Annotated in this window: 105 protein-coding genes and 1 CRISPR repeat array (1 of these 106 running past the window's edge); of the genes, 56 read left to right on the top strand and 49 right to left on the bottom strand. The window is 55.0% G+C overall.

Annotation, left to right across the window (positions count from 1 at the left end):
- From leuS to AAC086_RS15725, 3 genes are all read left to right on the top strand, one after another.
- Window positions 1–1,905 carry the 3' portion of a leucine--tRNA ligase gene (gene leuS, locus AAC086_RS15735; RefSeq protein ID WP_339780192.1) on the top strand. Its footprint begins 1,128 nt before the window's first position, so only the last 1,905 of its 3,033 coding nucleotides appear in the window; its start codon lies off the left edge, out of view; its stop codon occupies window positions 1,903–1,905.
- Between the two features lie 236 nt (window positions 1,906–2,141).
- Window positions 2,142–3,602, top strand: coding sequence for a TrkH family potassium uptake protein (locus AAC086_RS15730; RefSeq protein ID WP_339780038.1), 1,461 nt, complete (start codon window positions 2,142–2,144; stop codon window positions 3,600–3,602).
- A 97-nt stretch (window positions 3,603–3,699) separates the two neighbouring features.
- Complete coding sequence (locus tag AAC086_RS15725) at window positions 3,700–4,989, top strand: nucleotide sugar dehydrogenase (RefSeq protein ID WP_339780036.1); 1,290 nt, start codon at window positions 3,700–3,702, stop codon at window positions 4,987–4,989.
- A gap of 8 nt (window positions 4,990–4,997) precedes the next feature.
- Here the strand turns inward: AAC086_RS15725 and AAC086_RS15720 are convergent, their stop codons facing one another.
- The 7 genes from AAC086_RS15720 to AAC086_RS15690 form a co-directional block, all read right to left on the bottom strand.
- Window positions 4,998–6,113 carry a glycosyltransferase family 4 protein gene (locus tag AAC086_RS15720; RefSeq protein WP_339780034.1) on the bottom strand — a complete coding sequence of 372 codons (1,116 nt, stop codon included), beginning with the start codon at window positions 6,111–6,113 and terminating at the stop codon, window positions 4,998–5,000.
- Complete coding sequence (locus AAC086_RS15715) at window positions 6,106–6,966, bottom strand: glycosyltransferase family 2 protein (RefSeq protein WP_339780032.1); 861 nt, start codon at window positions 6,964–6,966, stop codon at window positions 6,106–6,108. Before AAC086_RS15715 ends, AAC086_RS15720 begins: the two co-directional genes overlap by 8 nt.
- On the bottom strand, window positions 6,924–8,771 hold the full coding sequence (locus AAC086_RS15710) for a hypothetical protein (protein WP_339780030.1): 1,848 nt from the start codon (window positions 8,769–8,771) through the stop codon (window positions 6,924–6,926). The genes AAC086_RS15715 and AAC086_RS15710 overlap by 43 nt, the downstream gene beginning before the upstream one ends.
- Window positions 8,756–9,502, bottom strand: coding sequence for a hypothetical protein (locus AAC086_RS15705; RefSeq protein ID WP_339780028.1), 747 nt, complete (start codon window positions 9,500–9,502; stop codon window positions 8,756–8,758). The genes AAC086_RS15710 and AAC086_RS15705 overlap by 16 nt, the downstream gene beginning before the upstream one ends.
- The gene (locus AAC086_RS15700) at window positions 9,490–10,641 is read right to left on the bottom strand and encodes a hypothetical protein (protein ID WP_339780026.1); all 1,152 of its coding nucleotides are present in this window, start codon (window positions 10,639–10,641) and stop codon (window positions 9,490–9,492) included. Before AAC086_RS15700 ends, AAC086_RS15705 begins: the two co-directional genes overlap by 13 nt.
- The gene (locus tag AAC086_RS15695; RefSeq protein WP_339780024.1) at window positions 10,634–11,836 is read right to left on the bottom strand and encodes a glycosyltransferase family 4 protein; all 1,203 of its coding nucleotides are present in this window, start codon (window positions 11,834–11,836) and stop codon (window positions 10,634–10,636) included. Before AAC086_RS15695 ends, AAC086_RS15700 begins: the two co-directional genes overlap by 8 nt.
- A 198-nt stretch (window positions 11,837–12,034) precedes the next feature.
- Complete coding sequence (locus tag AAC086_RS15690) at window positions 12,035–13,045, bottom strand: glycosyltransferase family 4 protein (RefSeq protein WP_339780022.1); 1,011 nt, start codon at window positions 13,043–13,045, stop codon at window positions 12,035–12,037.
- 192 nt (window positions 13,046–13,237) lie between these two features.
- Between AAC086_RS15690 and AAC086_RS15685 the strand changes: the two genes are divergently transcribed.
- The 3 genes from AAC086_RS15685 (at window position 13,238) to AAC086_RS15675 (ending at window position 17,763) form a co-directional block, all read left to right on the top strand.
- The gene (locus AAC086_RS15685) at window positions 13,238–14,851 is read left to right on the top strand and encodes a WecB/TagA/CpsF family glycosyltransferase (protein WP_339780020.1); all 1,614 of its coding nucleotides are present in this window, start codon (window positions 13,238–13,240) and stop codon (window positions 14,849–14,851) included.
- Window positions 14,852–14,935: 84 nt separating this feature from the next.
- A complete protein-coding gene (locus tag AAC086_RS15680) occupies window positions 14,936–17,179 on the top strand; it encodes an AAA family ATPase (RefSeq protein WP_339780018.1) in 2,244 nt (747 codons plus the stop codon).
- On the top strand, window positions 17,176–17,763 hold the full coding sequence (locus AAC086_RS15675) for a hypothetical protein (RefSeq protein WP_339780016.1): 588 nt from the start codon (window positions 17,176–17,178) through the stop codon (window positions 17,761–17,763). The genes AAC086_RS15680 and AAC086_RS15675 overlap by 4 nt, the downstream gene beginning before the upstream one ends.
- Here AAC086_RS15675 and AAC086_RS15670 read toward each other — a convergent pair.
- Complete coding sequence (locus AAC086_RS15670; protein WP_339780014.1) at window positions 17,678–18,988, bottom strand: O-antigen ligase family protein; 1,311 nt, start codon at window positions 18,986–18,988, stop codon at window positions 17,678–17,680. The genes AAC086_RS15675 and AAC086_RS15670 overlap by 86 nt on opposite strands.
- 214 nt (window positions 18,989–19,202) lie before the next feature.
- On the opposite strand from AAC086_RS15670, the gene AAC086_RS15665 reads away from it, so the two are divergent.
- The 6 genes from AAC086_RS15665 (at window position 19,203) to AAC086_RS15640 (ending at window position 25,610) form a co-directional block, all read left to right on the top strand.
- Window positions 19,203–20,252 (top strand): O-antigen ligase family protein, encoded by a 1,050-nt coding sequence (locus AAC086_RS15665; protein WP_339780012.1) that lies wholly within the window; start codon window positions 19,203–19,205, stop codon window positions 20,250–20,252.
- The gene (locus tag AAC086_RS15660) at window positions 20,242–21,441 is read left to right on the top strand and encodes a hypothetical protein (protein ID WP_339780010.1); all 1,200 of its coding nucleotides are present in this window, start codon (window positions 20,242–20,244) and stop codon (window positions 21,439–21,441) included. Before AAC086_RS15665 ends, AAC086_RS15660 begins: the two co-directional genes overlap by 11 nt.
- Complete coding sequence (locus AAC086_RS15655) at window positions 21,438–21,680, top strand: hypothetical protein (protein WP_339780008.1); 243 nt, start codon at window positions 21,438–21,440, stop codon at window positions 21,678–21,680. The genes AAC086_RS15660 and AAC086_RS15655 overlap by 4 nt, the downstream gene beginning before the upstream one ends.
- Before the next feature lie 85 nt (window positions 21,681–21,765).
- Complete coding sequence (gene hrpB / locus AAC086_RS15650; protein ID WP_339780006.1) at window positions 21,766–24,273, top strand: ATP-dependent helicase HrpB; 2,508 nt, start codon at window positions 21,766–21,768, stop codon at window positions 24,271–24,273.
- 124 nt (window positions 24,274–24,397) lie between these two features.
- Window positions 24,398–25,099, top strand: coding sequence for a VIT family protein (locus AAC086_RS15645; RefSeq protein ID WP_339780005.1), 702 nt, complete (start codon window positions 24,398–24,400; stop codon window positions 25,097–25,099).
- Window positions 25,100–25,199: 100 nt separating this feature from the next.
- A complete protein-coding gene (locus AAC086_RS15640; protein ID WP_339780004.1) occupies window positions 25,200–25,610 on the top strand; it encodes a VOC family protein in 411 nt (136 codons plus the stop codon).
- Window positions 25,611–25,614: 4 nt separating this feature from the next.
- Here the strand turns inward: AAC086_RS15640 and greB are convergent, their stop codons facing one another.
- The 4 genes from greB to AAC086_RS15620 form a co-directional block, all read right to left on the bottom strand.
- The gene (gene greB / locus AAC086_RS15635) at window positions 25,615–26,094 is read right to left on the bottom strand and encodes a transcription elongation factor GreB (protein WP_339780002.1); all 480 of its coding nucleotides are present in this window, start codon (window positions 26,092–26,094) and stop codon (window positions 25,615–25,617) included.
- Window positions 26,095–26,230: 136 nt separating this feature from the next.
- Window positions 26,231–26,449, bottom strand: coding sequence for a SlyX family protein (locus AAC086_RS15630; RefSeq protein WP_339780000.1), 219 nt, complete (start codon window positions 26,447–26,449; stop codon window positions 26,231–26,233).
- A 190-nt stretch (window positions 26,450–26,639) separates the two neighbouring features.
- Window positions 26,640–27,551: an NAD(P)-dependent oxidoreductase gene (locus tag AAC086_RS15625; RefSeq protein ID WP_339779998.1), complete on the bottom strand. Its 912-nt coding sequence runs from the start codon at window positions 27,549–27,551 to the stop codon at window positions 26,640–26,642.
- A 196-nt stretch (window positions 27,552–27,747) separates the two neighbouring features.
- Window positions 27,748–28,161 carry a tellurite resistance TerB family protein gene (locus AAC086_RS15620; RefSeq protein WP_339780190.1) on the bottom strand — a complete coding sequence of 138 codons (414 nt, stop codon included), beginning with the start codon at window positions 28,159–28,161 and terminating at the stop codon, window positions 27,748–27,750.
- Between the two features lie 130 nt (window positions 28,162–28,291).
- Between AAC086_RS15620 and AAC086_RS15615 the strand changes: the two genes are divergently transcribed.
- Together AAC086_RS15615 and AAC086_RS15610 are read left to right on the top strand one after the other, a co-directional pair.
- Entirely contained in the window at window positions 28,292–28,414 is a 123-nt protein-coding gene (locus tag AAC086_RS15615; RefSeq protein ID WP_339779996.1) for a hypothetical protein, read from the top strand.
- Between the two features lie 116 nt (window positions 28,415–28,530).
- A complete protein-coding gene (locus AAC086_RS15610) occupies window positions 28,531–31,638 on the top strand; it encodes an EAL domain-containing protein (RefSeq protein ID WP_339779993.1) in 3,108 nt (1,035 codons plus the stop codon).
- An 80-nt stretch (window positions 31,639–31,718) separates the two neighbouring features.
- On the opposite strand, the gene AAC086_RS15605 is transcribed toward AAC086_RS15610, so the two are convergent.
- Both AAC086_RS15605 and AAC086_RS15600 read right to left on the bottom strand, forming a co-directional pair.
- On the bottom strand, window positions 31,719–32,456 hold the full coding sequence (locus AAC086_RS15605) for a response regulator transcription factor (protein WP_339779991.1): 738 nt from the start codon (window positions 32,454–32,456) through the stop codon (window positions 31,719–31,721).
- Window positions 32,437–33,642, bottom strand: a complete 1,206-nt coding sequence (locus tag AAC086_RS15600; protein ID WP_339779989.1) for a hypothetical protein — start codon at window positions 33,640–33,642, stop codon at window positions 32,437–32,439. The genes AAC086_RS15605 and AAC086_RS15600 overlap by 20 nt, the downstream gene beginning before the upstream one ends.
- A gap of 238 nt (window positions 33,643–33,880) precedes the next feature.
- Here AAC086_RS15600 and AAC086_RS15595 point away from each other — a divergent pair, with 238 nt between their 5' ends.
- Genes AAC086_RS15595 through AAC086_RS15575 form a run of 5 tightly spaced genes read left to right on the top strand, consistent with a single transcriptional unit; the run spans window position 33,881 to window position 39,211 of the window.
- Window positions 33,881–34,894, top strand: a complete 1,014-nt coding sequence (locus AAC086_RS15595; RefSeq protein ID WP_339779987.1) for an ABC transporter substrate-binding protein — start codon at window positions 33,881–33,883, stop codon at window positions 34,892–34,894.
- A 12-nt stretch (window positions 34,895–34,906) separates the two neighbouring features.
- Window positions 34,907–36,385 carry a sugar ABC transporter ATP-binding protein gene (locus AAC086_RS15590; protein ID WP_339779985.1) on the top strand — a complete coding sequence of 493 codons (1,479 nt, stop codon included), beginning with the start codon at window positions 34,907–34,909 and terminating at the stop codon, window positions 36,383–36,385.
- Entirely contained in the window at window positions 36,382–37,308 is a 927-nt protein-coding gene (locus AAC086_RS15585) for an ABC transporter permease (RefSeq protein WP_339779983.1), read from the top strand. Before AAC086_RS15590 ends, AAC086_RS15585 begins: the two co-directional genes overlap by 4 nt.
- Window positions 37,305–38,309: an ABC transporter permease gene (locus tag AAC086_RS15580; protein ID WP_339779981.1), complete on the top strand. Its 1,005-nt coding sequence runs from the start codon at window positions 37,305–37,307 to the stop codon at window positions 38,307–38,309. The genes AAC086_RS15585 and AAC086_RS15580 overlap by 4 nt, the downstream gene beginning before the upstream one ends.
- Window positions 38,306–39,211 (top strand): SMP-30/gluconolactonase/LRE family protein, encoded by a 906-nt coding sequence (locus AAC086_RS15575; RefSeq protein ID WP_339779978.1) that lies wholly within the window; start codon window positions 38,306–38,308, stop codon window positions 39,209–39,211. Before AAC086_RS15580 ends, AAC086_RS15575 begins: the two co-directional genes overlap by 4 nt.
- 78 nt (window positions 39,212–39,289) lie before the next feature.
- Here AAC086_RS15575 and AAC086_RS15570 read toward each other — a convergent pair whose 3' ends face one another.
- The 3 genes from AAC086_RS15570 to AAC086_RS15560 form a co-directional block, all read right to left on the bottom strand.
- Window positions 39,290–39,949, bottom strand: coding sequence for a Crp/Fnr family transcriptional regulator (locus AAC086_RS15570; RefSeq protein WP_339779976.1), 660 nt, complete (start codon window positions 39,947–39,949; stop codon window positions 39,290–39,292).
- A 65-nt stretch (window positions 39,950–40,014) separates the two neighbouring features.
- Window positions 40,015–41,382, bottom strand: coding sequence for a PepSY domain-containing protein (locus tag AAC086_RS15565; protein WP_339779974.1), 1,368 nt, complete (start codon window positions 41,380–41,382; stop codon window positions 40,015–40,017).
- A 305-nt stretch (window positions 41,383–41,687) separates the two neighbouring features.
- Complete coding sequence (locus AAC086_RS15560) at window positions 41,688–42,152, bottom strand: DUF2946 family protein (RefSeq protein ID WP_339779972.1); 465 nt, start codon at window positions 42,150–42,152, stop codon at window positions 41,688–41,690.
- Window positions 42,153–42,480: 328 nt separating this feature from the next.
- Here AAC086_RS15560 and AAC086_RS15555 point away from each other — a divergent pair, with 328 nt between their 5' ends.
- A complete protein-coding gene (locus tag AAC086_RS15555) occupies window positions 42,481–44,400 on the top strand; it encodes a heavy metal translocating P-type ATPase (RefSeq protein WP_339779970.1) in 1,920 nt (639 codons plus the stop codon).
- Window positions 44,401–44,424: 24 nt separating this feature from the next.
- On the opposite strand, the gene AAC086_RS15550 is transcribed toward AAC086_RS15555, so the two are convergent.
- Window positions 44,425–47,190 carry an ATP-dependent DNA helicase gene (locus AAC086_RS15550; RefSeq protein WP_339779968.1) on the bottom strand — a complete coding sequence of 922 codons (2,766 nt, stop codon included), beginning with the start codon at window positions 47,188–47,190 and terminating at the stop codon, window positions 44,425–44,427.
- 90 nt (window positions 47,191–47,280) lie between these two features.
- Here AAC086_RS15550 and AAC086_RS15545 point away from each other — a divergent pair, with 90 nt between their 5' ends.
- Window positions 47,281–48,135, top strand: coding sequence for an AraC family transcriptional regulator (locus tag AAC086_RS15545; protein ID WP_339779966.1), 855 nt, complete (start codon window positions 47,281–47,283; stop codon window positions 48,133–48,135).
- A 27-nt stretch (window positions 48,136–48,162) separates the two neighbouring features.
- Here the strand turns inward: AAC086_RS15545 and AAC086_RS15540 are convergent, their stop codons facing one another.
- The 6 genes from AAC086_RS15540 to AAC086_RS15515 form a co-directional block, all read right to left on the bottom strand.
- Window positions 48,163–48,762, bottom strand: coding sequence for a LysE family translocator (locus tag AAC086_RS15540; RefSeq protein WP_339779964.1), 600 nt, complete (start codon window positions 48,760–48,762; stop codon window positions 48,163–48,165).
- Between the two features lie 175 nt (window positions 48,763–48,937).
- Window positions 48,938–49,303 (bottom strand): hypothetical protein, encoded by a 366-nt coding sequence (locus tag AAC086_RS15535; protein WP_339779963.1) that lies wholly within the window; start codon window positions 49,301–49,303, stop codon window positions 48,938–48,940.
- Window positions 49,304–49,488: 185 nt separating this feature from the next.
- Window positions 49,489–49,953, bottom strand: coding sequence for a YqaA family protein (locus tag AAC086_RS15530; protein ID WP_339779962.1), 465 nt, complete (start codon window positions 49,951–49,953; stop codon window positions 49,489–49,491).
- A gap of 53 nt (window positions 49,954–50,006) precedes the next feature.
- Window positions 50,007–50,813, bottom strand: coding sequence for a Fic family protein (locus AAC086_RS15525; RefSeq protein ID WP_339779960.1), 807 nt, complete (start codon window positions 50,811–50,813; stop codon window positions 50,007–50,009).
- A gap of 207 nt (window positions 50,814–51,020) precedes the next feature.
- Window positions 51,021–51,446 carry an organic hydroperoxide resistance protein gene (locus AAC086_RS15520; protein ID WP_339779957.1) on the bottom strand — a complete coding sequence of 142 codons (426 nt, stop codon included), beginning with the start codon at window positions 51,444–51,446 and terminating at the stop codon, window positions 51,021–51,023.
- A gap of 97 nt (window positions 51,447–51,543) precedes the next feature.
- Complete coding sequence (locus AAC086_RS15515; protein ID WP_339779955.1) at window positions 51,544–52,575, bottom strand: alpha/beta hydrolase; 1,032 nt, start codon at window positions 52,573–52,575, stop codon at window positions 51,544–51,546.
- Between the two features lie 181 nt (window positions 52,576–52,756).
- Here AAC086_RS15515 and AAC086_RS15510 point away from each other — a divergent pair, with 181 nt between their 5' ends.
- A complete protein-coding gene (locus AAC086_RS15510; RefSeq protein ID WP_339779953.1) occupies window positions 52,757–53,200 on the top strand; it encodes a MarR family transcriptional regulator in 444 nt (147 codons plus the stop codon).
- Window positions 53,201–53,222: 22 nt separating this feature from the next.
- Here AAC086_RS15510 and AAC086_RS15505 read toward each other — a convergent pair whose 3' ends face one another.
- A complete protein-coding gene (locus AAC086_RS15505; protein WP_339779951.1) occupies window positions 53,223–53,612 on the bottom strand; it encodes an MAPEG family protein in 390 nt (129 codons plus the stop codon).
- Window positions 53,613–53,850: 238 nt separating this feature from the next.
- Between AAC086_RS15505 and AAC086_RS15500 the strand changes: the two genes are divergently transcribed.
- A complete protein-coding gene (locus tag AAC086_RS15500) occupies window positions 53,851–54,483 on the top strand; it encodes a LysE family translocator (RefSeq protein WP_339779949.1) in 633 nt (210 codons plus the stop codon).
- A gap of 60 nt (window positions 54,484–54,543) precedes the next feature.
- Here the strand turns inward: AAC086_RS15500 and AAC086_RS15495 are convergent, their stop codons facing one another.
- The 3 genes from AAC086_RS15495 to AAC086_RS15485 all read right to left on the bottom strand — a co-directional run bounded on the left by AAC086_RS15495 (window position 54,544) and on the right by AAC086_RS15485 (window position 60,332).
- A complete protein-coding gene (locus AAC086_RS15495) occupies window positions 54,544–56,619 on the bottom strand; it encodes a methyl-accepting chemotaxis protein (protein WP_339779947.1) in 2,076 nt (691 codons plus the stop codon).
- 162 nt (window positions 56,620–56,781) lie between these two features.
- Window positions 56,782–59,268: an EAL domain-containing protein gene (locus tag AAC086_RS15490; RefSeq protein WP_339779945.1), complete on the bottom strand. Its 2,487-nt coding sequence runs from the start codon at window positions 59,266–59,268 to the stop codon at window positions 56,782–56,784.
- Window positions 59,265–60,332 carry a histidine kinase dimerization/phosphoacceptor domain -containing protein gene (locus tag AAC086_RS15485; RefSeq protein WP_339779944.1) on the bottom strand — a complete coding sequence of 356 codons (1,068 nt, stop codon included), beginning with the start codon at window positions 60,330–60,332 and terminating at the stop codon, window positions 59,265–59,267. The genes AAC086_RS15490 and AAC086_RS15485 overlap by 4 nt, the downstream gene beginning before the upstream one ends.
- A gap of 494 nt (window positions 60,333–60,826) precedes the next feature.
- On the opposite strand from AAC086_RS15485, the gene AAC086_RS15480 reads away from it, so the two are divergent.
- Together AAC086_RS15480 and AAC086_RS15475 are read left to right on the top strand one after the other, a co-directional pair.
- Window positions 60,827–63,418: a methyl-accepting chemotaxis protein gene (locus tag AAC086_RS15480; RefSeq protein WP_339779943.1), complete on the top strand. Its 2,592-nt coding sequence runs from the start codon at window positions 60,827–60,829 to the stop codon at window positions 63,416–63,418.
- 193 nt (window positions 63,419–63,611) lie between these two features.
- Window positions 63,612–65,207 (top strand): lysine--tRNA ligase, encoded by a 1,596-nt coding sequence (locus tag AAC086_RS15475; RefSeq protein WP_339779941.1) that lies wholly within the window; start codon window positions 63,612–63,614, stop codon window positions 65,205–65,207.
- Window positions 65,208–65,465: 258 nt separating this feature from the next.
- Here AAC086_RS15475 and AAC086_RS15470 read toward each other — a convergent pair whose 3' ends face one another.
- The gene (locus tag AAC086_RS15470) at window positions 65,466–66,692 is read right to left on the bottom strand and encodes an MFS transporter (protein WP_339779939.1); all 1,227 of its coding nucleotides are present in this window, start codon (window positions 66,690–66,692) and stop codon (window positions 65,466–65,468) included.
- A 292-nt stretch (window positions 66,693–66,984) separates the two neighbouring features.
- On the opposite strand from AAC086_RS15470, the gene AAC086_RS15465 reads away from it, so the two are divergent.
- Together AAC086_RS15465 and AAC086_RS15460 are read left to right on the top strand one after the other, a co-directional pair.
- The gene (locus AAC086_RS15465; RefSeq protein ID WP_339779937.1) at window positions 66,985–67,659 is read left to right on the top strand and encodes a LysR substrate-binding domain-containing protein; all 675 of its coding nucleotides are present in this window, start codon (window positions 66,985–66,987) and stop codon (window positions 67,657–67,659) included.
- A gap of 194 nt (window positions 67,660–67,853) precedes the next feature.
- The gene (locus AAC086_RS15460; protein ID WP_339779935.1) at window positions 67,854–68,459 is read left to right on the top strand and encodes a DUF4136 domain-containing protein; all 606 of its coding nucleotides are present in this window, start codon (window positions 67,854–67,856) and stop codon (window positions 68,457–68,459) included.
- Between the two features lie 131 nt (window positions 68,460–68,590).
- Here the strand turns inward: AAC086_RS15460 and AAC086_RS15455 are convergent, their stop codons facing one another.
- Window positions 68,591–69,451, bottom strand: coding sequence for a branched-chain amino acid aminotransferase (locus AAC086_RS15455; protein ID WP_339779933.1), 861 nt, complete (start codon window positions 69,449–69,451; stop codon window positions 68,591–68,593).
- A gap of 368 nt (window positions 69,452–69,819) precedes the next feature.
- Between AAC086_RS15455 and AAC086_RS15450 the strand changes: the two genes are divergently transcribed.
- From AAC086_RS15450 to AAC086_RS15440, 3 genes are read left to right on the top strand one after another with little or no spacing between them, the layout of a single operon-like run.
- Window positions 69,820–70,239 carry a hypothetical protein gene (locus AAC086_RS15450; protein ID WP_339779931.1) on the top strand — a complete coding sequence of 140 codons (420 nt, stop codon included), beginning with the start codon at window positions 69,820–69,822 and terminating at the stop codon, window positions 70,237–70,239.
- Window positions 70,209–70,445, top strand: a complete 237-nt coding sequence (locus tag AAC086_RS15445; protein ID WP_339779929.1) for a TOBE domain-containing protein — start codon at window positions 70,209–70,211, stop codon at window positions 70,443–70,445. Before AAC086_RS15450 ends, AAC086_RS15445 begins: the two co-directional genes overlap by 31 nt.
- A 27-nt stretch (window positions 70,446–70,472) precedes the next feature.
- Window positions 70,473–71,291, top strand: coding sequence for an inositol monophosphatase (locus tag AAC086_RS15440; protein WP_339779927.1), 819 nt, complete (start codon window positions 70,473–70,475; stop codon window positions 71,289–71,291).
- Between the two features lie 170 nt (window positions 71,292–71,461).
- A CRISPR array of direct repeats spans window positions 71,462–72,156; the repeat unit is 36 nt; unit sequence ATTGTAGCAGGTTCGATTTTGGATGGTAGCTACAAC.
- Window positions 72,157–72,159: 3 nt separating this feature from the next.
- Here the strand turns inward: AAC086_RS15440 and AAC086_RS15435 are convergent.
- Window positions 72,160–72,780 (bottom strand): helix-turn-helix transcriptional regulator, encoded by a 621-nt coding sequence (locus AAC086_RS15435; protein ID WP_339779925.1) that lies wholly within the window; start codon window positions 72,778–72,780, stop codon window positions 72,160–72,162.
- A gap of 445 nt (window positions 72,781–73,225) precedes the next feature.
- Between AAC086_RS15435 and AAC086_RS15430 the strand changes: the two genes are divergently transcribed.
- From AAC086_RS15430 to AAC086_RS15410, 5 genes are all read left to right on the top strand, one after another.
- The gene (locus tag AAC086_RS15430; RefSeq protein ID WP_339779923.1) at window positions 73,226–73,672 is read left to right on the top strand and encodes a hypothetical protein; all 447 of its coding nucleotides are present in this window, start codon (window positions 73,226–73,228) and stop codon (window positions 73,670–73,672) included.
- On the top strand, window positions 73,660–74,289 hold the full coding sequence (locus AAC086_RS15425; protein WP_339779922.1) for a hypothetical protein: 630 nt from the start codon (window positions 73,660–73,662) through the stop codon (window positions 74,287–74,289). Before AAC086_RS15430 ends, AAC086_RS15425 begins: the two co-directional genes overlap by 13 nt.
- Before the next feature lie 196 nt (window positions 74,290–74,485).
- Entirely contained in the window at window positions 74,486–76,120 is a 1,635-nt protein-coding gene (locus tag AAC086_RS15420; protein ID WP_339779920.1) for a portal protein, read from the top strand.
- A complete protein-coding gene (locus AAC086_RS15415; protein ID WP_339779918.1) occupies window positions 76,117–76,560 on the top strand; it encodes a hypothetical protein in 444 nt (147 codons plus the stop codon). Before AAC086_RS15420 ends, AAC086_RS15415 begins: the two co-directional genes overlap by 4 nt.
- Before the next feature lie 36 nt (window positions 76,561–76,596).
- Entirely contained in the window at window positions 76,597–77,421 is an 825-nt protein-coding gene (locus AAC086_RS15410; RefSeq protein ID WP_339779916.1) for a hypothetical protein, read from the top strand.
- Window positions 77,422–77,446: 25 nt separating this feature from the next.
- Here AAC086_RS15410 and AAC086_RS15405 read toward each other — a convergent pair whose 3' ends face one another.
- On the bottom strand, window positions 77,447–78,217 hold the full coding sequence (locus tag AAC086_RS15405) for a hypothetical protein (protein ID WP_339779914.1): 771 nt from the start codon (window positions 78,215–78,217) through the stop codon (window positions 77,447–77,449).
- 217 nt (window positions 78,218–78,434) lie between these two features.
- Between AAC086_RS15405 and AAC086_RS15400 the strand changes: the two genes are divergently transcribed.
- The 13 genes from AAC086_RS15400 (at window position 78,435) to AAC086_RS15340 (ending at window position 89,563) form a co-directional block, all read left to right on the top strand.
- Window positions 78,435–79,250 carry a phage capsid protein gene (locus AAC086_RS15400; RefSeq protein ID WP_339779912.1) on the top strand — a complete coding sequence of 272 codons (816 nt, stop codon included), beginning with the start codon at window positions 78,435–78,437 and terminating at the stop codon, window positions 79,248–79,250.
- Between the two features lie 83 nt (window positions 79,251–79,333).
- Entirely contained in the window at window positions 79,334–79,609 is a 276-nt protein-coding gene (locus AAC086_RS15395; RefSeq protein ID WP_085581034.1) for a hypothetical protein, read from the top strand.
- An 83-nt stretch (window positions 79,610–79,692) separates the two neighbouring features.
- Window positions 79,693–80,274, top strand: a complete 582-nt coding sequence (locus tag AAC086_RS15390) for a hypothetical protein (protein ID WP_339779911.1) — start codon at window positions 79,693–79,695, stop codon at window positions 80,272–80,274.
- A complete protein-coding gene (locus tag AAC086_RS15385; protein ID WP_339779910.1) occupies window positions 80,274–82,178 on the top strand; it encodes a hypothetical protein in 1,905 nt (634 codons plus the stop codon). The genes AAC086_RS15390 and AAC086_RS15385 overlap by 1 nt, the downstream gene beginning before the upstream one ends.
- The gene (locus tag AAC086_RS15380) at window positions 82,178–82,627 is read left to right on the top strand and encodes a hypothetical protein (RefSeq protein WP_339779908.1); all 450 of its coding nucleotides are present in this window, start codon (window positions 82,178–82,180) and stop codon (window positions 82,625–82,627) included. Before AAC086_RS15385 ends, AAC086_RS15380 begins: the two co-directional genes overlap by 1 nt.
- Before the next feature lie 3 nt (window positions 82,628–82,630).
- The gene (locus AAC086_RS15375; RefSeq protein ID WP_339779907.1) at window positions 82,631–84,076 is read left to right on the top strand and encodes a hypothetical protein; all 1,446 of its coding nucleotides are present in this window, start codon (window positions 82,631–82,633) and stop codon (window positions 84,074–84,076) included.
- 106 nt (window positions 84,077–84,182) lie between these two features.
- A complete protein-coding gene (locus AAC086_RS15370; RefSeq protein ID WP_339779905.1) occupies window positions 84,183–85,292 on the top strand; it encodes a hypothetical protein in 1,110 nt (369 codons plus the stop codon).
- Between the two features lie 18 nt (window positions 85,293–85,310).
- The gene (locus AAC086_RS15365) at window positions 85,311–85,721 is read left to right on the top strand and encodes a hypothetical protein (protein WP_339779904.1); all 411 of its coding nucleotides are present in this window, start codon (window positions 85,311–85,313) and stop codon (window positions 85,719–85,721) included.
- Window positions 85,722–85,768: 47 nt separating this feature from the next.
- Window positions 85,769–87,256 (top strand): phage terminase large subunit, encoded by a 1,488-nt coding sequence (gene terL / locus AAC086_RS15360; RefSeq protein WP_339779902.1) that lies wholly within the window; start codon window positions 85,769–85,771, stop codon window positions 87,254–87,256.
- Window positions 87,257–87,523: 267 nt separating this feature from the next.
- Window positions 87,524–87,814 (top strand): hypothetical protein, encoded by a 291-nt coding sequence (locus AAC086_RS15355; protein WP_339779900.1) that lies wholly within the window; start codon window positions 87,524–87,526, stop codon window positions 87,812–87,814.
- A 43-nt stretch (window positions 87,815–87,857) separates the two neighbouring features.
- The gene (locus AAC086_RS15350; RefSeq protein ID WP_339779899.1) at window positions 87,858–88,319 is read left to right on the top strand and encodes a cell wall hydrolase; all 462 of its coding nucleotides are present in this window, start codon (window positions 87,858–87,860) and stop codon (window positions 88,317–88,319) included.
- Between the two features lie 64 nt (window positions 88,320–88,383).
- Window positions 88,384–88,875 carry a 3TM-type holin gene (locus tag AAC086_RS15345; RefSeq protein ID WP_339779897.1) on the top strand — a complete coding sequence of 164 codons (492 nt, stop codon included), beginning with the start codon at window positions 88,384–88,386 and terminating at the stop codon, window positions 88,873–88,875.
- Between the two features lie 103 nt (window positions 88,876–88,978).
- Window positions 88,979–89,563 (top strand): exopolysaccharide biosynthesis protein, encoded by a 585-nt coding sequence (locus AAC086_RS15340; RefSeq protein ID WP_339779895.1) that lies wholly within the window; start codon window positions 88,979–88,981, stop codon window positions 89,561–89,563.
- 63 nt (window positions 89,564–89,626) lie between these two features.
- Here AAC086_RS15340 and AAC086_RS15335 read toward each other — a convergent pair whose 3' ends face one another.
- Window positions 89,627–90,322, bottom strand: coding sequence for a glutathione S-transferase N-terminal domain-containing protein (locus AAC086_RS15335; RefSeq protein ID WP_339779893.1), 696 nt, complete (start codon window positions 90,320–90,322; stop codon window positions 89,627–89,629).
- A gap of 178 nt (window positions 90,323–90,500) precedes the next feature.
- Between AAC086_RS15335 and AAC086_RS15330 the strand changes: the two genes are divergently transcribed.
- On the top strand, window positions 90,501–91,199 hold the full coding sequence (locus AAC086_RS15330; RefSeq protein ID WP_339779891.1) for a glutathione S-transferase C-terminal domain-containing protein: 699 nt from the start codon (window positions 90,501–90,503) through the stop codon (window positions 91,197–91,199).
- Between the two features lie 132 nt (window positions 91,200–91,331).
- On the top strand, window positions 91,332–91,682 hold the full coding sequence (locus AAC086_RS15325) for a DUF952 domain-containing protein (protein ID WP_339779889.1): 351 nt from the start codon (window positions 91,332–91,334) through the stop codon (window positions 91,680–91,682).
- Between the two features lie 31 nt (window positions 91,683–91,713).
- Here AAC086_RS15325 and AAC086_RS15320 read toward each other — a convergent pair whose 3' ends face one another.
- Entirely contained in the window at window positions 91,714–91,947 is a 234-nt protein-coding gene (locus AAC086_RS15320; RefSeq protein ID WP_339779887.1) for a DUF1413 domain-containing protein, read from the bottom strand.
- A 160-nt stretch (window positions 91,948–92,107) separates the two neighbouring features.
- On the bottom strand, window positions 92,108–93,223 hold the full coding sequence (locus tag AAC086_RS15315) for an NADH:flavin oxidoreductase (protein WP_339779885.1): 1,116 nt from the start codon (window positions 93,221–93,223) through the stop codon (window positions 92,108–92,110).
- A gap of 104 nt (window positions 93,224–93,327) precedes the next feature.
- Here AAC086_RS15315 and AAC086_RS15310 point away from each other — a divergent pair, with 104 nt between their 5' ends.
- The 3 genes from AAC086_RS15310 (at window position 93,328) to AAC086_RS15300 (ending at window position 96,010) form a co-directional block, all read left to right on the top strand.
- Window positions 93,328–93,711 carry a helix-turn-helix domain-containing protein gene (locus tag AAC086_RS15310; protein WP_339779883.1) on the top strand — a complete coding sequence of 128 codons (384 nt, stop codon included), beginning with the start codon at window positions 93,328–93,330 and terminating at the stop codon, window positions 93,709–93,711.
- A 138-nt stretch (window positions 93,712–93,849) separates the two neighbouring features.
- Window positions 93,850–95,043 carry a quinone-dependent dihydroorotate dehydrogenase gene (locus tag AAC086_RS15305; protein ID WP_339779881.1) on the top strand — a complete coding sequence of 398 codons (1,194 nt, stop codon included), beginning with the start codon at window positions 93,850–93,852 and terminating at the stop codon, window positions 95,041–95,043.
- Window positions 95,044–95,128: 85 nt separating this feature from the next.
- Window positions 95,129–96,010 (top strand): TIGR01459 family HAD-type hydrolase, encoded by an 882-nt coding sequence (locus AAC086_RS15300; RefSeq protein WP_339779879.1) that lies wholly within the window; start codon window positions 95,129–95,131, stop codon window positions 96,008–96,010.
- 344 nt (window positions 96,011–96,354) lie between these two features.
- Here the strand turns inward: AAC086_RS15300 and AAC086_RS15295 are convergent, their stop codons facing one another.
- The 9 genes from AAC086_RS15295 to AAC086_RS15255 form a co-directional block, all read right to left on the bottom strand.
- Window positions 96,355–97,212, bottom strand: coding sequence for a D-amino-acid transaminase (locus tag AAC086_RS15295; RefSeq protein WP_339779877.1), 858 nt, complete (start codon window positions 97,210–97,212; stop codon window positions 96,355–96,357).
- A 385-nt stretch (window positions 97,213–97,597) separates the two neighbouring features.
- Complete coding sequence (locus AAC086_RS15290) at window positions 97,598–98,368, bottom strand: transporter substrate-binding domain-containing protein (protein ID WP_339779875.1); 771 nt, start codon at window positions 98,366–98,368, stop codon at window positions 97,598–97,600.
- A gap of 206 nt (window positions 98,369–98,574) precedes the next feature.
- Entirely contained in the window at window positions 98,575–99,687 is a 1,113-nt protein-coding gene (gene ugpC / locus AAC086_RS15285) for a sn-glycerol-3-phosphate ABC transporter ATP-binding protein UgpC (protein ID WP_339779873.1), read from the bottom strand.
- 11 nt (window positions 99,688–99,698) lie between these two features.
- The gene (locus tag AAC086_RS15280; protein ID WP_339779871.1) at window positions 99,699–100,550 is read right to left on the bottom strand and encodes a carbohydrate ABC transporter permease; all 852 of its coding nucleotides are present in this window, start codon (window positions 100,548–100,550) and stop codon (window positions 99,699–99,701) included.
- A gap of 18 nt (window positions 100,551–100,568) precedes the next feature.
- Window positions 100,569–101,501 carry a sugar ABC transporter permease gene (locus AAC086_RS15275; protein WP_339780188.1) on the bottom strand — a complete coding sequence of 311 codons (933 nt, stop codon included), beginning with the start codon at window positions 101,499–101,501 and terminating at the stop codon, window positions 100,569–100,571.
- 5 nt (window positions 101,502–101,506) lie between these two features.
- Entirely contained in the window at window positions 101,507–102,775 is a 1,269-nt protein-coding gene (locus AAC086_RS15270; protein WP_339779869.1) for a sugar ABC transporter substrate-binding protein, read from the bottom strand.
- 32 nt (window positions 102,776–102,807) lie between these two features.
- Window positions 102,808–103,980 (bottom strand): PLP-dependent transferase, encoded by a 1,173-nt coding sequence (locus tag AAC086_RS15265; protein ID WP_339779867.1) that lies wholly within the window; start codon window positions 103,978–103,980, stop codon window positions 102,808–102,810.
- The gene (locus tag AAC086_RS15260) at window positions 103,967–104,686 is read right to left on the bottom strand and encodes a FadR/GntR family transcriptional regulator (RefSeq protein ID WP_339779865.1); all 720 of its coding nucleotides are present in this window, start codon (window positions 104,684–104,686) and stop codon (window positions 103,967–103,969) included. The genes AAC086_RS15265 and AAC086_RS15260 overlap by 14 nt, the downstream gene beginning before the upstream one ends.
- 71 nt (window positions 104,687–104,757) lie before the next feature.
- Window positions 104,758–105,150: a transposase gene (locus AAC086_RS15255; protein ID WP_339779863.1), complete on the bottom strand. Its 393-nt coding sequence runs from the start codon at window positions 105,148–105,150 to the stop codon at window positions 104,758–104,760.
- A 350-nt stretch (window positions 105,151–105,500) separates the two neighbouring features.
- Between AAC086_RS15255 and AAC086_RS15250 the strand changes: the two genes are divergently transcribed.
- The gene (locus AAC086_RS15250; protein ID WP_339779861.1) at window positions 105,501–106,109 is read left to right on the top strand and encodes a hypothetical protein; all 609 of its coding nucleotides are present in this window, start codon (window positions 105,501–105,503) and stop codon (window positions 106,107–106,109) included.
- A gap of 40 nt (window positions 106,110–106,149) precedes the next feature.
- Here AAC086_RS15250 and AAC086_RS15245 read toward each other — a convergent pair whose 3' ends face one another.
- The 5 genes from AAC086_RS15245 to AAC086_RS15225 all read right to left on the bottom strand — a co-directional run bounded on the left by AAC086_RS15245 (window position 106,150) and on the right by AAC086_RS15225 (window position 110,300).
- On the bottom strand, window positions 106,150–106,872 hold the full coding sequence (locus AAC086_RS15245) for a hypothetical protein (RefSeq protein ID WP_339779859.1): 723 nt from the start codon (window positions 106,870–106,872) through the stop codon (window positions 106,150–106,152).
- Window positions 106,873–106,928: 56 nt separating this feature from the next.
- Window positions 106,929–107,171 (bottom strand): hypothetical protein, encoded by a 243-nt coding sequence (locus AAC086_RS15240; RefSeq protein ID WP_339779857.1) that lies wholly within the window; start codon window positions 107,169–107,171, stop codon window positions 106,929–106,931.
- An 18-nt stretch (window positions 107,172–107,189) separates the two neighbouring features.
- Complete coding sequence (locus AAC086_RS15235) at window positions 107,190–107,519, bottom strand: hypothetical protein (RefSeq protein ID WP_339779855.1); 330 nt, start codon at window positions 107,517–107,519, stop codon at window positions 107,190–107,192.
- A 346-nt stretch (window positions 107,520–107,865) separates the two neighbouring features.
- Complete coding sequence (locus AAC086_RS15230; protein ID WP_339779853.1) at window positions 107,866–108,969, bottom strand: hypothetical protein; 1,104 nt, start codon at window positions 108,967–108,969, stop codon at window positions 107,866–107,868.
- Between the two features lie 677 nt (window positions 108,970–109,646).
- Entirely contained in the window at window positions 109,647–110,300 is a 654-nt protein-coding gene (locus tag AAC086_RS15225; RefSeq protein ID WP_339779851.1) for a TetR/AcrR family transcriptional regulator, read from the bottom strand.
- A 134-nt stretch (window positions 110,301–110,434) separates the two neighbouring features.
- Here AAC086_RS15225 and AAC086_RS15220 point away from each other — a divergent pair, with 134 nt between their 5' ends.
- The gene (locus AAC086_RS15220; RefSeq protein WP_339779849.1) at window positions 110,435–111,610 is read left to right on the top strand and encodes an efflux RND transporter periplasmic adaptor subunit; all 1,176 of its coding nucleotides are present in this window, start codon (window positions 110,435–110,437) and stop codon (window positions 111,608–111,610) included.
- Window positions 111,611–111,622: 12 nt separating this feature from the next.
- On the top strand, window positions 111,623–114,769 hold the full coding sequence (locus tag AAC086_RS15215; RefSeq protein WP_339779847.1) for an efflux RND transporter permease subunit: 3,147 nt from the start codon (window positions 111,623–111,625) through the stop codon (window positions 114,767–114,769).
- Window positions 114,770–115,343: the final 574 nt, after the last annotated feature.

Below are 115,343 nucleotides of genomic sequence, written 5' to 3'. Positions count from 1 at the left end.
GAGGTTAAGGCCGTGTCGGCCAAGGACGATGCCGAACGCGAAAAAACCGGTGTGTTTATCGGGGCCTATGCCACCAACCCGGTCACGGGCGATAAAATCCCGGTCTGGATTGCCGATTACGTTTTGATGGGCTATGGCACCGGTGCCATTATGGCGGTGCCGTCGGGCGATCTGCGTGACTTTGAATTTGCCCGCAAGTTCAACCTGCCGATCAAGGCGACCACGCGCCCGACCGAAAACTGGCTTAAAGATAACGCCCCCGCCGATGCCGCAGGCCTGCAAGGCGATGCGCTGTTGGCAAAATATGTTGAAGCACCTGAAACATTTGCCGCAGCCTATACCGACACCGGCGAAAACATCAATTCCGCCAATGACGGCGTTTCGCTGAATGGCCTTGCAACCCATGATGCCAAGGCCCGGATGATTGAATGGCTGGAACAACACGGCATTGGCCGGGGTCGCACGCAATATAAATTGCGTGACTGGCTGTTTTCACGCCAGCGTTATTGGGGCGAACCGTTTCCGGTTCTGTTCGATATCGAAACCGGGCAGGTGCATGGTGTGGCCGAAACCGCCTTGCCGGTTTTGCTGCCTGAAATGACCGATTTTAAACCGCAATCAAACGAAGACCCCAATTCCGAACCCGAACCGCCGCTGGCGCGTGCCAGGGAATGGATGGAAGTTGCCGGGATTGTGCTCGATGACGGTGCGGTTTTACCGGTCGATGCCAAAGCCGGGGAAACTTATGTGCATAACGGGGTGGAATATCCGGTCCGCGCGTTTAAACGCGATGCCAATTCCATGCCCAACTGGGCCGGGTCGTGCTGGTATTTCCTGCGCTATTTCGATGCCCATAATGACGAGGCTTTTGTTGCGCCCGAGGCGGCCGATTATTGGTCCAAAACACTGGATGACAACGGCAAGCCGTTGGCCGGTGCGGTGGATCTGTATGTGGGCGGGGCCGAACATGCGGTGCTGCATTTGCTGTATTCGCGGTTCTGGCACAAGGTGCTGTTCGATCTGGGGCATGTGCAAACCCCGGAACCGTTTCAGCAATTGTTTAACCAGGGGATGATCACGGCCGATGCCTATACGGATGCGCGCGGCGTGTATGTTGACATTCATGATGTTGAAATGCGCGATGTCGATGGCAAAAAACGCCCATTTAACGCCAAAACCGACGAAGCCCTGATCACCGTGCCCGGTAAAATGGGCAAACGCTATAAAAACGGTATTCCACCGGAAGAAATTTGCGATCAATATACAATCGATACCTTTCGGGCCTATGAAATGTATATGGGGCCGCTTGATAGCTCCAAGCCGTGGCAGTCTGATGCCATTGTCGGCATGTTGCGGTTTTTGGGCAATGTCTGGAAACTGGCAACCCAGGCGGAACGCACCGATGTGCTTGATGCGAAAATTGACAGCCTGGTGCATAAAACCATCGAAAAGGTTGGCAATGATATTGACAATCTGCGTCTCAATACCGCCCTTGCGGCCTTGATCGAACTGACCAACGCCCTTGGCAAACAAAGTGCGGTTCACGCGGATCATATTCGTGCCCTTGCCTTGATGGTGGCCCCGTTTGCGCCGCATCTGGGCGAAGAACTGGCAAGCACATTGGCACCCGATGAATTTGCCGTCAAAAAATCGGTGATCAGGTTTGACTGGCCGGTATTTGATGCCGAAAAAGCCAAAGACGATGAATTTGAAGTGCCGGTTCAGGTCAATGGTAAAAAACGCGGGGCCATTCTGGTGGCCGCCGATGCCGACCAGGCCACGGTCGAGGCCCTTGCCAAGGCCGAAGAAAATGTGGCTCGCCATATTGAAGGCAAAGAGATCGTCAAGTTGATTTACATCGCCAAGCCGACCCCGAAACTGGTAAATATTGTGGTTAAGGGTTAAGATCACGGTGGATTTTTAAAAATGGCGCGTCCTGACGGCTTACTTCCGGGGCGTGCCATTTTTGTTTTGGGCATGCATTGTGCGCAGATGGCGGTTACTTTCAGGCAGGATGCCCGCCACACGATTTGTTCTTTTCTGGTGGCGGGGTGTTCTGCCCGGCCTTTGTCTTTTTTGATACGCAGTGCCGGGCCTGTTTCCTTGTTACGGTATTTGCCCATCGCAACCCCGGAGAATTCATGACACCGTTTGGCAGTGCCGTGCGTTTTGTCCTGTTCGTTAATGGTTTGCTGTTGGTGGTGTTGTCATGCGCCATGGTCGTGCCGATGCTGGTCGATCTGGGCATGGCCAATGCCGACTGGTGGGCTTTTGCCGGGTCGGCCGGTGTGTGTTCGTTTGTTGGCGCATCGCTGGCATTGTCATGCCGGGGGTTGTCGGACCGGTTAAATGCCCGGGCGGGGTATTTGTTAACCGTGTCGGCCTGGGTGCTGGTCAGTTTGTTTGGCAGTTTGCCGCTGTATTTTTCCAGCCTTGGGCTAAGTTTTACCGATGCCTATTTTGAAACCATGTCCGCACTGACCACAACGGGTTCCACCGTGTTAAGCGGTCTGGATAACATGGCGCCGGGCCTGCTGCTGTGGCGATCGCTGATGCAGTGGATTGGCGGGGTGGGCATTGTTGTGATGGCGATGATGTTGCTGCCGATGTTGCGTGTCGGCGGAATGCAGCTTTTTCGTACCGAATCATCGGATATTTCGGGCAAACCGGTGGCGCGCGTGGTGCATATGGCGGCCCTGACGGTAATGGTTTATGTGGGCTTGTCGGTGTTGTGTGCGATTGGCTATGACCTTGCGGGTATGGGTAGCTTTGATGCGATCAACCATGCCATGGCCACCATTGCGACCGGCGGCTATTCGACCAAAGATGCCTCGATGGGGTATTTTAATTCGATCCCGATTGAAATTGTCGGCATTGTTTTTATGGCGGCCGGGGCGCTACCCCTGATTTTTTATGCGCATTTGTTTACCAGAGGCAGTCGGGCCTTTTTTCAGGAACGCCAGGTTCTGGTATTTTTGGGGGTGCTGGTCGGGGCCATTTTGTTGATGACGGCGTGGAATGTGGATGCCAACCATATGCCGCTTTGGCATGCATTGCGGGTGTCGGCGTTTAATGTGACATCGGTTTTGACCGATACCGGTTTTGCCACCACCGATTTTGGTGCCTGGGGCAGTTTTGCCATCGGCCTGTTTTTCATGCTGATGCTGATTGGTGGTTGTGCCGGATCAACCGCAGGCGGGATCAAGATTTTTCGCTGGCAAATTCTGTGGGGCGGTTTGGTGCGGCAATTGCGCCAGATGGTGCGGCCCAACCAGATTTTGCTGACCCGCTATGCCGGGCGCGCGGTCGATGACCAGACCATTCTGGGCGTGCGCAATTTCTTTTTCATCTACATGATGACATTGCTGGTTTTATCGGTCGGGGTGATGGCAACCGGGCCTGATTTTCTCTCAGCCGTTACATTGGTGGCACAGGGCATGGCAAATGCCGGGCCGGGCCTGGGTGCGTTAGGCGGGCCATCGGGCAATTTCGAAGCCCTGTCTGACCCGACCAAATGGGTGCTGATCGTTGCTATGCTGTTGGGGCGGTTGGAACTGATGACGGTCTATGTGCTGTTCATTGCCGAATATTGGCGCGATTAACCTGAAAGTTGCCGCGAACGTCTTGCTATGCGTTGACGCTGTTTGTAACAGCCGATAGAAGCAGTAGGTCATTTCAGAAAATGAGAAAGTCAGCTTTATGAGCCACGGACGCAAGATTTCGGTTGTTGGTTTGGGATATGTCGGGTTGCCCGTCGCGGTGGCCTTTGGCACACATAATGGGCAAACCGTTGCCTTTGACATTAACAAAAACCGGATTGCGCAATTGCGCTCGGGCCATGATGCGACGGGCGAGGTGGATGCACCGGAACTGGCGGCTGCGAACCTGCTTTTGACCGATAATGCCGCAGATCTCGCCCTGGCCGACTTTCATATTGTGACCGTACCAACCCCGATTGATCAGGCCAATCTGCCCGATCTTTCGCCGTTGCGTTCGGCGTCAAAAACGGTGGGTGCCATCCTGAAAAAAGGGGACATCGTTGTTTATGAAAGCACGGTTTACCCAGGTGCCACCGAAGATGTTTGCGTGCCGATTCTGGAAGCACAATCGGGCCTGAAGGCTGGTATTGATTTTACGGTCGGCTATTCGCCCGAGCGGATTAACCCTGGTGATCGCGAACACCGTTTTACCACCATTACCAAGGTTGTTTCCGGCCAGACCCCGGAAACGCTGGAAATCGTTGCCGCAGTTTACGGCAGTGTGGTAACGGCAGGCATTCACAAAGCCCCGACCATCAAGGCTGCCGAAGCCGCCAAGGTGATTGAAAACACCCAGCGCGATTTAAACATTGCCCTGATGAACGAATTGTCGCTGATTTTTGACCGCGCCGGTATTGATACCAGCGACGTTTTGGCCGCCGCCGGGACCAAGTGGAACTTTCTGCGCTTTACCCCCGGTCTGGTGGGCGGGCACTGCATTGGCGTTGATCCCTATTACCTGACCCACAAGGCCGAAGAACTGGGCTATTACCCGCAGGTTATTCTGGCCGGTCGCCGGATTAATGATGGCATGGGCGAAGTTGTCGCCAACAAGGTAATAAGGGCGATTTTGCGCAAAGGCGGGGTGGTAAATCCGACCGTCACGGTTCTGGGCCTGACCTTTAAGGAAAATGTGCCCGATATTCGCAATACCCGCGTGATCGACATTATCCGCGAATTGGAAGATGCCGGGATTACGGTGCAGGTGCATGACGCCATGGCCGATGCCGATGAAGTGGCGCACGAATTTGGCGGGTTAAAGCTGTGTGCGTTTGATGATCTTAAACCTGCCGATGCCGTGGTCATGGCGGTTTCGCACCGTGATTATGTCGGTGGCGGCTGGCCGATGGTGCAAAACATGCTGGCGAACGGCAAAGGTTTTGTCGCCGATGTGCGCGCCATGCTGCCCCGCGAAGACCGCCCGGACGGGATAGAGCTGTGGCGGTTGTAAAAGCCGGGCTATAGCAACCGCGCAAATATATCGCGCAGGTTTTGCGCAAAAATATCGGGATGAAAGGCCGTTTCGCATAAGGTGCGGGCGGCCTTTGCCATTTCTGCCCGCTGTGCAGGTGTGTTATGGGCGTGCAAAATATGGGCGGCCAATTGGGGCGCATCGCCGCTGTCGGTCAGGACAAAGCCGGTCTGGTTTTCAATGACGATATCGCCAAGGGTGCCAATGTTGCTGCTGATAACAGGAACCTCATGCGCCATGGCTTCGAGCACCACCAAAGGCTGGGCTTCGTTGGCATAGCGGCTGGGGAAGACGAATATATCGTTGTTTTGCAGCAAAGTGGTTCTTTTGGCCGGGTCAACGGCCCGGTGATAGTGGCTGTTATTGGCAATACCAGCATCGTTCAGCATTTCCTGTAATTGCAGCTCTGAGACATCCCCCGGCACACCGGCAATGTCAAACCGGAAGCTTATGCCCCGCTTATTTAAAAGGCCAAGTGCTTCAATCAGGGTGTCGATGCCCTTGGTGCGGATCAGGTTGGATAAAAACAGGATGCGAAGGGGGCCAGGATTGTGCGGGGGTTGCGGCTCCGCGTTTTGCGGTGCAGGGATGTCAACGCAATTGGCCAGGATGGCGGTGTCGCAATCAAGCCCGACCAGTTCCGGTTTCAGGGAGTGCCCAGGAATAATCACGACCTGATTTTTGAAAACAACCCGTTGTAACCATGCGGCGATTTTGGAGTGATCGCGCAAGGATTTTAGCCCGCGACCATGCAAATGAATGACGCAGCGCACACCAAAAGCGCGGATCAGCATGGCATAAAGACTGTCGCGCCAAAAAGCCGGGCCGGTCGGGGCAAAACTGAAATAAACCAGATCGGGGCGGTTGGTGAATAAATGCCAGACCAGGCGGCAAAGATAGCACAGGGCCAATATGTATTTGGCATGGCTGGCCCGGCCAATTTGTGAAATATCGCTGGAAAATCGCAACGGCAAGGTTGTGACCCGGTATTGAGCCTGCAAAACCCGTATCGCGCGCTGGTTCATGATGGCCGCCCCATGCAAGGGGGGCGGCAAATGCACCACGGCCAGAATGTGTTTTGGCGTTGGCTTGGCGTCAGGCATCGCTGTTCTGTCGCCATTTTATGCGGGCACAAATTGCCAGGGCAAAATGCCGTAAATCATAAAGATATGTCCAGAATGGCGGTTCGATTCGGGGCCGGTATTTTGCCCGGATGTTTAAAACTGTTTCATGGTAAATTCTGGCAGGCAGTCGGGCATAGTGGCGATCAACACCAGTGTGGCGGGTTACCAGCGGGCAAGAAAGCAATTGCAGGGGCTGCCCGGATTGGGCCATACAGCGTAAATAAAAATCCAGATCAAGGCAGCAGGGCAACGTGGTGTCATATCCGCCCGCCATCTGCCACAGGGTTTTGGGAAAAGCGAGGCCCGAATGATGAAACGGATTGCCGCGATAAAGCCGTGCGGCCGGTATCGGGCGGGGCGGTGCATTTTCGGGCAGGGATGCTGGCATAACCCCGTCAGCTTCGTCTTGTCGGGTGGCTTGGCAAAATATCAGTTGATCGCGATAGTGGGCCGCAAGTTGTTTCATTATCCGCAGGCGGGCCGGATCGCTGCGGTCATCAACATCCTGAATGGCGATAAGGTCGGTTCGGGCGTGTGAAATCGCGAAATTAAGGGCAGCCCCCCTGCCAATCCGGCCTGGGGATAACAGCGTGACACGGGTGTCGTCTTGCAAGACTGGTGGTAAACAAACGGCGGGGAATGATCCGTCATCGACAAGGATGGCCGCGTCATTTTGGCCAAGCAGGGCTTTAAGATTGGCAAAAAATCCCGGCCAGTGCCCCTGCCCATTGTGGATTGTTGTGATTACGGTAATGGTTTTGCCAGCTTTGGCATCGGCATTTTTCGGCATCAGTTTTTTGCCAGCCAGTGCAGTTTCAGCGATGCCTGGCATGTGCCATCCTCAAGCGCGGTTTTTTGGCAAAACAGGGTTTGCGCCAGCCCGAAGGCAGAAAAATGCTTGGACGGGGTTAAATGCAAAGGCGATGAGCCGGTTATTTCCAGCCCGATATGTGGAAAGGATAACCGGTTGGGATGGTGCTGGGTTGCGTGCAGGTCGTGGGGCAAAAACAGCCGAAACAGGCGGATAATATCGTCGGTTTGCGCCGCAGGTGTTGTGGTGTCCGGGCTGTCATTGATGGCGATGTCCGGGTTGATGTCAACGCGGTCGGTAAATTCGATGGCATCGGGGAAAAAGACGATCCGCCGTGTTCCGATATAACCACCAACATGGAAGTGCACCAAAATTGTATCGTCTTGATGCGTTGCTGTATCATAGCGGGCAAACTGATTGCGCAGCGGGCAGCAGGGCAGCGGAACACTGGCGGCACCATACAGGCTGGCAAAATCCTGTTCGCCACCACAAGCAGGCAAAATGATGTGACCGCCGGGGGACGTCACAACCGGCATCGGGGTAACGTCGTAGGGCGCACGCCCCGACAGGTTAAACAGGGCCGAATAATGCGCCGTGCTGCAATGGTGAAAGGGCGAAACAAGCATGTTTTTGCGGTTTTGCGGTTTTGCGGGCGCGGTTGGCGGCGAAGGGTTTTCCGGCGTTGTCAGCGGAAGCTGTGCCGCGCGTAGCAGGAAAAAACCGGCAAAAGCCAGATAGTCAAATTCGCGGTTATAGCTATACCAGCCCGGTGTTTCGGGGTTGTCTGGTCCGGGATTATGGGCGAAGGGCCGGTCTGCTTTATCAGCGAGGGTCGCATCCGATGAAGGTTTGAACGGGTGATAGGTGGCGGGGATGGAATGGGCGCGTAGCGGCATGACATTTGCGGGCAGGGCGGTATCGGCACCGGGATTGGCAAAGGGCGATGCGGGCATTGGTGTTTGCGATTGGGCGAAAAACGGGGCGGACGGAGCGCTGGAATGTCCGCCGCCTTTTGCCAGCAGATTAAGCGGCAATGTGCCGTTTGCGATCAGGCTTTGTTCGATCTGATCCAGCAAAATGGTGGCACAGGTATTTTCACCGGCATTTAGCAGGGCATAAAGGGCGCTAACGGTGCCAAAACTTTGCCCGGCCCCCCGGCCAATCAGGTTGGCGTGGCCGGTTGTTGCCACCAGTTCCGTTATCAGCCCGGTTGCCATGTGCCCCGCCTCGCGACAAACGGGCCGGGTGCTGAAACTCAGCAGGGTGGCGCAAAAGGCATGATATTGCGCCGAAAAGCTGCCTTTACGGTCCATAAAAGCAGCACCATCGCGAAAATGGCGCGAGATCATGCGCCACATCACACGGGCAACAAGGCGTGATGGCCGGTTTCCTTTTTCCAGGCATAACATCCGCAAGATCAGCCAGTTGGCGACACGGGCATTGCGATAGCGTTTGCCCGCCAGAATGCGCTTGCGCATATCTTGTGAAATGCCGGGTGCCTGATACAAGGCAAATTCGATAAATTCGCGATGATAGTCCGGGTCATTGGCCTGATTTTGCAAGGCATCAATCGCGGCCGTGATGGCAGGTTGATATTTATTGCCTCCCAGCCCCTGCCACAGGGCAACGGCAAAGGCGGTGGCATAAAAACTGTGTTGCGGAAAATTGCCATCCGGGCTTTGTTGGGCACAAAGTATATCGGCAATCAGTTTTGCCAGGCGATGCGCCCGGCTTTGTGGTGTCTGGTCTGCTGCATGGGTTTCAGGGGTCGGCGGCGCCGTCATTGTTTTTGTATCGCTATCTGGCGGGTTTATGAAAACCGGCATGTGACCTCCAGATACAGGCTTTGGCCCGGCTTTAAAATGTTGAGCGGCACTGCCTGTATTTCCGGGGCGTGGCGGCCCCATCTTTCGCGCAATCGCCACAGCAAGGCCTTGCCACCGGGAAATCGCCATATCAGGCGGGCCAGTTTTTGCGGGCAGGTTAGCGTAAAAAAACGGTTGGCCCAGCGCAGCCAGATATCGTCTATCGGCGCGGTTGGCAGCAGGCGTGCGTGAATAATCCAGCATGCATCGCGGTCACGCAAATACATATAGGGGGCAAAGCGCCCGGCCCCGTCGGCGTGGTCCAGTGTCACATCAATTTTGTGATGATCGCGGGTTTGCAATTGAACCTTGCGTGTCGGAAACAGACGGTATTTGTCGCTATCGCGATGATAAACTTTTTGCCCGGCAATGATGCCATGGTCAATTGCGGATTTGTCAAACACCAGCCGGATGACCGCATCCTGCAGGGGACCGCCGGTTATGGCGGTAAAACGGGCCGATAAGGTGATGGCATTGCTCCCCTGTGGATGGCGGGTTTGATATTCTAACTGCCAGCGTGAATTTTGAAAATCAACGTCTGATCGCGCATGTTGCACATGGCGGCTGTGATCATCAAGGGTCAGAAATGAAATGCGGTCCGATGCCTCGACCCCCCACGGACCAAAAGTAACGGTGCCGAAGCTGCCGCTGATCAGGCGGTTATCAATAATGCGCGATATTAGTTCTGGCATGAGGGCTGCCTTTGCCAGATGTTAAACCGTGTGGCGACAACAAACAGCACTGCCAAAACAGCCAGTTTGGTATTCATGGCCACAAGAATGCTGCTGGCCGAGCCCAACTGTGCCAGCGCCCAGGCACTGCTTACACAAATGGCCAGTGCCAGTGCTGCCAGGGGCAAATGCCCGGGGTGTTCCTGCAGGATCAAAACTTGCCGCAGCACAAGTGCTAACAGAAGCGGCCATGGGGCGGCTATGCGTAATATGTCAGCGCTTTGTTCGGTGCTGTGCCCAAATAGCAGGGTTAAGGCCGTATCGGGCAGAACCAGCAAGCCAAGGGCGATAAAACTTGCGGGCAGTAACAGCCAGATATCGCGCCCGGCCCCGGTTTGTTTTTGCGCAAACAACACCCCGGATATGGCGCTAAAACCGGCAGCGCACAATAGTAACAGGCGATGCACCAGCATCAGCACATCGTGGTCGCCAGGCGGAAGTGCGGATTGCACAAACGCAATATCAATATTGGGTAATAACCCCGCCAGCAAGGTGAATAAAACCAGTTGCGGCCAGATTTTGATGTTCAGGGTATTGGCCGAGGCTCCGGCGTTTTGTGCGATGTCATGTCGGCCAGACCCTGCCCCAAAAGCCGATGCCAGGCAGGATGTGAGGCTTATCGCAGGTGCGCAGGCATAAAGCCACGCTACGCCATTGGCACTGGTGCTGGCATAAAGTGCGATGGCGATACCGGCAATTTGGCCAAGACTGCCTATTGCCAGAATGCGGTGAAATTGCAGGCGGGCAGTGATGATCCAGTCGGGCGACAGGGCAGCGGCCAGTGGCATAATAAGAACGGGCCATGCGACAGGCGGCAGGCGGGGGGCCAAGAGGACAATAGCCGTTAGCGCAAGGCCAATGCGCAGCATGACAATGGCGATAATCGCCTGTCTTTGCCGGTTTTGCGCCAGCCGCACCAGCAAGGGCCCACAACCCGCCTGGGTAAGGCTAACGGCCACGCCAATGGTAACAATGGCGCTGAAATAATCGGCGAGAAGACCGGGGGCAATGGCATGGCCCAAAATCAGGACCATGATCCATCCCCCCGCCCGGTTCAGCACGGTTGCCGCAATCATCCAAAGCGGGGCGCGATTATCCATGACGGGTTAATACCCGGTCATAGGCTGCACAAACCCGGTTGCCATATCCTTCGCCAAGTTGGGCGGCGATGGCATTTTTTGCATTTTGCCCCAGTTTTGCTGCCAGCGCGCGGTCCTGCATCAGCCGTGTGACGGCAAGAACAAGGGCATCTGGATCGCGCGGCGGGATTAAAACGCCGCTATGCCCGTCTTTGATGATGCTGCCTGCCGCCGCAGTGGCGATAACAGGCAGGCCGGTTGCCATGGCTTCTTGCACGGCCAGACTGGACCCCTCGGAAAGGGACGGAAACAAGAACAAATCGGCGGTTTTCAGGGCATCAAGAATGGCGTCTGGGGCCTGTGGTCCATGCCATGTTGCGCCATTTGGCAACTGGGCCAACAGGGATCGGGCACAATCGCGCGCAGGACCGATCAGGGATAGTTTTACCGCCGGGCCAGACCGGGTGCGCAGGGTTTTAAACCCGTCAATCAATGTTGCCAGCCCCTTTGCCAGCGCCATGTCCCCAATGTAAAGCAGGTCAAAGGGGGGGCCGGGCACCGCGACATTTGGGGCAGGACGCAGGGCAAGGCACTGCCGGGCCAAGGGGGCATCGAATGGCACGATATGGATGTGGCTTTCGGCAACGCCACAGGTTGCCAAACCCTGTGCAACCGTTTCCGACGGGGCAAAAACAGCATCGGCAAAGCGGGCTTCACTTACACGGCGGCGGGCCAGAAACGGCGATATTTCACGCCATTTCCGGTGATGGGCGCGGTATTCATCGCCTAACTGTCGGGCGCGGATGGGGGCAAGTTGACCGGTAACATCGCTGATGGTCAGCACACCGTTTTTACGCGCCCGTCGCATGGCCGGAAGGCTGTAATTGCCTTGTCCGTGCATGATGCGTGCCGTTGCGGGCATATGCGAGGCCGCCAGCCACGATAACGGCAGATCCGATGCCAGATTATAGCCCGGCAACCGGCATTTGCGTGCAACATGGCCCAAAAGATCGGGCAGGATATGGCGACCGGGAACGGATGACAGATTGGCATCGACCTGGCGCGAGGGGCGGTTAAGCACGTTACCGGTTTGGGGGCCGCGGCTGGAATGCCGCCAGAAACTGTCCCAGCGGGCAAGCCTGCCCTGGGATGCGAGGTGCGCGCCTAAAATGGCGAACTGGTCGACCCTGCCAATCATCCAGATATCGGCCGTCATTGCAGCTCACCACATGTCATGCGCGCGTTCGCAATGGCCTCGCATGTAACCTGATCCTTGATAACGAAAGCATCCTGCATTTTCATAAACGGCCAATTCCCCAATATGCCCGCAATGTTGCAAACAGATAAAACCATATCTGACAATTATGGGTTGAGGCAAAACAAACCCGTAAGCCTGTTGTCACTGTACTGTATTTTACCCGATGGCTGCCCGGCAGGCTTGCCATGTCTGTTGGGCAATATTGCGCGGTGTATTGCGCACAATCGCTTGTTTTTGCAACGATAAATGCCGGTTGCGATAGGCTGGATCGGCCAACAGGCGTTTGATCGATGTCACCCAGTTTTCCATGCCTAAAGGCGGAAGGGGTAACATGGTTTCACCCGCAACCAGCACATCACGGGCAACACCGACCTGATCAGAAGCCACAACGATTGTGTCACAAACCATCGCCTCGACCACGGCAACACCATAGGCATCGTTAAGCGATGGCAACAAAAGCAGACGGGCGCTGGCATAAACCGGGGCCAGTTTGTGCGGGGGCATTGGCGCAAGCAGTGTTGTGATGCCGCCAAGGCGTAATGCGGTCAATTTTGCCTGAATGGCTGTAGCGTTACGGGCGGGCACGCCGACAATGCAGATGCGGGAAATGGCGTGTTGCCGCGAAAGGGCGCTTGCGATGGACAGAAAATGGTCAAAGCCCTTTTGTGCGGTCGGGCGGGCGCACCATAAAAGGTCATAGGGGCGTTGATCAAAATCAGGCAGGGCTTCGCGTGATAACGGGGCAAAGGACGGGGCGATGGGAATAACCGAAATTTTATCAGCCGTTATGCCGTGGTCCAAAAACCATTGTTTGCCCGGCGCGCTGGCCGCAATGGCCCCTTTGGCATGGGAAATCATGATACAGCGCATTTTCGCCCGCAACGGGTTTTTAAAGGCGGCATCAGACTGCGCCCAGCCATCAAATCGGACAATATAGGGAATGTTTTGCGCCCGGCACCAATGATGGGCCTGCCACATCGCCCAGCCAAAGCCTGAGACAATGACGATATCGGGTGCAAATTGCGCCAGATGCCGCGCGGGCGATGATGTTATGGCGATAGACCGGTTTTCAGACAATGACAGCCGAATGCCAGGAAATATGATTTGTGAAAACGGGCCGGTTTGATCGGGCCAGTCGCGCTGGGGTTCGGTTTTATGTGTACGCATAATGCGAAATTCGCCACCGGATGCCTGCACCATTTTTGCAAGTATCGCATGGGAACAGTACCTGTAAGGCGGGATCAGATTGGTAATCAGTGCAATTTTCACGTTTGGCTTTCAATATAGGGATGTTTTTTTGTTAACTTATGCCATCCTAGGGTTTCATTTGGTAGCAAACTGAACCGGGGGGCAGTGTGCTTGGGGGAAAACAACCGTTTCTTTGACCTGCAACTGGACCGGCGCGGGCCGGAACAATTGTGCAACGATATTCTGGCGGGGTTGGAACAGAACCAGCGCCTGCGCCATATTTCCTTAAATGCGATCAAGCTGGTGGCGGCGGGCAAGGACCGCGCCCTGTGGGATGCCTTGCGGTCGTGCGATTGTTTAAGTGCGGATGGCATGGGCATTGTCTGGGCGGCAAAGTTGCTGGGGTATCGGCTGGCCGGGCGCGTAACCGGGATTGATTTAATGATGGCCCTGATGCCGGGCCTGGCCGCACAGGGATCATCGGTTTTTTTGCTGGGTGCACGCCCCGATATTGTGGATCGCACCCGCACCCGACTGTTGCATGATTATCCCGGTTTAACCCTTGCCGGGTGGCGGCACGGCTATGATGCGACAGACGCCGAAATGGCAGATTTAATCGCCAAAAGCGCGGCGGATGTGGTGTTTGTGGCCTTGCCCAGCCCGCGCAAGGAACGATTCGTGATGGATTATGCCGATGCCAGCGGGGCGCGGCTGCTGATCGGGGTTGGTGGGGCCTTTGATGTGATTTCAGGCCAGGTCAAACGCGCACCGATGGGTTGGCAAAATGCCGGGATGGAATGGTTATGGCGGGTCTTGCAGGCTCCGCGCGCCATGAGCCCACGCTATGCCAAAGGGTTGTTTCAGTTTGCAGTGCTGGTGGCGGGGCAAGCGTTAAAAAACCGGCATTGGCAGGTTTGGCGGTTGTCGCGTTTGACATTGATCAGCTTGCTGGCAAGTGCTGCGGTGATGGGGTCTGTTTTAGGGGCCGGGTCGGCACTGGGGCAGACGGCGTTGCCTGCCCGTGCAAACGCCCCGGAGACGTCGGATCAGAACAATGTTGGCGCACAGCTAAAACACGAATTGTCGCAATTGGTGGCAAATGGGGCCGGGCGGGGGGGCGGCAGTGATGACATGGTGCGATCCGTTGCGACCGTTATGGCCGGGTTTTTTACCTCACTGGTGCAGGCGCAACATCCCGGGATGTTACCTGCAATTGACGGGCAGACCCTGACGGGGATTTTGGCCGCATTTTTTGAATATTCCGACATCGTTGCACCGCAAACAGGGCGGGGGGACAATTCTGTTCGCGATGAGTTGACGGTGAAAGTGCCGCAGAGCGAAACCTTGCAAAACATTGGCGTTAAAATCATTCAGGCGCTGGAACAGTGTTTTGCCAAATTGATTGTGCAGCAATTTATACCCGCCACCTTGATGGGGGGCATACAGGGTATATTGATGCAGGCCTTGCTGGTGGCGATTTTGCGATATGGCAAAGGCGGCGGCGACCCGGCCCAAATGGCGTTTCAATATGCGCCCGGCCTGTCGGCGGCGGCATTTGGTATGACGGGCGACGGGTTTGACCGGTTTTCGCCTGTAAATCAACCGGAACAATCCCCGCAAAATACGGGGATTGATGTTTATCTTCCCGGTTTGGTTTGGTTAAATGCGCTGCCCCCGGATCATGGCGATAAATATATTCCCGCCCCGTTTGAAGATGAAAAACCGGTAAAACAGAATCCCAACGGAAACGATGGCTGGTGGCCCGATGATGCCAGCCCCCGATAGTTTTCGATGCTGCCGGAATGACTGTTTCCCGTTTGTTTAGAGCCAATTGGGCAAGTTAATGATGCCAAGTTTTGACGAGATGAGATGACGCAGGGTTCTTCCCGGATCAAAGCGGTTGGGCAGGCCGTGACGCTGGCCGATATGGTGCCGCTGATCTGGCGTCGCCGGGGCGGGGCGTTACTGGTGTTTGCCGTTTTCCTGGCTTTGAGCGTGTTTTTGGTGCCGCTATGGCAACCGATGTTTCGGGCGTCTGGCCAGATTGGCTTTTTACCGTGGATACCGGCGCCGTTGGCATTGGCAGATAACGCGCCGCCCGCACCGGTTTTTCAAATTTCCGATCTTGATACCGAGATGGCAATGGTGCGCGGCACGGCGGTTTTGTCTGCCGCGCGGGCTGTTTTGCAAGGCGATGGCATTGTGTTCGATCCAAAACCGTCGCGACTGGCCCGCTGGCTGGGGATCAAAGCGGCGCAAGATACGATGGTGGTGCCGCCAGGCATGACGGCCGAAAGGATGCGCGAAAACCGCGATATCGCTATTTTGCGTGGCAAGATCAAAACAGCCCAAATCAATAACGCCCGTGTGATTGAAATATCGCTGTTTGACCCGGACCCGGAACGCGCCCGCGAGATGCTGGACGCCGTGATTGATAGTTACGTGTGGAAACGCGAAAACGATTTGCGCCGCAAGCTGGCCGATCAATATGACGAAACCGTGCGCCAGCGCGCGCAAGCTGACGCCGCATTGGCGCACATTCAGCAAGAGTTGATTGACTGGCAAGACCGGCACCCCTTGACCGGTTTTGTTGCGGGTGTTGGTGGTCGCGGTGCGGCAGGTTCGGGCGACAGCGATTTGGGGCGAGAACTGGAAAATATTCGCGCGCAACGCCAGGCGGCACAGATTGATCTTTTGGCGGTGCAGGCCCGCCAACAGGCGATTGCCGCGACACAGGGCGATGTGGCGCACTTGATGAAGCTGCCCGAAATTGCCAACAGTGACACCGTGCGTGAACTGAATTTGCGCCTGGCTGTTTTGCGGGGAACGAAAGCTGATCTGGGCCGCCGTTATGGGCCACGCCACCCGCTGGTGACGGCCAATGATGCGCAAATTGCCCAGGCGCGGCATGATTTAACCAGCGCCATATCCGCACAAATTGCCGCCATTGACCGCGATGCGCAAAATGCGGCCACCCGGCTTGGTGCTTTTGCACAGGAATATAACCGGGTGATGGCGCAGGCTGCGGGCGATAATCGCGACCGGCTGGCGTTTGATCAGTTAAGTCGCAAGCTTGATGCCGTAACTGCCGAGGTATCGGTTTTGACAGATCGGGCGCGGATCATGCAGTCGGAACTGGCCGCATTGCGCCCCGATGTTGAAATTGTGCAAATTCCCGAAACACCGGGAAAACCGGTTTTTCCCTCGCGTAAGGACATCGCAGTGATTGCGATTGCCTTATCGGCCTTGCTGGCGATGGCGGCGGCCATTTTGCGCGAATATTTTGACCGGGCCTTGCACCGGGCTGGCGAAGCTGAAACGTTAACCGGCCTGCCGGTTTTTGCCGTATTGCCGCGTGTTTCCCCCCGCCCGGTCCGGCGGGTGGTGGAAGAAGAAAACGAGGCGATTGGTCATTTGCAAACCATTATTCGTTTACGGCGTGATGTTGGGCGTAACGCAAGCCATGAAGGCGCTGCCGACGGATATGGCGGGCGGGTTGTTTGTATAACATCGCCGATGCCGGGCGAGGGCAAAAGCCGGTTGGCCCAAAAAATAACCGCCCGTTTTGCCCAAAATGGACAGCGGGTTTTGTTGCTGGACGGGGATTTGCGCCGCCCGACGCTGGAGAAACAGCCAATTGCCGGGCGTGTTGGGCCAGTTGATAGCAACAAGCCGGATTTTTCGCTGGTTTTACAAGGTGATGCGGCGCTGGATCAGGCGATTTTCCCGGTTCGGCTGCCCGATGATCACGACGGGACACCGGGGGATGTTTATTATGATTTTTTAGGCGCGGAAGATGCCGTGTCGTCGGCCCTTGCCGGGCAATTGATGGCGGAAAAGCTGTTGGGTTTGATGCAGGATTTGCGCCATCGCTATGATTATATCGTGGTGGATGCACCGCCAGTTTTGGCGGTGGCAGATGCGATCTGGCTGATGCGGGCGGCGGATGACCGGTTATTGTTGTTGCGCGCGCAAAAAAGCCGCCGGGATGATATCCTTGATGCCATTCAACGCCTGGAACAGGCCGATTGCGCGGCAGATGGCCTCATTTTTAGTGGTGTTTCGCGCCGTGGGGCCTATTACGGCGGTAAAAAACGGCGAACACGATCATGACAGGACGCAATCGTCGTGATTTTGAGCACAAAGATGTGCCAAACCTAGCCGCTAGCACTTCTGCCGCCCCGCAAAACCCGTTGCAAACCGGTTTTGGCACAAAACGCGGGATACGAATTTACATCGTCGCGGGTTTGGCGATGGCGGTCGTGATGTTGGGTCTTGCGGGCTGGCAGATTTGGCAGGTGGCGCGGGCCTTGCCCGATCTGCGCGATTATCAAGCCGCGTTTCGGGATGGTGACGGCATTGTTCTGGCAAGCCAGCGCCAGCAAATTGACCGTGCGATGCGCGCGCAGGATTGGCCCCGTGCCAGCAAATTGTTAACACAGTTAAAACGGGTTTATCCCAATGATGTGAATGTGTTGCTGCAAGATGTGCGCGTGCGGATTTTAATGTTGCCGAACGTTGTGGCGTCCCGGGATGAGCAGGCAAAACGCCGGGCGGAACTGACCGATGCGCTTCGGGTGATTATGACCCTTGCAGGTAAGGATGAAGCGGTTAGGCAAAAGGTTGAGATGTTGCTGGCTGCGATGATGATGCAGGTGCGGCCGAGGTTTGATGATGAATTGCCAACCCGACCATGAGCAGGGCGGGTAAAATCACCGCAGGTAATGCCGTAACGCCATCAAACAGGGATTGCACCAAAAAAGCAGTTAAAACAGCCACGATAAGCGCGAATTGCGGGCGTGTTTTGGCTTGGCGCGCCATATTGCGCAGCACGGATGTGATGACATAGCCCGTTAGCCCGCATATGAGCAGGAAGACAGGCAGACCCAGCACCAACATGCCATCAAGCCATAAATTATGGCTGCTGGCCCAGCGGGCTTGTGTATTTAACCCCGGTGATGCTGCGTAGTGCAGGGCAGCAGCAATACCGTTCGGGCCATAGCCTGTAAACGGGCGGTTCATAAGAGCGTTTATCGCACTTTGCCAGACATCATCGCGTTGAAGCCAGTCGCGCCGGGCCAGTTGGGCGAAGCGGGTGGAAAGTGCCGGGGTGGCAAAAACAGCCCCGGTCATGGCAAGGATGGTTGCTGACAGGGTTAGTATTTTTACCCCGTTTCGGCCCGGCAATGCCAGCCAGATATAGATGATGGTACCCATGATCAGGGCGAGGATACCGGCGCGCGAATGACTGGCAAGGGCCGATAAAAGCAGCACAATTGCCAGTGCCAGCCAGCCACCATGTCGGTCCAGCTTGTCGCGGATTGTGCCGGTCGGCTGCTGCCATAGATAAAGACAGGCGAAAAAACCTGCCGCCATCAGGGCGCAAAATGCATTGCGATTGGCATAGGTGCCGGTGAAATCGTTGATATGGGCGGTTTTGACAAACCATAAAGTGCCCGGCGCATTCAGGGCGAACAGGCTTGTCGCGATGGCCGCTTGCAAACACGCACTGGCGACGATGGCCCGGCAGATGATGGTAAGCTGGCTTTTTAGATCATTTTGTGCGGCGCATAGCATGATAATGGCGCCAAGCCACAACACATAAAGAACGGCATCGGGCGCGTGCGATGGGGCGAGTGACAGCGAGGTGGTTTGAAACGGCAGGGTCATTGACGATGGCCATACGGGAAGGGCTTGCAAAGCAAGCCAAACACAGGCGATGCCCCCGATAAGGAAAATGACCCCACTGGAATTTGAAAAATGACGTTCCGCTGACGTGCGTTGGTGAAGGATGTGGCCCACAAGGGCGACAGCAACCGGAAGCGATAGCAGTGCGATCGCCCATGGCCGTGCTCCGCCCAGCAAAACCGGGGCGGTCAATATTTCAAATATCAGAACCCGGCGGGTTGTCGCGGCAGTCATGACGGGATTTGACCCCTGAGGATGCAGGACATAAGTGTAGGTTCAACCCGGCCCCGTGTCATGGCATTTTGCCACGTAGAACAATGAGAGAGAATTGATCCCGTCATCCAGCTCAAAGCAAAACCGCCAAAATGAGAAAAGCGATAAAGATACGAGGCGACAAGGTGCTGTGTCTTATCTCAGGCAAGGGCGTACCGGGATGTTGCGGGTTTTTATGTCTGTTATTGGTATGGCCGTTATTGCGGTGTCGTTATGGGCATTGCCACTGGGCGGAACAATTACCAAAATTCTGCTGATTTTGTGGGCCTTAACCGGAATATTGGGCGCGATGACGCGCGCGGTATTCATGCTTGATGTGGCATTGGCCGCGCTGGTTTGGGGCGGTCTTTCGGTCTGGATTTTGCTGGTTTCCCCGGATATGGGGGCGGCCTTTCGGTTGGTGGGAAATCTGGCAATATTACCGTTGGGTCTTGCCGTGGGCATGATGCAGGGGCGACGCTGCCTGTGGCTGCTCATGGTGCCCGTGCTTGTTTATGTTTTGATTGATAGTGAATTTTTGCTCACCAGCGAAGGCTGGCGTTTGAACAATCCGTTTTTGTTTCTTGCCCTGTTTGTGATGGCGGTGGCGGGGCACACAAAATCGGCAGCGCCAGACGAAACCCTTAAAACCGGATTTTGGCCGCTGGTGGTGGCGGTGATTGCGGCGGGAGGCATCTTTGCCAGTCAGACCCGGATTGCGGTTTTGGCAATGGTTCTTGTCATGGCGGCGCGTCTTCGTTTTACCCATGCCTGGACCTGGCTGTTGGGCTTACCATTGGCGGGGGGAGCTTTGTGGTCGGTGATGGATGCCTTGCCACGGTTGTTATTCACCCATGCCAGCGGGCGCTTGGTCTATTGGCAGCTATTTTGGCAGCAATGGTGGCAGGGCACAGCGCAAAATCGCTGGCTAGGCTTTGGGGCCGGGGCGATTGAACGGCAATTGCAGCATTTGCAAACCGCATCTTCGTTTGGGGCCTTGCATAACGACCATTTTCACATGCTTTATGAAAGCGGTATCGTCGGGGCGGCCTTGTGGCTGATCGGATGGGGGATGATGATTTGGCTGGTGCGGGCCTCAAAGGGGGCGGTTTATATTTTGCTGGCGGTGATGATCACAATGATCACGGACAACACATTGTCTTACGGGCATTATTTACTGTGTAGCGGCCTTGCCGCCGGGGTGGCATGGCATGTGAAAATGCAGGCGGATGACGGTGAGCTCTAACAGCGCGATGACGGTGGATGAAACCGAACGCTTGCGCGCCGTGCGGGGCCGGGTGTGGCAGCATATGGCAGAAAACCGGTTTGCCGGGGCCGATCCGTTTGATGGATTACACAGTAAATATAGCATCGGGTCTTTCATATTGCGCCATCGTATCAGCCGGTTGGCATGGTTGCAGGCGATGAAACATGCCCCGGCGAGAATACGCGACGGGGCCGCCATTCCCCCTATGGTGAACCCGAAAACGCTGGCGTTGCTGTTGGGGGCGGCTGACGGGGTGCCGGTGGCAGATTGGTCCGTTTCGCCGCCATCGTCCGAGGGGGGATTTAACGGGCCGAAGATTGCCGGGGACATAACGCATCAGGTCTTGGCGATGCAAAACCCCGATGGTGGCTGGGGCTACCCGTTTGCATGGCAGGCGCGGGCTTTTTTTGCCAGGCGGGGGCAATCCAATGCCATTGTGACCTGTTTCGTGGTCGATGGTTTGCTGAACGGCGGCAAATTACCGCCCCATCACCCGGCACTGCAGGCGGCAGCCATGTTTTTACAGCGCGATTTGTGGCGTGGCCCGTCGGCAACGGGGGCGGGGGGCGGCTATTTTGCCTATATCGCCGGGGCGGACGCGGAAATTCACAATGTGACCCTGTGGGCGGCGTGGATCTTATGGCGCTTGGTGCCGGGTAATCCCTGTTCACAGCCCGCGATTGACCGGGTTCTGGGCCAGCAATGCGATGACGGGGCGTGGGTCTATGGCCGACGTTCGCATCACGGCTTTATCGATGGCTTTCATAGCGGATATATCCTGGACTTGCTGCATCGCCTTGATGGTGCCGGGTGGCCGGGCCTGCAAAATGCGATGGATCGGGGCTGGCAGTTTTATCAACGTGCATGTTTTGACGGCCAGGGTTTGCCGCGCAGCTTTGCGGGTAAAAACCGCTATCTTGATAGCCATGCGGTGGCACAGGCAATGGCAACATTACAGCGGTTTGGGGCATTGGCGCAGGCCCGCGATGTGGCCCTGTTTGCCATTGACCCGCTTTTTGACCAAAAAAGCGGCGTTTTTTATGCCGGGTTGGGCCGGTTTGGCAAAGATCGGCGGGTTTTTATGCGCTGGACGCAGGCATGGATGGTGTGGGCATTGTCAATTATGATTGATAAGGAAACACTTGGCATTGGTAAACAAGGACGATGATGGAACCCCTTTGTTTTGATCACCCGGACCAGAACCGCGCGGAAAAAGAAGCGGTTTTGCAAAGCCTTGATCCCACGGCGTTTTCTGCCCTGTTTCAACTGACCCGCAAGGAAGCAAGCATTGCCCGCCAAAATGGCGATATGGAACGGCTTTATGCCCTGACACGAGGGTTAAAAACCTTGCAACGGATCAGCGGGGAACGGGGCTTTGTTCTTGCGATCAGGCGGTCTTCACCGTGAGGGGGGTGATGTTCGCGGCTTGCCAGACCGGGTTTAATGTCGAATAACAGGCGCAGCCTTTTATGCCGGAAACTGTCGGGGTTTTATGACGTCTGATTTTCCCAGCCTGCCGATTGATGCCGTTCTGCCCGCCTTGAAAACGGCACTTGTCGATGGCACCAATGCTGTTTTGCAGGCCCCGCCGGGGGCGGGTAAAACCACCATGGTGCCGCTTTCCTTGCGCGGTGCCGACTGGCTGGCGGGGCGCAAGATTATCATGCTGGAACCAAGGCGGTTGGCCGCACGGGCCAGTGCGCGGCGCATGGCGCAATTGCTGGGCGAACAGGTGGGCGAGACGGTGGGCTATCGCGTGCGGTTTGACAGCAAAATATCGGCCAAAACCCGGATCGAGGTGGTAACCGAAGGTATTTTGGTGCGCCAGATTCAGGATGACCCGGAGCTTTCGGGCATTGGTGCGCTGATTTTCGATGAATTTCATGAACGGTCATTGGATGCCGATTTGGGGCTGGCGCTGGCCCTGGAATCGCAGGCAGCCTTGCGCGATGATCTGCGCATTATCGTGATGTCGGCCACGCTGGATGGTGGGCCGATTGCCGCTTTGATGGGCGATTGCCCGCTGATCAGCAGTGAGGGCCGGGCGTTTCCGGTTGAAACCACTTATATGCCGCCCAAGCCGCGTGAATGGATTGAAACCACCATGGTGGCCGCCATTCGGGAGGCGTTGGCAACGCAACATGGCTCCATTTTGGCGTTTTTGCCCGGTCAGGGCGAAATTACCCGGGTGGAAAGCCAGCTTCGGCCGTTATTGGCGGTCAAGGACAAGGTTATTGTCGCCCCGCTGTATGGCGCGATGGACACCAGGGCGCAAGATCTTGCCATTCAGCCCGCACCCGAGGGGTATCGTAAAATTGTGCTGGCAACGGCAATTGCCGAAACCAGCCTGACGATAGATGGTATTCGCGTGGTGGTCGATTGCGGTTTGCAACGCTTACCCCGGTTTGACCCGGCATCGGGGATGACGCGGCTGGTGACAGTCAAATCATCGCAGGCCAGTGCCGAACAAAGGCGGGGCCGCGCCGGGCGACTGGAACCGGGCATTTGTTATCGCCTGTGGGGCGAGGCCGAACACCGTGCCCGCCCGCAATTTAGGGCGCCTGAAATTGCCGAGGCCGATTTGGCCCCGTTAACCCTGGAACTGGCACGCTGGGGTGTGGCCGATGTGACCAGCCTGCCGTGGTTGGATGTGCCCGAGGCCGCAAAGATTGATCAGGCGCGCGATGTGTTGCGTGCCCTTGATGCGATGGATGATGCCAACCGCATAACGCAAATGGGGCAGGCGATGGCGGCATTGCCGGTGCATCCGCGCCTTGCGCATATGATGGTGCGGGGCCAGCAACTGGGCTTGGCCGATACCGCCTGTGCGCTGGCGGCTTTATTGTCGGATCGCGATTTTATGCGCAGTGCCGGGGCCGATTTGCGCCTGCGCATCGAGGCAATGGCACGCGGCCGCGCACCGGGCGTGTTGGCCGAGGCCACACGCCAGCTTTCGCGGCGGTTAAAGCAGGTTGGCAAAATTGTTCGCCGCCCTGTTGACGAAACCGCGAACGATATTGATTTTGCCGACCGCGTGGGGTTGCTCGTCGCCTTTGCCTACCCGGACCGGATTGGCGAGCGCCGACGCGGAGGCGAACCACGCTATCGTTTGTCGGGCGGGCGCGGCGGTGTTTTATCCCGGGAAGACGGGCTGGCGTCCGAGCCATGGCTGGCAGTGGCCGAGCTTGACGGGCAATCGCGAGAAGCCAAAATATACCTTGCCGCCCCGGTATCACAGGCCGCCCTTGAAAGCCATTTCGCCAGCCAGATCCATACCGGAACCGAGGTTTTCTGGGATAGCCAGAACGACATGGTGGTGGCGCGCTGGCAACGGCGCATTGGGGCATTGGTGTTGGAAGAAAAGCCGGTTCATGATGCGGTGGACCCGGCAAAACTGACACAGGCGATGGTCGATGGCGTGCGCAAGTTGGGTCTTTCGTGCCTGAACTGGAGCAAGGAAAGCGAACATTTGCGCACAAGGCTGGCGTTTTTGCATGAACAGGACAGCGAAAACTGGCCCGATATGAGCGATGCCGGGTTGCTGGCCCGCCTGGAAAGCTGGCTGGCCCCGTATTTAACCGGTATTATACGGCGCAGTCAGTTGCGCCAGGTGAATGTAGCCGAAGCTTTGCTGTCGGGCATTGACTGGAACCAGCGCCAAAAGCTGGACCAATTGGCCCCCACCCATTGGACTGTGCCGACCGGATCGCATATTCGGATCGATTACCGGCCCGAAGGCCCGGCTTTGCCGGTGCGATTGCAGGAAATGTTCGGCGCAACCGAAACACCGAAAATTGCCGGGGGCAAGGTGGCGGTGACCTTGCATTTATTATCGCCCGCCCAGCGCCCGTTGCAGGTCACATCGGATTTGATCGGGTTCTGGCAGGGGTCTTATGCGCAGGTAAAGGCGGAAATGAAGGGGCGTTATCCGCGACATTACTGGCCCGATGACCCGTTACAGGCCGAACCGACCCGGCGGATCAAACGCCCGAAAATTTGATAACGGTGCCGTTTGACGTGCCAACCTGGCAAGAAGCAGCCACCCGGCAAAGATTGACCCGCGACAGTTCCAAAAATGAATAAGCCCTGTAAAATTTCTAAATAACCCCATTAAAGGCATCGCCATGAAAACGCATCATCGCATTAACGAAAAACACCTGGTTGAACGGGTGGGGTGGTTGCGTGCCGCCATTATGGGGGCCAATGACGGGATTGTTTCGATTGCCAGCCTGATCGTCGGGGTGGCGGCGGCAAACCCGACACGGGCCGATATATTGCTGGCAGGTGTAGCCGGGTTAATGGCCGGGGCCATGTCGATGGCGGCGGGGGAATATGTGTCGGTCAGTTCGCAATCGGATACCGAAAACGCCGATCTGGCGCGCGAACGGCGCGAACATGAAACAGACCCCGAAGGTGAATTGCGCGAACTGGCCGACATTTATCAAAGCCGGGGGCTGGACGCGCACCTGGCGATGACGGTGGCGCAGCAGATGACGGCAGGCGATGCCGTTGCCGCCCATGCCCGCGATGAGTTGGGCTTGTCGGTGGTTAATGTGGCCCGGCCAATGCAGGCGGCGGTGACATCGGCCTTGATGTTTGCCCTGGGGGCTTTTTTGCCCCTGATAACCGTGTTGCTTGTGCCTGTGGCCTTTATCATCCCCGCTGTTGCGGCGGCGGCCTTGCTGGCATTGGCGATTTTGGGCGGGTTCGGTGCGCAAATTGGCGGGGCAGGAAAAGCACGCGCCATTATGCGGGTGGTATTTTGGGGCATGATGGCGATGCTGTTAACCGCCGTGATTGGCCGGTTGGTGGGGACTGTGGTTTAGGTGTTTAAGCGGGGGACGGATGCAACGTGCCATAGTTTTGCCGGGTATTTTCTGGCAGCATAAAGTTTAGAAATTATGGATGAATGGCTGGGCCTGATTGATGCTGAATGCTGCTACTCCGTTATTAAGCGTTGCCAATATTGACCAAAGCATTGCGTTTTACCGGTGCCTTGGCTTTGTTGTGGTGGCGCGCACCCTTGATGAAGCCAGCCGTGAAGTGATGTGGGTTATGCTGGCAAGTGATGCGCGAGATGTTCCATCCGCCAAAACGGGGCGCGAACCGATCCGGTTGATGCTGGCCGCACATGGTGGTGTTTCGCATGAAGAACGCAAGATGCGGCCATCTTTTGCCGGGATGGTGTGGTATCTGGAATGCGATGATGTGCCGGCATTGTTTGCAGGGCTTGGCGATGCCGGTTATGCCCCCGAACCGATAGAGACGTTGGAAAACGGCAGTTTGCAGTTTTTTGTCCGTGACCCGGATGGTTATGAACTGGCCGTGACGGGTTAGATCTTTAGTCTGGATAGTGGATTTTTAGCACTTCCAGTTCGTCCTCGCCTGCCGGGGTGCGCAACGTAACGGTGTCACCGACTTCGCGTTTCATCAGGGCGCGGGCAACCGGGGACACCCAGCTTATTTTGCCTTTCAGGCTTTCGGCTTCATCCTCGCCGACAATGCGAATGGTTTTTTCTTCGTCGCGTACGTTTACATAGGTGACTTCCGCGCCAAAGAAAATACGCGAATGATCGGGTTGGTCTGCGGAGCGGACAACAACGGCATCCTCGATGCGTTTGCGCAGGTAACGCACCCGGCGGTCGATTTCGCGCAGGCGTTTTTTGCCATAGATGTAATCGCCATTTTCGCTGCGGTCGCCATTGCCCGCCGCCCATGACACAATCGCAACGGTTTCGGGCCGGTCTTTTTTCCAAAGACGGTCCAGTTCGGTGCGGAGCACTTCAAGCCCTTGGGGGGTGATGTAAACTGGTTTGTTCATGCAGGGCTTTTATCGCAAAGATGGCGCTGCGCAAAGGGGGATCACAAGCATCGTCTGTGCAATCGATTGCCAGGACATAACATGCGACACCTGTTTGCGATGCTGCCTGTTGTCGGGCATAACGGATGGACAGTTGTTAATAATGAGGGGGCGGAACGTCGTCTTCGGGTGCTGTTTGCATGAAGTCATTCATGCGTTTCATGTCCTCGCCGAGTAAATGGTTGCGACGTTCAAGAACATCAATGCGATCCCACTGGCGTTTGACCATCATCGACATGTCCGTCATTGCCTGATCAAGGTGGGAAATGCGGGTTTCAAGTTCGATGATGCGGGCTTCAAGGTTTGTATCTGTCATGGGACTCTGTATTTTTGGATGGTGGCGAAATTGTCCGGTTTGCAACGGGGTTTATCATGCCTGACGCAGGGGTAAACATAAATACAAACCTGTTTGTATCGGATCGGACAAAAACAACCCCCGGCACCGGGTGCCAGGGGTGTGGGATGGGATCATAAAACAGGTTGAAAACCGGTTTTGGTGTGGCGGTTTAATCTTCTTCGTAGATTTTAATCAGGGCGGAATGGTCAAGCTCACCGCCGCCAAGGTCGATCAGTTCGTCATAAAGTTCCATCGCCAGACGCGTCATCGGCAGTTCCAGCCCCAGATCGGTTTCGGAAAATTCCAGCGCCTGATAAAGGTCTTTGCGCTGGGTGATGGCTTTGCCGCCCGGTTCAAAATTGCGTTCGATCATGCGTTTGCCGTGCTGCTGTAAAACCGTTGAATCGGCAAAGCCCCCGGTCAGGGCTTCGCGCAGGCTGGCGATATTGACCCCGGCTTCTTCGGCCATGGAGAATGATTCGGCAATGGCGGCAATGGTGACGCCGACAATCATTTGATTGGCGGCCTTGGCGATCTGCCCGGCACCGGCCTGCCCGACATAGGTGACGCGGTTGCCCAGGACCTTGAAAATACGGTCAACCCGCTGGAAAATATCGGGCTCGCCGCCCACCATGATCGACAGCGTACCCGATTGTGCGCCCAGTGTGCCGCCTGATACCGGGGCGTCCAGCCATTCACCGCCAGCATCCTCGACGGCATCGGCAAAACGGCGCGTGGCGTCGACCGAGGTGGTGCCCATGTCGATGACGATGGTATCTTCTTCCAGACCATCAAGAATGCCATCTTCACCCATCAGCACATTCTCGACAGCATCGGTGTCGGCAACACAGATAATGACGATGTCGGCTTCGGCGACAGCATCCGCCGGGGTCGCGGCGGTTTCAACACCGAGATCCTCGAACATGTTCAGCGTTTCAGGGTTGCGGGTGGTTACGGTCAGTTTTGCACCCGCCTTTTCCAGATTAAGGGCCATCGGGCGCCCCATAAGCCCCAGTCCGATGAAGGCTATGTTTTCGCCTGCCAGTGCGGTCATGACGGTCTGTTCCCTTTGTTCGTGCAATCGGTCAATGGTGATCTGCGCCAGCTAGATATGGCGCCTGAAAATATCGCGGGTCCCGCGCAAAGAAACCGGACCCTTTTATGGTGCCCGGCAATTCTGATGGGGTTTTTGTGGTGCCGGTTTTACGGTTTATTGTGGCAAATCAGCGTCGAAATCCGTGGTTTCCTGCGGCAGGGTGCCGCAAATCACATAGGAGTTATATGTCGCCGGGGCGCAAATAACGGGCCGCCATGGCCCGTTCGATGGCAGCGCCAACCAAACGATCAATATCAAGACGATGACGGATCAATTCCAGGATGCGCAGTTCTTCCTGACTGATTTCGACGTCGGACAGGACAATCTCGCAGGCAAAAACATAAGCGGTTTCGCGCATTTTTTTGGAAAGAGCATCGCGGATCAGGATAAGGGTTTTATCCAGCCCGTCTTCTTCGCCCAACCGGGCGGCGCAGTCGCGCGTGACATCTGTCAGGCGTTCGCTGTCAAAACCGGCAAATACGGGAAGATAACGCACGCGGCGCGCCATTGCGGAAAGCTCGGCATCGGTAATGTCGTTGTCTGCTGCAGACACCATCACCATAGTGTAGATCAATGCGTCCTGATGAGAAATCACCATTGTTCTCCTCGACATTCCGGGTTTGACAAGGGCGCGTCTGCCGACGGGTCATTCGACCTGATCGAGCCTCAGGTTAGAACGGGAACCGGTCCCTCGCAACTGTTTAAGGGGATAGGAAGCGAAAATAGTGCCAATGACGCCCGGCACGGATGGCGTGGTGGCTGAAAACCGCCCGGTTACGCGGGAAGAAAACCGCGCGGAATATGTTGTAAAAGCAGAAATAGTTTTTAGAGATAAAGCTTTTGATTGATACTGGTGTGAGGAATGCGAACAAATGCGGACAGGTTCAAAAAGCCCTTTGCAGCACGTTGGTGAAAAGCTATGGTCGCGCTGACATAACAAAAACAGATGATAATAGCCGGGGAAATGGGAGCCAACATTTCAATTGATGCCGCCATGGCAGTTGCGGCACTGGTTACGTGTGACAATGTGCCTGCGGCAGTTATTGCTCCTGACCGGCAAGTGATGCTGGGAAATGCCGCGTGGGTCGCTGCATTTGGTATGCAGGCATCAGATCAGCTTGTGTGGCAGCCTGTTGGTGCCTATCGTCAGATTTCCGATATTGTTGCGCGGGCGCGTCAAAGCCAGGACCGGGACAAACCGCAAGGCGAAACATTTGTTATTCCGGTAGCAGGGATGGCACAGCGCTATTTTCTGGGATGGTGGCTGCCGCTTGCGGGGGGCAATGTTATTCGTGTTGTGATGCTGACGCAAAAGGATCGGCTGATTTCGTCGGGGTTGATGATTTCACCTTTGCCGGTGCTTGTGCTGGGCCCGGACGGGGAATTTCGGCATGGCAATGCCGCCGCAGAACTGGTTGCCATGGAAGTGGGATTACCCAATGTTGCCGCCCTGGCAATTCCAGGCGGCCAACGCCCGTTAAGTGGCCCGGCCGAACCGGGCCAAACGATGCGTTCGGTTCATTATGGACAGCGCATTTTTCAGTGGCGACGTACATTTCTGGCAGATAATGGCGGCTTTGCATGGTTCGGCCGCGATTGCACGCGCGAGGAAAGTTATCGCCGGGCGCTGGAACATGCGGTGCAGGGCATTCTTGATTTATCGGCTGACGGGCAGGTGACCGAGGTCAGCGAGGCGGTTGCGCCGCTATTTGGCTTTGAGGATACGGCATCTGTTAAGCAGGCATACCAACTTAAGCCTGAAACATTTTATGCGCGCGAAGATGATTTGGTGGAATTGGCCCGGCATTTGCGCCGTGGTCACGGGTTTAGCGACCGCGAAATCGAAATGCGCCGTCAGGATGGCAGCCAGATCTGGGTGCGGATGAATGCCACCGTCATTCATGGGGAAGGCGGCGTTTTGCTGGGCTATAGCATCACCCTGATTGATGTGACCAAAAGCCGGCAGGCCGAAGATGATTTGCGCCGCCGTCAGGAACGCTATCGTGCGCTGGTTCAGACGGCTGGCAGCGTGATTATGTTTCTCGATGCCGAAGGGCGCATCCTGGAATATAATCGCGAAAGTGAATGGACCTTTGGCTATTCATGGATGGAAGCGGCGGGGCGCAATTTTTTTGATTTGCTGGTGATCGAGCGCGAGCGCGCCAACGTTGCCCGGCGTGTTCATCGCATGATTGCCGGTGAAATCATCAAGGATGAAGTGATATCCATTCGCCGCAAGGACGGCGAGATTCGTTTGTTGCAGTGGAATGCCCGCGCCCATTTTGCCGAAAACGGCAATGTCGGCGGGGTCATTTGCATCGGTCAGGATGTGACGGAAAAAACCGCCGTGGAACGCGCCCTGCGTTTGGCCGAGGAAAAATATCGCGGTATTTTTGAAAACTCTGCCGAGGGGCTTTATCAGTCCAAACCACTGGGGCCATTATTGTCGGCCAACCCGGCCTTTGTGTCGATCCTTGGATACGAGAATGAGCACGAGCTGGTCGGGCAGGAAGCGTTGGCGCGCGACGGGTTTTATGTGAAACCCGGCGTGCGGTTCCAATTTACCGGGCGGTTGTTGCGCGATGGCATTGTCCAGGGGTTTGAAGCTGAGCTGCGCCGCAGTGATGGCAAGATTATCTGGATCGAGGAAAACGCCCGTCTGGTGCGCGATGATCGTGGCGTGCCGGTTTTGATTGAAGGGTCTATTACCGATATTACAGATCGGAAACGCTCCGCAGCGCGTATCCAGTTTTTGGCCCATCATGACGGGTTGACCGGGCTTCCCAACCGGACTTTGTTTCAGGAACGTCTTGCGATGGCAGTCACGCGGGGCAAGCGCGAGCATAGAAGTTTTGTTTTGATGCTGTTTGATCTGGATAATTTCAAGGACATCAACGATACGCTGGGCCATCCGATTGGTGATTTGCTGTTGCAAGGGGTGGGGGAACGTATGCGCGTGCGGTTGCGCAACGAAGATGTCGTGGCGCGGCTGGGCGGGGACGAGTTTGCCGTGCTGTTGCACGACCCGGGAACCGTCGGAGAAATTACCATTGTCGCCCAGCGCCTGATTGAACGGATCAGCGAGCGGTTTATGCTGGAAGGCAATGAAGTGCTGGTTTCGACCTCGGTCGGGATATGTGTGTATCCCAAGGACGGGCGCGACGAAAAAGACCTTTTGCGCAATGTTGACCTGGCACTTTACTGCTCCAAGGCGGAAGGGCGAAACCGGTATCATTTTTTTGAAACGCGGTTGCAGCTTGAGGTGCAGGAACGCAAGGCGCTGGAACGCGATTTGTCACGTGCCCTTGGCAATGATGAATTCGAGCTGTTCTATCAGCCGATTGTTGGTGCCACCGGCCACCAGATTGTTGGTATGGAAGCCCTGGTGCGCTGGTTCCATCCATCGCGCGGCATGGTTAGCCCGGTGGATTTTATATCGGTGGCAGAACGCATGGGTATTATTGCCGAAGTGGGCAAATGGGTTTTGAACAATGCCTGTATTCAGACCCGCAAATGGCGAGAAGCGGGGCTGGGAGAACTGCTGATTTCGGTTAATTTGTCGCCGCTGGAACTGGCACGGCATGAAGACCTGATTGAAAGTGTCGGCGACGCCCTGCAACGCACCGGCCTGGACCCGCGCCAATTGCAGTTTGAAGTGACCGAAGGGGCGATGATGGATAATCCGCGTGAAGCGGCCATTACGTTGGGGATGTTGCGAAACCAGGGTATTCGCATCGCAATTGATGATTTTGGCACCGGTTATTCGTCCCTGGCCTATTTAAAGCGCTTTCCGGTCGACAAGCTGAAAATCGACAGATCTTTTATTATTGATATGGCCGAGGAAGACGGCAGTTCGGCGATTGTTCGTGCTGTGGTGTTTATGGCGCGGTCGTTTGGCATGTCGGTGAATGTCGAGGGGATTGAAACCGAAACCCAGCTTGAACTGGTTTGCGCGGAAGGCGTTGACGAGTTACAGGGATTTTATTTCAGCAAACCTGTGCCCGCCGCCGAAATGGAAGCCCTGTTGCGAGCACAATACGAAGCGGGCCTAAAACCAGATGTGGTACATTAAAGCGATTTTTCGCTAAGCCAATGCCTTGAAACCGGACCCTTTGCGGTTATCCCCCGATACCCGATATTGTGTGACAATCATTATTCAGGCATGAGTTTTGATGATTTTGTCAGCCAGGCCCGAAGTTCCTTTTCTGCCGCCGACAGCCCTTCGCGGTTGATAATTTTTCGACTGATGGCGCAAGAAACAGCGCGGGCACGTTTGTTAAGGGCAATATCGAGATCGTTTTGGTCAAGCGCACCCACGTCAAGTTTATCATAAAGGGATAACAAGCGGTTTTGCACGGTGCGCAGCGAGAGTTTACGCCGTGTCGCAATGGCCTTGTCGGGAAGGCCCAGGGCAATATCAAGCAGGATGACATATTCAAACTCGGTTAGTGCACTGCGCGATCGCATTTGCTGGTTTTGGATCTGATGGACTTCGCGGTCAACGACGATTTGTGCCTCGATCAGCACAGCACGCAAGGCGAGGCGCATTCTATCCTGTGTTGCGGTTTTCAGGACATAGCCATAGGTTGCCTGATGGGGGACGATATTGGCGATACCGCGCAGATAGGCTTCGTCAGAGTAATTGGACCAGAACATAATGCGCGTATCGGGGCATCGCGCCCAAATGGTTCTGGCGGCCTCGATGCCGTTATGTTCCTTCATGCGCAGATCCATCACGATGGCCGTGACTTTGTGGCGCTGGGCTAGCGTTTCGCCTTCTTTGCCATCCCGGGCAATCAGGATTTCATCAAATTCCGGCAGGGCACTTTCGACGATTTCCCGAAGGAAATCGACATGCATTTTATCGTCTTCAACCAGCAGTATTTTCATGGGCCGTCCCTTTGGTATTTCCGGCTGCTTGGGGCAGCCTTAGTGTTATTTGCGTTCCGTTTACGGTGCTGATTTCATAGCGTGCACCGATAAGTTGGGCGCGGGTTTTCATATGGGCCAGGCCCCTTCGGGATTTGCGATCAGACAATCGAAAGGCGCCATTATCGCTAATCCTGATTTTCAGGAATCCGGTGTCATCATGACAGACAAGGACGGAGATATGCGCCGCCCCTGAATGCAGGACCGAATTGTTGGTGGCTTCTTGGCAGATGCGGAAAATGGCAATACGGATGGTTTCGGGCAAGGCATCGACCGCGCCGCCGGTGCGATCCTCGACATTGAAAGACATCGCACTTTCGTGGCTGACGGCACGTTCGAGATGGGTGACGATGGCATGATGAAAGCCGAAAAGCTCCAGGATGGACGGAATAGAGGTATCAATGATGTCGCGCAGATCCTGGATCATATTTTGCAATTGCTGTTGCAGGCGACGATGTTGTGCCTCGGTTAGTCCGGGGTGGATATCACGGGCAATGCGGGTCAGATCGGCCAGCGTCTGGTCGTGTAAATCCATTCCGATCCGTTGTCGTTCGGCTTCTAACGCATCGGTCAGGCTGAGCGCGCCAAGGCGCAAGCCTTCTTCCCGGGCAAGAATTTCGGCCCGAAATATGGCTTCCTTGCTTGCTTTTTCATTGGCCCGCAAGGCATAGAAATATGGGGCCAGAATATCGGCCAGAATGCGCACCTGTTCGACATGGTGCTGGTTATAGAAGTCTTCCTTTTTTGACGAACAGTTCAAGGAACCGACAACTTCACCCAGAACCTTCATCGCCACATTGACGCGACTGCGAAATTCATGATGCAGGATGGGGGCACTGATGGCGTCGGGGAAAACATAGCGCGGGTCTTTCAGCGCATTACCGGTCAAAAGATGGTCGGTTTTTCCCAAAAGAATGTCGCGCACCGGAGATTGTTTGACCGGGGACCGCGACGCACTCCAGCTTGTTTTTAGCCCAACTTCATAAGACGTGTTCCAGGTTTTGTCCGTATCTGTCAGGCAGACATCAAGATGATCAAATTCGATAATCTTGTCGATTTCCGATTTTACAGAATGCAAGGCGGAGTGGATATCGAGATTGCCTGCAAGCAGATTGGAAATGCGCAGGTAATGAGCGAGATCCGACATGAATGCTTCCTCCTGCGGTGACCATATGACGACGGGTTTGATTTGTCTTGCGGGAACCCGCAAGACGGGTGTGTGAACCCGCACGATTGATGCGGTGTCCGCTCTTTACGAATTTACCAGTATCGACGTAAATCCTATTGGTTAGAATAAGATAATCCTGTTGCCGTTCAAAACGGGAAAATTGACGCAAACAAAACAAACAAATCAGGACGTGGCACCGCCGCGTCAGGGAGGAAAAATGACATTCAAGAGCCTGCTTCTCGGCGCGATTGCCGGGACTATGATTGTGGCATCAGGCAGTGCCATGGCCGATACGTCTGGTAAAAAAATTGCCCTGTCAAACAACTATGCCGGAAATTCCTGGCGTCAGGCCATGCTCGAAAGCTGGGATAAGGTTACCGGGGCTGCTGTTAAAAGCGGGGTCGTTGCGGCTGCCGATGCATTTACCACATCGGAAAACCAGGCGACGGAACAAGCCGCGCAGATTCAGAACATGATTTTGCAGGGTTATGACGCGATTGTTGTGGATGCAGCCTCCCCGACTGCGATTAACGGCGCGATCAAGGAAGCCTGCGATGCCGGTATTATCGTGGTTTCCTTTGACGGTATTGTGACCGAGCCTTGTGCATGGCGGGTTGCAATCGATTTTCGGAAAATGGGGCGTGACCAGGTTCAATATCTCGAAAAACGCTATCCCGAGGGCGGCAATCTTTTGGAAATTCGCGGCCTTGCCGGGGTGTTCGTTGATGATGAAATCAGCGCGGGTATCCATGATGAAGTTGGCCGTTCCAAATTTAAAATTGTCGGTTCGGTTCATGGTGACTGGGCCCAGGACGTTGCCCAGAAAGCGGTGGCCGGTATTCTGCCCAGCCTGCCTGATATTACGGCAGTTGTAACCCAGGGCGGCGACGGATATGGGGCGGCACAGGCCTTTGCTGCGGCTAATCGCCCGATGCCGACCATCATTATGGGCAACCGCCAGGATGAACTGAAATGGTGGTCTGACCAACAGGCTGCCAATGGTTATGAGACCACGTCTTTGTCGATTGCACCGGGGATCAGCACTCTGGCATTCTGGGTTGCACAACAGATCCTTGACGGGAATGACGTGCCCAAGGAACTGACTGTACCGTTCTTGCATGTGGACGAAAGCACGCTGGCAAAAACCCTGAAAGACACCCCTGAAGGTTCGGTCGCCAATGTTGAATATTCATTGGATGATGCGAAAAACCTGATCGCGTCGACGAAGTAAGGCGACTTGATCATGGTGAAGAACCAAAAAGCGATCGGCACCGAGGAGGTGCCGATCATTACTTTGGCGGGTATCGGGGTTTCTTTCGGGGTGGTCAACGCCCTGAGCAATATCGACTTGAAAATCATGCCTGGTGAATGTGTCGGGGTGGTTGGCCATAACGGGGCTGGCAAGTCGACTTTGGTGAACGTGATCAATGGCCGTTTGTCGCCGACGACAGGCGATGCCAGCTATGATGGCGGCGACAGCAAGGCCGATTTTCGCAATTCCCAGCGGGCGAGAAATGTCGGAATCCGCAGCGTATTTCAGGAATTGTCGCTGTGCCCCAACCTGACAGTTCTGGAAAATTTGCGTATTCCTTACCGCAAAATGCCGTTGTGCAACTGGCGCGGCAATGCGGCACGGGCCGTGCGCACATCACTGGACGCCATTTTTCCCGGAAACGGGATTGACCCCTATAGCGTGGTTGGTGATCTGTCGATTGCCGAACGTCAGATGGTGGAAATTGCCATTGCCTTTTCCGGGCGCGATATTGATGCCCGACTGGTGATCCTTGATGAACCGACATCGTCGCTTGATGGTGCGATTGCCGATCAGTTGCTGGAATATATCAGGCAGTTTTGCGCCAGTGGTGGATCGATCATTTTTATATCCCACATGCTGGGCGAAATTTTCTCGGTCGCCAACCGCCTTGTTGTGATGAAAGACGGGCGCATTATTGCCAATGATGATGCCGCGCATTTTACCCGCGACAGCCTTGTGGATGCGATGGGCCATGTTGCCTCCGATGGGGCAGACGTGGCCGAAGCGCGAAAGCACACGGAATTTGGCCCTGAAGTGCTGCGAATGGCAAACGGGCTGACGGCGCGCAAGGGCGAAATCGTTGGTTTGGCGGGCCTGGCAGGACACGGGCAGGCCGAAGCCCTGGCGCAATGTTTTCTGGAACGGTCGTCAGACTGGCGCGCCAACCGTGAACCTGCCGTTGTTTTTGTTGCCGGGGACCGGGCGCGCGATGGTGTGATGCCGTTATGGTCGATCATGCGCAATTTAAGTTTGCAGACCCTGGTCGAGTTTAGTCGCCATTTTCTGGTGGACCGTGCGGCGGAAAAGAAGCTGGCACAGCACTGGCACCGTAAAATCGGCATTAAAACCGATAGTCTGGATCGTTCGATTTTATCGCTATCTGGCGGCAACCAGCAAAAGGTGCTGTTTTCACGGGCGCTGGCATCAAGCGCGCCGATTGTGGTGATGGACGATCCCATGCGCGGTGTGGATGTGGGCACCAAAAAGGAAGTGTATCGCATGATCCGCGGGGAAGCCGAAAAAGGCCGGACATTCCTTTGGTATTCCACCGAAACCGACGAAATTATGGAATGTGACCGCGTTTTTGTTTTCCGCGACAGCAAAATTGCCGCTGAACTTACGGGCGATGACATTACCGAAGAGAACATGCTTCGCGCATCGTTTGAAATGCAGGAGGCTGCCCAGTGAACCGCGATCATTTGCGTATTATGTTGCCGGTTTTGTCGCTGGCGATTTTGCTCGCTGCGGTGTTTTATCTGCAACCGCGCGCCATGAGCTATTTCGGGCTTAATCTTTTGTTCAATCTGGCGGTGCCGGTTGCCCTGGCAACGATTGCCCAGATGATGATCCTGATGGTCAATGACATTGACTTGTCGATTGGCACCTTTGTCAGCTTTTGTGCCTGCGTCACCGCAACCTTTGTGCAAACCGACCCCGTGGTCGGATATGCCATCTTGATGGCAGCGATCCTTGTTTATGCCGCGATGGGGGCGATTATCCATGCCCGTGGCCTGCCTGCGATTGTTGTCACACTGGGCATGTCGTTTTTCTGGTCGGGCATGGCGATTTTGATTTTGCCCTCGCCCGGCGGGTCCGCGCCAGACTGGTTGCGCACCATCATGAAAGCCAAGCCGCCCTTGTTGCCGGTGGCAATTATTGCGCCGATCCTGATTGCGCTGATTATGCATTATTTTGTTAAACGGTCGTCTTTGGGCGTGTTGCTGCGCGGTGTGGGCGGCAACGAACAGGCGATTGAGCGTTCTGGCTGGTCGGTTATCGGCCTAAAAGCAATTGCTTATGGTATTGCCGGGTTGTTTGGCGTGCTGGCGGGCATGGCGCTGGTGGGCTTGACCACATCGGCCGATGCCAATATTGCGTTGCGTTATACCCTGTTATCGATTGCCGGGGTGATTTTGGGCGGCGGCGAATTTACCGGCGGGCGGGTATCGCCGATCGGCGCGGTGATCGGGGCCTTGACCCTGACATTGGCGGCCAGTTTTCTATCGTTTTTGCATCTGTCATCTGACTGGCAGATTGGCGCACAAGGGGCGATCCTGATTTTGGTGCTTGCCGTGCGGCTTGTTTTTACCCGGCGGGAGGCACTGGTATGAATATGACCGTTAAAAACAGTGCCGATGGCAGGGAAAAGCGCGGGCTTAAACATCTGTCCGGGGCTGTATTGCGCAAGGCGTGGATATGGGCCTATCTGGCGGCCGGGGCAACCTATATCGCGGCCATGCTGGCCGGTACGGGCGGTGGCGGCGGGGCCGGGTCGTTGCTGTATGCGGCGTTTACCTTTGCATCCTTTGCCGTGATTGTGGGCGTCGGCCAGATGTTTGTCGTCACCCTGGGGCCGGGCAATGTGGATCTTTCCATTCCCGCAACCATGACCCTTGCCGGAACGATTGCGTTAAAATTCATGGCATCGGATGGTTCCCTTATTGTGCCAGGGCTTTTGATTGCGATTGGCGTTGGGCTGGCATGCGGGCTGTTTAACTTTGCGCTGATTTTGATGATGCGTATACCGCCTATTATCGCAACGCTGTCGGCGTCATTTTTGTTTCAGTCGCTGGCGATCTGGTCAAACCGGGGATTGCGAATCAAACCGCCGCAAAGTCTGGCCGATTTTGCCACCGGGGGCACGTTTGGCATTCCCAATGCCGCCCTGGTCGCCGTTCTGGTTTCGGTGCTGGCATGGGTGGTTTTGGAAAAGGCCATTGCCGGGCGCTGGATATTGGCAACCGGGCAAAACAAGCGGGCTGCCCGCCTGGCGGGTGTGCCGGTTAATATGGTGCATTTCGGGGTTTATGTCGGCTGTGCTGTTCTTGCCGCGTTTACCGGTTTTATTCTGGCCAGTTTTTCCGGCGGGGCGAACCTTAATATGGGAACAGAATATATGCTGATGTCGATTGCGGTGGTCGTGATTGGCGGGTCGTCGATTGCCGGGGGCAATTCAAATGTGCCCGGTATCTGGGCGGCGGCATTGTTCATGTTCCTGCTGGTGTCGATGCTTAATTCTTATGGTCTGGGTGCCGGGGTTCGTTTGATCCTGACCGGGTTGATTATTGTGTCTGTGGTTGCACTGGCCAGCAAAAGAAAGGGCAGGGTATGAACGGACCCTATGAAATTATCGATCCTCGTTTTCGCGACTTTGTACTGTTAAATGTCAGTTTGCGTCGGCTTTCGACCGGGCATTTATGGACAGAAGGGCCTGTGTGGTTTCCCGCGCACCAATGCCTGTTGTTTTCTGATATTCCCAATCAGAAAATCTATCGCTGGATGTGTGATGGTTCGGTCAATGTGTTTCGGGAAAATTCGAATTTTGCCAATGGCAATACCCGAGACCGGGAAGGCCGCCTGGTCAGTTGCCAGCACGGAACGCGGTCTGTCACCCGGACTGAACATGATGGCACGATTACAACACTGGCCGATCAGTTTGCGGGCAAACCCCTGAATTCGCCTAATGATGTGGTGGTTAAATCTGATGGCAGTATCTGGTTTACCGACCCGACATACGGCATTTTATCGGATTACGAGGGGTATAAATCGACCCCGGAACAAGACCATCACAGTGTTTTCCGCGTTGATCCCGATAACGGCGACCTAAGCCAGGTGGCAATTGATTTTGCCCAGCCGAACGGCCTTGCCTTTTCGGCTGACGAAAAACTGCTTTACGTTGCGGAATCTGGTGCCAGCCATGATGAAGACGTGGCCTCGGTTATTCGTGTTTACGATGTAATCGCGGATAACCGGCTTGAAAACGGACGTGATTTTGCCCGCATTGACCCGGGCCTGCCCGACGGGTTTCGGGTCGATTATCATGGCAATGTCTGGACGTCGGCGGCGGACGGCGTGCATTGCTTTGATGCGAACGGTGTGTTGCTGGGTAAAATTATGGTGCCTGAAACTGTCTCAAACCTGACATTTGGCGGGCCACGCGGCAACGAGTTGCTGATTACGGCAACAACAAGCGTTTATGCCATCCATGTTGATACGGCATCCGCCATCGTCTGAGGTGGTGTTTCTTTGCGGCGGACTTTAAAACGCAATGGTTTTGCGGGTTAAAGCCGCCGCCGGGAAACGCCTATATCGTCAGGCTGCGCGATTATCCCAGAATTCACCTGCGTGGCGCAGCAATTCTGTGCGGTCAATGCGCATATGGTCGCGTTGGGGATATTCAAACGGGAGCAGACACCCCTGTCGGCGCAAATTGGCGATGGTGCGGCTGGCTGTTTCGGTGGTCACGGAAACAATGCTGCCCAGTTTGTCACGCGGCGGTACAATGCACCGGTCGCGATGGGCCACCCATAACAAAAAGCGGCAGATGCGGCTGATAGCAGGGCCGCTGCCAATGTTGATTTTCCAGTAATGGCTGGCAATGACTTCGCGGCTCAGCAAATGCGATATAACCTGTGCCAGCGACAGGCTTGACGATTGCTGCTGGCGCAGTCGGGTCAAGGGTAGCCGCATGACCTGGCAGTCTGACAGGGTTTCGCTGACCAGCGGTGGGCTGTTTTTAAGTAAACCGCCATCAAGGGATTCAAGCCCGAAGACATCACCAGGGCGATATACCCGGCAAATCTGACGGTCGCCGCTGCGATTATAATATCCCTGAATGATCAGTCCCTGTTCGACGATATAGGCGTTGGCAAGGTGTTCCTGCTCGGGTTCGAGAAAGGTGTTGGCCGGGATCAGCAATGGTTTGTCATCGGCATAGGTCAGGATTTGGCGCAAGGCGTCAGAGGTCTTCATGGCCGGATCCTCCTGTTTGCGGGAAAAGGCGCACGGCACGAACATGCCGTGCGCCCAAACAATGATCAGGCGTTGCGAAGCAACAATCGCGGACGGACAACAAAAAACAGGTCCAGAAGTAAAATCACGATCATCGACAGGCCGACCAGCGGGAAAATAATGCCGCCAATCGCCAGAATGGCCATCACGCCGTACACCTTGCGTATGTCACGCGGCAGGGGTGGCACCCCCATTTGCCCGTCGGGGCGGCGTTTCCACCACATTGCCCCGGCTGAAATCGCCATAAAGACAATCGATGCACAAACCATTAACATGACAATCTGGTTGGTCAGGCCATATTCCTGGCCCATATGCACATTGATCGCCCATTCCAGCCCGCGTCCTAACGGGCCATAATCGGCATATGACATATCGATCAGGGGTTTTCCCGAATATTGATCCAAATGGATCACCCGTTGCAGGGACAGATCATCGGGATAGATAGACGCGCTGTAAACGCCGCGCGGCCCGTTGGGCAGGCTAACGGCGTAACCCTGTGTCAGGCCCAGGTCATTAAGCGTTGTGGTGGCGGCATCAATGCCAATCGCCTTTGGGCCGGATGCGACCGACAGGGGCAGGGGCGCGTTTTCGGTGGTCCAGCCGGTTTCACCAAAGGCATCGATCATGGGGACGGTGGAAAGGGGAACATCCACCCGCACCCCGGAAGGATAGCCCGTGGGCGTACCATTGGCGAACTGGTTGGCATATTTACCCCAGAAAATTGACCATGGCATGCCGGTGGTTGCCAGAAACAAGATAAAAAAACCGGCAAACAGGCCAACCACAGCGTGGCTGTCGCGCCACCAGCGACGGCTGGCTGGTTTGCCGCGAATGGCAAGGCGGGATGTGCCGTCAACCCGTTTGGGCCACCACAGGTAAATGCCGGTCAGAACCAGCAAAATGGTCCATCCGCCGACAATTTCGATCAGGGCGTTGGTAAAGGTGCCAAATTCGGCCAGGCTGTGCAGGTGGCGAATGGTCCACATAATGGTGCCGCGATCAGCCATTTCGCCCAGTGCCTGTGCGCTATAGGGGTTTACATAGACTGCATGGCGGGTGCCGGTGGCATCGGCAATGGTGACTTCGGTGCTTGATGTTGGCGTGACCGGGGTGGTTAATTTGACCACCTTGCCAGCCTGCATTGCCAAGGCGGCATCAATTTGTGTGCTATAGGGCAGGGCCGGGGTTGTGGGCGCGGCAACCTGTTTTAGATCGGCATAAACGATATTGTCGATTTCATCGCGGAACAGATAGGCCCCGCCGGTAATGGCCATCAGGACAAGGAAGGGCAAAACAAAAAGCCCGGCATAAAAATGCCAGCGCCAGACAGCGCGATAAAAGCCGTTGGTGTTTTCGGGTTGGCGGCGCGATGCACCGCTGATTGGGTTAGACATGGTATATCCCCAGTAGGCCACAACGATGGTTCCCGCATGGCGGGGCGTTGTGTCGTCTGATTTCATGATGTTGCGATAAACTGCGGGGGAGTATGGCGTGAAAAAACAGCCGATAGACCCCGCAGGCAGATCTGGCAGGGCAGCATGAAGAACCGTTCTGGCGTGATTAACCGGCCATTTTGAGCATCATCCGCGCGGAGCGGTGGCGTGAATGGACATTATCGACCCTTTTTGCCGATTTCACACATGGCACGGTTCGTGCCGGTGCAAAATTGCAGGGCAATGATAAACCAAAAAACGGTTAACTATGCTGCCAATGCGACCGGCGGCGCGCGGGGCGTGCCGGCTTTTGGATAAAAATCGGGGGAATGGGCCGTGATGTGAAGGGCGGTAACCGCATTGGACAGCAAGATGCGGTGCAGAACCGGAATGTCGACAGTTGCGGCTGGCGCCATCGAATGCATGCCAAAACCGCACATCGCGCACTGATAGGCTTCGTAGCTGTCGTATTTGCCCGATATTTCGGGAACCGATTGCGGATTTGCCGGATCGGAAGGCACGCGAATGGCCTGAATGCCGTTGGCGGTGCAAATCAGCAACGGAATATATCCTTTGCCGTCGGCATTGGCCTGTGCCGCCAGTGGTGCATGCATGAAGCCAAACAAAACCGTATTGATCAATAAAAGGCATGCCACCAGCGTTGTGATGGTTACCCGCAGATCAGACGGTGATGAGGCCCGGTTCGCACGCACGGCAAATGTCCAGATCATGATTAATCTGCCGATTGATTATAACGTTTTCTGGAGACTGTCAAAGTTTACCAATATCTCATTTTGGCGGATTTACGGCACATCTTACAATGGATGTATGTGGCAAAATATTTTTTAATTAAAAGTTGATTTTTAACAAAAAAAGTTGCGCAAAACGCTTGCGCGTGATGGTGACGGGGTTGGTCATGCCGTCTTGCCAGCACAAAGAGCAAACCTGTTTGATTTTTTCGCGGGTCATTCAGGTATGAACATTTTGTTTCTGTAATATAGATAGCGTCGGCGCATGAAGTCGGTCATGATCAACCGATCATAAACAGGAGCGTGCGATATGGCAATTATCGGGGATGTAGACCGGATTTTGGCGCGGGCCGATGCGGCATTGTCCGTCCCCTTTGTTAATCGCATGATCCTGATTGTGACTTTGTTGGCGATTTTTGTGCATTTTTCCCTACGCTGGTCGGGTTTGGCGGCTGTGGGGGGCTTTGCGGCGGCGGACCTTTCGTTGCTGGCGCTGTTTGTGGTTGGCGGTGTTCCGATCCTTGCCCAGTTGCTGTTGAAATTTCTGCGTCGGGAAATGGGGGCTGATTTTTTGGCCGCCATTGCCTTTGTTGCCGGTATCTGGCTCGGTGAATATCTGGCTGCCGCATTGATTATTCTGATGTTGACCGGCGGGCAGGTATTAGAGGCCTTTGCGATGCGCAAGGCGTCGTCGGCCTTAAATGCACTGGCCAGCCGGATGCCATCGGTGGCGCATCGCAAGGATGACAAGGGCGAGATCAGCGATATTGCGCTTGATGATGTTGCCATTGGCGATCTGATTGCGGTGTTTCCCCATGAAACCGCCCCGGTTGATGGCACCGTGGTCGACGGGCATGGCAATATGGACGAAAGCTATCTGACCGGGGAGCCGTTTGTGGTGGCCAAAGTCCCGGGAACGGCGGTGCTTTCTGGCGCGATTAATGGCGATGCCGTTCTGGTGATCCGGGCGGAAAAACAGGCGCGTGATTCCCGCTATGCCCAGATCATGCATGTGATGCGTGATGCCGAACAAAAACGGCCCAGAATTCGCCGCCTGGGCGACCAGATCGGGGCGTGGTTTGCGCCAGTGGCGTTGTTGTTTGCCATTATGGTTTTGTATGTAACGGGCGATTCAACACGGTTTTTGGCCGTGCTGGTGGTGGCAACACCCTGCCCGCTGCTTATTGCCATTCCGATTACGGTGATGAGTGCGATTTCGATTGCGGCCCGGCGCGGCATTGTCATTCGCGACCCAACCGCACTGGAACGCTTGCCAACCTGCCAGACCGCGATTTTTGATAAAACCGGCACCCTGACCTATGGCCGCCCGGAACTGACCGATATTCTGCCCGGCCCGGGTTTTGTGGCAGATGACGTTTTGCGCTTTGCCGCCAGCCTGGAACGTTATTCGCGCCATCCGCTGGCAATGGCGGTGATGGCAGCGGCCAAGGACCGCAAGATAGCCGCTGGTGACGTTGCCCGTGCATCGGAAAAGCCGGGGCAGGGATTGACCGGGGTGGTCGACGGGCACGATATTGCCGTTACCCATCGCAAAAAATTATTGGCAACCGACCAGGAAAATGCCCGTCTTTTGCCCGAAACGTCGTCGGGCCTTGAATGCGTGGTGATGGTGGATGGCCGGTATGGGGCAACATTGCGGTTTCGCGATACGCCGCGCGATGACGGCAAATCCTTTGTTGACCATTTAGGGCCGATCCACAGGTTTAAAAAAATCATGCTGGTATCGGGCGACCGCGAAAGCGAGGTCACTTATTTGTCCGAATTGCTGGGGATTGGCAAAAGCCTGGCATCCCAAAGCCCGGAACAGAAAGTTGCCATTGTGCGCGCCGAAACGGCGGCGGCGCCGACATTATTCATGGGCGATGGCATTAATGATGCCCCGGCCCTTGCTGTTGCCACCGTCGGGATTGCCTTTGGCAAGGAAAGTGCGGTGACGGCAGAGGCGGCAGGGGTGGTGATTCCCGAAGCCTCGCTGGCCACGGTGGATGAACTTTTACATATCAGCATCGCCATGCGCCGTATTCTTTTGCAAAGTGTGATTGGCGGCATGGTGTTGTCGGTGCTGGCGATGGGGTTTGCCGCAGCGGGTTATATCAGCCCGGTGGCGGGGGCACTTTTACAGGAAGGTATTGATATTATTGCCATTGCCAATGCGCTTCGGCTGGCCCTTCGCCACGATATTGCATCCGATCTGGGAGGTGCCGGATAAGGCTGTACGGGGAGCCATAACCTGTCAAAGCTCGGGATGTAAAAACGCCCGGGTCTGGGCAATCGCTTCTTTAAGGCCGACGCGTTGCACGTCGACATCGTCGGGAAACGCGCCTAACAGGCGGGTCGGCATTCGATTATCCAACAGGACAAACACACCGCGATCTTCGGCGCGGCGCACAAGGCGGCCAAAGGCCTGTTTCATGCGCAGGCGGGTGAGCATATCGTCATAGCGCGCTCCGTGGAAGGCGGCCTTGCGCGCACGGTGCAAAATATCGGGGCGGGGCCAGGGCACGCGATCAAATACGATCAGGCGCAGGCTGTCGCCGGGCACGTCAACCCCGTCGCGCACGGCATCGGTGCCGAGCAGGCAGGCATCGCGTTCAACCCGGAAAATATCGATCAGGGTGGAAACATCCATGCCATCCATATGCTGGGCCAGTAATTGCAAACCGGCTTCGTCCAGCGGGCCGGTCAGGCGTTCATAAACCGCGCGCAGGCGGGTGATGGCGGTAAACAGGCCCAGTGCACCGCCGCCTGATGCCAAAAACAGTTCGCGATAGGCGCTGGCAATTTGGTCGGCATTGTCGCGCGCCAGATCGTTAACGATAAAAACCCGGGTTTGCTTGCGATAGTCATAGGGGCTTTTCATGGCGGCACGCACCGCAGGCAGCGGCATGTGCGAGGCCCCGGTGCGGTCTTCGGCAACGCCCCAGTCAAACATTTCATCGCCGGTGCCATCGCGCAAGGTGGCCGATGTGACCACCATGCCATGGGTCGTGGGGGCCAGGGCGGCTGTGAGCGGCAAGGTCGGGTCGATATAATGGCGATGCATGCCAATATCAAAATCGCGGCCAAACTGGCGTTCGATGGCAAACCAGTCCACATATTCGGCGGGGGTGGCGTCGACCAGCGATTCCAGCATGCCACGCCATGCTGCAACCTGCATGATGGCGCGCCGTTCAAGCGAACGAATGGCGGCATCAAGGCGCTGGCGTTCGGCGGAGTCAAGCTCGTCGGCTTTTTCGTCAAGCATATGGGCGATGATTTTGATCAGTGCCTTGGCCGGTTTTTCGAGCGAGGCCAGTGCACGATCGAGATCGGCTGCACTGGCAAGGACTTCGGTAACGGCAGGTTTGCAATCGGTTTCAATCGAATAGCCGCGATCCTTTTCCGAGGCACGCGCCATGACCTGTGCCTTGACATGGGCCAGGAAAATTTCGGCCGGGCCGCTGGCATGGTCAACACCATCCTGAAGGCGCATCAGCCAGCCCTGATCGGGCAGGCATTGGGCGGCAACAATAACTGCATTGACCGCATCGCGCAGTTCTTCGCGTTCGCTGATCAGGCTTTCAAGGCGTTGTTTCAGGCCGCGTGCGCGCGAACTGCCTTTGTTTTCAGCGCCCAAAAGCCAACGGCGCAATTCGGCTCCTTCCTGCCCGGTCAAGTGGGCGGAAAAGGCCTTGTCGGCGGCATCAAACAAATGATGGCCTTCGTCAAAAACATAGCGGGTCGGCATTGAGGCATCATCAAGCCCGCCAAGGGCGGCCTGCACCATCACAAGGGCATGGTTGGCGACAACAATTTCAGCCGAGCGCGCCCGGCGCACGGTTTTTTCGACAAAGCAGCGCGAATAATGCGGGCAGGCGGCATAAATACATTCGCCGCGCTGATCGGCCAGGGCCGATGTAAAGCGTGCCCCGATCAGTTCGGTGAGCCATGCCGGGAAATCGCCGCCGACCATATCGCCATCGCGGGTTGCCGCCGCCCAGCGCGCCATCAGGCCCAGCGGAATGGCCTGGCGCGGTTGCTGGGCCAGCGGGCGTTGGGCTTCTTCAAAGTTTAGCAGACAAAGATAATTTTCGCGCCCTTTGCGGACCACGGCCTTGCGGCGTTTGTCGCGCGGGTCGGGATAAAGGCGGTTTAATTCGCCGTCGATCTGGCGTTGCAGGTTGCGGGTATAGGTGGAAATCCAGACCGCACCTTCGTTTTTTTCAGCCCAGACCGATGCCGGGGCAACGTAACCAAGGGTTTTTCCCGTGCCGGTTCCGGCTTCGGCCAAAACGATATTGGGTGCGCCATCGCTGGTGCGCGGGGCAAAGGCGGAACAGACAGCGGATGAATAATCGGCTTGTTGCGGGCGTTCTTCGGCCCCGTCGCCCAGCAATTTCAACAGTCGTTCGCGGGCCTCGGCGGGTTCAACCGGGTTGTTGCCAGGCGGGGGTGGCGGCGCATGTTCGGACCATTCACCCAGTTTTTTCCAGATTTTAAGCCCTTCATAAACCGCAAAGCGGTGTGGACCATCGCCGTCAGCCCCCATGGCGGCCAAAACCGACACGCCCCACGGCCATTGCCCGCGCGCCATCGGCCAGGCAATGGACAAGGCCCGCCCGCGTTTTTCACCGGGCAGAACGGCAAGTTCCTGAAGCAGGCGTTTCATCGCTTCGGCCATGGCTTCGGCCTGACCGATCAAATCATCGCAGGCCTTTTGCCCGGTGGCCAGGGCCATGCCGCGCGGGGTGGGCACACAAAACTGTGCCGGGCGCACAAAGGCAAAAAGTTCCAGCAAATCATGGCCGATAAAACCATCAATGCGCAGGCGTTTGGCGGTGGCGGGCATGTGAACAATGATCGGGCGCTGGGCGCGGGCGCGCTTGGCCGCAGCGGCCAGCGGCATTTCCTCGACCTCGCCATCGGGGGTTAAAAACACAGCGTGGCGCAACCCGGCGACCATGACCGGCGCGTCGGGGGGTAAAAAACGGGGCTGGGTTTCGGTACGATCATCGAACATTTGGGGGACTATAAGCACAGTGCGAGGCTAGTGCTACCGGGGAATTTGCCCTATCGTAGAATTTTACCCAAGAGATCACAGGTCGAGCTGATGACAAACGCCCCTAACCGCAATCAGTATTTTTGGCATGACCGGCAGTTGCCCTTTATTGAAGCGCGGTTTGTGCGCGAGGGGCGCGATATTCGGTCGGACAAACACACCCATGATACCTTTTCGATCGGGGCAATCCTGGGTGGGGCCAGTGCGTGCCATATGCGCCGTGCGCAGCATGAACTTGATACCGGCACAGTGATTTTTATTAACCCCGAAGACGTGCATGATTGCCATCCGCTGGTGGAACGCGGCTGGGCGTTTCAGATGTTGTATGTGGATACCCGGTGGTTGCGCAATTTGCAGGCCGAAAATGATGCCGATGCCAAGGGGGGCTTTGCCGCCTTTGACCCGGTATTAAGCCACGACCCGGAAGTGTTTGGGCCATTGGTGCGGCTAGGCCAAGTGTTGCAGGATGCTGATGTTTCGCTGTTGGGCAAGGAAGCCGCCGCGACCGGATTTTTCAGTTTGCTGTTGGCAAAAACGGCGTCGCGGCCTGCAGCCCAAAGGCTGTTGGCGGGGGTGGGCAAGGTTGATGGGCGTAAAATGGCGCGCGCGGCAGATTATATTCGTGCCCATTGTGCGCAATCGTTGCGGTTAGACGAGATTTGCCAGGCAGCGGGCCTGTCGCCATCGTGGCTGGTGCGCGCGTTCAAGCAGCACTATGGCATTACACCCCATGCCTATTTGATCAATTGCCGGGTGCAACGGGCGCGCCATGCCCTGAAACGCGGCGGGCGGATTGTCGATGTGGCGTTAGATTGCGGTTTTGCCGATCAGGCGCATTTTCAACGGGTGTTCAAGCGGCAAATGACGGCAACGCCGCGCCAATACGCACATGTGATGTGTGCCTGATTGCGCATATTCAAGGGAATAGCGAAATTAGTGCATCATCAAATAAACGGCGCTGGCGGCAAGCAACAGTGCCATGCAGCGGTTAAACCGCCGGACCAGAACGGCATTGTTCAAATAGCGCCGTAAAAACGCCCCGGCAACAGCCCAGCACCCCACCGACGAAAAACAGATGACGAAATAAAGGGCGACAAACTGCAGAAGCAGGGTGGTGTTGCCATCGCCAATGAACGCCCCCATGCCCGCAACCGACGCCATCCATGCCTTGGGATTGAGCCATTGCAAGGTCGCACCGGCCATGATCGAGGGGACCTTTGTTGTGGTTGTGGTGCCGATTTGGCCGCTATCCGTGGCGAGCTTGAAGGCGAGATAGAGCAGAAAGGCGATACCGGCCCATTTGATGACCAGCGATATTTCGGGGCTTTGGGTTAAAAGCTGATGCAGGCCAAGGCCGATCAGCAAAAACAGCAGGCAAAACCCGGCGGTTGCACCAAAAACCGGGCGCAGACTGGGCCGGAAACCATATTGAAGCGCGTTTCCCAGGACCAGAATATTGACCGGGCCAGGAGTGATCGAGGCGACAAGGGCGAAACTTGCCATGGAAAGATACAGACTGAGATTGGCGGACATGTTGTTTCCCGAAATGTTGTTGGTTTGATTTCGGGAAACTTGCCGGTTTGCAGGCCGGAATTATTGAAGAAAATTGTCGCCCGCGAACTGCAGGCATAAAAAAACGACATTCGGGTGTGACTCCGAATACCGTTTTTGAACGATAATAAAGCCGCGCAGAGCTTGAACGGCGACGTTATGAGATCAGTTTCATCAACTGGTCCGCACAGGCATCGGCGATTTCTTTGGTTGGTGCTTCATTGCCAGGCATGGTGGCCCAACCCTGATCGACGACGAAATCGTCGCGCTTATACGAGCTTTCCTGCTTTAGGGCCGCAAGCTGCAGGGTCTGGTTTGTTGGTGTTTGGGTTTTGAACTGTGCAACACAAATCGGGGCGAGGGCCGTAATGACCGCATTCTTGCCCTGGTCATCCGCCATCTCTGTTGCGGAACTGGTTGATACAACCCAGTTCGCATTGAAGCCGATAATTGTAATTGCGATAGCGCCGATGACGCCGCCAAATATGCCGGGCTTTACCCATGTCGGTATTTCAAGATTCATAATATTTTCTCCCATATGAATTTGTGAAATTTATAAAAAAATCTTCTTTATTGTGATTTGTATTAGGCCACATTTAGGGGAATTTTGCAAATTACTTATAGTTTTATTTAAAAAACTGGCTGTTGTGTTTTTGATAATTTTCGATTTTCTGGTTTTACAGCATTTTTATTTGGCGGTGTTTTGCGTTAACCGAAAAAATCTGCGAGCCAGCCAACGCCGCCTGCGACCATGCTGTATCGTGCCGCCTTGCCAAGCGTGACAAGAAGAATGAAGGGGATAAAACGCACCCGCATGGCCCCGGCGACCAGGGTTATTGGATCGCCAATGACGGGAAGCCAGGAAAACAGCAAGGCCCACAGGCCAAAACGGCAAAACCAGTGACACGCGCGTTGATAATCGCGATCAGAAACCGGGAACCAGCGGGCATGGCGATAGCGTTCGATGGCCAGGCCGAGCAACCAGTTGATCAGCGAACCGGCAACATTGCCCAGGGTGGCAACCAGCACCAGCAGGGCCACATCGTGATTGCCCGAAGCGACAAGGGCCGCAAGCACCGCCTCGGACGAGCCGGGCAGCAGGGTGGCGGATGTGAAGGCGGACAGAAAAAGCCCGCCATAAACCAGTATTTCTGACATCATAAACAGGGACATAACGCCCGCATCATGCCGGGTCCATAGGAATGTTTCATATGTGCCAGCCTGAATTATGGTTCAGATGATGAAGGAGCCGGCGCACAGGGACCGAGCAGATAAAGGATCATGCGGAGCGTTCGCAGGGTTGCCTGGGCAATCAGGATGGCGAGATCGTCGCAAGGCGATGCCTGTGATGTATTTTGGGCCAACTTTGTGGATGGGGCAGATTGCCGGGAATGTGGTGCTGCTGCCTGTTTGAGGGCGGCGTCATATTGTTGTTTTTCATCGCGAAGGATGACGGCGGTGGGATAACCGGCCCGCGACAGATCGTAATTTAACAGCAACCGGGCAAGGCGGCCATTGTCACCGGGAAACGGGGACTGGCTGAGAAAAAGCCCATGCCATTGTGCCGCCTGAATAAGGGGGTGAGAGGCGGACAGGGCGCAGCGTTGCGCCAGCAGATCGTGGATTTTTTCAACAGGATTGGTGCTGGCGGTCGCGTTGGTGGAGGGGCCATCGCTAGCGGTGTCGTTCGTGTGCCCGGTTTGCAAGATATTGTGGAGATCAAGGATGGCTTGCAGATCCAGGGCAAGATTTTGGGCGAGCCTGTTTTCAACATAGCGAATGGCTTTGCAATGATGGACGACTTCTAGATGTTCGGCAATTGTTTTGCCACCAATTGTAATGCCTTCGAGGACGACTTTGGTTTCGATCACGGTCAGGCTGTTGCCAGCAAGAGCATTGGAATGGCATATCCAGTCAAGATTAAATTTTTCGCGTGCGGACGAAGCTGTATAGCGTGGAAGTGGCAAACAGTCTGCGATCCGGGATTTGGCACAGTCGGTTTCTTTTAGCAGGGCTGTCAGGTTCGGCGTCATCGCGGGTATTTTCCGGTATGGCTGGCACAATGCAGGTGGTTGGATAAAACCAGCCTAGACGGTTTTTGCTTAACAATATCTATTTTATTTTGAGGGGATTTTGGGGCCTTTGCCAAAAAGGAAACCCGGCACATGGGAGATGTGCCGGGCTGGAAAGAGGCGGATCAGTTCTGGGGGCGTGAGCCGCCGTCCTAATGACGTTCTGGATCAGGCGATGTGAAGACGGACATCGACATTGCCGCGAAGGCCATTGGAATAAGGGCAGATTTTATCAGCCGTTTCGACAAGCTTTTCGGCGTCGGCACGGTCCAGACCCGGCAGCGAAATGTGCAGGTCGATATCGAGGCCAAAGCCGCCTTCGTCGCGCGGGCCAATGCCAACGGTTGCCTTGATGGAGGCATCTTTCGGGGTTTTGGGTGCGCCCTGGGAGGACGCGGCCTTCATCGCGCCGATGAAGCAGGCGGAATAACCCATGGCGAACAATTGTTCAGGGTTGTTGCCCTCGCCGCCAGCGCCACCAAGTTCTTTCGGGGTGGTCAGTTTAACTTCGATCGAGCCGTCTTCGGTTTTGGCATTGCCGTCACGGCCGCCAGTTGCAGAAGCAGACGTGCGATACAGAACTTTAACAGACATTTTCATCATCCTTTGTTTAACAGGTCGATGCGCGTTAGTGCGCTTAACATGGGGCACAGGCATCTGCCTGCAACCCCGTTACGGGAACAGTGCAGGGTCAGTTGGTGTGCAGGGCATTGTTAAGAAACGCGATGCCCTGGGCGATAGCGGCACGGGTTGCCGGGGTTTGGGACAGTGCATTGAGCATGACAAAATCATGAATGGTGCCGTTGTATCGGGTGGAGGTCACAGGGACACCGGCTTGTGACAATTTACGGGCATAGGCTTCTCCTTCGTCGCGCAAAACATCGTTTTCATCGGTAATCACCAGGGCCGGGGCCTGACCGGAAAGCTGATCCCGGGTTGCATGGATCGGGGTGATTTTAGGGTCATTACGATCAACGTTTTGGGGCAGGTAGGCGTTCCAGAACCATTTCATGGCATCGCGGGTTAACCACGGCCCGTTGGCAAATTCGGTATAGGAACCATTATCGAAATTGGCATCGGTGACCGGGTAAAACAGCAATTGTGCGGTAATGGCCGGGCCTTTGCGTTCGTTGGCCAAAAGCGAGACCACGGCTGTCATGTTGCCGCCAACACTGTCGCCTGCAATGGCAAGGCGGGTGGGGTCAACATTAAGTTGTTCGCTGTGATCGGCGACATATTTGGTGACGGCGTAATCCTGTTCGATGGCGGTGGGATATTTGGCCTCGGGCGACCGTTCATAATCGACAAAGACCAGGGCTGCATTGGCACCAACGGCGAGTTCGCGAACCAGACGGTCGTGGGTGTCGGTTCCGCCCATGACCCAGCCCGCACCATGGAAATACACAATGACCGGCAGGCGGTCAGTGTTGCCTTTGGGGCGATAGATGCGAATGCGGGTGGCACCGGTAGGGCCAACGGGCAGGGTGCGGTCTTCGGTATCGACGGCGGGGGCGGCGACAGTGCCTGCCTGCGCACCGGAGAGAAGGTCGCGGGCCTGTTGGGGGGTGAGGGTATAAATTGCCGGGACGTTTGCGGCGGCCAACCCGTCGAGGAAGTTTTGGGTGGCGGGTTCAAGAACCACATCGGCCGTGGCCGGGGCAGTGAAGGTTGTGGTGGCAAGGGCCAGAGCAGCGGCGGCAACGGTTGTTTTCAGGGTGTTCATGAGGGTGTCCTTTCTGAATGTCTGGTGGATGGCGGTGTATCGCCGGTCGGTGCATTTTGAATACCACGCGATTTAATCGTGCGCGATTTAAATTTCAGAATGTCAGTTATGCGATAAAATCGCTTGATATTAAATCGTGCACGATTTAAATTATCCGGTTCATATGAGACAGGAGATTTTGATGGTGGAAAACCCCAGGCTGACGCTGGACCAGTTATTGTGCTTTTCGATCTATTCGACCGGGCACGCCTTTAACCGTATCTATAAGCCGTTGCTCGACAAGATCGGGCTGACATATCCGCAATATCTGGTGATGGTGGTGTTGTGGCACGAAGACCGGCAAACAGTGCGCGGCATTGGCAGCAAGCTGTTTTTGGAAAGCAATACCTTGACCCCGTTGATCAAGCGGCTGGAAGCCGCAGGTTTGCTGAGCCGGGAGCGGGACCGCGAAGACGAACGCCAGGTGCGGGTGGCATTGACCGATCAGGGGCGAGCATTGCAACAAATGGCCGCCGATGTGCCAGATTGTATTTTCGAAGCCTGCGGCATGAAATACGATGAACTGGTGGATTTGACCCATAAGCTGACGTCATTGCGCAATGCCCTGGAAAAGGCCGCATCCTGAAGGGCAGCTTTACTGTTTTACTTTAGACCAGACCGGCAAGCAGGATGACAGTACCTGCAAGAACGGCAAGATGTTGCAAAACCATTCCAATGGCCTGTGAGCCGATGCCGGGAACTTTTAAAACACCCAGGGCGTGCAACAAACGGGCGACGATAAAAACGGCCACAAACGCCCATAACAAGGTTGCGCTGGCCGCACCGGTTATTTCAAGGGCGGCACATAGCAGGATGATGAGAGGGGCATTTTCGATGAAATTGCCATGGGCGCGAATGCGGCGCTTCAAGGCTGCATCATTGGCATCGCCTATGCCGACCTGAAGATCCCGCCGCCGGAACGACACATTGAGACTAAGCGCTGTCATCATCAGGGCGAAAATGCCGGTCAGGAATGCCGTGGCGGGAATGGAAAGCATGGTTTGGCCCTGTGCGCTGGTTGTGGGGAAGACAGCTTAGGACGAAATTTCAAATTCGGAAACAGATAGTGATGATAATGGCGCGACAGCGGGGATCAAAGCCCGTCGCACGGGGCGACCTTTTTAAGGTTGATCGCGTTTTAGCCGTTTGATCGTGTTATGCTGGTCTTAAAGCCATCTTATTATGCATATGTCGCCTTCCGGATCGTTTCCTGGAAGGGCTTGCCGGGAGCATTTCATGCCTTCTATCGAAATTCTGATCACCTTTTTTATCACAACGGCGATCTTTGCTTATATTCCCGGACCGGCGATGCTTTATGCTGCCGCCCAAACATTGGCACGTGGCCGCAAAGCCGGGGTGATGGCCTCGCTTGGCATTCATCTTGGGGGGTATGTGCATGTGGCTGCGGCGGCAGCCGGATTATCGATTTTGTTTCATGCTGTGCCATCGCTTTATATGGCGATGAAACTTGCCGGGGCAGGTTATCTCATCTGGCTTGGCATTTCATTGTTTCGGACCAAATCCCCTGAAAATCCGGCGATTTTGGATGTTGGCGTAAAATCCGGACGCCGGGCGTTCATTGAAAGTATGGCGGTCGAAGTTCTTAATCCAAAGACGGCTATTTTCTTTATGGCGTTTTTACCGCAATTCATCGATGCCACGGTGGCGTTTCCGGTATGGGCGCAATTTTTGATTCTCGGGACGATTGTTAATCTGCTGTTCTCGTCGGCCGATATGGCTTGTGTGATGCTGGCAGGGGTTTTGATGGTGCGTCTGAGGCGGTCAAATCGCGCGCAAAAGCTGACCCGGAGACTGGGCGGTTGTATCCTTGTCGGGTTGGGGGCGCGTCTTGCTTTGCAAAAGACATAGATGTTTGCTGACCCGGTGGTCCCTTATCTTCGTTCGAGATGACCGGGTGATGTGTGAGCGTTAAATCGTGCGCAACTGATTAAGGAAATTTTTGACCTCCGTATCGAGCTTGCGGGCCTGCACGGCCAGTTCGGTGGCGTCGGACTGGACGTTTGATGCGGCCTCTCCGGTTTGTTGGGCTGTGTTGCGGACAATGCCGATTGAGGATGAAACTTCGTTTGTGCCCGCTGCTGCCTGTTGTACGTTGCCGGAAATTTCGGCGGTAGCAGCCCCTTGTTGTTCAACAGCGGCCGCGATGGCGGCGGTAATTTCATTGATGCCCGAAATGGTCCGGGTGACTTTTTCAATCGCATCCACGGTATTGTGGGTTTCGGACTGGATAGAGCCGATTTGCTGGGCAATTTCGTCGGTTGCCTTGGCGGTTTGGTTGGCCAGATTTTTAACTTCCTGTGCCACGACAGCAAAGCCTTTACCCGCTTCACCCGCGCGGGCGGCTTCGATGGTGGCGTTCAGGGCGAGAAGGTTGGTTTGGGCCGCAATGTCGTTGATCAGGCTGACAACCTGGCCAATGCGCTCGGCCGCTTCGGCCAGGCCGGTGACCATGGTGTTGGCACGTGAGGCTTCTGCGACCGCGGTACCGGCAATTTGCGAGGACCTGGCAACCTGCGAACTGATTTCCTGAATGGAGGCGGAAAGTTCTTCGCTGGCGGCAGCAACAGTTTGCACATTGGTGCTGGCTTCGTTTGCGGCGTCGGCGACAACGGCAGCCTGCTGGGTGCTTTCATCGGCAGCATTGCGCATCTGGTGAGAAAGCTGTTCCATGTTATCGGCGCTGTCGGTAACATGCACGACAATGGAACCGACCGATTTTTCAAATTGATCCGCCATTTGCAGGCGGGTGCGGTTTCGCGATTCACTGGCGTTTTGTTCGGCTTCGCGTTTATCGCGTTCAGCCCGGTGCATCCCCGCCGATGCGTCTTTGAAAGCTTCGAGGGCCTTGGCAATGGCGCCGATTTCATCGGCGCGGTCGTCATAGGGAATGGTGACGTCGAAATTTCCTTTTTCCAGATGGGAAATAACATCGGTGACGCGTTTCATCGGCCGGGCAACCATGCGGTTGGTCGAAAGCCATATAACCCCGATCACGATCATCAGCAACACCAGTCCCCCGACCAGGGTTACATTGCGTAAAGCGTTGGCCGGCGCATAGACAGTTGCCAGGGGAACATTCACAACGACACCCCATTGTTTGTCGTAACCATCAATAGCAATGGGCATGACAATATGCATGAATGTTTCGTCGTTTAATTGTTGGGGGTTGCCCGATTTGATGGCGTCAAGAATAGCCGCCTGGGTTTGATCGGCAGGGTCAAGTTTGGTGCCGCGAATTGTTGGATCTTCGTGCGCGACCCATGTGCCCTGTGCCGATACCAGATTAACCGTGCCCGTCCCGAACGGGGCAAGTTCGGCAAACCGGTCGGAAAGGGCGTTCAGTTCAAGGTCAGCACCCAGAACACCGAGGAATTTGCCGTTTTTATCCTGCACAGGCACGACAAACGAGGTCAGAACCACCTTGCGGCCCTGAATGTCGTAGGTGATGGCATCGGTGACATAGGGTTTATTGGTGCGTTTGGGTTCGGTGTAATATTCGTTGATTTCGGCGTTATCCAGCCCGGTCAGGTGATAGGGCGTAATGCCATCGCCAAAATTATAATAATAGGTGACATATTTGCCCGACCCATCGCCAAAGGGTTCGCCTTCGTTTTTATAGTCGGCGTCCTTGCCATCAAGGGCATTGACCTCGAACCCGGCCCATGTACCGGCAAGGGCAGGGTTATTTTCAAGGGTGCGCTTGAGGATCTCGTTATATGTTTTACGATCCAACGTTCCCTGTTCTCGGGCGGCATGAAATGTACCGGCCAGATTTTTGGCAATCATCATGCCGTTGTTAAGAACCTGGCCCGCCTGTGCCGCGCGGTGCAGGGCAACGGCCTGCGCTTCGCCACGGGTGAGTTTTTCCGTGGTGGCACCGGTTTGGGCTGTTTGCAGGAAAATGCCAATGACAAGGCAGAAGGCAATTGCAAGCGCACTTACACATGCCAGTTTGGTGCCAAGTGACAGGTTGGAAAAGCGCATGCCGGAATCCCCAATGTGTGAACCTATCCTTTTGAAAGATTATGGGGATCCGCTGCGGCGGGCAACTGTATTTACCTATTTGGATATAATATTTAAGGTTTTTTTAAAAATACCTATACTTTTGACGAGGAAGGCGGTGCCGATTTGGTACCTGTTCGTGAGTTACGAAATTTTCATGCTGTTGTTCGGCTGCTTGAAAACCTGGTTTGCCGGGATCGGTCGGCAAAAGAGAAACCCTTGAAAGTCGTTACATTCGAGTTCGGCAAGAAATTCATGCTGGCAGGTTTCCTCCACACCTTCGACGGTGACGGACAGGCCGAGAGTGTATGCCAGGGCAATGATTGCCTCGGTCAGGGCGCTGTTGTCACGGTCTTGGGGGATGCCTTGGACAAAGGACTGATCGACTTTGATGCGTTCGATCGGCAGGCTTTTGATGGAGCCAAGGCAGGAAAATCCGGTGCCAAAATCGTCAATCGCCAGGAGGACTCCAAGTTTGCGCAATTCGTGCAACCGGGCAATGATGAGGGCTTCGTTCTGGATCATGCTTTCGGTGATTTCAAGTTCCAGTGCCTTGGCCGGGGTGTTGGTTTTGGCCAGCGCGTTGCGAACAACGTCGACAAAACCGTCCGAGCGTAACTGCCGGGCCGAGACATTGATGGCAACGCGCAGCGGACTGTGACCGTCGTCTCGCCAGCGTTGGGCTTGCGCACAGGCCTCTTCGACCACCCATTGGCCAATTTCAATGATCAGACCGCTTTGTTCGGCAATCGGGATGATTTCGTTCGGGCCCAGCAAGCCTTCGATCGGATGATTCCAGCGGATCAGGGCTTCAACGCCAGTCATGTTGCCTGTGAGCCGGGAAAACTGAGGTTGATAAAACAGGACCAGTTCGCCGTTTTCAAGGCCCCGGCGCAATTCCAGGCTGCGGGTCATGAAATGGGTGGCATCGTCGGTCATCGCAGGTTTGTAGAAGGCAAAATTGCGTCGGCCGCTATTTTTGGCGGCATACATGGCGGTATTGGCGTGTCGGACCATATCCTGTGCCGATTGGGCGGTATCGGGAAACAGGCTGATGCCGATGCTAGCGGATACGGTTATGTCGCGCCCGGCCAGACGGGTGGGGAGTTGCAGGCCCTTGATCAGGCGGTCGGCCATGTCGGCGGCGGCATTTTCGTTCGGGATGTCTTCGGTCGTGATCAAAAATTCGTCGCCGCCCAGTCGGGCAAGGGTATCGGTGCTGGAGGTTAAGGCCCTTAGACGGTGCGATATCATGACAAGAAGCTGGTCGCCAGCCCCGTGACCGAGGGTGTCGTTGATGTTTTTGAAGTTATCCAGATCAATGACCATGCAGGCCAGGTAGCAGCCACGATGGCTGGCGCGTTCGATGGCACGGCCGAGCCGGTCGATTGCCAGAAGGCGATTTGGCAGGCCGGTCAAGCCGTCATAATGGGTTAGATATTGCAGTTCTTCTTCGGCGCGGCGAATGGCTGTCCGGTCCGATATGATGGCGACATAATGCGACAGGGCCCCTTCGTCGCTGTCGACAGCGATAATCTGGGTCATCAGAGTGATGGGGATGCCATCGGCATTGTGGCTTTCGATTTCGCGATGCCAGTGTTTGCGCCTTTCCAGCGATTTGAACATTTCGCGGTGAAACACTTGCGGCAAACTGTCATGTGCGATCATGTGCGGGCGATGACCCAGCGCATCCTCGATGGCAATGCCGGTAATATTGGCATAACTGCGATTGCCATTGGTGATGCGCAAATCGTGATCCAGAATCAGGACGCCATCCTGGGTGGTTTCGTAAACCGTGGTTGCCTGGCGCAGGCGGTCGCTGGCCAGACGTTGATCTGTAATGTCCTGTATGACACCAATGATGCGCCGGGGCAGGTTTGGGCCATTGTCAAAGGTTTTTCCCTGGGCGCGAAACCATGCGACAGAGGGTTGAGGGTCATCGGATCGAAAAACAACGTCAAAGAAGTCGCCTTTTTCAATAGCCGCTTCAAAAGCTGACCGGACCAGGTTTTGGTCATCCGGGCTTACTTTTTTTAAAAAACTGTCCCAGTTGGCCGACAGGCTTTCGGCATCGCCATCGGGGTGGATGATGTTGGCGAGGCCGGATGTCTGGATCTGGCGGGTATGGGTGTCTATTTCCCAACAGGCCATCTTGGCTGCCGCCATTGCCAGGGACAGACGTTCTTCGCTGCGTTTCAAGGCAAATTCGACCTTGCGACGTTCCAGCGCCATTTGAATGGTGGCGTGCAGTTCGCGTTCGGTAAACGGCTTGATCAAAAACCCGTAGGGGTGGGTCAGTTTGGCCCGTTCCAGGGTCTGATCTTCGGAATAGGCGGACAGATAGATGACCGGGATATGCATATGGGGCGGAATGCCGGCAGCCGTTTCGATGCCGTCAATGTCGCCGTCAATATGGATGTCCATCAAGATCAGATCGGGGGTGTCGTTCAGGATGCCGCGAAGAGCAGCGTCCCCGGCACTGTGAACGGATATTTTGTCATAGCCCAGACGGGTCAGCTGTTGACGCAAGTGCAGGGCGACAATGCGTTCGTCCTCGACGATCATGATTTGGGTTTTGGCAGGTGTGGTTCCCGTCACATCGGTGGGCCCAGAAAAAGAATTGCCGGTCATGGTGCCTCCGTTTGAGGAAATTCCACCGAAAGGCTGGTGGGATTGGCGCGGTGGATGGTGATGGTGCCGTGAAGTTGATCTACCAGCATGTTGACCAGCAAAAGACCCAGACTGCCGTCATTTTCAATATCAAGATCATCGGGCAGGCCAACGCCATTATCGGTGACGGTGATGCGGATATATTTGTTGGCCACCTCGCCGACATAAACATCGATCTGGCCTTTTTTGCCGTCGCGAAAGGCATGTTTTAGCGCATTTGAGAGCAATTCATTGGCGATCAGGCCGCAGGGAACCGCCAGGCTGATGGGCAGGAAAACCGGCGAAATATCGGTTTTAATCACAATCCGTTCGATGTCGACAACATAGGACGAGTAAAGCGATGTCAGCAGGTCGTCGAAGAAATGGCCGAGTTCAACCTGGGAAACATCCTCGCTTTGATAAAGGGTTTGGTGGATTTGGGCCATGGAGCGAACACGGTTGCAACTGTCGCGCAGCATTTCACGCACTTCGGGGTCGTTGATTTGCGCACTTTGCATATCAAGCAGGCTGTAAACGATTTGCAGGTTGTTTTTGACCCTGTGATGGACTTCGGCCAGCAGAAGTTCTTTTTCGCGCAGTGATTTTTCCAGCCGTTCCTGCCGTGTTTTGCGGTCTGAAATGTCGACAATCGCGGCAAGAATATGCAGATGGCCGCCAATTGGAATGGGGTTCAGGCCGATTTCGACCGCAAATTCGCTGCCATCCTTGCGCAGGGCGTAAAGGTCGCGGCCCGGGCCCATTGGCCGTGGGCCGGGTTTGCTGACAAAGCTGTCGCGCAGGCCGGAATGATGATGACGGAAACGTTCGGGAACCAGCATTTCAATTGCCTGGCCCATTAATTCATCACGTCGATAACCAAAAACCTTTTCGGTTTCGGCATTAACCATCGTGATGCGGCCATGGGCATCGGTCAGGATCATGGCATTGGGGGCATATTCGACCACGCGGGCAAAGCGTTCATCATCGCCGCCGGGATAAGGCGTGGAAGGTATGGATGGCATAACCGGTTGGTCTGGGGCTGTCATGACTGTTTCCCGAAATTCGATGCGTTTTCCGGTGATGAGGGTGTTTTACGACGTGGTAAATCCTGTTTTCAGTTTCGATATTTGACGCTTTGGATCGCGCAATCTTTAGTTGAATGTCGGATAGTTTTGTAAATTATATGTTTGTCTGGTCTGGCGATTTTCAAGGGATAAAGTCTGTAATCTCAGGTCCAAATAGTTCGAAAGTCAATCTTTAGGTTTATCTTAATTCTAAAGCGCATTTTTCAAGGTGTTTGCGATCGGTCGATTTTGCACAAGGTGATCGACGTTGGAACTGTGATGATGTTCACATTTTTTTGTCGAGCTGCGTGCCGATTTGCGATTGAGGGCATGTTTCGTGAGGCGAAAAACAAAAATAACTTACTGAATTATATGCGGTTTTTGAGTCACTAAAACTTCACCGAAGCGTTGCTGCGTTTTTGCCCGCGCAAGACTAGTTTCGGGCCAATGATGCGATGCACAAGGACAGGTGAAAAATGCGTTCAAGACCGGGCAAGGGCAAAACGGGCATTAAGGCCAAAATGTTGTTGGCATTTGGGGTGATTGCGTTGGTGCCTTGTATTGCGGCGTCGATTGGCTGGTTGTCTTATCGTGCGGTGCGCGGGCATGTGACCGATATTACCCAATCCCAGGTGCCGTTGCTGGAAACTGCCCATGGGCTGGCAACGTCAGCCGCAGGCATCTTGGCGCTGGGGCCGCGCATTGATGCGGCCGACAATGCCGATGAGTTGAACGCGCTGGCCAAGGAAAGCGTGCAAAAGCAGAACTTTATGACGGGTGCGGTCGACAGTTTGTCGCAGAACCATCTTGATGATGACACGGCCCGCGATATGGCACAAAAGGTGGGGGCGCTTAATTCCAGCCTGACTTCACTGGTGAAGTCAACCCGGATGCGGTTGGAACAAAAGGACCAGCGTGCGGCGCGATTAGGCACCCTTGAGAAGCAACATGATACCTTGCTGGCACAGTTAAAACCGGCGATGGAAAAGTCACAGCAGGCGCTGGCAAACAGTATTACGTCGTTAACGGCGGCCACGACAACGGCATCAAGTTCGATCAGTGATGATTTGTCGCAGCGCATTGTGCCGATGTTTCAGTTGCGCGGGGCTACCGCGGCTTTGACCAAATCGTTGCTGTTGGGGGCGTATGAAACCGAACCGTCCAAGGTGATGTCACGATCGACAGATTTTGATTCAGCCCTGGCCAATATTCAAGGCGCGCTGCGACCCCTGGCCAAGGATCCGGCGGCGAAAAAGGTGTTGGGCGCGATTGACAAGCTGGCGGCATTTGGCGGGGATGATAAAAATATTTATATGTTGCGCATCGGGCAATTGCGGGCCGAGCCGGGTTCGGAAAAAGCGGAAAGACTGGCCGCTGAACTGGCGCAATATGTTGACGAGATTGTTGCCCTGGATGGAGATATCAGCAACTTTCTGTTGCCGATGATGATGAATTTTCGCACCCATATTGCCGGATCAGGGCAGGAAATTGCCCAGCAGACCAAAGAGCTGGCCGGCGTGCAGGTGCCGCAGGCCCAGGAAAGTTATATTCGGTTAAGTTCGCTTTTGGCGGATGTAAATTTGCTTGTCGGGCGTTTGGCCGAGGCGGGTAATGCGGCGAATGTGGCGCAATTGGAGGTGTCGAGCACCAGCTTGCAGCAGGTTGCCGACCAGATTGACCGCGAGGCCGGGCAATTGGGACCTGAGAATAAAACGATTGCAGGGCTGATTGACCAGTTGTTGAAAACCGGTTTTGGCGATGATGGTATTTTGGCCCTGCGTCGTCAGGAACTTGATACGCTGGCGGCCAATAATGCGATGATGCAGGAAAATCGCCAAGCTGCGACGCGCCTTGCCGATGATGTGGCGGTTATTGTTGCGGCGGCGGAGCAATCGGCGGCGAATGGTGCCGGTGAAACACAGTCTGCGCTGGATCAGACCAATGTGCTGCAAATTTCACTGGCGGCAGCGGGGGTGGTTTTTTCCATTCTGGTGGTGTGGTTGTATGTGGGGCGCCGGATTGTTAATCGGTTGGAAAACCTGGCCCAGGCCATGCGCCGGGCGGCAGATGGTGACCGGCAGGTGGTCTTGCATAATGATGGCAGCGACGAAATCAGCGAAATGATTGATGCGCTCGACATTTTTATTGGCAATGCCAAATTGATGGATGATACGCGCGAACAAATGGAAGTGTCGCGACGTGAAGCATCCGAGCAACGCAAACTGGGCCGTCTTGCCGTTGCCGAACAGTTTGAACGCGATGTTTTAAGCATTGTTCAGGCCCTGGCCGGGGCTGCGCAAACCATGACCGACCGGGCGCGGGCCTTAAATAATATTGCCGATCAGGTAAGTGTGCGGGCCAATGCAGCACTGGATATTTCCACCCAGATGGCCGCAGGTATTCAGCAAGTGGCCGCTGCCGCCAGCGAAATTTCAACATCCATTGCCGATATTAACCAGCGTACCGGCGAAACCGCCAAAGTTATTGGCGATACTGCCGCCGGGGCCGAGCAGGTAAAAACCACCATTGCCGGGCTGGCCTTGGCGACATCGGAAATTGGTGCGGTTGTGGGGCTGATTGAAGGGCTGGCCGGGCAAACCAACCTGTTGGCCTTGAACGCCCATATTGAAGCCAGCCGGGCCGGGGATGCAGGCAAGGGATTTGCTGTGGTGGCCAATGAAGTAAAACACCTGGCGGGTGAAACAGCACGATCAACCGGCGATATTTCGCGCCAGATAGCCGCAACACAGGATGCCTCGCGCGAGACGGCATCGGTGGTGACCCTGATGACGGACGGGGTGCAGAAAATTCAGGGAAATTCGGCGGCGATTGCGGTCTCGGTGGGCGAACAGGCCCGGTTGACCCAGTCGATTGTGGACCGGTCACAGGAAGTGGCGGTGGGCACGCAGCAGGCAAATGAAGACGTATTGGTGCTGTCGCAGGCCGCCGCCACTGTGCGCGCCGATGTTGGCGATGTGCTGAACATTGCCGAAGATTTGCTGCGTGAAGCGGCTAATCTGGGGAATGCCGTGAACGGATTTTTGCGCGAAATCCGCGAGGCATCGTAATTTTGCGGCCAGATTGCAGGCATTTCGGCAATGTAGCGGTTTCAAAATAGCCATGTTGAAGGTTGCGGGTGGGTATGTGCGCTCAATGCTTGATCTTGGACGCAAGCGGGGCTAGCTTCTGGCGGCGTCGAATCATTCATAATTCGCGCCAAAATCCGATTTTTATGTAAAACACTTGTTCAAGGTTTCAAAAATGACAGCCGATCTTCGTGATGCCGCGTTAAACAGCAATGTCTGGGCTTTTACCGAAGCCCAAAAGCTGGTGCAGCGTTACAAAGACAAAAAACCGGAAAAAGGCTATGTCCTGTTTGAAACCGGTTATGGTCCGTCGGGCCTGCCCCATATCGGCACCTTTGGCGAAGTTGCGCGCACAACCTATGTTCGCCGCGCCTTTGAAACCATGTCCGATATTCCGACCAAGCTGTTTTGCTTTTCCGATGACATGGACGGGTTGCGCAAGGTGCCCGATAATGTGCCGAACCGCGAGATGGTGGCACAGCATTTGGGCCGTGCCCTGACCAGTGTGCCGGACCCGTTTGGCAAATATGAAAGCTTTGCCCACCACAACAATGCCCGCCTGCGCGAGTTCCTCGACAGTTTTGGTTTTGAATATGAATTCAAGTCATCGACTGATTGTTACCGCTCGGGCATGTTTGATGCCGCCCTTTTGCGGGTTTTGGAAGTTTACGACAAGATCCAGAAGATCATGCTGCCGACCCTGGGCGAAGAACGCCGGGCGACATACAGCCCGTTTATGCCGGTTGAGGCCGACACGCAAAAAGTTCTGATGGCCAAGATTGTGGAAATCAAGGCATCTGAGGGCACCATTGTTTATGAACACCCTGAAACCGGCAAGCTGGTGGAAACCCCGGTAACGGGCGGGAATTGCAAATTGCAGTGGAAACCCGACTGGGCGATGCGCTGGTATGCGCTGGGCGTTGATTATGAAATGGCGGGCAAGGATTTGATCCCGTCGGTGGAACTGGGCAACAAGATTGTTAAAGCACTGGGGGGCACCCCGCCGGAAGGCTTTAATTATGAATTGTTCCTTGATGAGACCGGACAGAAAATTTCCAAATCGAAGGGCAACGGCCTGTCGGTGGAAGAATGGCTGACTTATGCGCCGGAAGACAGCCTGTCGCTGTTTATGTTCCAGAAACCCAAGGCCGCCAAGCGCCTGTATTTTGATGTCATTCCGAAAACGGTTGATGAATATCTGACCTTTGCCGAAAAGCTGAAAACCGAAACCGACCCGGTCAAGCTGCTTCAGAATCCGGCATGGCACATTCATGCCGGAACGGCACCGAACCGCGATATTCCCATCTCGTTTGGTATTCTTCTGAACCTGGTTTCAGTGTGCAATACCGAAGACAAGGACGTTCTGTGGGGCTTTATTTCGCGTTATGCCAATGGCGCAACGCCGGAAAATGCGCCCTATCTGGACAAGCTGGTGGGTTATGCGGTGAATTATTACCGTGATTTTGTGAAGCCGACCAAAAAATACCGCGATGCGACCGAAGAAGAACGGGCTGCCCTGACGGAATTGCGCGATGTGCTGGTCGGGCTGGATAAAGCGACCAGTGGCAGCGATATTCAGACCGCCGTTTATGAAATTGGCAAAACGCATGAATGCTTTGCCGATTTACGCGCCTGGTTTAAGGCCCTTTATGAAATCCTGCTGGGGCAGGAACAGGGCCCGCGGATGGGATCTTTCATTGCGCTGTATGGCATTGATGAAAGCGTTGCTTTGATTGACCGCGCCCTGGCGGGTGAGGATTTAAGCGCCTGATTGATCGTCTTTGGGCAAAATACAGATTAAACAGGTCCGGTGCGGCGATGGCGTCGTGCAAGCAGTGCTGCTTCTGGTTAGGGTTTTATGAACCCGTCAATTGGGGGCAATCAGCAGGATTTGGCATGTAGCCCGCCAGAGTCTGAACCGGGTAACTTTATGCGGTCAGTTCAGACTGTGGCGGGCTTTTTGCCGGGAAAATCTTTCTGTGCGAGCCTGGGTATTTGTGCCTTAACATGACGGATGTCTATTTGGGGACTATGCTGTCGCCTCTGCGGGCGGTGTGTTTTTGATAAAGGCAATTAATCCGGCGGCGCCGACGGCCAGCCAAATGCATATGGTCCATAACAGGCTGTAGTCGTCAGTCGCGTCGAAAATAAAGCCACCAAGAAAGGCGCCCATTGCGCCGCCGATCGAGTGGCCCGCTGATAGCATCCCCATTGCCATTCCCATTACTTTAATACCGATGTGACTGGCAACCAGGCTGGCCGTTACAGGCACTGTGGCATAATCGACGGCACCAAATAAAAAGGCAAAAAAGAATAGTATTTCTACGGATGTCCCTGGCAGGATGCTAAGCAGGACGAATGTTAGCGCCCTGAAAACATAGATTGTTGCCAACAGGATTGGTCGGTTCAGGCGGTCGCTGAACCATCCTGCTGCGATCATGCCGACAAGATTAACCAGTGATAACAGACCATATGCCGTTGCACTGGGGACGGGGGGAAAGCCGCAGAAAGAGGCAAAGGGTAACAGGTGGGTTTCGATCACGCCTGTTGTGGTGAACCCGCAGATCAGGAAGCTCCAGAACAAGAGATGAAAAACTGGCCGCCGCAGGATAAAAGCCAGGTCACGCCGGATATTTGATTGGTCCGGTGTAAGGGCGTGTCTATTGATTTGAGGCGGGCGTGACCGAAACTTTGCCCTGATACACGGGATCAGGGCGAGGCTGGCGCACGATATGGCACCAAAACTCCAGCGCCAACTGATGAAAGCCAGAACAGCCGCAATCAACGGGACAATTAGAAATTGCCCTCCTGTCGCGCCAGACGTTGCGATACCAGTCGCCAGACCCTGATTTTTCGAAAAACTGCGGGTTGCCGCAGTGGCCACGACGTGGGTTGCGACGATGCCAAAGCCAATGGCGCAAAATCCGGCAAAACCAATGACAAACATCAGTTTGCTGTTCATCAGGGCGACAATCATGGCACCGATACCCAGAAATCCCATACCAAGATTGAGGGTAAATCGCGGTCCGCGCTGGTCTACCAGGCGACCGGCAAAGGGCGCAATCATCGCCATAATCACGAGCGCGCAGGCACCTACGCCCGAGATATAGCTACTTGACCAGCCAAATTCCCTTTGCCAGATCGGCATGATCAGCCCAAGTGCTGAGCGACAGGAAAACGCCAGTGAGAGAGCGAGAAAGCCAAAGGCAACAACGGCCCAGTTCTGGCGAGATGAGACGAGAACAGTTTTGGACATTGACGGGGTTCTCCTTGCCCGAGAAAATTGTCACGGATTAGCGATCAATGCCTAACGAGAAACTTTGCTTTTTACTTTAGCTGATCTAAAGTAATTTATGGTCATTCGCATTCAGGATCTTTACACCTTTCATGTTGTCACGCGGACTGGCGTGATGCAGGACGCCGCTGTCGAACTTGGCGTGACCGCTGGCGCAATTAGCCAGCGGGTACGTGCAATTGAAGAACGCTATGGCCGAAGGCTGTTCATCCGAAGCAAAAATGGCATTGCCCTGACGGCAGCCGGACAGGCATTGCAAGCTGATGTCGGGGCTGCGTTTGCCAAGATCGAAGCAGCGCACGGCAAACATTTCACGCCTCGTGGGGCGTCAATCCGGATCAGTACGTCGGCGACTTTTGCGCATGCCATGCTTGTGTCCAGCCTGGGACGGTTTTCCAACAGGTATCCGGCGATAAGAGTGTCTGTTGAAACAGAGGATCGTCTGGTTGATCTTAAGTCTGAACCCGTTGATCTGGCTATTCGTCACGGGCTTGGGGGCTATCCAGGTGTTGTTTCCGAGTGGCTTTGTTCTCCGGAATTGATTTTGGTCGGGGCACCGGCCTTGCTCGAAAAGCATGGGCCCCTTACCGGACCTGCCAGTTGTTTGCGCTATAAATTACTTCCCGATGCGAGCGGCAAGGATTGGTCGTTGTGGTTTGAAGCGCACGGTATCGATGCCAAAGAGGCTGTTTATGGCACACAATATGGCGACGATTTTTTGATGGTCAAAGCTGCGATTGACGGGCAAGGTTTGGCGTTGCTGAATAACGTTTATGTTCAAGAGGCCCTGGCATCGGGGCAGCTTGTGCGTGCGTTAGACATGACTTGGCCGACGGCCTTCGCATATTATGCGCTTGCACTACCGGAAGTATTCGAAAAACCTTCGGTCGAAAGGTTTGTTCAATGGTTGAAAAAAGACCTGAATTGATCGCACCTTTGCGGCATTTCGACAGAACATGGATCAAGGCGCGCCGGAACAAGGCGGGATTTTTTTGCTTCAAATATAGCGGGAAATTTTACGGGCAAAAAAATGCCGCAGTTTCATGATGATGTCAGAAAGCAACCGTATGCTGTGTTGATGGCTGACAGGGCAAAGCGGCATTCATTTGGAGAATTCGAGACATGGCAGTGAAGCGTTACAAATGGTTGATCCTGTTGGCCGGGTTGCTGGTTTCCGGCTGTGCCGGCGGCCCGCGCGTTTATACCGATCAGGACCCGGTAACGGATTTTGGTCGTTATCACAGCTATGCGTTTGTCGAGGCAGCAGGCAAGGACCGGGATGCCAAATATACCACCCTGACCGGCCAACGCATGGAAGACCGCATTGCCGCGCGGATGCAGGGATATGGCTATAGGCTTGATATTCATCGTCCTGATTTGCTGGTCGATTATCATGTCAACACGCGCGAGCAGCAGGTTGTGCGCAGTGGGCCGTCTTATGGCGGTTATTACGGATCATCGGGGCGCGGGGGCATCGGTGTGGGTGTGCCGTTATTTGGCGATACCGGGCGAGTGGATACCTATGTGCGCGGCGAGGTGGTTGTTGACCTGATTGATCGGGAAACCAACAAAACCGTTTGGGAAGGTAAAACCGGCAACTGGATGGGATCAGACGGTGATTTTTATCCCGATGACGCCATTGCCGAAGCGATTGGTGCGATTTTTGCCAGCTATCCCTATCGTGCCGGGCAAAGTGCACCCGTAATACCGGTGCAAAACGGAAACTGATCGCATCTTAAAGGCCGTTTGAGGAAAGCAGTAAAAAACGGGCCTGAAAGGGATGGCCCGTTTTTTGTAATGTACCATCGGTGTGGCAAGACAATGTTTGCCAGTGCAAAGATGTTTGAAACGTAAGCGGGTTAACTTGCCTCGGTGAAAGCCCAATAAAGTTGTTGGGCGTGTTTGGTGATGGGGCCGGGTTGCAGGGGCCGGTCGTCAAGTTTTACACAGGGGGCAACCTTGTAGAAATTGCCGGTGCCGAAAATTTCGTCGGCTTCTTGCAATTCGCTGTATTTGACGGCCTTTTCAACCACATTTACGCCGTCATCGCGCAGAAGCTGGATCACGCGCTGGCGGGTGAGGCCATTAAGGAAGGTGCCGTTGATTGCCGGGGTGTAAACGGTGCCGTCCTTGGCGAAGAACAGGTTGGCATAGGAAAATTCGGCAACGTGGCCAATCGGGTCAAGCATGACACCGGTGTCAAAGCCATTGCCTTTGGCTTCGCTTACTGCGCGGCCGACATTGGGATAAAGGCAGGAGGCTTTGGCTTCGGTCGGTGCACTTTCGGGCGATGGGCGGCGGAAGCTGGATTTTTGGGCGGTGAAACCGGTTGTGATGGCGTCGGGCAGGGCACTTTCGTTAATGCAGAGCACAAACTGCGCACTGTCGGCATCGGGGGCGAGAAAGCCGGTTCCGCCGTAAATGATCGGTTTGATGTACAGGGCGACATCGGGATCAAATTTGGTCAGCCCTTCGGCGACGCGTTCGAGAATTTCACCGACGGTAATCGTCGGCTCCAGCCCCATGAATTGGGCCGAGCGAATAACGCGGGCACAGTGGGGTTTGAGGTCGGGGGTTTTGCCATTAATGCGGCGTGCGCCGTCAAACACGGTCGAGGACATCCACATGCCATGGGTGGCCGGGCCGATAATGGCCGGGTTGCCTTCGTGCCATGTGCCCTGATGCCAGGTCCAGGTTTTGGAAGGGGTGGCGTGACCCATCTTGTTTCTCCTGATTTATTTTATTGGGGGCAGCCAGTGCTGCACGCCAGTGGGGCTGGTGGAATACGGAATATAAGATAATCAGCATAGGTTTTTTAACCCGCGATGGTCAAAGAAAACCGTGCGCAAAAGAGGGCGGATGGTGCTGTTTTATCGACTGGGAGAGCCCACATGTGCGCTTGTGCAAGGCAGTATAAAGTCATACAAATTGATTTCGTGCGGGGTGGCGCGCGCCACGGTGTCGCGGTGCTCATCCGGCGATGGGCGGATATCGGAGGAAACCCGCTAGCGTGTTTTGCAAACAGCCGACCGGCGGGGCTATCAGATCAACCAGATTGCGTGATCGATGAACCGGCGCAAAAGCTGATTTGATCGGGCTGGTCACATTTGGGCTGGAAGATCCGTTTCGGGTACAGTTTTTACACCATTTGATCAGCGCCATTCAGAAAATCGGCTATCGCCTGCTGGTGATTGATGTCTCTGATCCTGCGCATATGTCGCGGTCGATGCTGAATTTAGTGCAGTATCAGGTGGCGGGTGTTGTGGTGACATCGGGCAGCCTGTCGCCGAAAATTGGCCAGAATTTTATTCGATGTAATGTGCTGGTGGTGCTGATAAACCGGGCGGTGATTGCCGCCCCGCGCCAGTTTTATGAACAACCGGCATCGGCCTTTATTGCCGATTTTATCGGTGATGCCAATTTGGTGCAAGGTGCGGCGCGGGCCATAAACGGGGAACAGGCCGAGGCGACGTTGACGTGGCGGTGCGCCCAGATGCCGTGCGCCTGAGCGATGGGGCGGCGGGGTTGCAAATGTCGTTAAAGGGTAACGTGACGCACGCGACATATCTTGGTAGCGCCATGCACTACACCATGCAGTGCGATGTGGGCGAATTGTTTGTGATTGACGGGCGGATTGATACGTCGATCACGGCAGGCAGTGCCGTTGGCATTGGATTTTCGGCGCGGGGTCTTGCGCTTGTGTCGGGTCAATGATCCGCAATCAGAAAAAGGAAAATAAACGTGAGCGAAGCGTTGAACAAGGCCGCCGACGGCGTGGATATTGCCGCACGGTTTGAACATGCCGTGAGCGTGGTGAAAGAAGCCGGACGGGTGGCAATGGATTATTACCGCCGGGTTGATGAACTGGTGGTGGAATGCAAGGACAACCCGCTAGATGTTGTCAGCATTGCCGATAAGGATGTTGAAGCGGTTATTCGTCGCCACATTGCCGAAAAGTTCCCCGATGACGGATTTTTAGGCGAGGAAATGGGCATTGATCGCGGCACAAATGAGTGCCTGTGGGTGATTGACCCGATTGATGGCACGGCGTGCTTTGTCAATAAAATGCCGACCTGGGTGATTTCAGTGGCGCTGATGGTGGGCGACGAGGCGGTGATTGGCCTGATTTACGAACCCAACGGGGATGAATTGTTTGCCGCCTGCCTGGGGCAGGGGGCAACGGTGAATGGCACACCGATGAAAGCCAGTCAGGTTGATAATGTGAATGCCGGTGTGATGGGCGTTGGCATGTCGCACCGGGTGGGAAGTGGGGCATTGGTGCCGTTCATAACCGACCTTTTAGATCGCGAAGGGATGTTTATTCGCAACGGGTCCTGCGCACTTATGATGGCTTATGCGGCATCGGGGCGACTGATTGGCTATTTTGAACCCCACATCAATCCATGGGATTGCATGGCGGGCATTGTTTTGATGCGCGAGGCCGGGGGCTGGTGCAACGGATTTTTGCAGGCCCCGGATGTACTGGAAAAGGGGGCGCCGATTTTGGTGGCAGGCCCGAATGTGGCGGCGGTGCTATCGGAAATGACCGGGGTTAAATAACGGCTGTTTGCCGGAGGTGACCGGCGAAAGCAGCACGAAAATTGCCCGCTTTCGCCTGTCAAAAATGCATCATTTTTGCAAAATTCCCGGTGGAAATGGCATGGAAATGCCGGTCTTTGACTCAAAAAAATCCCGCAACATACTGAATATGCTGCGGGATTCGGTGTTCCTATTGTAGCAGGTTCGATTTTGGATGGTAGCTACAACCGCAGTAATCCTTGGGTCAAAATTTGGCTATTGTAGCAGGTTCGATTTTGGATGGTAGCTACAACGCATTGCATCGGATCGTACGTAAAGACCTTATTGTAGCAGGTTCGATTTTGGATGGTAGCTACAACGATAGGCGGTTCCCCAACCGCCTATCGCTATTGTAGCAGGTTCGATTTTGGATGGTAGCTACAACTTGAGCGGTGCATAAACCGGCGCATTAATATTGTAGCAGGTTCGATTTTGGATGGTAGCTACAACGGCGGTAATGGACTATCTGCTCAAGCTCGTATTGTAGCAGGTTCGATTTTGGATGGTAGCTACAACGTAAGCAACGCTCACCCCGGCATCGACCACTATTGTAGCAGGTTCGATTTTGGATGGTAGCTACAACCGAGACATATTCTTCCTCAACATCCAGCCGATTGTAGCAGGTTCGATTTTGGATGGTAGCTACAACAACAATAGCTACCGGCACTAAACCGACGCCATTGTAGCAGGTTCGATTTTGGATGGTAGCTACAACTCAGCCCCGAAGAATACGCCAAAGCGAACGATTGTAGCAGGTTCGATTTTGGATGGTAGCTACAACGGTACTGTCCTTACCGCAAACGATAAAGACATTGTAGCAGGTTCGATTTTGGATGGTTGAAAATTTGGGTTACTGGCTGCACCACAGGATGCGGGCGATCCAGTCGAGGTCCTGGGCGGCTATGTAACGGTCTTCATAGGCGGGGTTGAGGGATTTAAGGTCGATCCCCATTGCACCCCGGCGGACCAGTTCTTTGGCCATGACCTCGCCTTCGCGGGTTTTTACCACGACGCGGTCGCGCGGGCGGATGTTTGAGGCCGGGGAGACGATGATAAGGTCGCCATCGCGGAAAACCGGTGACATCGAATCGCCCGCGATACGCAGGCCATAGGCGGTTGGGTCGTGCAGGGCGGGGAAGGTGATGTCTTCCCAGGCACCGCCAACGGGGTAGCCCGCATCATCAAAAAAGCCGCGACTGCCCGCCTGGGCAAAGCCGATGACCGGCACGCGGCCTGCACCATTGCCATCCATCAGTTCAGAAAATTCCCGAAATGTGACATTGGCCGCCGAGAGCACCTTGGCGATGCTTTCGGTCGAGGGCCAGCGCGGTTTGCCCGCATTTGTATTGCGTTTCGATCTGTTAAACGTGGTCGGGTCAAGCTGGGCCAGCCGGGCAAGGCCGGAGGGCGAGAGGCCTTTATCCTCGGCAATTTTGTCGAGGGCGGCCCAGATGAGGTCATGTCTGATCATGGGGGTATTCTATCAGGGTTGGCTTGTCGCGGGACAGGGAATTTATTCCTTTTAGGTATAGGGGAACAAAATAGGAAAATAATCCTTTACAATAAGAACAAAAAGGGTCTAAAAGCTGAGTGTCAGCGGGAGAATTACATCCTGGAGTAAGCGGTGGCGGGCAAGATTGCCGCCCGCCTGCCACGGGATGGATCGTTCCTTTCAATAAGTGTTCATGGTCGGCTTATCAATGACGCGGCACCCCGGGGTGCGGTGACGCCACTTTTTTGTCTGCGCCGCGCCGGGCCAGATTGCATTGGTTTTGCTCGGTGCCGTTTTGGTCAACAGCGGGTGTGATGAGCAAGGAATGGCAACCTGAGAATACAGGGAATTGATGGGACGCCGCGCTGGCAGGGTGTGGTGTGAGGCGACCACAAAGCAGTAAAACTTTTATCAGGAGGGCGAAATGACGCAGCAACGATTGTTTCCCAAACCCTTGCGTGACGGGGAGGTGACCCTGTTTGCCAGTGCCGGGCAGGCATGGTTCTGGTTTGTGCGCTGTCAGGCTGCACGGATCGAAGGGGCACGGGTTGTCGCCGATGCCGGGGACGTGACCCGGCCGTGCGACCCGGACGATATTTATAATGCCGTGATGCGGTTATGGCGCGGTGGCGAGATTGGGCAGGCCCATTTGCAGGTTCTGGAATATTACGGGACCGTGGAACGGGTGCCGGACCCTCGGGTGATCGAGGAACAGCGCAAAGCCGTTTTGTGGGACGAGGCGCTGGCGGCATTGGGCAATGTGTTGATTCGTCGCAATATTGTGGACCCCGATGGGGCCGTGTTGGCAGAAGATGCGGAAAACGACACGGACCAGGAAATGCAGGGGGATTTTATGCCATGTCATTTTTAGGTCGGGTATCGCGGCAGGAAGCATTGCCGGTGTGTTTCGGGTCGCATGGTGCGAATGACCTGACGGCAAAAGAAGACGGGGATTTGGTGGTGGTGCGGGCATCGGCTGTGAACCGAGGGGGGCAGGATGATTTGCACCCGCCGGGCGAGGGCAACTGCGCAATGGCACGCAATCGTGTGGGACGACGCCAGGTGCCAATGATGGGGCTGGCCCGCGCAAAGAACCCGGAAAACCGGGCCTTGATCGTGTTTGCCGATGCCCCGGATAAATGGTTTTTGCGCTGGTTGCCTGCCGGGTTTCGCCATTGTTTTGCGGTGATTACGACCGGGGAGAGCGGACAGTGGATTTATTTAAACCCGGCAAGCCACCAGTTGCAATGCGAACTTTGGCAGTTTTCAGCCTTGTTTGACCCGGCAGCCTATTATCGCGGGCAGGGGCATTGTTGCGTTTGGGTGACATTGCCCGATGATGCGGCGAAAAAGGTGCGGTTGGGGATGTTTAGCTGTGTTGAGGTGGTGAAAAGATTGCTGGGTATTTCGGCATGGTATGTGATGACCCCGGCGGGGTTGTATCGTTACCTTGTGAACAGATCGAAAATTTGTCAAAAAAGTTCTTGATTTGTTCTTTTTAATAGGCTATGATACCTAAATCAACACCAGAGTTGCGCCCGCTACCGGAAACGGTGGCGGGTTTTTTGCTGTGGGGCTTTGCGTCGCGTTGGGATTGGCCGGGGATTAACCGGGGATGGGGCCTGATGTGACGGGGAGCGGCGGACGGGGAATGCGAGTGGTTTTTGGCAGCAGGGGCGAACAGATGAAGCAGGCGGAAATAGATACCGGGATGTTGCGCAGGCGGTTTCGGGTGGCCCTGCAACGCCGGGGGCATTGGCAACGCCATTGGCAGGAATGTTATGAATTTGCTCTGCCGCAGCGTCAGGAGAGTGATGCGGGTGCTGGCGGGCCAGGCGGCTTTGGCGGGGGCGGTGGCAATGTGGGCAAAAAGCAGTTTGACCGCGTGTTTGATGCCACTGCCCCCGATGCGGTGGAGCAACTGGCCGCCAGTTTGTTAGGCGAAATAACGCCGCCGTCGGGCGGCTGGTTTCAGATGGTGCCGGGCGAGGATGTCGCCGCCGCCGACAAAGCCGAGTTGGCCGAGAAACTGGCCCGTGCGGGGCGGATCGTGCAGGGGCATTTTGAACGGTCCAATTTTGCGGTTGAAATTCACCAGGCGTATCTGGATTTGGTGACGGTGGGAACGGCGTGCTTGCGGCTGGAGGAAGAGGGGCCGGGGGCACCATCGCGGTTTCGGTTTTGTGCCGTGCCGGTGCGCCAACTGGCATTTGAGGAACGGGTGGATGGCACTCTTGATGCGGTTTTTCGCCAGTTAAACCTGGGCAGTGCCGATATTTGCGAAAAATGGCCCGATGCAAAAATACCTGACCGCATGACAAGCGGCCCTGATGCCGAGATGGAAAAATTTGCCGTGATCGAGGCCGTTTTGCCGGATCGGTCCGGCGCAGGTGGCTATGATTATGTGGTGTTTTTTGCCAGCGACCCGGTGGATACTACCGCGCAGGACGGTGTGATTGCCACGGGGCGGTTTGCGGTTTCGCCCTATATTGCCTTTCGCTGGTTAAAGGCGCCGGGCGAAATTTATGGCAGATCGCCGGTGATGAAGGCGTTACCCGATATTAAAACCGCCAACAAGGTGGTGGAACTGGTTTTAAAGAATGCATCCATTGCCGTGACCGGCATTTGGCAGGCCGATGATGATGGCATTTTAAACCCGGCAACGGTGCGCCTGGTGCCAGGCAGCATTATTCCCAAGGCGGTGGGATCGGCGGGGTTAACACCATTAGATGCGCCGGGGCGGTTTGATGTTTCTGACGTTGTTTTGGCCGATCTGCGCGAACGCATTCGCCGCTGTTTGCTGGCCGACCGGCTGGGGCAGGTGGACGCCCCGCGCATGAGCGCAACCGAGGTTTTGGAGCGGGCTGCGGAAAATTCGCGCCTGTTGGCCGCAACCTATAGCCGGTTGCAGGCAGAACTGATTTTTCCGTTGATGCGCCGGGCGTTACATGTACTCGCCCGCAGTGGCGATCTGCCTGATATTCCGATTGATGGCACGGTGGTGTGTTTGCGCCATACAGCGCCAATGGCACAACTTGGCCGCAAGGCGGAGGCGGGGCAGACGTTAGATTGGCTGGGGCGACTGGCATCGTTGGGGCCTGATGCGATGGCGACCATTGATATGGACAAAACCGTGCGCTGGCTGGCGGAGCAATTTGGCGTGCCACCGGATTTGTTGCAACCGCAAATAACCCCGGAAGACCTGGCCGGGATTGCCGGAATTGTTGGCGCAATGGTGCAGGCCCCAGAGGGCGCGGCGGCCAACACCAACACCAACATCAACACCAACACGAATGTCTATGCCGGGGAGGCTGGATGATGAGGATTTGGCGGCGCATGAAACGGGCGGATGCGGATGCTGTAACAGGCACGCAGGCGGTGGCAATGAGCGGGGCGGCGATGCCTGATGAAACGGGCGATACGGACCATATCGCGCAAAATCAAACCTGTGATGGTCGCGGGTGGGGCTGGTTTGATGAGGGGCAGGCGGATGTGGATTTGCCGCAGGTTTCGAAAGGGACGGAAAATGCCGCTGCCAAGGGGGTTTTTGGTGGTGTGTCGCGGCAAGAACGTGACCGTGCGTGGCAACGGATTTTGGGCGATGCCGCAGGCCATGATGGTGCTGTTGTATGTGCCGATTTACGCGCCATGACGCTGGAACGTGCCCTTGGCCCGGGGGCAAGCCCACAGGCGATATGGATGCTTGAAGGACAGCGCGCCCTGGTGCTGCATATGTTGCGCCGGGCACGGGGTGTTTGACGTTTGATACCAGCGTGATGGATTTGGAGGAGTTCGATGGCGGAAAATACGCATGATGTTGTGGTTGGGCAGGGACGTGACGCCGGGGGTGGAAACGGTGCGCGGGCGCCTGTTGTCGCGGGCGAGGTCGCGACAATGGTAACGCCACAGGCGGGGAATATTTTGAATGCGGCCGCTGGTGCGCCGTTGCAACATGGGGCGGGCGGCGATGATTTGGGCGCGGTTGGTGGAGCGGTGGATTTTGCACCAACCACGGCCGAACCCCAAAACGCCCCTGCGCCGGCTTTTCAGATACCGGGGCCGGACAGTCCTGATGCCGAACGCCAGGCATTTTATGCGGCCCTTGGCGTGCCTGACAGCCCGGCGGGCTATGACATTCGCGGTGTTGAAGATTTGGGCGGGGTGGATGAAGCCTTGAATGCCCGCTTGCATGAGGCCGGTTTTACCGGGTCGCAAGCGCAACTGGTATATGATTTGGCGACCGAGATTTTAACGCCAATGGTGGCACAGGTGCAAACAGCTGCGCGGATGGCGGAAATGCAGGGGCAACTGGCGGCCGAATTTGGCGGGGCAGAACAATGGGCAAAACTGGCCCCGCGCCTTGCCAGTTGGGGGCAAAAGCATTTGCCTGATGCCTATGACGCCATGGCGCAGACGCCCGAAGGGGTGCGCGCATTATACCGCCTTATGCAGGGGGGCGGCGAGCCGGGACTGGCCGGGAACCATGCCGGACAAACCGGGGTCGATCCGCAAAATGATATTCAAAAATTGATGAATGACCCGCGATACTGGCGGGATCGCAACCCGGCGATTGTGGCCCGGGTGCAGGCGGCCTTTGACCGGCTGCACCTGGGGGAATAAGGCCCCCGGTTAAAGCACTTTTCCTTTAATTGGCAGGGGCGACGTGATAGCGGCCGTTGCTTTTGCTGACATCTGGCGGGATGTGGGTGCGTTCGAAAGCAGCGTAAACATCATACAGGCCAGGGGCCGGGGTATTGCCAATGGCGTCGTTGGTTAAGGCCTGACTGTCATCCATGTTTTTGGCGGTTTCAAAAACATGGACCGGGACAAACTGTTGGCCTGCGCGCAAGGCGGTATCAACCAGCAGATAGATTTGTTCGATGTCGTCGTTTTTAAGGGAAATCCCCGCGAGGTTCGAACAGTTGCCATGCAGGCTGTAAGAGATGGCAGCGACGGCATCATCGGGTGTTGGGGCATCGTCATCGGGTAGCGGGTTCAGGCCCAGTTCGACATGACTGGGGCTGTTGGGCGACAGATCGTCGCGGCGGATGCGATAAACGCCGGGCGGGGGCATTTGCGGGGCGGCGTTGGCGTCGCCATCCGTGTCGGTGCAAAAGCTGGCATCCTGAATTTCGTTATAGCGGGTATCGCCGCGCAGCCAGACCTGCAGTTTTTGTTCGGCAGTAAAAACCCGCAAATAAACCGGCGCGCCGACAGCAATGTCGGCCTGGCTGAGACGTTTTTCCATATCGGGTAAAACGCGGCTGCGGATGCGGTCGGCACCAAAGCCGGTAAGGGCTGAAACACGGGCGGTAAAGGCGTGAAGATAATCGGGTACCGGTGAATAGGGCAGGGCAAAATAGCCCGCAGCCCCCAAAGCGATAACAGTTAAAATGGCATAAGTACGTGCGCGCACCTGGAAGGCTCCGACTGGGGTGACGTTTAAATAGATCGGGGTCGTCCGGCAGCCATTTATTGGCAATTCAACCTGGCCCTAAAGCCAGAATCCGGAACAGCAAATCAATCATTAAAGCATGACCATAAAATGACAGTTAACGCGGTAAATATGGCGGTTGTGCCTTGTTTGCCGCGATGGCCTTCGTAGGGGCATTTTCAAGGCAAAAGGGGCAGTGATGAGTATTTCCATTGATAAAAGTTTTGTCGAGCATTTTCAAGCCGATGTGCATCAGGCCTATCAGCGGATGGGGTCCAAACTGCGTAATACTGTGCGGGTGAAAAACGGGATCAAAGGGGCGAGTACCGTTTTTCAGAAAGTGGGCAAGGGCGTTGCCACCACCAAGGCGCGCCATGGCAAAGTGCCGGTGATGAATGTGGATCATAAAGTGGTGCGGTGCGATTTGCGCGATTATTACGCCGGGGACTGGGTGGATGCGCTGGATGAATTGAAGGTTAACCATGACGAAAAAATGGTGCTGGCCAATGCCGGGGCCTATGCGCTGGGGCGCAAAACCGACGAATTGATCATTAATGCTCTGGCGGGAACCGTGGATGTGATTGAGCATGACGGTGGTGGTTTGACCCTGGACAAGGTTTTGCACGCCTTTGAAGCGATGGGCGCGCGCGATGTGCCTGATGACGGACAGCGTTATGCGATTGTTGGCTGGAAACAATGGTCGGATTTGCTGGCGGTGAAGGAATTTGCATCGTCGGATTATATTGGCGACGAAGATTTGCCGTGGAAGGGCACCCAGGCCAAACGCTGGCTGGGAACATTGTGGATGCCCCATTCGGGCCTGCCGGTGAAGGATAATGTGCGCAGTTGTTTTTGGTATCACCGCACCGCCATTGGCCATGCCGTGGGGGCTGATGTGCAGTCTGATATTACCTGGCATGGCGACTATGCAGCCCATTTCGTCAATAACTCGATGAGCCAGGGGGCGATTATGGTCGATGGGGCCGGGGTGACCTGCTTGCAGGTCAAAGAATAAGCTGTTTTGGGGCGGCACTTTTGCTGCCGCCTCTTTTATTGGCCCGGATGGGCATTTTCCCCTGAAAATGACGGAGTTTTAAAATGGCAGAAGGTTTCAAGGCCCGGAATCTGAGTGTTCTGGCTTATGCTAACGGTTTTACCCTGTGGCATTACATTACCCCCGATGTGGCGACCGATGTGGACACATTGAATTATTTTGAACCGGCCCGCGATATGTTGCGCGCCGGGGATATCATGTTTGCCAATACCAACCGCGACGGCGGGGTTTCGGGCGGGATGTTTTTGGTGACACAGGCCGATGTTAACGGCGTTGATGTGCGCGATATGACCGCGATTGGCACCACCAACACCGATTGATGGATTGCGGTGTAGGACGCAAAAAGCCTGGTTCGGTTGAGCCGGGCTTTTTTATGGGCGGATGGCAGGCAGGGAGGGTCGTTATGGCGTTAAGCGATGTGGCGTTATGTGCGCGCGCACTGGTGATGATCGGGGTGAGCCCGATCGCATCCTTTGCCGAGGAAACCGTGGAGGCGGAAGTGGCGGCAATGCTGTATCCGGCCCTGCGCGACGGGATGCTGGCGGCGTATCCGTGGCGGTTTGCGGCCCGGGGCAAGTGGCTGTCGCGGTTGGCTTTGCCCGATAAGGACGATGATCAGCCTGCGCGGGACGAGCGGCAATTTGCCTTGCCGGGCGATTTTATCCGGCTGGTGTCGTTGCAAAGTGATGCGGGCCGTTTGCCGGAATTTGAACTGCGCAAGGGCGTGATTGTATGTGCCGCAGACCGGGTGTTTTTGCAGTATGTGGGGCGGATGCCCGAAGCGTCGTTACCGGTGTGGTTTGACATGGCCCTGATGGCCCGGCTGGCAGCGGAGTTTTGCCTGCCGCTGACCGAAAGTGGCAGCCGGGCGGAATATTTGCAAAAGCGGGCCGACGACCTGTTTCATCAGGCGCGGCTGGCCGATGCCCAGCAATCGACGCCGCGCCGGATTGAGGATTTTCCCTTGCTGGAGGCACGGGGATAATGGCGCGCAGTATTTTGGAAAAAACCACCTTTAGTGCCGGGGAACTGGCACCGAAATTATGGGGGCGCGGCGATATTGCCGCCTATCGCAACGGGGCGGCAAAATTGCGCAATGTGTTTGTGCAGCCCTCGGGCGGGGTGCGCCGCAGGCCCGGCGTGCGGCTGATTGACGAAGTTCGCGGGCCGGTGCGGCTGGTGCCGTTTGAATTTAACGTTGATCAGCCGTTTTTAGTGGTGTTCTGGCATTTGCGGGCCACGGTTTATGCTGGCGACAAGGTGGTGCAGGAACTGACAACACCGTTTGAAAGCAAACATTTAAGTCAGATCAGCTGGACACAAAGTGCAGATACCCTGTTTGTTGTGCATCCCGATGTGGTGCCGATGCGAATTGTGCCCAGGGCAAATGAAAACTGGCTGGTGACAAACCTGGTATGGGGGGAAACCACCACCAAACGTCAGCAACCCTATTACAAATTTGCTGAACCTTATGTGTCGGTCAAACCATCGGGGGTATCGGGCACGGTAACCTTGACAGCCAGCGAAGATCTGTTTGTGGCAGGCCATGTGGGGGTGCAATGGCGGGTGCAGGGAATTGAGGGGGAAATGACCGCCGTTGCCGATGGCAAACATGCCACCCTTGTCTTGCGTGCCAATCTGCCCAATGCCGATGAAACGCAAAATTTCGCCGAACCGGCCTTTTCTGCGGTACGGGGCTGGCCGCGCAGTGTGACCTTTCATCAGGATCGGATGGTGATTGGCGGATCGCGCGATTTGCCCAACCGGTTGTGGATGTCGCATTCGGGGGCATTGTTTAATTTTGAACTGGGCGAGGGGCTGGATGACGAAGCGATTGAATTTGCCTTGCTGGCCGACCAGGTCAGCGCAATTGCGGCAGTGTTTTCGGGCCGCGATTTGCAGGTTTTTACCAGCGGTGCGGAATGGATGGTCAGCGGGACGCCATTAACCCCGCAAAATATTCAGGTCACCCGGCAAACCCGAATTGGCAGTGCTGTGGACCGCAATGTGCCGCCTGTGAATATTGACGGGGCGACGGTGTTTGCCGCGCGCAATGGCACCGAGATACGGGAGTTTTTATTTACCGATCTGGAACAGGCCTATGGGGCGGCTGATTTGGCATTGTTATCGAGCCATTTGGTCAACACACCTGTTGATCAGGCCTATGATGCCAACCTGCGCCTTTTACATGTGGTGATGGCCGATGGCACGATTGCGACTTTAACACTTTATCGTAGCGAGGGTGTCACCGCCTGGAGCGGACAAGACATTGATGGTGCCTTTCGCAATGTTGCGGTTAGCGGTGGGCGTGTTTATGTGGCAATTGAGCGCGAGAACCGGTTTTTTCTGGGCTGGTTTGATGAGGAAGCCGGGTTTGATTTAACTGTTATTGCACAATCGAACCACGCCACAGCGCAATGGGGGCAGTTTGGCCTGCTTGATGGCATGGAGGCCGGGGTGTGGGCCGGGAGCCAGTTTTACCGCAATGTTCTGATTGAAGGCGGCAGCCTGCGCCTTGATACAGCGGAAACACAGGTCATGGCAGGCTTGCCGTTCAGCCATGAAATTGCAGCATTGCCGCCGGTGGGCGGGGATGGGTCACGGCCCTATGGCGGGTCAAGCTTGCGGCTGATTTGTGCGACATTTCGCCTGCATGACAGTGCCGGGATGGCCGTTGATGTGGGCCGTGGCATGCGCCGTGTGCCTTTGCGCACCACCGCAACCGGACGTATTTTGAACCAGTCCGCCAGATTGTTTCGTGGCGAGGTTACGGTCCGCGCGATGGGATGGAAACGGGGCGGCCAGAACGGGCTTTGGCGCATTGCGGGGGATTTGCCCCGGCCTTTTTTATTACTGGGGGTTAGCAGCGAAGTGGGGGTGAATGACTGATGGGGGGATTTTCATCGTGGGCACCGGTTATTACCAGTGCAGTACAGACTGGCACCGAAATTGTAACCAGCCAGAATCAGGCAAAAAAAGCCGCCAGCCAGATTGATGCCCAACGCCAAAACGACCAGCAGGCATTGGCTGCGCAAAAAGCCAGCGATGATACCGAACGGGCCCGCAAATTGCGCGTGCAACAGGCCAGGTTGCGGGCTGCTCAGGGGGCGTCGGGCATTCAGGCCGGTGCCGCCGGGTCAGCCCGTGCGGTTTTGTCCGGTGCACAACGCAGTATGCTGGATGTGCAGGAAAGTGCCGATGGTGCCTTTGCCCGCCAAAGCCGCAATATTGATCAGAGCGCACAATACAAGCGGCAAAGTTTGCTTGATACATCGCGCTATAACACGTTGTCGCAAATTACATCGTGGTTTGCGCGTCGCGATAATTGGGGAGGTTAGATCGTGGGGGCAATTTTTGCCAATGGCGACCTGGCGGCAGTTCGATATGAAGGCGACGGGGAAAGCCGGGAATTTCCGTTTGAATTTGCGGTGTTTGCCGGATCGGACATCAAGGTAACGGTGAATGGCGATGAAATTAGCGAAAATGTTGGTATTGCCCTGAATACCAGCCAAAGCAGCGGGGAAACCGGCGATGGTATTGTTGCGGCCAGCGGCGGCACGGTGACGTTTGCCACGGCACCGGTAACGGGGGCCGATGTGCTGATTGCGCGGCGGTTGGGATTGCGCCGGTTAAGTCATTATGACAGCGGCAGCAGCCTGCGCGCCGATGTTTTAAACGCCGATTTTGACTATGTGCTGGCGGCCCTGGGCGATGTGGAAGCAGGCTTTGCCGGAACATTGCGGATGCCAGATGGCGCAATCAATACCAGAGGGGACGGGGCATCGGCGCAGTTGCCTTACCCGCAGGCGGGGCGGGCGATTATGTGGGATGAAACAGCGCGCCAGTTGGTGAACGGGCCGGACGGAGCCGCGATTGCCGGGGCACAGGCGGCGGGCGAAGCGGCCCGTTTGGCGGCAAATGTTGCCAGTGCAGCGGCAGAGCAGGCGCAAACATCGTTTGCGGGGTTTGTGAACCAGTCGGCCACGGCGGTTTTGCAACTTGATTGCCGGGGCGGGCAGGCCCTGGCCTATCAGGATGAACGGCGGATGCCGATGGTGGATGCGCCGGGGAATGTGACGTTGCATCCAAGGCAAAGTGGCGCGGTTGTGCGGGTTTCAAATGGCGGGCGGGTTACGCTGCCGGCCTGCCAGCCCAGCCGCAACGGGGTGACGTTTCGCGTTTTTAACGGCGATGATACGGCAACAGATATTGCAACGGTGGGGAATGATGTGTTGCACCCGGTGGATGGAGCCGCCGAAAGGGCCGTTTTTGCCCTGCCGATGCGCGGCGATGCGGTGGAGGTGTTTTGCGATGGCAGCCGCTGGCAGGTTCAGACCTTGCGCAGCGGCGGGCCGCTGGTGAAAATGTTGCGCACGCAAAAGCAGGCGATTCCGGCCAATGGCGCGTTCATTGTTGAATGGGACAGTATCGTGACCGACAGCCACGGCCTTTATCGTGCCGGGTATGATGGCATCGCCGATGTGCCGCCAGGGCATTATCATTTTGACATCGGCATTTGCATGGAACTGGCCGATCAGTCGGTGCAGGGCATGGTGTTTGTGGAACGGCTGGGGGCGGGCGGCTGGAACATGCATTTGCAGGGTGTCGATACCCTGCCCAATGGCGACGAGGGGCGAAAAGTATTGCGATGTAGTGGCATTGCCCGGGCAGGTATTGGCACCGATAACGCCTTTCGGGTGCGGGTGGCCCACGGGGCAACCGACACACGCAATATTGTCGCTACCAGTTTGGCAAGCTGGTTTCATGTCGTTCGGTTAAGCGCCTGAGTGCAGGCGGGCTTTTATTATATGTGATGTGGCAGACCCCGCCAACGGCAGCGTTGGCGGGGTTTCGGTATGTCGGCGGGCAGATTTTAAAAACAGGACAGATGATATGGCGATGCGGTTTTTGCCGTTAACGGATTATTTGCAGGTGGCACGGGCCAGCACCACGCATGTGATGAATGAAACCGGGGTGATCGGTGAAATTGCCCCAGACGTGCCCGCTTTTGAATTTGATCGTGACGGGCGGGCATTAGGCCTGCGGATTGAGGAGGCATCGGCCAATTTGTTGCGCCATTCGGCCAATTTCACCAATGCGGTTTGGGAAAAAGATAGCGGCGTGACGGTGCAGCCTGAAGCCGGGATTGCACCGGATGGCAGCGCAACGGCGACCCGGATTGATTTTGCCGCCGGATCAGGCGGGATTTATCAGCGGGTGGATAATTTGGCAGCGGGGGCAACCCATGCCTTTGCGGTGTGGATGCGTGCGCGAAGCGGCACGGCGCAGATTACCCTGGGGGGGATAAACGGGGCCTCGCAACACGGCGTTGCGCTGGGGGAAAACTGGCAGCGCGTGGGGTTTGTCGAGGCGGCATCGGCAGTTAGCCGCTATCCAAAAATCAGCACGGCGATTTCGGGAACTGCGGCATCGGTGCTGGTGTGGAATGCCCAGCTTGAAGCCGCAGCACTTGCCAGCAGCGACATGATCAGTAATGGCATCCCCGCGGCGCGCAATGGCGATGACGTGCGACTGGATTTATCCGACGGCTGGTTTATGCCCGGTGCCGGGACGCTGTTTTTTGACCTGGCCTTGCCATCCGCCTGGCGCGGGATATGGCGGGTGATGCAGCTTTATTCAACCAGTTTGAATGATGATCATCTTGATCTCGCCTATGACAGTGCGCAGGATCAGTTGCGCATCAGCCTGCGCAAAAACGGGCAGCAAATGATGACGCAATCGCTTTATGGCACGTTGGTGCCGGGCCAGCGCAATTTGCTGGCACTGGCATTTGATGACGACGACATTGCCGTTGCCACCCAAAACGGGGTTTTAAAATCGGCCCCCGGTTTTGCTTTGCCACGCAATTTTCAAACATTGGGCCTTGGGTCTTATGCAGGCACGGCAAGCGAGCTTAACGGGTATGTGCGGGCCTTGTCCTATTGGCCGGGGCGGTTGGGTGATGACCGGTTATTGGCATTATGTGCAGGTGGGGCCGCGTGACGGCAGTGGGCGGAAAACATGACACAAAATGGGGCCAACAACAGCGGCCATGGCGATGATGAAACCGATGTTCACAGCCGCCTTACACGGTTGCGGATGGAATTGTTGCGCAGTTTGCCGACCGACATTCGGCGCGCACGCAAGGCCTATCACCGGGTGGCCAGCGAGGCAGCCGGGGTGATGGATGTCAGGGGATTTGTCAACTATCAGGCCGCCTGCAAGGCCGCACTGGGCCATGTGGAAAGCCTGATCAAACTTTTGCGCTGGATGTGCGAGGAAGACGTGGCAGGCGGGCGATCTGTTGGCAAAGGCGGAAATGGTGATCGTAATGGCAAACCGGGTGAGGATGCGGATGAAAACGGGGTAAATCAGCCAGAGACGGCATCGCAGCTTATTTCGGCGGCGCGCCAGGCGATGCAGGGCGCTTAGTTGCTGTTGCGGGCCGATTATGGGGGCGTTACGAGACGGAGGGGCAAATGCAGCAGTGCCAGGCCAGCCTTGCCGAATTTGTCTGGATATGGAACCAGAAGCTGGGGCAGGGCACACCGGACCACCATCAGAAAATGGCAAAGTGGTTGCAGCATCATAATGATTGTGGGCCGCGTGATTTGTTGTTGATGGCTTTTCGCAACAGCGGCAAGTCCACCATGGTGGGCTTGTTTTGCGCCTGGTTGCTGTATTGCAATGCCGATTTGCGCATTCTGGTATTGGCCGCCGATCTTGATTTGGCAAAAAAGATGGTGCGCAATGTAAAGCGCATTGTCGAGCGCCATCCGTTGCTGGCATCGGCGGTGCCGGGCAAACAGACCGATTGGGGGGCGGAACGTTTCACCATTAACCGGCCCGGCGAACTGCGCGATCCATCAATGCAGGCGGCGGGGATTGGCGGCAATATTACCGGGTCGCGGGCCGATGTAGTGATTTGTGACGATGTGGAAGTGCCAAAAACCTGTGATACCGCGCATAAACGCGATGAGTTGCGTGAAAAACTGGGCGAGATTTCCTATGTGCTAAGCCCCGGCGGGATGCAGGTTTTTATTGGCACGCCGCATAGCTATTATTCGATTTATGCCGACGAAACCCGGCCCGAAACCGGCGAGGATGCGCCGTTTTTAAGCGGATTTTCACGGTTTTGTTTGCCCATTATCGATGAAAACGGCGTTTCGGCCTGGCCGGATCGTTTTTCGCAGGCAAAGATTGAACAAATTCGCGCCCGAACTCCGGCGGGGAAATTTGCCAGCCAGATGATGCTGGAAATGGTGCCGCCTGACCTGGGCGATTTGGATCCGGCACGGATTAAACCCTATGACGATGTGGCCGAATTTGAAACGGCCAATGGCGAGCAACGATTGCGCATTGGCGACCGCCGCATGGTGGCGGCCAGTTGCCATTTTGATCCGTCATTTGGCGGCAAGGGGCAGGACGGGGCGGTGATTGCCGCGATTTATATGTGCGATCAGGGGGAATACTGGCTGCATGATGTGGCCTATTTGCGCAGCGATCCGGCCCGGCTGGATACCGAGGACGAAGCCAGCCAGCTTTGTCGACAAGTGGCCGCGTTTGCAAAGCGCCATCAGTTGCCGGTGGTGCGGGTGGAAACCAATGGCATTGGCCGGTTTTTGCCCAATATTTTACGGCGTTGCTTAAAACAGGCCGGGTGCCTGACGGCGGTGGTGGAATTTCATGAAACCCGCAACAAGGAAGCCCGAATTGCCGATGCCTTTGGCGCGGTGCTGGCCGCAGGATTGCTGCATGGGCACCGCACCATCTGGCGGACCCCGTTTATTCGTGAAATGCGCGAATGGCGGGCAAATGGCGGCAACCGGGATGACGGGCTGGATGCGGTTGCCGGATGTATTTTAGCCGAACCGGTACGCTTGCCACGGGTGGTGCGCCCTGATTTTGGGCGGGATTGGCGACCATCGAGTGCGGTTTTACACGCCGAACCACAGTTTGACCCATAATCATCATTTGGAAGCAGCGTGTTGGAGGATTGGTAAAAAAATCCTCTTATGGTTGCAGCGCTGCTTGTTTTTGTTCATGCCGCATATCATATCTATAAGAATAGAAATTAACGAATTTTACTATTCTAAAGAGAGTTTTAGCGGGCATAGCGCGCTGTGTGTTTGACAAATGATCCATACGATTAGGGGGACGTTTCTTAATGATGAGAAACTCCTGAACTGACCCGCCGGGAAATTTCGGCGGGTCTTTTTTTTGGGAGAAAAACAATGGCAGCAGGACCGGTTGATTTGGGCTGGTGGCTGACAATGGTGGAACTGCCGGTTTTGGCGGGGTTGTTTTGGTTGATTTGGCGCAGTCGGGCCGAATTGCATCGCAGGGTAGATGTCACAATGGCGCAGAACATGCGCGATTGCCAGGAAACCCGCGACGGGCTGGCGGCATTCAAGCTTGATGTGGCACGCAATTATGTGTCGATCCCGTATTTAAAGGATGTGGAGCGGCGCCTGACCGCGCATTTGTTGCGCATTGAGGCCAAACTTGAAAACCGGGACATATGATTTTGGCCGCGATGGCGGTGGCTTTTTCTAAAGGGGATAGGCAATGATCAAGGACACGCAAAAGACACACACGGAACTGGCGGCTTTGGCCGATGTGTCGCCGGTTGATATCTTGGCCCGAACCCTTTACGGCGAAGCGCGCGGCGAAGACCTTGCCGGGATTGAAGCCGTTGCCTGTGTGATTATGAACCGCGTGGCCCTGGCACAATGCCGGGGCGGGTATTGGTGGGGCAATGATGTGGTGCAGGTCTGTTTAAAGGCCGGGCAATTTTCGTGCTGGAACAAGGGCGACCCCAACCGGGAAAAACTGTTGCGCGTTAGCGAACGGGACCAAGCATACCGGTTATGTCGCCGGGTGGCAAACCGGGCAATAGGCGGAAAACTGGCCGATGCGGTGCAGGGGGCCACGCATTATCACACGTTGCAATGTGACCCGTGGTGGGCGCGCGGCCATGTGCCGGTATGTGAAATTGGCAATCACGTTTTTTATGGCGATATCGGTTAGGCGTACGGCGATGGCCGCTGGCGTTCCTGCGATATCCCTTTCACCCAACAGGCGAGGTTAAAACATGATACCGGCATTATTGGCGCAAATCGGGTTGCCGTTGTTGATCAAGGCGGTGGGGGCGGGGCTGGATGCGATTGACAACCCGCTGGCGAAGTCTGCGGCCAAAGGGTTGCGCGATGTGGAGGCCGCCGTCGGGCAAGGCGTCGTTGGGGCGGATCAACTAGCCGAAGCCAACCGCCATACCGAGGCACTGGTGCGCGCCGAACTGGCCCATGACAGCACGGTAGTGCGTGCGGTGAACCAGACAATTCGGGCGGAAGTGGCATCAGATGATGCCTTTGTGCGGCGCTGGCGGCCCAGTTTTGGCTATGCCATGGCCCTGACCTGGGTTTTGATGATGGGGGCCATTGCCGCGGCGATTGTGATGACCCCACAGCAGGCCCCCGCGATTATTGCCGCCCTTGTCAATACCAGCCCGATCTGGGGTGTGGCCCTGGCCGTTTTGGGGATTTCGGTGGTCAAACGCAGCGGGGATAAACGTCGGGATAGCTAGGTTTTATGTCAGCCCCGCCCGGTTGGGAACCCGCCCGGCTTTGCAGCGTTGACAGGGTATGAGTTTTAAACCATCAAACATGCAAATACGGGCCAGTGGGAAAATGCGCAAAAACCAAAACCCTGTGACCGGCATTATTGACAAGCTGGTTGAAACGGGCCGGGTTAACGGCGACGTAACGCTGGGCGAGATGGCCCATGCCATGCGGTTTCGCAGTTATGGACCGTTTTTGTTGGTGTCGGGGTTGGTCGGGGTGTCGCCTTTGGGGGCAATCCCCGGCGTGCCGACATTTCTGGCAATTCTGATTGCCTTGTTTGCCGCGCAGATGATTTTGGGCCGCAGGCATATCTGGCTGCCTGAAATGATTGAACGTCGGTCGATCACAGGTGCAAAACTGGAACGGGCGATGGAAAAAATGCACCCTGTGGGTCATTGGCTGGACCAGCATTTTCATGAACGGTGGCCGGGCCTTTTGACCCATCGCACCCTTCGCGGGGCGGCAACAATTTGCCTGCTTTTGGTGTTGCCCATGCCGTTTTTCGAACTAGTACCCTTTGCTGCTGCCTTGCCAATGGCGGCGGTGGCCGGTTTTGGCCTTGCCATGACCCTGCGCGACGGCGTTGTGATGATGGTCGCGGGAGGTGCTGCGCTGGTTGCGATGATTGGCTGTATTGTTTTAATGGCATAAACAAAGACCGGCCCGCCGATATTGGCGGGCCGGTCTCTTTTTTGCGTTTAAGCAGGAAATGGTTTAGTCGCCGGTTTTCGCTGTTTGGCCAAACAGGATTTTCTTGCTTTCTTCGGTTACGGTGGGCGTGAAATGCGCGGCCTTGCCTTTGGCATAGGCATCAACCGTGCCTTTGCGTTCGCCAATGGCGGTAAACCAGCGTTTCAGGTTCGGGAAATCATCGAGGTTCTGCTGCTGGCGTTCATGGGGAACAATCCACGGATAGCAGGCCATATCGGCGATGGAATACGCATCGGCAATGAAATCGCGGCCCTCCAGGCGTTTGTTCAACACACCATAAAGGCGATTGGTTTCATTGACATAGCGATTGATGGCATAGGGGATTTTTTCCGGCGCATAAGTGCCAAAATGGTGGTTCTGACCCAGCATCGGCCCAAGCCCGCCCATTTGCCAGAACAGCCATTCCATCACGGTTGTGCGGCCACGAATGTCGCTTGGCAGGAATTTGCCGGTTTTTTCGGCCAGATACATCAGGATGGCACCGGATTCAAAAACCGTAATCGCATCACCGCCATCGGTCGGGGCACGGTCGATGATGGCGGGCATACGGTTATTGGGGGAAAAAGCCAGAAATTCCGGCTTGAACTGGTCACCAACACTGATATTGACCGGGTGAATTTCGTAATCCAGCCCGGCTTCTTCCAGAAACATCGTGATTTTGTGGCCATTCGGGGTCGGCCAGTAATAAAGTTCAATCATGGGGCATACCTTATACTTTCCCTGCCAAAACCTGAGCGAACAGGCACTGTCATTTCCCTGACAGATTTATGATTTATCGGCAAGGCTTGCGTTTGATGGTCAATATCGCCATTATAGAACGATCGTTTTAAAATTCAAGCAATTCGCCGGTTTTTCCGGCGATAGGAGTGCCTGATCCATGATCCGTTTTTATTTTCATCCAACGCCAAACCCGGCCAAAATTGCCCTGTATCTGGAAGAAGCTGGGCTGGAATATGAAGCCATTCCGGTTGATACCAAAAAGGGCGAGCATTATAGCGATGCCTTTTTAAAGATTAACCCCAATGGCAAAGTACCGGCAATTGTTGACACCAACGGCCCCGGTGGCAAGGAAACCCGCGTTTTTGACAGTTCGGCCATCTTGCTGTATCTGGCGGAAAAAACCGGCACGTTTCTGGGCAAGCCGGAAGACCGTGGCGAGTTGCTGTCATGGCTGTTTTTCATTGCCAGTGGCGTTGGGCCGTTTTCCGGCCAGGCTGTGCATTTTCAACATGCCGCCCCGCAGCCCAATGACTATGCGATAAATCGGTACCGCCGCGAGATCGAACGCCATTACGAGGTTTTAAACACCCATCTGGTCGGGCGTGATCATGTTGTTGGCGATGATTTGACCATTGCCGATATCTCGCTTTGGGGCTGGGTTGACCGGGCGTGGTTCATCATGAAAGACGAAGAAGCGCCGCTTGGAAGTTATCCGCATATGGCACGCTGGTTTGATTTTATCAATTCGCGCCCGGCTGTGGCGCGTGCGCGGACGTTGCTGGCATCACATACGTTCAAAACAGAAATGGACGATGTTGCCAAACGTGCGTTGTTTCCGTCGAATTTTCCGCGTTAACAGTTTCGTTGCCAAAAGGGGCGGGCAAGGCTGCCTGCCCCGTGATCTGTTCGTGTGACATTCTAACGGATAGTTTGTCGCTAGACTTCCTTCCTGTTGCCCGATCTGCGCAGTTGCCGTAAAGTGCGGGTCATGAATGATCAGATTATATATCGGGTTCTTGGCAGCGATGAATGGGCGGAAGCCCTGTCGCGTGGCGAGTATCTGGGCGCGCCGCATGATGTGGCCGATGGATTTATACATTTTTCAACCCGCAACACACTGGCAGCGACGCTGGCATTGCATTATGCCGGGCGCGATCATTTGAAATTGCTGCACGTGCCGGTGGCCCCCATTGCGCAGCATCTTAAATGGGAACCGGCCCGCGGTGGCACCCTGTTTCCGCATCTGTATGCACGTTTATCGGTGCAGGATGTTTTTCGGGTCGATGATGTGCGCCTCGATGAAAACGGCGTTCACATTCTGCCGGAAGATTTGCGCTAAGTTAAATCTGCGCGTTATCAGGTGGCTGGCCTTAGGGATTTTCTATCTTTTGATAGACCCGGCCGCCGCCTTTTTTTGCGCCGGTATCTGTAACGCCGGGGAATTTTCCCGCCCTTACGGCATTCATGAAGGCATGGCCACGTTTTACCTTGTCGCCGATATAAAGCCTATCCCAATCCGGGCCATAAATTTCGGGGAAATGGAATTCGCCCGGCGGATGTTTGGCAATGAGATGGCGCAGGCGGGTTATTTCATCGTCGGTCATTGTTCGCTTGGTCCGTTTTGGTGGCGAGGTCATATTAAAGGAAAAGTGCTTTAGGCCCGTTTGCCGATAACGGGCGATGATTTTAAAGCCCGGCGACAGGCTGGAAACAAACAGGCCTGTCGCCGGGTGATAATATTATCTATCGCGATCTGATCTGTGATCAGACCAGTTCGGCCAGTGCGCTCGGTGAGAAACCGTTAAGGTCGCCCCATTTACGGGTGCGGACTTTTTCGGTCCATTGCGCATCGCTCAGCAGGGCACGTCCCACAGCGATCAGGTCGAATTCTTCGCGTTCCATGCGACGGACCAGTTCATCAAGGCTACTGCTTTTGGCGCTTTCCCCGGAAAAGGCAGCGATGAAATCGCCAGACAAGCCAACAGAACCAACACTGATGGTGGCCGCCCCGGTAACTTTTTTGGCCCAGCCCGCGAAATTCAATCCCTGTTCGCCGTCAATTTCGGGGAATTCGGGTTCCCAGAAACGACGTTGCGAGCAATGGAAAATATCGACCCCGGCAGCGGCCAGCGGGGCAAGCCAGCTTTCCATTTCGGCGGGTGTGGTGGCAAGGCGGGCTGTGTAATCCTGTTGTTTCCATTGCGACAGGCGCAGGATAATCGGAAAGTCCGGGCCGACGGCTTCGCGCACGGCTGCAACGATCTCAACAGCAAAGCGGGATCGTTCGGCAATGGTTTTGCCGCCATATTTATCGTCGCGCAGGTTTGTGCCTGCCCAGAAAAACTGGTCGATCAGATACCCATGTGCGCCGTGGATTTCGGCAACATCAAAACCCAGGCGTTTGGCATCGGCGGCGGCCTTGGCAAAGGCGGCAATGGTGTCGGCGATGTTTTCGTCGCTCATGGCAATGCCGCGCGGTTTATCCGGGGCTTCAAGGCCGGACGGGCTTTCAACCGGGGCATCGGGCAGCCAGTCGCTCATGAAGCTGGTGACCGAACCGGTGTGCCAGATTTGCGGGCCCATTTTACCACCTGCGCCGTGGACGGCATTGATCACACCTTGCCAGCCAGCCAGGGCGGCATCGCCGTGAAAAAGGGGAATATTGCCTTCATTGCGCGATGCCGGGCGGTCAATCACGGTGCCTTCCGACAGGATCAGGCCAACCCCGCCTTCGGCGCGGCGTTTGTAATAGGCGGCATTGGGTTCGCCGGGAATGCCTTTGGGGGCCATGGAGCGCGTCATCGGCGCCATGACAATGCGGTTGGCAAGCTCAAGCGATTTGAGCTTGAAGGGTTTGAACAGAATGTCTGTTGCGGTCATGCAGGGAAGTCTCCGGAAAATTGTGTATTGCTGTTTAGATATAAAAAATATACCTACTGTCAATCAGGCACCCAAAGACGACCAGGTATATTCAAGGAAACCACATGATTGATTGTTCGGCGCATAAATTTCATGTTGATTGCCCCAGCCGCAAGCTGTTCGAGCAGATATCGGATAAATGGTCGATGATGATATTGACCGTGCTGGATGGCGGACCATTGCGGTTTAATGAAATTCGCCGCCAGCTTGAGGGGATTACACAAAAGGCGCAAACCCAGACCTTGCGCCGGCTGGAGCGAAACGGGCTGGTTGAACGCAAAGTGATCGCAAGTTCACCCGTTGCCGTGCAATACGAAATTACGCCGCTAGGCCGGGAATTACAGGGCCCGTTTAAGGCGCTTTATAAATGGACTCTTGATTATATGCCCGAGGTGGAAAAGGCCCGGGCGATTTATGATGCCAAGACAGAGCAAGTGGCGCAGGTTTAAAACGTCAGGTGCGCACCACCTTGCGCGGCATGGCTTTGCCGACAGTAAGATGCGGCGAAAAATGAGACTTGTCTTGCCCCGTCGGGTGTGCGCGCGTAAGAAAAGGGCAGGGACAAACAGATGGACGGAGCCTGACAGGTGGGGTGGTATAAGACTTTTGTTTTGCCGGTGGTGCGCTGGATCGATACCGAATGCGCGCACGGGCTGGCTCTTTGGGCTCTGAAAAATAATCTTGTGCCAAAGCCTGATGGAGCAGGGGATAGCAGCCCGCTTTTGGAATGCGAGGTTTTTGATCGTAAATTTGCCAACCCGATCGGCCTTGCTGCCGGTTTTGACAAAAATGCCGAGGTCCCCAACCAGATGCTGGATCAGGGGTTCGGGTTTGTTGAAATAGGGTCTGTTACGCCCGAACCCCAGGCCGGAAACCGCAAACCCCGCCTGTTTCGGCTTTATTCGGACCGCGCGGTAATTAACCGCATGGGGTTCAATAATGACGGGCTGGCGGTGGTGGCAACACGCCTGCGCAAACGCGCGCGCCGGGGTGTTTTGGGGGCCAATCTGGGTAAAAACAAATATGCCACCGATACCGCCGATGATTACGCCAGGGGGGTCCGCGCACTGGGCCGTTATGCCGATTATCTGGTGGTGAATGTATCCTCGCCCAATACGCCGGGTTTGCGCGCCTTGCAGGGGCGGGAACTGCTGGCTGAATTGTTAACGGCAGTTTTGGCCGCGCGGGATGAAGCCGCCCCCGGTGTGCCGGTTTTGCTTAAGGTTGCACCAGATCTGAGCGATGAGGACAAGGCCGATATTGCCAGCGTTGTGCTGGATTTAAAAATTGATGGCATGATTGTTTCAAACACCACCATCGATCGTCCGGTTGGCCTCAACGGCTATGACCAGAGCGAAACCGGTGGTTTGTCCGGTCCGCCCCTGATGGAACCTTCGACCAAGGTTCTGGCCGATTTTTACCGGTTGACCAAAGGGCAGGTGCCGCTGGTTGGCGTGGGCGGTGTGACATCGGGCAAGGATGCGTACGAAAAAATCCTCAACGGGGCTTCGCTGGTGCAGGTTTATACTGCCTTGGTTTATGAGGGGCCCGGCGTTGCACAGGACATCAAGGACGACCTTGAAAAACGTCTGCGTCAGGATGGGTTTGCATCGGTCAGCGATGCCGTTGGGGCGGCTTTTCCTGAAATCAGTGGCAAGCACGCCGCGATTGACGAGGTTTTGCGTGCGGATGGCAAGGGCAGCGTGTTGCCCCAAACGGATAATGTGACCGATCCGACCATTGATGCGCCCGCAGACCCAAAACAGACCAAAACAGATTGAAGCCGACACTTAACCCCGATGCTTAACCATTGATGCTGGTATTTGCCCCCAGCAGGATGCAGGCGTGTTACGCAGGAGAAACCCGATGACGCAAACCCCGTATCAAATGATCAACGGCCTGTCCGAGGTGATCGGGAAATATGATGCTGTTATTCTGGATTTATGGGGCGTTGTGCATGATGGTGTCACCCCCTATCCCAATTCCATTGCTGCGATGCAGGCATTAAAAGAAGCGGGTATTCCCGTCGCGTTGTTGTCAAATGCGCCGCGCCGCTCCAGCGTGGTGATTGCCCGTATGGGAGAAATGGGGATTGACCGGTCGCTATATGGGCCTGCGGTGGCATCGGGGGAAATCGCCTATCATCAACTGCGCAATCGGCTTGACCCGTGGTACGCGGCACTGGGTAAAAAGGTGTTCCGTACCGGCCCGGTGCGGGATCATTCGATGTTTGAAGGCCAGGATGTTGATGTGGTTGAAACCCTTGACGATGCAGACTGGCTTTTATGTACCGGACCAAATGATGATTTCGCGACAGTGTCGGACTATGAGGACCTGTTACATGCCGCATTGGCCAAAGAGCTTCCGATGCTGTGTCCAAACCCGGATCGTGAAGTGATCCGGGGGGGTGTTCGCATTATTTGTGCCGGTGCCATTGCCGGGCGCTATGAAGAACTGGGCGGCAATGTGCGCTGGGAAGGAAAGCCGCTTGCCAGTGCCTATGATTTTTGCCTTCAGGCATTTGATATGGGGCCGGATGCAAGGTTGCTGGTGGTGGGGGATTCCTTATCAACCGACGTTGCCGGGTCCAATGCTGCCGGGCTTGATATTGCCTTTGTCACCGGCGGTATCCATGCCGAGGAACTACACGCCCCGCGCGGAACATTGCCGGAAAAAGCAAAACTGGATTCGTTACTGCAAGTGACGGGCCGCCATGTGACCTATGCGATTGGCGATTTTTGCTGGTAGGTGACGTTGATTTCATGACTGGAAAACGCCGCCCGGACATGAACCGGGCGGCGTTTTTGTTAAAGCACTTTTCCTTTAATATGACCCATTTTGTTTATTTTTGGCGTGTCGTTTGGCAAGGCACAGCGCGCTGCGCGATGCGGCGCATCGGGCGAGCGGTGTAACGCCGCCAAACACCGCCAAAAACAAACCCTGTGGGCCAGCGCAGTCTGCCGCCTGGCCGCGTCGAAATCCTTGTCCGTAAACCCATTACGCCCGGCGGACTTCTCCTTGCCAGGCGGCAGACTGAGCTGGCAAAATGGGTCATATTAAAGGAAAAGTGCTTTAGGGTCTGCCGATGCAGATCAGATGGCTGCGGCGCGGTTGGCGTCGATATAGATTTCGCGCAGGCGTTTGGCGATGGGGCCGGGTTTGCCATCGCTAATGGCAACGCCGTCAATCTCGACAACCGGATAAACAAACGAGGATGCCGAGGTGATGAAGGCTTCCTGTGCCTTTTGGGCTTCGGCAATGGTAAAGGCGCGTTCTTCGACTTTCAGGTCGAGTTCGGCGGCACATTGCAAGATCGCCTTGCGGGTGATGCCATGCAGAATGTCGTTGGACAACTGACGGGTGATGATGGTGTTGTTCTCATCAACAATATAGGCATTGTTCGATGAGCCTTCGGTCACTTTGCCATCCAGAACCAGCCAGGCATCATCAGCACCTTTTTTGACGGCTTCGTTTTTAACCATCGACGAATAAAGCAGCTGAACGGTTTTAATATCGCAGCGGCGCCAGCGTTGATCGGCGAAGCTGGCAATTTTTAGCCCGCGTTCGGCAGCGGCACTTTTGATCAGGGATTTGGACTGGGTAAACAGGACAAGGCCCGGTTTGACGTCGCTTGACGGGAACATGAAATCGCGGTCGGCGGCGGCACCGCGCGAAACCTGCAAATAAATCATGCCTTCGGTAAGGTCGTTTTTCGCGATCAGTTCACGATGGATGGCCAAAAGGGCATCGGTATCGACGTCGAAATTGATGCCAAGCTCGCCAAGCGACCGTTTAAGGCGGGTCATGTGGCCGTGAAAATCGATCAGCTTGCCATCAAGCACCGATGTGACTTCATAGACAGCATCGGCAAACAAAAAGGCGCGATCAAAGATTGAAACGGTTGCTTCATTTTCCGGCACATACTGGCCGTTGACATAAACAGTACGCATTTAATTTTCCTGACGGTTCAGATCGGCTGCCGATCCCAAAAAGCAATAAGGGCGCTTCCAAGCATGAAGTACCTGCGAATTCTGTTTAAATGCAGGCATTACAACATTGTTATCGAAATAGCACAGCTTTGCTGTCCTTGTCGCGCGACGCTTTTTTTGTTGCGTTAAATAGGTGAAATGTTGTTTGGCTGGGCCTGTGCGACCTTAAGGGGTGAAATATCCCAAGGGTATTTACCAAATTGACCGCATAATATTCGAACCTTGTTGTCGCGGATATTTGGGCAATTCAAACGGCAAAACCGTGAACGCGGTCGCGCATTTTGCGACACCAAAATCGGCAGGTAAGTCCTGATCTGCGGTTACACGGGTTTGGCGGGCTGACCGCTTAATATGTCATGACCAGGTTGTATTCATTGACCAGGTTTTTGTACGTACCGTTTGTTTTGATCACGGCCAGGGCGGCGTTAAAGCGGCGCAGCAGGTTATCGTTGTTCGGATAGCTTTTTGCCGTCATCAGGAAAAGGCCATCGCCAGCGATCAGCGGTTTTTCCAATGTGTAAAATTTTGCAACTTCTTCTGGCGGAAACAGCTGTTTGATGATGTACCAGCCAACGGTCGTTGCCGTTGAAAACAGGTCGATGCGGCCCAGTTTCAGGCGTTTGAAGTTCTGTTCTTCGGAATGGGCATATTGCACATCAAGCCCGGCTTTTTCATACCAAGGTTCGTAATAATAGCCCTGAATTCCGCCGATTTTATATGGTTTGAGATCGGACAGTTTTTCGTATGTAACGGGCGGTTTTGTCTGATCGGCGCTATAGGCAAAGAAGTGCGAGTCGGCGAGATAGATGGGGTCTGAAAACAGAAAGGTTTTTTGACGGCTTTCGGTTTTGCGATAGGGGATGGTCCCCCAAACCTCGGCATTTTCCACTTTTTGTTCGCCGCGTTTCCACGGGTAATAGTGAAATTCAAAACGCACCCCCATCTCCTTGCCGATTTCGGCAAACAGATCGACGAGAAAATTGCGATCAGACGATAATGTGACATAGGGGGGATAGTCGTTGGTGGCGATGACCAGCAAGGGCTCGGCGGTGGCAGGCTTCATGGACAGGACGAGCAAGACAGCGAAAAGCTGAATTTTGCCAAGCAATTTCATCATATGTTTTCCCGGTATCGTCCTCTATCTTCGTCTGGTGATCGGCAACCCATTTGGATAGGCCTTTTTTACATTTGGGTTGTTTTGGTGGATTTTCCAGAATTATTTACAAACTTGCAGATGAAAAAAGGGCCGCAGAGATAAAACTGCGACCCTTGTAAAGAGCTTTCGGTATTCAACGGGCGGGTGAAAACCACCGGTAGGCGGTGCTAGTCGGTTTGTGCCGATAGCGGTTCACTGGCCGGGGGCATCCGCAATTCGGTTTCGCTGTCAAAAATATGGGTTTTATCCATGTTAAACGCGATTTGAACGGTGCTGTCGATGGCTAGGTCTGGCCGGGCCAGGGTAAATATCTTAACCGGTTTACCGGCCAGGGTAACGTGAATCAGGGTTGAAAGGCCCATCGGTTCGATCAGGTCAACATTGGCGGTAACCGATGGCACACTGCCGCTTTTTACAATATCGATATGTTCGGGGCGCGCGCCAAGGGTAAGCTTTTGCCCGTTTTTCGCATTAGGTGTCGCCAAAACCGGGATCAATGTGCCGTCATCAAGGGTAATGGCGGCAGCCTCGCCGGTGACGTTATAGATGCCCGACAGAAAATTCATCGCTGGCGAGCCAATAAACGAGGCAACAAAGATATTTGCCGGGCGGTCATAAATTTCCAGTGGCGTGCCAACCTGCTGCACGATGCCGTCATACATGGCAACGATGCGATCTGCCATGGTCATGGCTTCGATCTGGTCGTGAGTGACATAAACCGACGTTGCCCCAAGGCGACGGTGCAGTTTGCGAATTTCGGTGCGCATCTGTTCGCGCAGGCGGGCATCCAGGTTTGACAGGGGTTCGTCAAACAAAAACGCCTGGGGTTGGCGCACAATGGCGCGCCCCATGGCAACACGCTGGCGCTGCCCGCCCGAAAGGGCCTTGGGGCGACGGTGCAACAGCGCATCAAGGCCAAGAATACCGGCGACATTGTCAATTGCGGCGCTGACCTTTTCCCTGGCGGTTTTGCGCAGGGTCAGGGCGTAGCTCATATTTTCGGCAACGGTCATATGCGGGTACAGCGCATAGGACTGAAACACCATGGCGATGTCGCGGTCCTTGGGTTGCAGGTCATTGACCACATTGCCGCCGATGCTGATATCGCCCGATGTAATTTCTTCCAGCCCGGCAATCATACGCAGCAGCGTTGATTTGCCACAGCCCGACGGGCCGACAAGCACAATAAACTCGCCGTCCTGAATATCGAGATTGATGCCGTGAAGAACATTGACGGCACCATAGCTTTTGCGGGCATTTGTAATTTCAATTGAAGCCATTTTGTCCTCGTTTATCCTTTGACCGCGCCTGCCGTCAGCCCCTGAACCAGATAACGCTGGATCAGCAGGAAGAAGGCACAGGCCGGGATCAGGGCCAGCACACCGGCGGCCATCATCTGTCCGAAATCGACACCGAATTTGGAAACGAAACTGAGCAATCCGACCGGGAAGGTAGAGGCCGATTCACTGCTGACCAGCATCAGCGCAAAAAGCAATTCCGACCATGCCGCAGTAAAGACAAAGCCAAGAGTGGCGGCAATGCCAGGCAGGGTGAGCGGCAGGATGATGCGGCGGAAAGCCTCAAAGCGGGTATTGCCGTCAATCATGGCGGCTTCTTCCAGATCCTTGGGGATGCCATCAAAAAACGACTGCATCAGGAAGGTGGCGAAGGGCACGTTAAATGCGGTGTAGACAATGATCAGGCCGGTCAGGCTGTCGGTCAGGCCCAGCGGGGCGAGAATGCGGAAAATGGGCGCGATCAGCATGACAAGGGGAAACATTTGCGTGATCAGCATCAGGGCGACAATGATAATTTTGCCGCCAAAGCGAAACCGTGAAAACGCATAGCCGGTTGTCGCTGCAATCACGCAGGTAAACAGGGCAGTAAAACCCGAAACAATCACCGAATTCATGAAGTAATGCGGGAAATTGCTTTGCGTCATCACGAAGGTGTAATTGTCCCACGTGGTGCGTGACGGCCACATTCGCACACCTTCGGTATAAAGGATATCGTTGGGTGTAACCGAAACCTTAAGCAGCCAGTAAAGCGGAAACAGCGCAAAGGCCACGAAAGCCGCAATCATAAGATAATGCGTGCCCCAATAGACCATTTTGCGAAGCCGGGATTTGCCGGGCGTTGACATGTCCGAATTCCTTTGGGGTTAACGATCCGCGTGGGTCATCGCCCGGCGCAGTGCAATAACGGCCAGTGCATAGGCCAGCAATAAAACAAGCAAAACAGCCGCGATGGCCGAGGCATAACCAAAATCAAGGCGACGAAACGCCTGGGTAAAGATGTAGCTGGCAACGATCTGGGTTGAATCGGCCGGGCCACCTTTGGTCATCACCACAATCAGATCGGCGAAATTGGCAATCCAGATGGTGCGCAGCATCAATGTGATGGCAATGGTGGGCGCGAGGAAGGGGACGGTGATGCTGATGAATTTCTGGCGTGTTGTTGCCCCGTCGATCGAGGCGGCCTCGTATAATTCGCCGGGAATGGATTGCAGGGCAGCGAGCAACGTAATGGCAAAAAACGGGATGCCAAACCAGATATTGGCAATGATCGGCCCCCACATGGCCAGATCGGGGTCGGACAGAATGTTAAAGGGCGCATCCATAATGCCCATGCTGGTCAGCCAGTGGGGCAGCGGACCAACAACGGGGTTAAACATCCACGCCCAGTTTAACCCGGACAGGAAAGTTGGCACCGCCCACGGCAGAAACACCAGGGCCTGAACCAGCCTGCGCCCCAAAAACTGGCGGTTTAGCAGCAATGCCAGAATAAGCCCCAGTGAAAACTGGAACACCAGCGAGCCAAAGGTCCACCAGGCGGTATTGATCAGCGCACCGATAAAGGCGCTGTCATGGGCCAGGGTTTGGAAATGGGCCAGCCCGACAAACCCGCCGCTAAACGGGTTCAGAATGCGAATATCGCGAAAGGCATAGCTTAAGCCCAGAATAAGGGGCATCAGCATCACCGCAACAATCAGCACCACGGCGGGCGATACATAGTAATAGGGTTCAAGTATGCCGGAAAGCCTGCGGGAAAATACGCCCCGCCTTGCGGCGGGACGTTTTCCGACATCAGTCATGTTGGTCACGGCTTTGTCGCCATCCATTTCTGCTGGGCCGGGGTCAGGTAATCGGCCCACTGTTTGCCCAGTTCTTCGGGGGTAATGCGGCCCAGAAGGGCTTCCTGGCTGGTGCGAATAACCAGTGAATCCTTAAAGAAGGCGAATTCTTCAAGATGGGTCGGCATCACGGTCGGGAACACATCGGGGTCCGAAAGTTCGGCAAACCAGCCTTTGAACTGGTCAGAGGCAAAGAACGGATCGGATTCAGCCCCCTTGTAAATTGGAAGCGCGCCAATGCGCTTGTTCCAGGTCAGGTTGGAATCCTTGCTTTCCAGATGGGAAATCAGTTTCCAGGCTTCGTCTTTGTGTTCGCTGGACTTAAACATCGACCAACCGGCATAGCCAATGGTCGGGAAGGCTTTGCCAGACGGGCCTTTGGGCATGGTGGTGATGCCGAAATCTTCGGCTTTCATGCGGCTGGAAATCGCGATCAGGGCGTCGGGGTCCTGGTCAAGCATGGCACAGGTGCCCGAATAGAACCCGGCAACAATTTCGTTAAAGCCCCAGTTCAGGCTGTCTTTGGGTGCCAGGCCGTCTTTGTAAAGGTCGGTCAGGTATGTCAGACCCTTGACCCAGCCTTCGGAATCAAAGGTGCTTTTGCCATCTTTGGTGAAAAATTCGTTTGACCCGGCCGCCGCCGCACCAAACATCACCCAGCCATTAAGTCCGCCAGGCCCGCCGCGCAGGCAATAGCCCGATTTTCCGGGCAATGCCGAAACCTTTTGGGCGGCTTCGTGGAAGTCTTCCAGTGTTTTTGGCACTTTGGTAACACCGGCTTCCTTGAACAGTTTTTTGTTATAAAACAGGGCACGCAGATAGAAACCATAAGGCAGCATATAGGCTTCGTTGCCCGCAGCACGGGCAAATTCAAGCGTGCGTGAATTAAGGTTTGCTGTCGCGTCCCAGTTTTTCAAGTAGGGTTCCAGGCTTTCAAGCGCACCGTTATTGGCATAAAGTGTCAGCCAGGTATCGGGCATTTCCACAACATCGGGCGTTTGCCCCGCCGACACCATGGTGGCGAATTTTTCAAATGCCTGGCCCCATGGCAGTGAAGTGATTTCCACATTCACGCCGGGATTGGCATCTTCATATTCCTTGACCAGCGATTTCAGGGTTGCGGTGCGGTCCGGGCTGGTAATGACTTCAACCAGCTTTAACGTGGTATCGGCATAGGCATGGCTGGCCAGCGCAAGCGAAGCTGCACCTGCCAGAATTGTTGTTTTCCAGTTCATGTGAAGTCCCCTGATATTAGACGTTTTGTTATTTAAAGGGCAGCATCGATGGCCGCAGACAGATCCGACCAAAGGTCATCTGCGTCTTCGAGGCCGATGTGAAGGCGAACCAGATTTTCCGGCACGTTGAAACGAAGTGCCGAATTTGGGCCGCCAACCTGGGCCCGCGTTACCAGTGCGGGCACAACCAGACTTTCATGGCCGCCCCAACTGACCCCGATTTTAAAAATGCCAAGGGCATCGCAAAAAAGCGGGATGTTGACGCGGGGTGAAAATTCAAAGGAGAACAAACCTGAAGCCCCGGTTAAACCATCGGGCAGGTTCCGGCCCAGTGCCGGGTGATGAACCGCCGTAACTTCGGGGTGTTGCGAAAGTTTTTGGGCAATGGCAAGGGCTGATCGTTGATGTTCGCGCATTCGGGCGGGCAGGGTGCGCAGGCCGCGCAACAAAAGCCAGGCATCAAAGGCCGAAAGTTTGCTGCCGAGATAGGGCAAAATCTGCCCGCGCAAGCGACCGATAAATTCGTTGCTTGATGCCACAACCCCGGCAACCACATCGCTGTGTCCGCCCAGATATTTCGATGCCGAATGAATAACAACATCACAGCCCAGCAGTGCGGGTTGTTGAAAAATGGGTGATGCCCAGCTGTTATCGATCATGGAAACAGCGCCGTGTTTGCGGGCAATGTCGCAAAGACCGGCAATGTCGTGAACCTGAAAGGTCCATGATGTCGGGCTTTCAAGATAAAGCAGCTTTGCGCCGGGCAGGGCTTTGTCCACTGCATCAACATCGCGGCCATCGACATAATCCACGCTAACGTTCAGGTCTTTGAGCATCATTTCAAAGAAACGATAGGCATCGGGGTAAATATGGTCGACGGCGACAATACGGTCGCCGGGTTTTACAACCGACAGAACCGATGCCGAAATCGCGGCCATGCCACTGGCAAAACCAAGGGCATCTTCGGTTTTTTCCAGTTTGGCGATTTTTTCTTCAAAGGCCCGCACGGTCGGGTTCAGGCCGCGGCTGTAAACGGGGCGCACCTTTTGGCCGGAATAGGTTTCGGCCATATCGGCGAAGGATTCAAAAACAAACAGCGAGGTCTGAAAAATTGGCGGCACAACCGCAGTGCCAAAATGGGTTTCATCATGGGCAACGGTGGTGGATGGGGAAGAGGTAACGATGTGGGGCTTATTGGTGTTCATTGGACATTCTCACGATGTCGTGCTCAACGACTTCAAGGATGGCGAGGGTATGCTGCCGGGCGCTTTCGGGGTCGCGCCTTTCGATGGCGTCAAACAGCATGCGATGAAATTCAAAGGAATCCCGCGCAAAATCGGGGCGGTTGAACGGGATGGAAAAGAACGATTCAAAGGCTTCGCGCATCTGGCCCAGTAATTGTTCAAACAGCGGGTTACCAGCGGCTTTATAGATCGACAGATGGAAAACCAGATCGGCCTCGCCTGCGGTTCCTTCGCGAAGATGGACGGCTTCCATTGTTTCAAGGGCCGCGCGCATTTCCTCGATATCTTCGCGGGTTGCGCGTTTGGCCGCCAGAACGCTTGCTTCGCATTCCAGCCCGCGCCGAACTTCGAGGGTCTGCAAAAGGCCATCGCGCTGGCTGGCGATGGAAAGCGGCATGTAAACGGTGTTTTCGGTAACCGGGCGTTTCAGATAGGTGCCCGACCCGCGCCGGATTTCGACAATACCCCGTGCCTGCATATGGCCAATGGCTTCGCGGATGCTGGAACGGCCGACCTGAAGCCCCGCCATTAGTTCGCGTTCCGGCGGCAGACGGTCGCCGGGTTTCAAGCCTGATTGAACGATAAAGCCGGTCAGCGCTTCCAAAATTGCATCGCGGCGTCCTGCTGATGCAATGGGTGTAAAGCCGGTACCCGTTATGTCTGCCACACTTTGATCCCTGATTAGTCGTTTGTGCATCCGTGCCGGGCATCTTCTGGTATGCCATCAGACATCAGACATCAGACGTCAGACCAATTTGTCCAATATATCGGGATATTGTCAAGTTTAATGAAAGTACCTGACTGTTTTTTGATATGCGTCAACTGACGATACCGGCTGACAAGCTCCGCAAGCGTCTCTTGCACCTCATCCTGATCGGCGGCGAGGCTGGTTTCCATACGCTGGCCGTAATTGACCAAAACCAGTGCATCGATGCGATCAGTTTTGGCAAGCCGACCACTTGCCCAGGCAAAATGCCGAATGTGAAGGGCATTAATCTGACACATCGGAAACCCTTGCAGCGGCAGGGTTTTTAGAGCCAGGCGTTTATAGATGATCCGCGCCACTGGCACGAACTGTTTCAGCGTGGCGACAAGCTCTGCAATGCCGGCTGCGGTATTTGCGACAGTCAAGTGGACCCGGTCGGGCAGAATGCAGATATCAAGCGAGGATTTGGATGTCTATGCCAACAAATCGGTTATAATCGGTCATGGCTTGTCATCCTTATACTCGAGCGTAAAAGCTCTCTCGGCGGTCGGACCAAGTCTCGGGGCCGTAAGTGTTCAGCTTTTTTACGGGCGTTACAGCCCTGGGCTGCCACAACACCTTCCTACCTGCCAAACAAAAGAAGCAGATGGATCATAACAGATACTTCTGTCTCTTAATGTATAAGGCCGCTCCGAAGGACGGCCATGTTGATTTTTCTTGCCTGTTTAGATGCGATACGCTTCGATCATAAAAATCATTTCAAAAGGCAAAGCCAATGAAGAGACCTAATAATTTCGTTATGCTGGTTTGTATCCTGGCGATATTGCTGACCCTGTTATTCCCGCCTTACTCTTGGCACTTCAATCACAATAATGCCGGGGTTGGATTTGGATTTATTTTCACAGGGCCATTTAACACCAACCTTATCAACAGGGCCCGCATCGACATTACGGTTCTTTTAACTTTATGGGGTGGCATTTTATTAATCAGCGCGCTTGCCAGCCAGATTAACTTTGGTTTCATTGAGATAATACAGAAACGGGTAGATCAATTTATCGCCGACGTAAAAACCAAATCGACCAGGATCATTGTCGTTTTCTGCCTAATCCTGTTCTTTGGAGCATCAGGCTATTATCTCAATCAAATGATTGTTAACGGATGCTTCTCAGAAAACCCAACACCTAAGTTCAAATTTAACCCAGCTGACAAACGTGTTGAAACGGATAAAAAACCTTTAGACTTCTCAGCTTATGGAACACCTGTGAAGCCCGTCAGTGAGGAAAAGAAATACGGTTCAACACCGCTGTTTGGCACACCGGAAACACGGGTTAAGCCGGATGAGAGACCTTTGGACTTTTCGGCGTTTAGTACATCGGTTGAATAAACACCGCTCTATGAAAAAAGGCGGCCCGTGAGCCGCCTTGTTATTGTTTTCCCTCAAATCCGGCCTTGACCTTGGTGTGCCAGTCCTCACCCCACGACTTTAATTTTTTGATATAGGCCACTTTCTTCGGATCCATATAAACCCTGTCCCGATGCCAGTCAGATGTCGCCCACTCGGCAATCTTTGGCGGCTCGAAGCCATCTGCTTCCGGATTGAAAAAATACTTAACATCCAGAAAATGCGGCTTATCTGCTAAACGGTATTCAACTGCCAGCGCATTCAATGGTGATCTTATTTTGTGATCAACGATATAGGTGCGCGCCTCTTCCATATAGAGTGGTATCTTTCCAGTAAACGTCATCCTGAAATGATTAATTCCCCAACAATCCTGGCTACCAGCAGGAACGTTGGATATTTTTTTGATGTAGTGGATATCGTTCCGTTCACAAAAAGTAGATTTCTTCCAACCGATAGGTGATGCGGCAATGTCAGTCCTGATTTCGATATAATGTATAACTGTACCGTCGTCGACTTGAACAAGAATTACTTCCTCAATTGGGTTTTCGTAGCCAACCCGACGATACCCGGAACCGGCAACAATCCATTCCCCTTCAGGTAGTGGCACCTTAACCCGGCCATTTGCCGTGAGATACTCCCCGGTCAAAATACTGCCTTGCGGGCTGATATCGTCAAGTTTGGCATTGGTCGTTTGGCATGCCGCCAGCACGGCAACAACTGCAACCATTAGAATTGATCTGATCATATTTCGGTTCTCCCGATTGCAATGCTGCTCTGATCGTCGGTTTTTGTCTATTCCAATCAGTTCTTTTTGCGAATTTTCCCATCGACCGGATTGATGAAATAAACCCCAGATGGTAGGGTATCATATTCGGCTTGCGAGGTGATTTCGACCGCCCCATTGTCTGCCTTCGCCACCGGCGTCGGGTTACTCTGATTGGCACCACCGGCTCCAACTGACGCCCTACCCATCATATTCTGGACCAATTGATCTGCCATGCGCTGTTTCTCAAGCACAAGCAGGTTTATATTATCCTTCAGCATGTCCACCGCAACCTTGTATTAGGTCACCCGAATTTTCGGATCCTGCCCCAAGGGCATATCCTCGTTTGCAATGGCCAATACATCAGCATCCGGGACGTTCAGGAACGTCCGCTTATAGGCTTTCAGCTTGACTTGGAAAAGACGGTCTTTGCCTGTTTTCGTGCCTTTTCCTTTAACCGGCGCGACTTGATCGGTACCGTCTTTCATCGTCACCGGGCGGAGTTCACCATTTACCAGGGTCATCCGCACCATCGTGCCGTCATGCAACTCCGTTAGGGTCCAATCGACTTTATCAACCGGCACGCCAGTCGCCTGAATGGCCTTTGCTGCTGCGTCACTCGACGACATACTGGGGTTTGCTTTCGTCTCCTACATGTATGAGACAAAGAACTTGGCGGCTTGCTCGGCATTATTTCCGATCCCAGCGCTGCATTGAACATATTGCGACGAAAACGCTCATCTGTTTTGGCGCAGTTGATATTAGGACTCGGGCATGTGCCGGGATAGGGCGCGGGGCTTGGGTTGGCGCCATATAATTTACGGTTTGGCCGGTTTCGAGTCTGGGTGTTTAAATCAGGGGATTGGATATGCCTTGATGGACGGCGAACACCAAAAAGCCCGCCACACCAGCCGTTCAGGGATGGTGTGGCGGGCCGATAATTTTTAGTGTCGAGAGGCGCGAGACAAGATGAGGCTAGCGGCCACGCCCGTTCATGATGGTCAGGCCATTGGCGGTGATGCTGCCATCGCTGAGCAATTGCAGTTTGTATGTGCTCATCCCCTGTTTTCCGGGTTTGCCCGCGGCAAGGCCGTCAACGGCAGGTGGGAACAGCGCGCCAAGAATGGTGGGGCTTTTGGGGGTTCCCAAAAGATATTCCAACTGGTCGCGTCCCACCAGGTCAAGGTCCAGCAATCCCTTAAAGCCATATGCGGCTTTTTCCTGCGGTACGAATTGTCCTGTGCCGGCGGCCTCAAGGTTGCGGCTTTCGACATACAGGTTTTCAATTTCGATCGGCTTGCCGGTTTTAAGGGCTTCGTACCACAGGGCATTGGCGATGTTGTTGCGCACCAGCGCCGGTCGTATCCCCGATAACAGATCGGTCAAACCCTGTTGCAAAATCGAGCGCGCCCTGATCCATTGAATGCCGGTGGCGTCGCCCGACAGGCGCACGGTGCGCGGTTGAAACAGGCCCGGCAGCCACATGCCATCATGGGCATAATCAAGGCGGGTGGTGCCGTCTTTATCAGGATAAATCGTTAGTTCGGCCGATTTCATTGCTCCCCTTTTTTCACGGTTGGGGCCCGTCCATTCGGCGTCGCGCCAGGCGAGGTCGACTTTGCGTTGTAACCATGAAATTTTCAGATCGCTCAGCATCGATTGCTGGCGTGAAACCGGCTCGTCTGCGCCCAGGAAATTGGCAAGGCCGGTAAACCCTTCTGGCGCATTGGTTTTCGTGTCCCAGGTTACGGTGCCGCGGGCGTTATGCAGGGTCAGATTGCGCTGGTTAATGGTTTCCCTGGCGGTAATCTGTGCCTGTTTGGGCAGATTGACGTCAATGCTGATATAACGCGGACCGCGTTTATCGTCCTTCACATCAATCTGGACGGTGCTCATCACCAGGTCGCGGTCGCCTTCATATCCCCCCAAAGGCACATGAACGTTATCATATTCAAAACGCGCGCTGCCATCATGGGCGGCTGCGGTGACTTCGGTGGCCGTAACATCATATCGCGCCATCATTTTTTGCAAAATCTGACGGGCTTTTGTAACGTCCATGGCCGAGGCGAGACCAGGCATGACAAGTAAGCTGGCTGTCAGGCACAAAAATACCGTTAATCGGGGCATTTTGATGCTTGGTCGATGATCAAAAACGGCCATGTTCATTTATGTAAACTCGTTGAATATGAAGTCATCGCGGGAAAGATGATGCATGATTTTGGTTAAGATGGGGCAGGTGGGCCAGCGGAGGCTCGGCATCACGATTTTGTGACATCGTGCCAGGATGTGACTTTGCGAATGTATGAAATATTATCCCGGTGCCAGGTGACTCGATAAACAGGGTGTGGAGATTCAGGGTTAGGTCGGAATTTTACGTATTGGTGCGCAATCGTACCTGTGTTTACGACCGGATTTGCCCGAAAGGACGCATTTTTGAACGAGCATGGTTAGTTTGGCAACGTGAGATGAGCGTCATTGATAATGATGAAGAAGGGTTATTGTAAATGTGACGGTTTGATCAAATATGAGATTTTGTAGCATCGGTTTGGCCGGATTGTGCTATTTTTGCGCGCGTATGCTGTTATGCCGGGCGTTTCAGGCCGGGATATTAAGGTGCGTTTTTTTGTCTCATAAAAGTAAAAAAGTGATGACGAACGGTTTACCGGGGCTAAAAATTGTAATTTAATGTTGCGTTGCAATATGCGTAGATATGCTAGAGTTTGTATGATGTGCCGGTTTTTTCCATCTTAAGGAAGTCACGTGTCTGACGCCCTGGGATGGCAGATGCCGTTAAGAAGCAAATCGACCAGCTGGTTGGCGGTTTCGACAATTTCCGCTCGCGACGGGAGATGTTGTGGGACAGTTTCAAATGCAAGATCCCGCCATTGTCCGTGAATCATGGAGAGGAACATTCTCGCCGTCAATTCGGGGTTGCTGATCTGCATGTTGCCAATGTCGTTCTGGCGCTGAAAAAATGAAGTAATGCCTTCCATGACGGGTTTTGGGCCGCTTTTCATGAAGGTCTCCTGGATACCGGGGAACTGATCCATTTCGAGCCGTAAAAAACTCATTAGTCTGATGGATTCCTCGTCGGTGAGTTTTTCCGTCATGATGATTGTGAAATTCACCAGCGCCTCGCGCGGGGATATGTCAAAGACAAGGGATGTTTGCAGGGTTTGGGCAAACTCCTGACACTTTTCGGTCAGCACGGATGCGATAAGACCATCTTTGCCACCAAAGGCGTCATAAAGGGTGGTGCGCGACCCACCAGAGCGGGAGATAACGTCGTTCAACGTAACAGCCACAAACCCTTTGGTGGAAAGGATTTCCCATGTGGCATCCAGCATCGCCCGGCGACGGGCTTCGCCGCGGGAGTTTTGTTTTGCAACAGGGTGTAAAGTTTCGCTCATAATTTTAACGGGCCTTATGTTTTTGGGGCTTGCTTCGGCACTGCACAATATGTACTGTACAGTACAGTATCATTAAAAGCAATGGCAAGGCTGATCTAACAGCTTTGCATTTCGGGACTGGAAGGAAGAAAAATTTGTCCGTTCGTTCTTGTCTAAAAGTGGCCTGTCTGGCGGTAATGGTTGTTTCTGTTGCGGCTTGCGGCGAGCAAAAGGGGGGCGATACCGCCGCCCAGCAGGCACCTGCAACGCAGGTAACCTTCGTTGAGGTTCAGCCCCAGACAATCGGCCTCGTTGCTGAATTGCCGGGGCGCACCGTCGCATCGCGCAAGGCGGATGTCCGCCCGCAGGTTGACGGCATCATCAAGGAACGCAATTTTGTCGAAGGTGCGGCTGTCAAGGCAGGCCAGCAGCTTTATCTGATTGATCAAAGTGTTTATCTGGCTAACCTGGATGCGGCACAGGCAGAACTGGCCCGTGCCAAGGCAACGCTGGATCAGGCAACCAAAACCCGTGCCCGTTATGACAAGCTGATCAAGAATCAAGCTGTTAGTGAACAGACACGCGACGATGCCATTGCTGCCGAAGCCCAGGGCAAGGCCAGTGTTGCGTCGGCTCGTGCCGAGATCGACAAGGCGCGGATCAATTTGCAATACACCAATGTTATCGCACCGATACCCGGTAAAATCGGGGCTTCATCGGTAACCGAAGGTGCACTTGTGACGGCCAACCAGGCAACCGCCATGGCAACGATCACGCAGCTTGATCCGATTTATGTTGATGTGACGCAGGCCGGTGGCCGTCTGATGCGGATTAACCAGGGCATCGCCTCGGGCGCGATTAAAAGTGCCGCCGATGGCGACGGCGTTGATGTTCGCCTGATTGTGGACTCGACGGGTAAAAAATACGGTCATGTTGGCAAGTTGCAGTTTTCGGATGTCACGGTGAATGAAACCACCGGGACGGTTCGTTTGCGGGCTGTTTTTGACAACCCCGAAAATGTGCTGTTGCCGGGCATGTTTGTTCGCGCCTTTGTTGACCAGGGCGAAGTTGAGAATGCCTTTCTGGTTCCTCAACGTGCCGTGATGCGGCGCCCGGACGGTTCTGCTTACGTCTATACTGTCAAGTCCGACAATACGGTAGAAGCCAAGGCGCTGACGATTGAGCAGTCCAAGGGTGAAGACTGGATTGTGACCAAAGGCCTGAACCCCGGCGATCGCATCATTGTTGACGGCTTGCAGCGTGTTGGCCCCGGCGCACCGGTGACACCGGTTGCCGCAAAGGGCGACGACGCACAGTCGGCATCCCGGTAAGGATAGTATCTGATGGCAAAGTTTTTCATTGATCGCCCGGTATTTGCCTGGGTGATCGCCCTTGTGATCATGTTGGCGGGGGGGCTGTCGATTCTGCAATTGCCGATCGAGCAGTACCCGTCAATTGCGCCGCCTTCGGTGGCGATATCGGCAACCTATCCGGGCGCGTCGGCACAAACTGTTGAAAATACGGTCACCCAGGTGATCGAACAGCAGATGAACGGCCTTGATAACCTGCGCTACATGTCTTCGACAAGTGACTCGACGGGGAGTGCCGAGGTTACCCTGACCTTTAACGCCGGAACGAACCCCGATATTGCCCAGGTTCAGGTGCAGAACAAGTTGCAGGCGGCGATGTCGGTTCTGCCGAGCCAGGTTCAGCAGCAGGGTATTAACGTTACCAAGTCCAACGGGTCGTTCCTGATGGTTGTGGGTTTTGTATCCTCTGATGGCAATATCGACGTCCATGACCTGGCCGACTTTGTTGCCAACACGATGAAGGACCCGATTTCGCGTGTGAACGGTGTTGGCAGTGTGTCGGTGTTTGGGGCACAGCACGCCATGCGTGTGTGGCTTGATCCCAACAAGCTGATCAGTTATGGCCTTGCCGTTTCGGATGTTCGCACTTCCATTGAAGCCCAGAACACCGAAGTTTCAGCCGGTCAGATCGGCGGGGCTCCGGCGGTTGAAGGGCAGCAGATTAATGCCACCATCACCGCACAAAGCCGTTTGCAAACCCCCGAAGAATTCTCGAACATTCTGTTACGCGTGAATACCGACGGTTCCCAGGTTCGCCTGGGCGATGTTGCACGTGTGGAAATCGGGGCAGAAAGCTATAACGTCGTTGCCCGTTATAACGGCAAAGGGTCGGTTGGTATTGGTATCAATCTGGCGACAGGTGCAAATGCGCTTGATACGGCTGAAGCTGTTAAAAGCCGTATCGGCGAATTACAGCAATATATGCCTGCCGGTGTGGAAATTGTTTATCCTTACGATACCACCCCGTTTGTTAAAGTTTCGATCGAGGAAGTGGTCTACACGCTGATTGAAGCGGTGGTTCTGGTCTTCCTTGTGATGTTCCTGTTTTTGCAGAACTGGCGTGCCACCCTTATTCCGACCATCGCCGTTCCGGTGGTGTTGCTTGGTACATTCGGGATTCTGGCTGTATTTGGCTATTCCATTAATACGCTGACCATGTTTGCCATGGTGCTCGCGATTGGTCTTCTGGTCGATGATGCCATTGTGGTGGTGGAAAACGTCGAACGTGTGATGTTTGAAGATGGTCTGTCGCCGCGCGATGCAACACGCAAGTCGATGGACCAGATTACCGGTGCGTTGGTCGGTATTGCCCTTGTGCTGTCGGCGGTGTTTATTCCGATGGCATTTTTCTCGGGTTCGACCGGGGCTATTTACCGCCAGTTTTCCATCACAATCGTCTCGGCGATGGTGCTTTCCGTGATTGTTGCAATCGTGCTGACACCAGCACTTTGTGCGACCTTGCTTAAAAACTCGCATCACGATCCCTATAGCCGCAAGGGCCTGTTTGGCCTGTTTAACCGTGGCTTTGACAAAACCAATAAGTTCTATCAGGGCAGTGTTGGCCATGTTGTGAACCGCAAATGGCGTTATCTGGTGGTCTATGTTGGTCTGGTTGGCTGCCTTGGCTATTTGTTCATACAATTGCCAAGCTCGTTTTTGCCCGACGAAGACCAGGGCATTATGTTCTCGATGGTGCAGTTGCCTGCCGGTGCGACGCAGGAACGGACAATCAATGTCTTGAAAAAAGTCGAAAATCATTTTCTGAATGACGAAAAAGAAAATGTGAATGGTATTTTCACTGTTGCAGGCTTCAGTTTTGCCGGTAGCGGCCAGAATGCCGGTATTGCCTTCGTCAGTTTGAAAGACTGGTCGCAGCGTAAATCGCCAGATCAGTCGGTGAAGGCCATCATTGGCCGTGCCTATGGCTTTTTTGCCCAGATTAAGGAGGCGATGGTCTTTGCCTTTACTCCGCCGGCGATTGTCGAGCTGGGAACCGCAAACGGCTTTGACATGCAGTTGGTGGACCGTGGTGCGGTTGGCCATGATGCCCTTGTCGCGGCGCGAAATCAGTTGTTGGGCATGGCCGCGCAAAACCCGGCAGTGCAGGGGGTTCGTCCCAATGGTCTGGACGATATGCCTGAATTCAAGGTTAATATCGATCAGGAAAAAGCCAAGGCACTTGGTGTTGCAATTAGCGATATCAACGATACCTTGTCGACGGCCTGGGGGTCGAGCTACGTCAACGACTTCATGGAAAAAGGCCGGGTTAAAAAGGTTTATATCCAGGCAGATGCCAAATATCGCATGATGCCAAAGGATATGGACAACTGGTATGTCCGCAATGACAAGGGCGAGATGGTGCCGATTTCGGCATTCTCGACAACGTCCTGGAGTTATGGCTCGCCCCGTCTGGAACGCTTTAACGGTTTGTCTTCCCTTAACATTCAGGGGCAGGCAGCACCGGGGGTCAGTTCGGGCACGGCAATGAATGCCATGACCGACATGGTTGCCAAACTGCCAAAGGGTATTGGTCTGGAATGGACGGGGCTTTCTTATGAAGAACGTGCCGCCGGTGACCAGGCACCTGCGCTTTATGCCTTGTCGGTTATTGTTGTGTTTCTGTGCCTTGCGGCTCTTTACGAAAGCTGGTCAATTCCGGTTTCCGTGATGCTGGTGGTGCCACTGGGCGTTTTGGGTGCGGTTGTTGCAGCGTTGCTGCGCGGCTTGCCCGATGACGTTTACTTCCAGGTGGCCCTGTTGACCACAATTGGCCTGTCGGCAAAGAACGCCATTCTGATTGTTGAATTCGCCCGCGATCTTTACGAAGACGGGATGGATCTGCTTGATGCAACGGTGGAAGCTGCCCGGCAGCGTCTGCGTCCGATTATTATGACCTCAATGGCCTTTACGCTGGGTGTTTTGCCTTTGGCAATTAGTACCGGTGCCGGGGCGGCCGCCCGTATTGCCGTGGGTACCGGGGTTATTGGCGGTATGATTGCGGCAACTGTTTTGGCGATTTTCTTCGTCCCGCTGTTCTTTATGGTGATTGTTGGCACGTTCTCGCGCCGCACGATCCATAAAAAGGAAAAGCCGGTCATAGATGATAGCCCGGAACTTTAACTAAAATCTGCGGGGCTGGCGGCATTATCGCTGGCCCCGCCCACGAAAAAGCCGGTCCGTTACCGGACCGGCTTTGCGCCCGCGCCTTCGACGGTCTGCAGAATAATCTGCAAGTCCCCCGACCCCGCCGTCGGTTGCGCGTGACGAAGAGCCGGTGCAAAAGCACCGGCTCTTTTGTTTTGGCCAAATGCGCGGGGATCGTCAAGGTCGGATATGCTAAATCGACAGTATCGATCTGTATTATTGCATTGGTATAAAGCATATTTCCTTTAATATGACCCATTTTGTTTGATTTTGGCGTGTCGTTTGGCAAGGCACAGCGCGCTGCGCGATGCGGTGCATCGGGCGAGCGGTGTAACGCCGCCAAACACCGCCAAAAACAAACCCTGCGGGCCAGCGCAGTCTGCCGCCTGGCCGCGTCGAAATCCTTGTCCGTAAACCCATTACGCCCTGCGGACTTCTCCTTACCAGGCGGCAGATTGAGCTGGCAAAATGGGTCATATTAAAGGAAAAATGCTTTAGCAGTCTGTCGGGTTTGAGGTTTTATTCCTCTGGATGCGATGGTCTGTATCGT

The sequence above is a fragment of the uncultured Thalassospira sp. genome (genome assembly GCF_963976115.1).
Classification (GTDB): domain Bacteria; phylum Pseudomonadota; class Alphaproteobacteria; order Rhodospirillales; family Thalassospiraceae; genus Thalassospira.
Note: the sequence above shows the minus strand (reverse complement) of the source record. Positions and strands in the feature narration are given on the sequence as shown.

Bases quoted from the DNA above. Each gene is read 5' to 3' on its own strand.
- AAC086_RS15475 (WP_339779941.1), top strand. From the start codon at position 63,612: ATGACAGCCGATCTTCGTGATGCCGCGTTAAACAGCAATGTCTGGGCT.
- AAC086_RS15460 (WP_339779935.1), top strand. From the start codon at position 67,854: ATGGCAGTGAAGCGTTACAAATGGTTGATCCTGTTGGCCGGGTTGCTG.
- AAC086_RS15715 (WP_339780032.1), bottom strand. From the start codon at position 6,966: ATGCCAGGCATCGCTGAAACTGCACTGGCTGGCAAAAAACTGATGCCG.
- AAC086_RS15730 (WP_339780038.1), top strand. From the start codon at position 2,142: ATGACACCGTTTGGCAGTGCCGTGCGTTTTGTCCTGTTCGTTAATGGT.
- AAC086_RS15485 (WP_339779944.1), bottom strand. From the start codon at position 60,332: ATGACAGCCCCAGACCAACCGGTTATGCCATCCATACCTTCCACGCCT.
- AAC086_RS15695 (WP_339780024.1), bottom strand. From the start codon at position 11,836: ATGACGGCCGATATCTGGATGATTGGCAGGGTCGACCAGTTCGCCATT.
- AAC086_RS15420 (WP_339779920.1), top strand. From the start codon at position 74,486: ATGAAGCAGGCGGAAATAGATACCGGGATGTTGCGCAGGCGGTTTCGG.
- AAC086_RS15490 (WP_339779945.1), bottom strand. From the start codon at position 59,268: ATGACCGGCAATTCTTTTTCTGGGCCCACCGATGTGACGGGAACCACA.
- AAC086_RS15455 (WP_339779933.1), bottom strand. From the start codon at position 69,451: ATGGGTCACGCCACCCCTTCCAAAACCTGGACCTGGCATCAGGGCACA.
- AAC086_RS15335 (WP_339779893.1), bottom strand. From the start codon at position 90,322: ATGATTGAACTTTATTACTGGCCGACCCCGAATGGCCACAAAATCACG.
- AAC086_RS15280 (WP_339779871.1), bottom strand. From the start codon at position 100,550: ATGTCAACGCCCGGCAAATCCCGGCTTCGCAAAATGGTCTATTGGGGC.
- AAC086_RS15605 (WP_339779991.1), bottom strand. From the start codon at position 32,456: ATGAAAATACTGCTGGTTGAAGACGATAAAATGCATGTCGATTTCCTT.
- AAC086_RS15345 (WP_339779897.1), top strand. From the start codon at position 88,384: ATGATACCGGCATTATTGGCGCAAATCGGGTTGCCGTTGTTGATCAAG.
- AAC086_RS15510 (WP_339779953.1), top strand. From the start codon at position 52,757: ATGGTGGAAAACCCCAGGCTGACGCTGGACCAGTTATTGTGCTTTTCG.
- AAC086_RS15590 (WP_339779985.1), top strand. From the start codon at position 34,907: ATGGTGAAGAACCAAAAAGCGATCGGCACCGAGGAGGTGCCGATCATT.
- AAC086_RS15215 (WP_339779847.1), top strand. From the start codon at position 111,623: ATGGCAAAGTTTTTCATTGATCGCCCGGTATTTGCCTGGGTGATCGCC.
- AAC086_RS15710 (WP_339780030.1), bottom strand. From the start codon at position 8,771: ATGCCGGTTTTCATAAACCCGCCAGATAGCGATACAAAAACAATGACG.
- AAC086_RS15690 (WP_339780022.1), bottom strand. From the start codon at position 13,045: ATGCGTACACATAAAACCGAACCCCAGCGCGACTGGCCCGATCAAACC.
- AAC086_RS15505 (WP_339779951.1), bottom strand. From the start codon at position 53,612: ATGCTTTCCATTCCCGCCACGGCATTCCTGACCGGCATTTTCGCCCTG.
- AAC086_RS15630 (WP_339780000.1), bottom strand. From the start codon at position 26,449: ATGACAGATACAAACCTTGAAGCCCGCATCATCGAACTTGAAACCCGC.
- AAC086_RS15425 (WP_339779922.1), top strand. From the start codon at position 73,660: ATGTCATTTTTAGGTCGGGTATCGCGGCAGGAAGCATTGCCGGTGTGT.
- ugpC (WP_339779873.1), bottom strand. From the start codon at position 99,687: ATGGCTTCAATTGAAATTACAAATGCCCGCAAAAGCTATGGTGCCGTC.
- AAC086_RS15400 (WP_339779912.1), top strand. From the start codon at position 78,435: ATGAGTATTTCCATTGATAAAAGTTTTGTCGAGCATTTTCAAGCCGAT.
- AAC086_RS15515 (WP_339779955.1), bottom strand. From the start codon at position 52,575: ATGAACACCCTGAAAACAACCGTTGCCGCCGCTGCTCTGGCCCTTGCC.
- AAC086_RS15720 (WP_339780034.1), bottom strand. From the start codon at position 6,113: ATGCCTGACGCCAAGCCAACGCCAAAACACATTCTGGCCGTGGTGCAT.
- AAC086_RS15725 (WP_339780036.1), top strand. From the start codon at position 3,700: ATGAGCCACGGACGCAAGATTTCGGTTGTTGGTTTGGGATATGTCGGG.
- AAC086_RS15240 (WP_339779857.1), bottom strand. From the start codon at position 107,171: ATGCTGAAGGATAATATAAACCTGCTTGTGCTTGAGAAACAGCGCATG.
- AAC086_RS15350 (WP_339779899.1), top strand. From the start codon at position 87,858: ATGATCAAGGACACGCAAAAGACACACACGGAACTGGCGGCTTTGGCC.
- AAC086_RS15315 (WP_339779885.1), bottom strand. From the start codon at position 93,223: ATGACCGCAACAGACATTCTGTTCAAACCCTTCAAGCTCAAATCGCTT.
- AAC086_RS15310 (WP_339779883.1), top strand. From the start codon at position 93,328: ATGATTGATTGTTCGGCGCATAAATTTCATGTTGATTGCCCCAGCCGC.
- AAC086_RS15245 (WP_339779859.1), bottom strand. From the start codon at position 106,872: ATGATCAGATCAATTCTAATGGTTGCAGTTGTTGCCGTGCTGGCGGCA.
- AAC086_RS15380 (WP_339779908.1), top strand. From the start codon at position 82,178: ATGGGGGGATTTTCATCGTGGGCACCGGTTATTACCAGTGCAGTACAG.
- AAC086_RS15355 (WP_339779900.1), top strand. From the start codon at position 87,524: ATGGCAGCAGGACCGGTTGATTTGGGCTGGTGGCTGACAATGGTGGAA.
- AAC086_RS15270 (WP_339779869.1), bottom strand. From the start codon at position 102,775: ATGAACTGGAAAACAACAATTCTGGCAGGTGCAGCTTCGCTTGCGCTG.
- AAC086_RS15540 (WP_339779964.1), bottom strand. From the start codon at position 48,762: ATGTCCGCCAATCTCAGTCTGTATCTTTCCATGGCAAGTTTCGCCCTT.
- AAC086_RS15230 (WP_339779853.1), bottom strand. From the start codon at position 108,969: ATGCCTGGTCTCGCCTCGGCCATGGACGTTACAAAAGCCCGTCAGATT.
- AAC086_RS15265 (WP_339779867.1), bottom strand. From the start codon at position 103,980: ATGAACACCAATAAGCCCCACATCGTTACCTCTTCCCCATCCACCACC.
- AAC086_RS15300 (WP_339779879.1), top strand. From the start codon at position 95,129: ATGACGCAAACCCCGTATCAAATGATCAACGGCCTGTCCGAGGTGATC.
- AAC086_RS15570 (WP_339779976.1), bottom strand. From the start codon at position 39,949: ATGAAGACCTCTGACGCCTTGCGCCAAATCCTGACCTATGCCGATGAC.
- AAC086_RS15430 (WP_339779923.1), top strand. From the start codon at position 73,226: ATGACGCAGCAACGATTGTTTCCCAAACCCTTGCGTGACGGGGAGGTG.
- AAC086_RS15675 (WP_339780016.1), top strand. From the start codon at position 17,176: ATGACAGGACGCAATCGTCGTGATTTTGAGCACAAAGATGTGCCAAAC.
- greB (WP_339780002.1), bottom strand. From the start codon at position 26,094: ATGAACAAACCAGTTTACATCACCCCCCAAGGGCTTGAAGTGCTCCGC.
- AAC086_RS15435 (WP_339779925.1), bottom strand. From the start codon at position 72,780: ATGATCAGACATGACCTCATCTGGGCCGCCCTCGACAAAATTGCCGAG.
- AAC086_RS15600 (WP_339779989.1), bottom strand. From the start codon at position 33,642: ATGTCGGATCTCGCTCATTACCTGCGCATTTCCAATCTGCTTGCAGGC.
- AAC086_RS15340 (WP_339779895.1), top strand. From the start codon at position 88,979: ATGCGCAAAAACCAAAACCCTGTGACCGGCATTATTGACAAGCTGGTT.
- AAC086_RS15235 (WP_339779855.1), bottom strand. From the start codon at position 107,519: ATGTCGTCGAGTGACGCAGCAGCAAAGGCCATTCAGGCGACTGGCGTG.
- AAC086_RS15575 (WP_339779978.1), top strand. From the start codon at position 38,306: ATGAACGGACCCTATGAAATTATCGATCCTCGTTTTCGCGACTTTGTA.
- terL (WP_339779902.1), top strand. From the start codon at position 85,769: ATGCAGCAGTGCCAGGCCAGCCTTGCCGAATTTGTCTGGATATGGAAC.
- AAC086_RS15700 (WP_339780026.1), bottom strand. From the start codon at position 10,641: ATGGATAATCGCGCCCCGCTTTGGATGATTGCGGCAACCGTGCTGAAC.
- AAC086_RS15655 (WP_339780008.1), top strand. From the start codon at position 21,438: ATGATGGAACCCCTTTGTTTTGATCACCCGGACCAGAACCGCGCGGAA.
- AAC086_RS15325 (WP_339779889.1), top strand. From the start codon at position 91,332: ATGAATGATCAGATTATATATCGGGTTCTTGGCAGCGATGAATGGGCG.
- AAC086_RS15530 (WP_339779962.1), bottom strand. From the start codon at position 49,953: ATGTCCCTGTTTATGATGTCAGAAATACTGGTTTATGGCGGGCTTTTT.
- AAC086_RS15500 (WP_339779949.1), top strand. From the start codon at position 53,851: ATGCCTTCTATCGAAATTCTGATCACCTTTTTTATCACAACGGCGATC.
- AAC086_RS15645 (WP_339780005.1), top strand. From the start codon at position 24,398: ATGAAAACGCATCATCGCATTAACGAAAAACACCTGGTTGAACGGGTG.
- AAC086_RS15520 (WP_339779957.1), bottom strand. From the start codon at position 51,446: ATGTCTGTTAAAGTTCTGTATCGCACGTCTGCTTCTGCAACTGGCGGC.
- AAC086_RS15560 (WP_339779972.1), bottom strand. From the start codon at position 42,152: ATGATCTGGACATTTGCCGTGCGTGCGAACCGGGCCTCATCACCGTCT.
- AAC086_RS15545 (WP_339779966.1), top strand. From the start codon at position 47,281: ATGACAAACGCCCCTAACCGCAATCAGTATTTTTGGCATGACCGGCAG.
- AAC086_RS15415 (WP_339779918.1), top strand. From the start codon at position 76,117: ATGATGAGGATTTGGCGGCGCATGAAACGGGCGGATGCGGATGCTGTA.
- AAC086_RS15610 (WP_339779993.1), top strand. From the start codon at position 28,531: ATGGGAGCCAACATTTCAATTGATGCCGCCATGGCAGTTGCGGCACTG.
- AAC086_RS15640 (WP_339780004.1), top strand. From the start codon at position 25,200: ATGCTGAATGCTGCTACTCCGTTATTAAGCGTTGCCAATATTGACCAA.
- AAC086_RS15385 (WP_339779910.1), top strand. From the start codon at position 80,274: ATGGCGCGCAGTATTTTGGAAAAAACCACCTTTAGTGCCGGGGAACTG.
- AAC086_RS15225 (WP_339779851.1), bottom strand. From the start codon at position 110,300: ATGAGCGAAACTTTACACCCTGTTGCAAAACAAAACTCCCGCGGCGAA.
- AAC086_RS15295 (WP_339779877.1), bottom strand. From the start codon at position 97,212: ATGCGTACTGTTTATGTCAACGGCCAGTATGTGCCGGAAAATGAAGCA.
- AAC086_RS15480 (WP_339779943.1), top strand. From the start codon at position 60,827: ATGCGTTCAAGACCGGGCAAGGGCAAAACGGGCATTAAGGCCAAAATG.
- AAC086_RS15470 (WP_339779939.1), bottom strand. From the start codon at position 66,692: ATGTCCAAAACTGTTCTCGTCTCATCTCGCCAGAACTGGGCCGTTGTT.
- AAC086_RS15290 (WP_339779875.1), bottom strand. From the start codon at position 98,368: ATGATGAAATTGCTTGGCAAAATTCAGCTTTTCGCTGTCTTGCTCGTC.
- AAC086_RS15535 (WP_339779963.1), bottom strand. From the start codon at position 49,303: ATGAATCTTGAAATACCGACATGGGTAAAGCCCGGCATATTTGGCGGC.
- AAC086_RS15495 (WP_339779947.1), bottom strand. From the start codon at position 56,619: ATGCGCTTTTCCAACCTGTCACTTGGCACCAAACTGGCATGTGTAAGT.
- AAC086_RS15275 (WP_339780188.1), bottom strand. From the start codon at position 101,501: ATGACTGATGTCGGAAAACGTCCCGCCGCAAGGCGGGGCGTATTTTCC.
- AAC086_RS15555 (WP_339779970.1), top strand. From the start codon at position 42,481: ATGGCAATTATCGGGGATGTAGACCGGATTTTGGCGCGGGCCGATGCG.
- AAC086_RS15370 (WP_339779905.1), top strand. From the start codon at position 84,183: ATGGCGATGCGGTTTTTGCCGTTAACGGATTATTTGCAGGTGGCACGG.
- AAC086_RS15550 (WP_339779968.1), bottom strand. From the start codon at position 47,190: ATGTTCGATGATCGTACCGAAACCCAGCCCCGTTTTTTACCCCCCGAC.
- AAC086_RS15250 (WP_339779861.1), top strand. From the start codon at position 105,501: ATGAAGAGACCTAATAATTTCGTTATGCTGGTTTGTATCCTGGCGATA.
- AAC086_RS15580 (WP_339779981.1), top strand. From the start codon at position 37,305: ATGAATATGACCGTTAAAAACAGTGCCGATGGCAGGGAAAAGCGCGGG.
- AAC086_RS15395 (WP_085581034.1), top strand. From the start codon at position 79,334: ATGGCAGAAGGTTTCAAGGCCCGGAATCTGAGTGTTCTGGCTTATGCT.
- AAC086_RS15595 (WP_339779987.1), top strand. From the start codon at position 33,881: ATGACATTCAAGAGCCTGCTTCTCGGCGCGATTGCCGGGACTATGATT.
- AAC086_RS15390 (WP_339779911.1), top strand. From the start codon at position 79,693: ATGGCGTTAAGCGATGTGGCGTTATGTGCGCGCGCACTGGTGATGATC.
- AAC086_RS15365 (WP_339779904.1), top strand. From the start codon at position 85,311: ATGACACAAAATGGGGCCAACAACAGCGGCCATGGCGATGATGAAACC.
- AAC086_RS15330 (WP_339779891.1), top strand. From the start codon at position 90,501: ATGATCCGTTTTTATTTTCATCCAACGCCAAACCCGGCCAAAATTGCC.
- AAC086_RS15665 (WP_339780012.1), top strand. From the start codon at position 19,203: ATGTCTGTTATTGGTATGGCCGTTATTGCGGTGTCGTTATGGGCATTG.
- AAC086_RS15670 (WP_339780014.1), bottom strand. From the start codon at position 18,988: ATGACTGCCGCGACAACCCGCCGGGTTCTGATATTTGAAATATTGACC.
- AAC086_RS15705 (WP_339780028.1), bottom strand. From the start codon at position 9,502: ATGCCAGAACTAATATCGCGCATTATTGATAACCGCCTGATCAGCGGC.
- AAC086_RS15525 (WP_339779960.1), bottom strand. From the start codon at position 50,813: ATGACGCCGAACCTGACAGCCCTGCTAAAAGAAACCGACTGTGCCAAA.
- AAC086_RS15680 (WP_339780018.1), top strand. From the start codon at position 14,936: ATGACGCAGGGTTCTTCCCGGATCAAAGCGGTTGGGCAGGCCGTGACG.
- AAC086_RS15410 (WP_339779916.1), top strand. From the start codon at position 76,597: ATGGCGGAAAATACGCATGATGTTGTGGTTGGGCAGGGACGTGACGCC.
- AAC086_RS15320 (WP_339779887.1), bottom strand. From the start codon at position 91,947: ATGACCGACGATGAAATAACCCGCCTGCGCCATCTCATTGCCAAACAT.
- hrpB (WP_339780006.1), top strand. From the start codon at position 21,766: ATGACGTCTGATTTTCCCAGCCTGCCGATTGATGCCGTTCTGCCCGCC.
- AAC086_RS15565 (WP_339779974.1), bottom strand. From the start codon at position 41,382: ATGTCTAACCCAATCAGCGGTGCATCGCGCCGCCAACCCGAAAACACC.